The organism is Cloacibacterium normanense (assembly GCF_003860565.1).
In the GTDB taxonomy this organism is placed as follows: Bacteria; Bacteroidota; Bacteroidia; order Flavobacteriales; family Weeksellaceae; genus Cloacibacterium; species Cloacibacterium normanense.
On record NZ_CP034157.1, the window covers coordinates 115343 to 230685 of the forward strand.

Genomic DNA, 115343 nt, shown 5'->3' on the forward strand with positions numbered 1-115343 from the left:
TTTTTTACAGAATAAGTCACGGATTGGAAATTTGAGACATCGGGGAAAATGATAGAAAGTTTTAAATTACATTAGGAACAATTTTCATCTTTTTTTTATTTTATTAATAATTATAAAGGAAATTGTAAGTGTGATTAAAGATATTACATATATAATGTAGGTGTTGTTTGGAATTTTATGCGATGAAGCTATAGACATTAGCAACATAAAAATTGTTGCTATAATCAAAAAACCTAAAATGAATAATATGGAAACTCTCAATCTTTTTTGTGTTTTATATTGTTACCTAAAGATTCTTTCGTCTTATTTTAATCTATATAAAATGCACACTTTCTACGCATACATTCCTTCAATCAAAGCTTTGAATTTTTCAAGAATAATTTTACGTTTTATTTTTAGGGTTGGAGTGATTTCTCCACGTTCTATGGTAAATTCTTCTGGTAAAAGTTTGAACTTTTTAATTTTTTCAAAACTTGCAAATTCCTTTTGAATATCGTTCACTACTTTTTCAAAAGTTTCCTTAATGAAAGGTGTTTCCAGTAATTTTTTCTTTTCTTCAATGTTTAGAGAAAGGTAATTTTTAAATTCCTCGTATTTCTCCATCAAAGTTTCAAAATTCGGAACAATCACCGCAGAAACATAAGGTTTTCCTTCCGCAATCACCATAGCCTGCGCAATGTAAGGATTGCTTTGTAATGGGATTTCTATGCTTTGTGGCGCAATATATTTTCCGTTAGAAGTTTTCATTAAATCCTTAATTCTGTCGGTAATATAGAGATTTCCTTCTTCGTCTATTCTACCAGCATCACCCGTTCTGAAATAACCATCTTCCGTGAAAACTTTAGCCGTTTCTTCTTCGTTTTTGTAGTAACCTTTCATCACACCTTGATATTTCACCAAGATTTCATCATCTGCTCCTATTTTAATTTCTACACCTGGTAGAGCTTTTCCTACGCTTCCGTAAACATAATTTTTCGGAGGAAGTGCAGTAACGGTAGCAGTAGTTTCGGTAAGTCCGTAACCTACAATCACTGGTAAACCAATGGCTGCGAAAAATTCTGAAATTTCTTTTTTAAGCATCGCTCCACCACAAGGTAAAAACGAAAGATTTCCGCCCAATTCATTTTTAATTTTTCTGAAAACCAATTTGTCAAAGAAACCAAACTGCAATTGTAAACCAAACGGAACTTTAGCGCCAGTTCTTTTTTTATCAGCTACTTTAGCGCCTACTTCCAAAGCTTTTTTGAAAAGTTTTTGTTTCGTAGGAGAAGAAGCTTCTATTTTTTTAACTAAAGTTTGATATACTTTTTCGTAGAATCTTGGTACGGCACACATTGCATTTGGGTGAACATGTTTCAGCGTGTTCAAGATATTTTTTGGGTCTTCTAAAATGGCAACTTCACCACCTTGAGAAAGCACAAAAAGCGTCCAGCTTCTTTCGAAAATATGACTTAATGGTAAAAATGCCAAAGATTTCATGTCGTACAAATTGTCGAAACTGAAAAATTCTTTGTGGGCCGAAACTACCGCTTTGAAACCACCATGTGTAAGCATTACACCTTTCGGAATTCCTGTAGTTCCAGAAGTGTAAAGAATGGTTGCCAAATCTTCATCGGTAATTTCGATGAGGTTTCTTTCCGTAGCAAAATGCTTAATGAAATCTGGGAAATACGTAATGTTTTCGGCTTCATCTTTTATAACATGAGACGTGAAAATATGTAATTTTTTGCCCAAATGTTTTTCGGCACTTTTCAGAATTTCTAGTTGAGGAGTGTCTCCCACCAAAATATGTTGCATTTCGGTTTGCTTGATGATATATTCGGTTTGGTCATAATTATTGGTGGCATAAATGGGAATGGTAATCGCCCCCAACATTTGCACGGCAACGTCAAAAATAATCCAATCTTTAGAATTTTGAGAAAAAACACCTACACAATCTCCCTTTTTTACGTCTAGAGTGTGCAATCCGTTTGCAGTTTGGCAAACCATTGCCCAGAATTTTTTCCAAGTAAGAATCTCTATTTCGTCACCGTTTCTAAAACTAAGAGCGGTTTTCTGTGGGAATTTTTTGGTGTTTTCTTCTAAAAGCTGAAGTAGGTTTTTCATTGGTATATGTGGGAATTTTATGAATTGAATTTTCTCCAAAATTAAACAATATATGAGAATGATGACAATAAAATTTAGTTTATTATCTTTGAGGTTTATTTTAAATAGATTTGAAGATAAATTTATAGATTCCGTAGGAATCTTATCTGTGTAGAAGAATAGTGCAAAATTGAAGGGGCGCTCCGTAGGAGCGCTATCTTAAAAATAATAAAAACTAAAACCATAAGCATGCCCAATACTTATTCGCAAATTTATATTCAAGTGGTTTTTGCTACGAAAGGAAGAGAAACGCTAATAGAAGATAAAAATAGACAAGAAATTGAAAAATATATTACAGGAATATTGACCAATAAAGGTCAAAAATTAATAGCTGTGTATGCCAATCCAGATCATTTACATTTGTTTTTTAGTTATAAAAATTTGAAAATAACTATTCCTGAGTTAGTGAAAATTATTAAATCAGAATCTACTAAATTCATTAATGATAAAAGGTTAAGTTTTGGTAAATTTGCTTGGCAAGAAAGTTATGGTGCTTTTTCTTATGCTAAAAGTCAAAAAGACGCGGTAACTCAATATATATTAAATCAAAAAAATCATCATCAAAAGAGAAGTTTCAGAGAAGAATATTTAGATTTTCTAGAAAAATTTGATATCAATTATGATGAAAAATATTTGTTTGAATTTTATGATAAATTAGAATAAAAAGATAGCGCTCCTACGGAGCGCCCCAATAAAAATATTAAAAATTAACTACACAGATAAGATTCCTATGGAATCAAATTAAAAAACTATGATTTTTTCATTAAAAGGTATTGTTCAAGAACTTACTCCTACCTATGTGGTGATAGAGGTAAATGGAGTGGGTTATTATGTAGGCATTTCTTTGCAAACGTCTCAGCGACTTTCTTTAGGGAAGGAAGTTTTTCTTTTCACCCAACAAATCATCAGAGAAGACGCACATTTGCTTTTTGGGTTTTATACCAAAGAAGAAAAAGAAATGTTTAATCTCTTAATTTCGGTAAACGGAGTGGGTGCAGTTTCTGCGCTTATTTTGCTTTCTTCATTAGATCTTAAAGACATTGCACAAGCGATTCTCAATAAAAATTCTGCGCTGCTCCAAAAAGTAAAAGGAGTAGGTGCTAAAACCGCTGAAAGAATTATCGTAGATTTACGAGATAAGGTAGAAAAATTCGGGGTTTCTGCGGAGAACATTTCTGCTTTTGCAGACAATAAAGTGAAAGAAGAATCGTTATCTGCTTTAGAAGTTTTAGGGATTCCTAAAAAGATGAGCGAGAAGATTGCCGATAGAATTTTAAAACAAAATCCAGATTTGCAAACTGAAGAATTGGTGAAGCAAATTCTAAAAATGATATAAACACAAGTGAAGAAAACTTTTCCTCTGCATAAAATCTATTTTTCGATTGTATTTCTATGTTTTTCTGCGTTATTTTTTGCGCAGCAAAAGCCTTCGGATACAGCGAATATTTCTATAAGGAAAGATTATGCCTTGCCCAATCCTACGAGATACGAAGCGTTCTATGATGTAAAAACGGGGATGTATTATCTCTACCCAAAAATTGGAAATACAGTAACAGGAGCGCCCATTGTTCTTACTCCAAAAGAATATTCTACTTATACACTGAATAATAGTCTCAAAGATTATTATCAACAAAAAGCTTTTGGAGGAAATCTCTACAAAGAAGACAAAAAAGAAGCCGAAAAGAAAGGCTTAATTCAAAGTGTGACCATCAAAAATAAAATTTTTGAAACCATTTTTGGGAGCAATAAAATAGAATTGATTCCAAATGGTTTTGCGAGTTTTGATTTAGGAGGTTTGCACCAAAAAATTGAAAATCCATTAATTCTTCCTCAAAACAGAAGCAATTTTGCGATTAATATTCAGCAGAGAATTCAGTTGGGTGTTTTAGGAAAAGTTGGAGAAAATCTTCAACTCAAAGCCAACTACGACACGCAGTCTGGTTTTGCATTCGAAAACAGAATGAATCTCGTTTGGCAAGCCAAGGGAACTTGGAGAGATTTACAAAATCAAGCCATCAGCGAAGCAAAAAATCCGCTAAAAGGTGGCGAAGATAAAATTATAAAAAGAGTAGAATTCGGTAATGTGAATATGCCACTTTCTACCAATTTAATCAGAGGTTCTGAATCTCTTTTTGGTTTGAAAACCGAATTCCAATTAGGGAAAACGTACGGAACTTTGGTGTTTTCTCAGCAACAAGGTGAAGCCAGAAATATTGTAGTTCAAGGTGGTGGTGTAATGCAAACCTTCAAAATAAACGCTTATGATTACGAAGATAATCAGCACTATTTTTTAGGCCAATATTTCTTAAATAATTATGACAACGCTTTAGCCAATTATCCTTTAATCAATTCTAGAATTTCGATTACTCGATTAGAACTTTGGGTTTTAGACCAAGGTTCTGGTAATTTGCAAGAGCAAAAAAGTATTCTCGGGATTAGAGATTTGGGTGAAGGCGGAAGTTTTCCAGATAATTCTAATTTAGGCGTTTATAATTCCGTAGCCAATCTTGGTGGAATAAGAGATGTAAACCAAACTTATAACACGATCAATAATCAATCACTTCCGAATACTACTGGTGACCCCAATTATAAAGACGGCGAACATTTTATCTTTAATAGAAAAGCAAAAAGATTAAATCCTGCTGAATATACCTTTAATCCTCAAGTGGGTTATATTTCTTTGAATCAAAGATTAAATGACAATCAACTTTTGGCGGCTTCTTTTTCTTATACCGTTTCTGGTGACAGCAAAGTCTATAAAGTAGGGGAATTTTCCGAAGAAAGTCCAGTGGTGATTACCAAATTATTGAAACCGAACGTTTCCGTAAAAACCACTTCACCGATGTGGAATTTAATGATGAAAAACGTGTATTCATTGAATGCCAATCAAGTAGATCCACAGAATTTCCTATTAAACGTTTTATATCGTGATAATGACAGCGGTGGAAAAGTAAATTATCTACCAGGAACTCCTGTTGCAGACCAAAATTTATTGAAATTATTCAATTGGGATAGACTGAATGTAAATAACGATATTCAAAATAACACGAATGGTCAACAAGGAGACGGTTTGTTTGATTTTGTACAAGGAATTACGGTAGATGCACAAAACGGAAGAGTAATGTTTACCAAAGCGCAACCTTTTGGGAATTACTTAGAATCTGTTTTGGGAAGCAATGACCCGAAATTTGTTTTCAATGAATTGTATACCCAACAAAAACAAGTCGCTTCTGAAAATAATTTAGCACTTAGATACACCATCGAAGGTAGATATAAAGGTTCGCAGGGAACCGGAATTTCTTTGGGAGCGATTAATGTTCCACGAGGTTCTGTAAAAGTAACTGCCAATGGAGTTGTGCTTACAGAAGGCGTAGATTACACCGTGGATTATATGATAGGTCAAGTAACCATTATCAATGAAATGGTGAAACAATCTGGTCAAGCCATCAATGTGAGTTTAGAAAACCAAATGACCTTTAATACACAGAGAAAAAGATTTTTAGGATTAAATCTCGAGAGAAAATTTAATGAAAATCTTACTATTGGTGCAACTGTGGTGAATTATTCAGAAACACCACTCACTCAAAAAGTACAAACAGGTTTTGAAGCGGTGAATAATACGATGGCTGGTTTTAATTTAATGTATAATAACCAATCACAGTTTTTAACCAGACTTACAGATAAAATTCCGTTTATCAATACAGAAGCACCATCTAATATTAATTTGAAATTAGAAGGAGCGTATCTTATTCCAGGTCAAAATAAAGGAATTAATGATGAATCTTACATTGATGATTTTGAACAAACCACTTCTAAAATTTCATTAAAAGAACCTGCAGTTTGGAGTTTAGCATCTAAACCTGAAATTGGTTTCGGAAGTTCTAATAATAATGACTTGGCCAATGGATATGGAAGAGGTCTACTTTCTTGGTACAATATAGACCCAAGATTCTACGGAGTTGGTGGAAAAGCACCAAATGGAATTAACGCTGAAGCACTTTCTAATCACGCTTCCAGAAGAGTTCAGATGATAGAACTCTTTAACAATAGAGATTTTGTAGCGGGTGAACAAACCTTCACCAATACTTTTGATATTACGTATTATCCTAAAGAAAGAGGTCCGTATAATTTAAATCAAAATGCAGAAATTCCATCACAAAGATGGGCTGGTTTAATGAGACCGATTACGGTTTCTAACTTCAGAAGCTCGAATATAGAATATGTGGAATTTTGGATGATGGATCCTTATGCAGACGGTAAAATGTTAGGAACTGCTCCTAAATTAATGTTGCAATTAGGAAACGTTTCAGAAGATATTCTAAAAGATGGTAAACTGCAATATGAAAATGGGTTACCTACACCCAATACTCCAGCGAAAACTTCTTCTACCAATTGGGGAACTCAGCCAGACCAATTTCCGGTTTTATATGCTTTCGGTACAGAAAACGAAGAGAGAACAGCTCAAGATGTTGGTTTTGATGGATTGGATAACGTAGCGGAAGCTACAGCTTTCAATACCAATTTCACTAATCCAGTAAAAAATGAGCCAGACCCAGCTGCAGATGATTTTGTGTTTTATCTTTCTAATCAGTTTCAGGGAGCATTAGCTTCATCTATGATTGAGCGTTATAAATATTTCAGAAATCCAGATGGAAACTCTCAGTCTAACTCTTTAGAAGTTTCTTCTCAAACTCCAGATGCAGAAGATGTAAATAAAGATTATAACCTAGACCAAAGCGAAAATTACAATCAGTATGATATTAATTTAGCACAAAGCGAATTGGTTTTAGGAAGAAATAATATTGTAGATGTAAAGGAAGTAGAAGTGAAATTCCAAAACGGACAAACTTCTAAAAATAAATGGTTCTTATTCAGAATTCCAGTTGCTAATTATAATTCTTCTACCGAAACTTCTGGTGCAGACCAAATTTTAAACAATGTGAGATTTGCCAGAATGATGCTTACAGGTTTTGATGAAACCGCAACCATTAGATTCGGAACTTTAGACTTGGTAAGAAGTGAATGGAGAAAATATGGTAAAGGAATTGCTTCAAATAGAGTAGATGACCAGAATCAATTTGAAGGAACAGGAACTATAGATAATTCTAAATTTGATGTAGGAAGTGTAAACTTAGAAGAAAATGCGTTGGGAACTCCACCTTATGTATTGCCTCCAGGAATTGAGAGACAAGTTCTCAGCGGAAATGCAGGTGCTCAAAGACAAAACGAAGCTTCTCTTTATATGAAAACCAACCTTCCGAATGGTGAAGCAAGAGGTGTTTTCAAAAATATCGCTTTAGATATGAGAAGATTCCAAAATTTAGAATTATTTGTTCACGCTGAGGATTTAATTGGCAAAGGTTCTAATCTTGATAAGTCTGCGAAATTCTTCATCAGATTCGGTAGTGACGCTACTGATAACTATTATGAATATGAAGCTTCGCTGAAATATACCGCTCCGAATGCAACTTCTCCGCTTGATATTTGGCCAAATGAAAATACGGTAAGATTAGCGATTCAAGATTTTGTAGATTTAAAAATCTTGAGAGATAAAAATTCTACGGTAACCAACGAAAGATTTACTTCTGCAGATTTTGGTGATGAAAATAAAGCCTTCTACGTAAAAGGTAGACCAAGTTTAGGAAATATTACCACCATGATGATTGGGGTGAGAAATAATGATGAGGTAGATAAAAATCTTATTCTTTGGGTGAATGAAATTAGACTTTCGGGAATAGAAAATAAAGGTGGTTATGCAGGAAACGCAAATCTTAATTTTAATTTAGGAGATTTTGCTACCGTAAATGCAAGTGGCGCATATTCTACGATTGGTTTTGGTTTCATTAACCAAAAACCTGCGGAACGTTCACAGACTACCAACTCAGCTTTTGGTATCAGTACGATGGTGAATGTAGATAAATTTTTACCAGAAAAGTTAGGATTGAAGATTCCGGTGAATTATTCTTATTCTCAAACCATAGAAGATCCTAAGTACAATCCACTAAATGATGATGTGGAATTTAACAAAGATCCAAAGAAAGATGAACTGAAAAAAGTAGCAAGAACGTATACACAACAAAGAAGTATTGGTGTACTCAATATGAGAAAGGATAGAATGAATCCTAATAAAAAACCAAAATTCTATGATGTAGAAAACTTGTCTATCTCTTTAATTTATAATGATGACAAGTACAGAGATGTTTATACTAAAGACAATTACAGACAATATTTAAGAGGAAATATAGATTACAGTTTTAATTTTAAACCTTGGAATCTTAAGCCATTTAATAAAATTGTAAGCGATACCGCGAAGTCTTATCCATATCTGAAATGGGCAAAAGAAATTAACTTTAACCTAGTTCCAACAAGAGTTTCTTTCAGAACAGAGTTAGATAGAAATTATAATGAACTAGAATTTAGAAATATTGATGCGTTGCTCAATGGAAATTCTTCTGCGGATTTTGATGTGATTAAAAACCGAAACTTCTTCTTCGGTTGGCAATATAATGTAGGATTTAATTTAACCAAATCTCTAAAATTAGATATTTCATCAGCAACCAGAACGATTAATGACCAATTGGATATTCAAACCTTTGACAGAAGTTCTATTTTCCAAAATGTTTTCCAAAAAGGAAGACCGGTTCTTTATAACCACAGAATTCAGTTGAGTTATAGATTACCATTCGAAAATTTACCGTATTTAGATTTTGTAAATACAGAAATTGGCTACGGTGTACAGTATAATTGGAGCGCTCGTTCTACAGCAATGGTAGATACTAATGGAGTAAAACTGGGGAACTTGGCACAGAATACCAATAATATTAATGTAACTGGAGGTGCAGATTTTAATAGTTTCTTCAATAAGTTTAAATATTTTAGAAAAGTAAATGATAAAATGAATGCCAGAAAATCTGAAATAGATTCTCTGAACAATGTTTATACTCAGAATTTCTTGAAAAAAGGAAGGAAAAAAGCATTCAAATCTTATACATTTAAAAATAAATTGACGCCTACTCAAGCTTTTGCTTATGCATTAACGGCGATAAAACAATTAGATTTTAATTATACTGAAAATAATGGAACGGTTTTACCAGGATTATTATCTTCTCCTAATTTCTATGGATACGGAAAAGGAATTGGCGGGCCAACTTTTGGATTCTTGTTGGGTTCTCAAGCAGACATCAGAAGATATGCTATAGAAAACAGTTGGATTTCTTCTTCGGAATACATGACGGAAGCATACTCTCAGATGACGACCAGAAATCTTACTGGGAATATTCAGATTCAGCCAATCAATGATTTTAGAATAGATGTGAGTTTTACCAAAAATTACATGAAAAATTTAATGCATGGTAATTTTAATGTAGATGCGATTAGCAGTACACCTCAATTTGATTTTTCTTTCGCAACTGAGATGATTACGTTTACCAATTCTAATATTCTCTTGAAAACAAGTTTTGGAAGCGATAATATTTACGAAAAAATCATTGAAAATGCTAAGACAATTTCTCAAATGTATGGAACACCACAAGCTGATGGTTACGCAGAACATTACAGCAAAGCCAATGCTTATGTTTTGATTCCAGCTTTCCAAGCAGCGATAGAAGGAAAGTCTCCAACGAAAAATAACAATTTAGAAAAATCTAAATTCCCAATGCCAAACTGGAGAATTACTTATTCAGGAATTAAAAACATACCTTTTATTAATAGTCAGTTTGCTAAGTTTGATATTCTTCATGCCTATACTTCTACGTATACCGCAACTGGAATTCAGAAAAGCGTAGACTATTATAATAAAGATGTAAATGCGGGAGCGCCTCAATATGATATTAATAATGATGTGTATAATCCATATACATTTAATACGATAGGTTACGTAGAAGATTTCTCTCCACTTTTAGGAGCAGATGTTACCATGAGAAATAATATGCAGTTCCGTTTACAATATAATAAGAACAGAATGTATACACTCGGTTTGGTAAATCATACTTTAACCGAAGATTTAGGTTCTGAATATGTTTTTGGTTTTGGGTATATTTTAAAAGATTTAAAAATCAAAGTTAGATATCAAGGAAAAGAAAAAAATCTGAAAAGTGATTTAAATGTAAGAGCGGATTTTTCATTGAGAGATAATCAAACCAGAATTACCAATATATTATTAGATGATTCACAGATTACCGGAGGTCAAAGATTAATGAGCGTAAAAGTTTCGGCAGATTATAACATCTCTCAGAACTTTAATTTAAGATTCTTTTATGATCAATTAATGACCAAGTATAAAATTTCTACAGCATTTCCACTTTCTACGGTGAGAGCTGGTATTACGGCAACCTTTAATTTTGGAGGAGGTCAAGGTTTCTAAATGCACATATAATATATATAGTATATAATATAGAATAGAATCAAATTTATTTGGTTCTATTTTTTTAGAAAAAACTTTTTTGCAACCTCCATATAATTTCATTAATTTTGGGAAAAATAAATTTAGAAATGAACACACCATCAGAATTAAAGTACACCAAAGATCACGAATGGGTTAAACTAGAAGGAAACGTAGCTACAGTTGGAATCACTGATTTTGCTCAAAGCGAATTAGGAGACATCGTTTTTGTAGATGTAGATACTGTAGACGACGATTTAAATGCAGGAGAAGTATTCGGTAGCGTAGAAGCTGTAAAAACTGTTTCAGATTTATATTTACCAATTTCAGGTAAAGTAATAGAGTTTAATGAAGAGTTAGAAGGTGAACCAGAATTGGTAAACACAGACCCATACGGAAAAGGATGGATTGTAAAAGTAGAACTTTCAGAAGGTGCAGACCAATCAGAATTGCTAACTGCAGAACAGTACCAAGAACTCATTGGATAAGATAACTCACATATTTAGATATTACGTATTGCCCATTTATTGGGCAATACTCACATATATGCTCCTCAAACCAGGAGTAGAAAACAAAGAATATTGGTTTATGTTCTCAGGAATTGATAAAATACTACACATATCAATATTCGCCCTATTAGGATTTGTTTTCAGAATAGGTTTTCCTAGAATGCGATTTTTTACCTTTTTCTTAATTATGTTTATATATGGATTAGGTACAGAAATACTACAAAGAGAAATGCATTTAGGAAGAAGTATGGAATTGTTAGACCTTATTGCAGATTTATTAGGAGTGTTGATGGGATATTATACTTATCAAAAAATAAAAAAATATTACTTCTAAAATTCTAGAAGTCTCAATAATACTTAGGTGTGAAACTATATATTATAGTAAATTAGGCGTATTTGCTCATTGTGAATAACTTTAAAAATGAGTGTAAGTTGTTTAATATCAGAAAGATGTTTTCCCCAATTTAAACAACTGTATAGTTTTTTGTAGAAAAAATTTGCATTGTATTTATTTATCGTCATACTTTTGCATCACCAAAATAATGGTAGCGCAGGAGCTAATTAAGAAGAAAGATACGAAACGAGAACAAAAAAATATTTAAGAAAATATTTGGAATTTTAGAAAAAAGAGTTACCTTTGCAGTCCCTTAAATGAGGGAGCGCAGAAGAGTAAATTTTTTTTGAGAGAGATACATTAAGTTAAGCTAACATAATAAATAGTGCGACTGAGGGTCTTGAAAAAAAATATCAAAAAAAGTTTTGTTGATTAAAAAATAATTAATACTTTTGCACTCGCAAATCAGAAACGCAAGATGACAGAAAAGTTTTCTGATGAGCGAAAGAAAAAGAGATCTTTGAAATACAATATAACAACCAAGTAAAAAAATAAACCAAAGCGAAGTCAACTTTGAGTGAGTCAGACAAACATACAATGGAGAGTTTGATCCTGGCTCAGGATGAACGCTAGCGGGAGGCCTAACACATGCAAGCCGAGCGGTATTGTTTCTTCGGAAATGAGAGAGCGGCGTACGGGTGCGGAACACGTGTGCAACCTGCCTTTATCTGGGGGATAGCCTTTCGAAAGGAAGATTAATACTCCATAACATATTGATTGGCATCAATTAATATTGAAAGCTCCGGCGGATAGAGATGGGCACGCGCAAGATTAGCTAGTTGGTGAGGTAACGGCTCACCAAGGCGATGATCTTTAGGGGGCCTGAGAGGGTGATCCCCCACACTGGTACTGAGACACGGACCAGACTCCTACGGGAGGCAGCAGTGAGGAATATTGGTCAATGGGTGCAAGCCTGAACCAGCCATCCCGCGTGAAGGACGACTGCCCTATGGGTTGTAAACTTCTTTTGTATAGGGATAAACCTACCCTCGTGAGGGTAGCTGAAGGTACTATACGAATAAGCACCGGCTAACTCCGTGCCAGCAGCCGCGGTAATACGGAGGGTGCAAGCGTTATCCGGATTTATTGGGTTTAAAGGGTCCGTAGGCGGACTTATAAGTCAGTGGTGAAAGCCTGTCGCTTAACGATAGAACTGCCATTGATACTGTAAGTCTTGAGTATATTTGAGGTAGCTGGAATAAGTAGTGTAGCGGTGAAATGCATAGATATTACTTAGAACACCAATTGCGAAGGCAGGTTACCAAGATATAACTGACGCTGAGGGACGAAAGCGTGGGGAGCGAACAGGATTAGATACCCTGGTAGTCCACGCCGTAAACGATGCTAACTCGTTTTTGGGCTTTAGGGTTCAGAGACCAAGCGAAAGTGATAAGTTAGCCACCTGGGGAGTACGCTCGCAAGAGTGAAACTCAAAGGAATTGACGGGGGCCCGCACAAGCGGTGGATTATGTGGTTTAATTCGATGATACGCGAGGAACCTTACCAAGACTTAAATGGGAATTGACAGTTTTAGAAATAGAACTTTCTTCGGACAATTTTCAAGGTGCTGCATGGTTGTCGTCAGCTCGTGCCGTGAGGTGTTAGGTTAAGTCCTGCAACGAGCGCAACCCCTGTCACTAGTTGCCATCATTCAGTTGGGGACTCTAGTGAGACTGCCTACGCAAGTAGAGAGGAAGGTGGGGATGACGTCAAATCATCACGGCCCTTACGTCTTGGGCCACACACGTAATACAATGGCCGGTACAGAGGGCAGCTACACAGCGATGTGATGCAAATCTCGAAAGCCGGTCTCAGTTCGGATTGGAGTCTGCAACTCGACTCTATGAAGCTGGAATCGCTAGTAATCGCGCATCAGCCATGGCGCGGTGAATACGTTCCCGGGCCTTGTACACACCGCCCGTCAAGCCATGGAAGCTGGGGGTACCTGAAGTCGGTGACCGTAAAAGGAGCTGCCTAGGGTAAAACTAGTAACTAGGGCTAAGTCGTAACAAGGTAGCCGTACCGGAAGGTGCGGCTGGAACATCTCATTTTAGAGCGTCATTAGACGTAAAACAAAATTAAAATAAGAACTTACTCAGTTCGCTTTGGTTTTTTACTGGTTGATATGTAAAAATACACCCCTAATCATTAGTAAGAGGGAAGAGATTTAAAGTCTCGTAGCTCAGCTGGTTAGAGCGCTACACTGATAATGTAGAGGTCGGCAGTTCGAGCCTGCCCGAGACTACTAAAGAATTAGAGGGGAATTAGCTCAGCTGGCTAGAGCGCCTGCCTTGCACGCAGGAGGTCAAGGGTTCGACTCCCTTATTCTCCACAGTTTTAGAGGTCTAATTTAAAAGTGACGAATAGAGCCAAAAACAATATTTGTTTATTAGACATTTAAGAAGCAAAATAGATCATTGACATTAACGATAAAGACATCACAAAGAGATAACCGAGCACTTTCGAGTGCCGAGTATAAAAATATACTAATATAATATTAGGAAAGAAATCGTTAAGGGCGTATGGCGGATGCCTAGGCTTTCAGAGGCGACGAAGGACGTGGTAAGCTGCGAAAAGCTGCGGGGATTGGCACACACGAATTGATCCGCAGATGTCCGAATGGGGCAACCCGGCATGTTGAAGACATGTCACCCAGCAATGGGAGCAAACCCGGAGAACTGAAACATCTAAGTACCCGGAGGAAAAGAAATCGAAGAGATTCCGTAAGTAGTGGCGAGCGAAAGCGGATTAGCCCAAAAGTCTTTATATGTTTAGAAGAATGTTCTGGAAAGAACAGCCATAGAGGGTGATAGCCCCGTAATCGAAAGGCATACATAGATGATAAATGAGTAGGGCGGGACACGTGAAATCCTGTCTGAATATGGGGGACCATCCTCCAAGGCTAAATACTCCTGAAAGACCGATAGTGAACAAGTACTGTGAAGGAAAGGTGAAAAGCACTTCGAATAGAAGGGTGAAATAGAACCTGAAACCGTACGCCTACAAGCGGTCGGAGCACCTATATGGTGTGACGGCGTGCCTTTTGCATAATGAGCCTACGAGTTAATTTTACTAGCGAGGTTAAGGACTTCAGGTCCGGAGCCGGAGCGAAAGCGAGTCTGAATAGGGCGCATAGTTAGTAGGATTAGACGCGAAACCTTGTGATCTACCCATGGGCAGGTTGAAGCTCTGGTAACACAGAGTGGAGGACCGAACCGGTTGACGTTGAAAAGTCTTCGGATGACCTGTGGGTAGGGGTGAAAGGCCAATCAAACTGGGAGATAGCTCGTACTCCCCGAAATGCATTTAGGTGCAGCGTTGCGACAAGTTTATTAGAGGTAGAGCTACTGATTGGATGCGGGGGTTTCATCGCCTACCAATTCCTGACAAACTCCGAATGCTAATAAATGTTTCGCAGCAGTGAGGGCATGGGTGCTAAGGTCCATGTCCGAGAGGGAAAGAACCCAGACCAACAGCTAAGGTCCCCAAATATATGCTAAGTTGAAACAACGCGGTTGGACTGCATTGACAGCTAGGATGTTGGCTTGGAAGCAGCCATTCATTTAAAGAGTGCGTAACAGCTCACTAGTCGAGCGGTCCGGCATGGATAATAATCGGGCATAAGCATATTACCGAAGCTATGGATTTGTACAATAGTACATCTGGTAGGGGAGCATTCTATTTGCGCCGAAGCAGTATCGCGAGGTATTGTGGAGCGGATAGAAAAGAAAATGTAGGCATAAGTAACGATAAAGGGGGCGAGAAACCCCCTCACCGAAAGACTAAGGTTTCCTCAGCCATGCTAATCAGCTGAGGGTTAGTCGGGGCCTAACGCGAACCCGAAAGGGGTAGTGGATGGACAACGGGTTAATATTCCCGTACCTGTATAATAATAAAGTGACGGAGTTGGGAATTAGGTGCGTACTGACGGAATAGTACGTTGAAGTAACTGCGAGGTTACGATAGTACAGCAAGTCTTCGGATGCGCTGATAATCCTAAGGACCCGCTTCCAAGAAAAGCGATTTATACAGCCCGTACCAAAACCGACACAGGTAGTCGAGGAGAGAATCCTAAGGTGCTCGAGTGAGTCGTGGCTAAGGAACTAGGCAAAATAGTCTCGTAACTTCGGAAGAAGAGACGCCCCGAGCAATCGGGGCCGCAGTGAAGAGGCCCAGGCGACTGTTTATCAAAAACACAGGACTCTGCTAAATCGAAAGATGCTGTATAGGGTCTGACACCTGCCCGGTGCTGGAAGGTTAAGGAAGGTGCTTAGAAGTAATTCGAAGGCATTGACTGAAGCCCCAGTAAACGGCGGCCGTAACTATAACGGTCCTAAGGTAGCGAAATTCCTTGTCGGGTAAGTTCCGACCTGCACGAATGGTGTAACGATCTGGGCACTGTCTCAGCCACGAGCTCGGTGAAATTGTAGTATCGGTGAAGATGCCGATTACCCGCAATGGGACGAAAAGACCCTGTGAACCTTTACTATAACTTCGTATTGACTCTGAGTAAATAATGTGTAGGATAGGTGGGAGGCTTTGAAGCAGGCACGCTAGTGTTTGTGGAGCCAACGTTGAAATACCACCCTTTGTTTACTTGGAGCCTAACTTCGAAAGAAGGACATTGCGTGGTGGGTAGTTTGACTGGGGTGGTCGCCTCCAAAAGAGTAACGGAGGCTTTCAAAGGTACCCTCAGCACGCTTGGTAACCGTGCGTAGAGTGTAATGGCATAAGGGTGCTTGACTGTGAGACCTACAAGTCGATCAGGTGCGAAAGCAGGACATAGTGATCCGGTGGTTCCGTATGGAAGGGCCATCGCTCATAGGATAAAAGGTACTCCGGGGATAACAGGCTAGTCTCCCCCAAGAGCTCACATCGACGGGGAGGTTCGGCACCTCGATGTCGGCTCGTCACATCCTGGGGCTGGAGAAGGTCCCAAGGGTTGGGCTGTTCGCCCATTAAAGTGGCACGCGAGCTGGGTTCAGAACGTCGTGAGACAGTTCGGTCTCTATCTATTGCGGGCGTTAGAAGTTTGAGCGGAGTTGACTCTAGTACGAGAGGACCGTGTTGAACAAACCTCTGGTGTATCAGTTGTACCGCCAGGTGCACCGCTGAGTAGCTATGTTTGGAAGAGATAAGCACTGAAAGCATATAAGTGCGAAACTCGCCGCGAGATGAGACTTCTTTTAAGGGTCGTTGGAGATGACGACGTTGATAGGCTACAGGTGTAAAGGCAGTAATGTCATAGCCGAGTAGTACTAATTACCCGTAGATTTATAGCCTAATAGGCACTCGAAAGAGAAAAGGTTAGCTCTTTGTGAACGTTTTTATCGATAAAAAAGGAATTAGTTTTGAAAAGGCTAAGGATTTAGATTAAACTTAAGTCTTAAAACCTAACAACTAATCCCTCATATAAAGCCTTTAGGGTGGTTTTAGCAGAGGGGCTCACCTGTTCCCATTCCGAACACAGAAGTTAAGCCCTCTAGCGCCGATGGTACTGCTAACGCGGGAGAGTAGGTCGCCGCCAGTTTTTATTTTGAAATCCTCATCATGTAAATGATGAGGATTTTTTGTTTTTATACCTATTCTATCTAATCCAATCTCATCAAGCTATCATTTTGAAAGCATAATACTTTAAATGAGAAAATACTCATGAAAATTGACTTGCATATATAATTATAAACATCAGCTTATATTTGAAGAAGGAATAGCATTAAAAAGCCTCTGTTCAATCATTAGAACAGAGGCTTTTTACTTTATAATTTTATGTATGTTTAAATATATTATACTTGAATTACTCCCAAATTAAACTTATCTGTAATAGGAGAATTATTTGCAACTTCTATACCATGGGATATCCATTTTCTGGTGTCTAATGCTTGCAATAGGGATAATCGTAGAAATCCTTTTTTTGCTTGGGTTTTATTATTCTTAATGGTAGGTAGCGTGTGCAAAAAAGATTGTAACGGATAGCCCGACCGAATAAGCTTAGGATTAGCTTGGGAATGAGTGATTGCCATAAAAAGAAAAAATCCGTCCTAAAATAGAACGGATTTGATTATTTGAAGTAAGTTTGTTTTATTAAGCTAAAACTTCTGATACTTTGTTTGCAGCTTCTTCTAAAGTAATTGCTGAGTGAATTGGTAAACCAGCATCGTCAATTAATTGTTTTGCTTCTACAGCGTTTGTACCTTGAAGACGTACAATTAAAGGAACAGGAAGGCTTCCCATTGCTTTGTAAGCGTCTACTACACCTTGTGCAACTCTGTCGCAACGTACAATTCCTCCGAAAATGTTAATCAAAATTGCTTTTACATTTGGGTCTCTTAAGATAATTCCGAAAGCAGTTTGTACTCTTTGTGCATCTGCAGTACCACCTACATCTAAGAAGTTTGCAGGATTACCACCAGAAAGTTTAATGATATCCATAGTAGCCATTGCAAGACCAGCACCGTTTACCATACAAGCTACGTTACCGTCTAATTTCACGAAATTAAGACCAGCTTCGCCAGCTTCTACATCCATAGGATCTTCTTCTCTAGTATCTCTTAATGCAGCTAAATCTTTGTGACGGAAAAGTGAATTGTCATCTAAAGTTACTTTAGCATCTACCGCTACGATTTTATTGTCTGAAGTTTTAAGAACTGGGTTGATTTCAAATAATGAAGCGTCAATTCCTACATAAGCTTTGTAAAGTGAATCAATGAATTTTACGAATTCTTTGAAAGAATCACCTGATAAACCTAAGTTGAAAGCGATTTTTCTCGCCTGGAAACCTTGTAAACCTAAAGTAGGATCAATTACTTCTTTGTGAATTAAATGAGGCGTAACTTCTGCTACGTGTTCGATATCCATACCACCTTCGGTAGAATAAACTACAGTATTTTTACCTAAAGCTCTATCTAAAAGAATAGAAACATAGAATTCTTTAGTTTCTGTTTCGCCAGGATAATATACATCTTCTGCAACCAAAACAGAGTTTACCAATTTACCTTCTACTGAAGTTTGAGGCGTAACTAATCTCATCCCGATGATGTTCTGAGCATTTTCTTTTAGCTTGTCATAGTTTGGTGAGAATTTTACACCGCCACCTTTACCTCTACCACCAGCGTGAACTTGAGCTTTTACTACCCAACCTTCGCTTCCGGTTAATTCTTTTAATTTATCAGCTGCTTCTACAGCTTCCTCTACGTTGTTTGCTACAAAACCACGTTGGATTCTAACGCCGTAAGAAGCTAAAATCTCTTTTGATTGATACTCGTGAAGATTCATAATATTTCTAAAATTTTTATTTAAAAGTTAGTTTTCACAAAAATATAAAAAAAGAGGCAAGTAGAAAGGAAAACCCATCAAGTTTTTTGCCTAATTTTTAATGATAATTTATTTTAAAACTTAGTCTTGGCGAAAACATAGATTAATAAAGCCCAACCTAAAATCATAAACAAACCACCAATTGGAGTGATAGGTCCTAAAAATTTAAGATTCGTCTTTAAAACGTCTTGAAAACTCAAGAAATAAATGCTTACTGAGAATAGAAACGTCCCCAAAATAATGAACCAAGCGGTAGTTTTTTCTATTCCTGTTTCAAATTTTAAGAAAAATCCTATAATGAGAAGGAGCAAAGCATGATACATTTGGTATTTTACACCTGTTTCAAAACTGGTCAATCTTTCTACGGAAAGAACTTTCTTTAAAGCATGCGCACCGAATGCTCCTAAAATTACAGAAGTTAATCCGTACACTGCGCCGATGATTAAGGTAATGGTTTTCATTATTTATTTCTAAGTTTATTTAATTCCGAAATCACTTCATGGTGACTTACTGTTTTATCTTTAAAATAGTTGACAAAATATTGTTTTTCTTCTTCTGTAGCGCCAAATTGGTTTAAGATATTGAAAAGGTGCATTTTCATATGCCCTTTTTGGATTCCTGTAGTCACCAATGAACGAAGTGCAGCAAAATTCTGAGCCAAACCAGAAACTGCCAAAATACTCATCAATTCTTGAGCAGATGGTTTTCCTAGAAGTGCTAAAGAAAATTTCACTAAAGGATGAAGATTTGTTAAACCACCAACTACACCAACAGAAATTGGTAAATCTATCCAAAATCTGAAAATTCCGTTGTCTGTAGTACAATGCGTAAGAGATTTGTATTTGCCATCTTTGCTTGCATAAGCATGCGCACAAGCTTCAGTAGCACGGAAATCATTTCCTGTAGCTATTACTACAGCATCTATACCATTCATAACACCTTTGTTATGCGTAGTTGCTCTGTAAGGTTCAATTTCTGCAATGGTTACCGCTTGTTTAAATTTCCAAGCGAATTCTTCGTTAGAAATTCCACTGTCGTCTTTTAAATCATCAATTTTACAAGAAACTTCTGCTCTTACGATACAATCTGGAGTGAAGTTAGACAAAATATTCATCACAATCTGAATTGAGTTTTTCTCATCTTCTGAGAAAGCATCAGATTGAGCTACTTCGTCTTTTAACGTTTTTCCGAACTGTTCCAGACAAGAATTGATGAAATTAGCACCCATAGAATCTACCGTGTTGAAGCTAGCTTTCAATTGATAATAATCTGCTAATTCCGAAGTTTTATCTATGAGTTTAATATCTAAAATTCCGCCACCACGCTTTCTCATGTTTGCGGTAATATCTTCTGTAGCTTCAAAGAGTTTTTTCTTTAAAGTAAAATTGAAAAAATGCAATAATTTATGCGCTTCTACTTTGAAGATAAAGTGTGTGTGTCCTAATTTCTCGGTATTAATAATCGTGGTTTTGAAACCGCCTCTTTCTAACCAGAATTTTGCAGATTTGGAAGCTGCAGCAACTACAGAACTTTCTTCTACAGCCATTGGTAAAGCCATCAATTTTCCATCAATGAGGAAATTTGGCGCAATTCCGTAAGGCATGTAAAAATTGGTAATGGTATTTTCTGAGAATTCTTCGTGGAGTTTTTGTAAGTCTGGATTATCGTTCCAATATTGCTGAAGAATCTTTTGGTATTCTTGGTTTCCTTGTAAATATTCGTTTATTAACCAATCAATTTTGTGTTGTTTCGAAAGTTTAGAAAAGCCTTCAATTGGTTTATGATTCATAGAATTGTTTTTTTACTTTTCAAAGATACAAAATTTGATGAAGAAGACTAGAGTAGTGTTTTTACAAATATAATATGAGAGAAAGTGATAAAAAAAACAGTTTGAAATTCAAGTAAATAGAGATTTTTTGTAATTTTTTTTGTTTTAGCTATTGCAAATAGAAAAATTTGTATTAAATTTGCACCACCAAAAACGGTATAGACTCATGGTGTAACGGTAGCACTACGGTTTTTGGTACCGTCTGTCGGGGTTCGAATCCCTGTGAGTCTACACTTATAAATAAGCCTTCTGATTTTTCAGGAGGTTTTTTTGTTTCTAAAAATTCTATAAAATTCCAAAAAAATTCTATAATGCTCTGTTAATGTTATTGTTGAATCTTTGCAATGTAAACATCAAAGATTAAGAAAATGACAACGATAATACATAGTGCAACTACTTCTGGATACAAAATAGTGAATTCTATTTTACAAAATGAATACGTGCAATTATCTGCTCAATATCTTACCGTAGATTTTATGATTATGGCATTAATCATAGAATCTAAAAAAATCCTACATAAAATTATCTAACACCAAAAAAACGAAACTATGAATAATTTAATACACATAGAAGATTATTTTATAAAGCTTCATAGAAGTTTTGGTATTTCTGAATTGTCTTACCAGAACAGAAGATTAGAACTAGACGAAAGCAATATGAAACAATTGGTTTTCGCTTCTGAAGCTTTTGATGAGGAGTTTGAAAATCTCGTAGATCATTGCTCCATGATTTATGATGAATTACAAAAGGGCTTTTCTTTAAAAATAAGAAAAGATGTGAACAATAATTATTTAGTTAACGTAATTTAAAATTTGAAAGTCATGAACATTTTATTATTAATACTCGCAGCCATTTTTATTGGATATTCTATAGAAACCTTCCATGAAAGTAGAACCAAACTGAATATTGTAAAAGTTATCTTATTCTCTTTTTTAGTAGCATTTCTTGCTAGTGGAATAAGTGCTTATGTTTTAGATAAAAATCTATTTACAGATTTATTTGACGGGACGCTTCTTTTCAGTGGAATTGTAACTTCTATAATTACAACTTATTTTTTGAAATCTATCGTAAGTGAATAAAAATAAAATTCTGTAACAGTTTCAGAAAATCATATAAAACAAAAGATTTCAGTTCTGTGCAACTTTGCAATAACATAAATATAACATAAAACTTAACACGAAAAATTTAAAATTATGAAAAACGTAAAAAGAGCTATTTTAGGAATAGGAATTTTATCAGCAGGTTTATTAAGCGCACAAAGTGCAGAAATGACAAATATGCTAAAAATTGGAGGAAATGTAGGAATAGCTGCTCCTTCTACCAATGCTTCTGCAAATTTAGGTTTAGATGTTGCTTATCAACATTTGGTAACACCAGGATTTGGATTAGGGATTGCTACAGGTTATAACCATTTCTTCGGGAAGGACAATGATGGAATCGAAAATAATGATTTCGGAGTAGTTCCAGTAGCAGGTTTAATCAGAGTTTATCCTAAACAAACAGGATTTTATTTCGGTACAGATTTAGGATATGCATTTATCACAGGTGATGAAAACGTAGCAGCTAATGCTCCTGTTGCAAGACCTGATGGTGGTTTTTATCTAAAACCAGAATTAGGATGGCATAACAGACATTGGAATGTAGCATTACAATATACTAAAGTATTCACAGGTTCTAAAGGAGACTTACCAGGACAAGATTTTAATGCAGCCTCTCTAGGTTTAGGTGTTTCGTATAACATTCCTTTAGGTGAATAATTTCATCTACAGAGACTAACAGTTAAAAAAAGTAGTTTTCTCTTCATATAGTTTATTATTTAGTTAACTCTCACAAGTACGGATTTATTTGTTATTTGTGAGAGTTTTTTAAGATTTTAGACAAAAACAATGAGAGCTTACTTTTTTTACTAACTTTATAAACTAAATAATAACACAATGAAGATATTTACAAAATTCGACTATAACGCAGTTTGTAAAAAAGTATTAGAAGAAAAATTAGACCAATTAGGTGCTAAATATAGAGTAGTCGCTTTTGGTGAAGTAGAATTTTTAGAAAAAATTCCTGCCGAAAAGATGAAAGAATTCCGTGCAGAATTAGAAGAGTACGGCATTACCATTATCGAGAATCAAAAGACCGTTTTGATTGAAAAAATTAAAGAAGCCATCTTAGAAATGGTTCATTCTGAAGAGCCTATTAATGTAAAAGCTTCTGTTTATCTTACCGATAAACTTAATCACAGTTATGGTTATTTATCCAATTTATTTTCAGAAGTCACGTTCAGTTCTATAGAGAACTACATTATGATGCAGAAAATAGAACATGCCAAAAATTTAATCATTAAAGACAATCTTACCTTAACCGAAGTCGCTTATCGATTAAATTACAGCAGTGTAGCACATTTAAGTACACAGTTCAAAAATATTACAGGAATTACACCATCTCAGTTCCAGAGAATTATTACCAAACGTAGAGAAATTGCTAATAAAAAATAAATCTAAATAAAAAACTATGCACACAGATTACATTCACATCATCTTAGCAGATGACGACGAAGATGACAGATTATTCTTCACCGATGCTTTTTCTGAACTGAAAATAAATACCAAAGTTCACACCTATAATGATGGAGTAGAACTTATGAATTATCTTAATTCAGACGATGCGGTTTTACCACAGGTTCTATTTTTAGACTTGAATATGCCTAAAAAAAATGGGATAGAGTGTCTCCACGAAATAAAATCTAATAAAAAATTTGATGATATTGCCATTGCCATTTATTCTACCTCATCTTCAGAAGAGCATATAGAAGAAACTTTCGTAAGTGGCGCGAATATTTACATCAAAAAACCAAATGATTTTGATACCCTTAAAAAAGTTTTATCAGATGTAGTGGCTATTAATTGGCAATACCATACTTCTGGTCTTAATAAAGATAATTTTTTACTGAGAATGTAATTTTATATGAAATTTACGAACAAACCTCTTTTTCTTAAAATTATTTTTGCGATTACCATAGCAATTATACTTTTTATTTCTTCGGTTTCTTATAAACATATTAGAGCGTTGCATGATTCTAATGAAATTGTAGAACACACCTATCGTGTTCTCATAAAAATAGAGCAAGTTTTTACTAAAATTAAAAATGTAGAAATAGACAGAAGAAATTATTTATTGACTCATGACAAAAAATTAATTCGTCAAATCAAGTTTGATAAAGAAGAAATTAAACAAAATCTAAAACAGCTCAGAGAAATAACTTCGGATAATCCAGATCGTTTTCAAACGACTAAAAAACTAGAATTTTTAATAGAAAAAAAACTGAAAGTAGTAGACGAAGTCTTAGATCCTAACTTTGATTTAAAAAATATTGATAAAGTTAAGGATAATATCTACAGAGGAAAAGCAGTGATGGAAGAAATTTCAGTTATTATTAGAAATCTAAGACAATCTGAGACTCATCTTCTAGAAACGAGGTCTTTAAAAAGTGATCAAGTCAATAAATACACACCACTCGTGAATTTATTGACCTTCTTTGTTACAATTGTTCTCTTAATTCTTGCCATTATCAAAATCAATAGAGATTTAAAAGAAGCGACCATCAATAATGAAAAACTAATACTTGCAAATGAAACCGCAAATCTTGCCGAACAAATCGGTAATTACGGAACATGGCAACTTAATGTAGAAACCAAAAAATATACTTTTTCCGAAAATGAATATCGTCTCTTAGGTTATGAGCCTAATTCTTTAGAAGATAATTATGAAGGATTTATGAATAGAATTCATCCTGAAGACTTGTATTACGTACAAGGAATTGTCTCCGAGATGATTAATCATGAAACCTTATCACCATTCACTTACAGAATCATTAGAAACGATGGTGAGGTAAGATATCTGCGTGCTTCTGGTAAAATGATAAAAAATCTTAAAAACGAAAAAATCTTATTAGGAATTACCAGCGATGTAACAGAAGAGATAGAAAATCAAAAAAATATTTCAGAAAAAAATATAGAATTAGAAAAGAAAAACAGAACCCTTTTCTTAGCTAATGAAACCAATAAAGAAGCAGAAATAGCGGGGAATTATGGTACTGCGCAATGGTTTGTAAAAGATAATAGATTTATATTTTCTGATAATAATTACCGCTTATTTGGTCTAAATCCTAAAGATAAACCAGAGTTTTCTGATTTATTTAAACAAGTGCATCCAGATGATAAAGCAATGGTAGATGCTACATTAGATGAAATGGCAGAAAAAAAATCTTTTAATCCATATATCATCAGAATTATTAGAGCAGATAACCAAGAAATAAAATATCTGTCGATTAACAATAAACATATAAAAGATGACAGTAATGAAGAATATGTGCTCATTATTTCTCTAGATGTTACCGAAATTTTCAAAGCACAGAACACCATTTTAGAGAGAAATAAAGAACTCGAAAAAATCAATAACGAAATGTTGCTCTCTAATAATGCATTGAAATTTGGTGAAGAAATTGGTGGATATGGAAATTGGAGTTGGAACATCAAAGAAAATACTTGGTATTTTTCAGACAATCTTTACAAATTATTAGGAGCAGAACCAAAATCTTTTGAGTCTAATCTAGATAATTATTATAACTACGTACATCCAGAAGATGTAGAATATTTTAAAACTGTAATGGCAAAAATGGAAGAAGAAGAAAATCTTCCTGCCTTTACTTATAGAATTCTGAGACCTTCAGGAGAAATTATTCATGTAAAAGGAGTAGGTAGCCCAACTTATGATGCTAATGGAAATAAATTTTTGGCAGGAGTTGTAGTTAATATTACAGAAGAAGTAAAAAGAAGTCAAATTCTTCAAAAAGCTTTTGAAGAAATAAAGTATTACAATGAGAGTAGCAAGGAAGCTGAAGTTATTGGTAAATATGGATTCTGGAAATGGAATGTAGATAAAAATGAATTTGAGTTTTCGGATAATATTTTCAGACTTTTTGGAGTAGAAAATGAAAATTTTGATCCTAAAGTAGATAATTTTATTCCGTATGTATATCCAGAAGATTTAGATTATGTTTTAGAAAATCTTCAGAAATTACAGAATAAAGATAAAAACGCAAAACCTTACGAACATAGAATTGTAAAAAAAGATACTGGCGAAATAAGATATATTAGAGTTTCTCATAAGCCGATTGAAGATTCGGGTGAAGGGTTTTATTATTTGATGATAACGCAAGATATTACCGAAGAAGTCAATAAAAATATAGAAACCAATCAAAAAAACAGAGAACTGGAAGCGTCTAACAAAGAATTGCAGGCATTCAACTATGTTGCGAGTCATGATTTGCAAGAGCCGTTAAGAAAAATCGAAACTTTCATCTCTAGGTTGGAAGCCAAAGATTATCAGAATCTCACGGAAACAGGTCAACAGTACTTCGATAGGATAAAAGTTGCAGCTGGAAGAATGAGATTGCTCATCAAAGATTTACTGCAATTTTCTAGAACCAATAAATCTGAACAGGTTTTCGAAAAAGCAGACCTTAATGATTTGTTGGAAAACGCAAAACACGAAATTGCAGAACCTATAGAAGAGAAAAAAGCAGTGATTCATACCGCTCATCTTCCGAAAATGAAAGTCATTCCTTTCCAGATTCAGCAGTTGTTTATTAATTTATTGGGGAATTCTATTAAATATTCTAAGCCAGGCGTTGCTCCAGAAATCAAAATAGATTACGAAAAAGCATCTTTTGAAAAAGTAGGAAATGTAACTTTCTCTGCGAAGAGAATTTTCCACAAGTTTACTTTTACAGATAACGGGATTGGTTTTTCACCAGAATATTCGGAAAGAATATTCGAACTTTTCAGCAGATTGCACAATAAAGACGAAATCGCAGGAACCGGAATTGGTTTAGCCATTTGTAAAAAAATTGTAGATAATCATAAAGGCTTTATCTTCGCCGAAGGAAAACCAAACGAAGGAGCCACATTTACCGTCTATTTGCCAGAAGTTTAAATAAAAATCATTACATATTAAAACACGCTTTTTGAGCGTGTTTTTTTATGCAAATTCTATAACAATAACCCAATTTTTTGTAATGAGATTAATTGGTAATTGTCACATCTTTGTCATGTAGAAAGCGAAGAAAATTCTTCAGAGAAGTTGTTCATTTTATTCTACAATATTTTTACTTCTGCTTTTTTAAAAAGGATTAAAAATGGAAATTTTATAACATCTTAAAATTCTAAAAATTTTAATTAAAATGATGTAATAAATTGTAAATCAAAAATTTAAATCTTTGTATTGTTAAAATGAAACAAAAGATTTTAATCTTCATTGAAACAGAGAAGTAGCAATTATATAACAAAGCATTAAAATGATGTAACAAGAAAAATAGGTAATTTTTAAAAATTTGCAGATTAAAGAGATGATATAAATTATTATGAGTTATGAATAAATTTACCTATTTCACGGTTACATTGTTAATAATAATATGGGCAATTGGATTTTTCTTCTTTGAAACAAGTATACTGATTAACATATTATTTGTCTTGGCGCTTTGTATTATGATTTATGAAATTATAAAAGACGATATTAACAATAAACAGTAAAATTATGAACACCACAGCAAAAAGAACATTAGGAGTATTAGGCGCAACAGCAGTAGGCGCAGTAGCAGGAATTTTATTTGCACCAGCAAAAGGAAAAGACACCAGAGCAAAACTGAGAACACAAGCAAAAAATGCTCAATCTAAAACCAAAGATACGATGAATCAACTTTCTGAAAAGGCAAAAAGCAAATACAACACGATTTCAAACCAAATTTCAGAAAAAGTAAAAGCAAACAAAGACCAGATTTTATCTTCTGCAAAGAGCGTGACTAAGGAAGTAGAAACAGAACTAGATGCTCTTAAATAAACACTTAAACACATACACCAAATAAATATTAACACTAAATCACAAAATTATGATCAATATTATCGCATGGATTATTTTCGGCTTAATCGCTGGAGCAATCGCAAGATTTTTAAAACCAGGAAATGACGCAGCTGGTTGGATTACTACCATTATTATTGGTATTGTAGGTAGCGTAGTAGGAGGCTTTTTAGGAAGAATTTTCTTCGGAGCAGACGTAACAAATGATGTTTTTAGCTTTTATAGCTTAGCCATGTCTGTAGTAGGAGCCATTATCGTACTCTACGCTTATAATGCACTTTCTAGAAAGGCATAAATCACACACACACATATCACAAAAACACCAAAAACAATAAATTATGAAAAAGTTAGCAACCGCACTATCTATTGGTGCATTCTCTCTCGTGTTTTCACAGGGAGTAAATATTTCAAAATTTCACAGAGCTTATATCGCTCAAGACGAAAATAATGTAGCATTTTTAGTAAAAGCTCCAGATGATGAGCCTTCTAAAATGCAAGCGAAAATCAAAGCAATTAAAGCTAAAGAAAATGTAGCTCCGTATTCACAAGTTCCACTTTTACCAGGAACAGAAAGACCAAGTTTCGGACAAAGTAAACAAGATTTTATCGATGCTGTAAATGCTAAAATTGATAAAAACGCAGTTACGGGTTCTGGTACTCAATATACACACGTAAGTTTCTTGGTAACAGAAACCGGTAAAATTTCAGACGTGAAAGCTTCAGGAAATAATGAATCTCTGAACTTAGCAACTATTTTAGCGATTTATGACCTCAATCAAGGATTTGTTCCTGCTAAATACAAAGGAAAAAATATGGCTTCTGTAGTTCATATGAATATCCCAGTAGAACTATAATTTAAAAACACCAAAATAAACATAAAAACATAAAATTATGGAAAGATCTAATATCACTAGAAGATTGCAAACTTTTGCAATGGCTGTAATGGCTACTCTAATCGGAGGATTAGTTTGGGCACAAGAAAAAGCAGCTCAATTAGACGTAGACGTAGACATGAATAAAGGTACGGATATGTCTGGAAACTGGATGCAGAATCCATTAATTTGGGTAATTGGCGCTCTAGTTCTCATCATTCTAATTGCATTAGTTGCAAGAGGAGGAAATAGTAAATAATTTTTTTATCATCATTTATATTTCTCTTTTTAACCAAAAAAAACTGTATCTTTTTATAAGGTGCAGTTTTTTTATTTTTAAAGCGTTATTTTTGCAATCTCAAAAAATAACAATTCATTATGCTTTCAGTTCAAGGTCTTGGTCTTCATCATTCGGGAAATTATCTTTTTAGAGATGTAAATTTTACCATCAAAAAAGATGATAAGATAGGTTTGGTAGGGAAAAATGGTGCAGGAAAATCTACACTTCTCAAAATGATTTCTGGCGATATTAACTTCTACGAAGGAAATATTGTTCCAGATGGTAATATTACCATTGGGTTTTTAAAACAAGATTTAGATTTCGTAAAGGGAAGAACCGTTTGGAATGAGACACTTCAAGCTTTCGAGCAAATTAATGCTTGGAAAAAAGAATTGGACGAAGTAAATCACCAATTAGCAACTAGAACTGATTATGAATCAGATACTTATCATGATTTAATCCATAAAATGACAGATCTTAATGATTATCTTCATCATCACGATGCGTATAATTTGGAAGGAGATATAGAAAAAGTTTTGTTAGGTCTTGGTTTCAAAGCTGCAGATTTTCATAGACTTACCGATGAGTTTTCTGGAGGTTGGAGAATGAGAATAGAACTCGCTAAATTATTACTTCAGAATAATGACCTTTTGCTTCTGGATGAACCTACCAATCACTTAGATATGGAATCAATCATCTGGCTAGAAAATTTCTTGAAAGATTATAATGGTGCTATTGTTTTGGTAAGTCACGATAAACAGTTTATGACTTCGGTTTGTAACAGAACTTTTGATATTAATAATAAGAAAGTTGACGATTATAAAGCTAATTATACCAAATATCTAGAACTTAGAAAAGACAGAAAAGAAAAACTGATTCAAGCGAAGAAAAACCAAGATACTGAAATTAAGCAAATGGAAGATAACATCAATCGCTTCCGTGCTTCTGCTTCTAAGGCTTCTTTCGCACAATCTCTCATTAAAAAATTAGAAAAAATTGAGAGAATTGAAGTAGAGAATGAAGATGTTTCTAAGTTTAATATTCGTTTCGTGCAAAGTGTAGTACCAGGAAAAGTGATTTTCGAAGCTCAAAACTTAGGCAAAAAATACGGGAATCATCAGGTTTTTGATCATGTAGATTTCTTTGTTCAGCGTGGTGATAGAATTGCGCTTCTCGGACAAAACGGACAAGGTAAAACCACTTTAGCTAAAATTTTAGCAGGTGAAATCAAAGATTATTCAGGTGAATGGAATCTTGGGCATAATGTAAACATAGGATATTTTGCACAGAACCAAGAAGAAGTTCTAAGTCCTGAAAAAACAGTTTTACAAGAAGCAGAAGATGCTGCGACTGAAGAAACCAGAACCAAAGTTCGTGATTTACTAGGAAGTTTCCTTTTTTCTGGTGAAGATGTGACCAAAAAAACAAAAGTGCTTTCTGGAGGCGAAAGAAATAGATTGGCGCTTTGTAAATTATTGCTTCGTCCTTTCAATACGTTGATTATGGACGAACCTACAAACCACTTAGATATTCACTCGAAGGAAATTATCAAGTTAGCGCTACAGAAATTCGAAGGAACGATTATTGTGATTTCTCACGACAGAGAATTTTTACAAGGATTGTGTGATAAAATTTTCGAGTTCAGAGATGGCAGTATGAAAGAGTTTTTAGGAAATATTAATGAATATCTAGAATATCGTCAAAAAGAATCTCTAAGAGAAATTTCTGCCGAAAAATCTAAATTAAGTCAGGAAGCAGAAATAAAAGCAGAAGAAAAGAAAGAAGCCGCTACTAGCGAAGCGAAATCTCAGCAAAATGCTAATGCTTTCGTAAGCAAAGAACAAAAGAATCTTCAAAAGAATCTTCAAAATAAACTCAAAAAAATTGAAGAAAAAATTGCAGACTACGAAAAAGAAATCGCTCAACTAGAAAGTATCTTCGCCAAGTCTAATCCTTCTGATGCAGAACTGAAAAAATATCAGGATTTGCAAGACGAATTAGCTGCTACCATGCAAGAATGGGAAGATATTGCCGAGAAATTAGGCTAAGATTTTTTACTGTGATTGAAGAAAGGAGTGTTGAAAATTAACTGATTGGGAACATAGACGGTTTCGCCGTTTTCTGTTCTCAGTTTGGTAGTGAGCATACTGATGTCTTCTACCGTTCCTTTGATATTACTGATGGTTACTAAATCACCAATTTGAAAAGTTTTTTCAAAATTTACAGCTGCACCTGCAAAAATTCCAGAAACTACATCTTTTAATGCAACTCCAGCAATAACACCTGCAATTCCTAAACTCCCGATAAATTTCACCATGAAACTGCCTAGATGCATAATTTCTAAGGCGATGTAAATTCCTAAAGCATAGAGAATATATTTGGCAAATTTGGCCAAAAGAAGAGGTGTGTTTTTGTTAGCGTTTTCAGGAAAAATGCGGTAAAGAATTTTCGTGATAATTCTGATGAGGTATTTGCTTAAAAAAGAAAATACAATTATGAATACAATTAGCAAAACGATATTCGGAACTAAGCTTACGATAATATTCCACCAAGTGGAAAGTTTCTCTTGGATAACCTCTATATTTTTCATAGTTCAAAATTAAAAAAACGGCGAGACAAAATATAAAATATTTTATCCCGCCTAAAAACACAAATGAAAAAATGTTAATTTATTTAGATTATATCTAATTATTTAATAATTGCCTAACGAACGTTAAGTTGTTTTTTTTACAACTTATTATCTTGTAATGACTTTTATATCAATGTTTTATAATTAGTTAAAAAAGCTTTGCAAAGTTACAAATTATTATTTAATACGCAATAAATTTTGTAAAAAAATATTTTTTCTATAATTATGCTAATGTCAAGAATAATGCCAAAACTAAACCTATTATGGTGGCAATCATTCCTTTTCTGAAAATTTGAGATTTTGGATTAAACATCCAAAATGATGAAATCACAAAAAAGAACAGTGAAATTCCAAAAATCGTATTCAATAAATAAAATTTATGTTTTGAATCTGATTTATGCAATTCTGTCATTTTCCTTAAAAAGTAAGGAAGTTCTTTTTTAGTATATTTCGCTTCTCCTGTTTTCGCATTATAAGTTCCTTCTTTGAAGAGGATAAGATTTCCTTTTTGTTCTTTCACTTCGAAACCTTTTATTTTAAGTTCTTTTCCCAATTTATCTGTTGGAATATTCGCTTCTAATTTTTTTTCGATTTTCTTTTCTTTTTTTAGGAAATCTGTGTCTCTGTAGATTAATAATACCCCACTAATCGCGTAAACCGCCATAATTCCTGCCATAAAATAACCGATGTAGCGGTGTAAAATTCTCATTGTAGTTCTTGTGCTCTTCATGTTCTAAAAGTAAATTTCATTAAGTTAGTTTAAAAGGTAAAAGTGGAAAACGAGTTCTCCACTTTTTGATTGAATTTGATATGATAGGTTAAAACTTATAATTAAATGTTAAGTAAAAGTTTCTAGGAGTAATAGGATTTACAGAGTAATTTTCGTGCACATTGTAATCTACCACATCGAAAATGTTTCCTAATCTTCCTTGAATATTGAATTTCTTAAATTGGTAACCAATAGTGAAATCTACAGTAGTGAAATCTCCAATTTCATACATTCTGTTGGTTTTTGGGTTTCCGTTTTTGTCTTTTAGATTATTCCAACCAGCCAATCTTTCTCCGGTGTAGAATGCGGTGAATCCTAATTTTAATCCTTTTACATATTTTGGTAAGGTATAGAAGATAGAAGCATTCGCAGTATTTGCAGGTGTTCTTACCAATCTTTCTCCTTCTACGAAACTTCCGTCAGAGTCTGGTGTATCTGTGTAAACCATATTGTTATATGCGTAACCAGCGTTGATTGAGAGATTTGGTGTAGGATTTCCTGTAATGTCTAATTCTATACCGCGGCTTCTGGTAGCTCCCGTCATTTCTTTTATGTTAGTGTCGCCGTTTATGTTCCCATTTTTATCCAAAGCAGCTGTTTGTGCTAAATTGCTGTTTTCAATTTGATAAGCAGTAATGTTAAACGCTAAAGTGTTTTTCCATAAATTTTTCTTTAAACCAATTTCATATTGGTCAATCAATGAAGAAGGCAATGGTAAATTGTTAATATCTCTACCAGAGTTAGGATTGAAAGAGTTGCTATAACTTGCAAATGTGCTGAAGCTATCATCAATCTGATAAACTAATCCTACTCTTGGCGAAAATGCGCTTTCTTTAGGATTTCCTGAACTTGCTTTATATGTTTTAGTGTTATTCAAATAGTTTTCTACAATGGTGTTTTTGTTTTCTAAGTAAGACCATCTTAAACCTGCTAGAACTTTGAATTTATCTGTAATAGCAATTAAATCTTGAGCATAAATACCCACTCTTCTTGTAGGAATTCTGTTAAGGTCTTTTTGTCTTGAATTAAGCATTTCTCCAGATTTCCAAGTGTTTTCATCTGATAAGGAAATGTTTCCATTGCTGGTATTTCCGTTGGTTCCATAAACAAAGTTATTTCCTGCATCTGCGAAAGTACCGTCTTGTTTTTGCAATTGATAAGAATAAGTGTCAGCTTGTAAATAATCAGCATCTGCACCAACTAAAAGTTTATGGTTTAATTTTCCAGTTTTGAATTGACCATTTAAATTAAACTGAAGGCTTCCGTACTTTTGTTCCTGAAGTTGTTTGTTTAAAGTTCTCTTCCAAACGTAATCTCCATTGGTTTGCAAATTCCATTGAATTCTTTCGGTTCCGTAAAAATCCCTGGTATAATCTTGGAAAAATGCAACCGTATTAAAATTCCAATTAGAATTAATTTCGTGGTTTAATGTTACTGTAGAAGTAAGCATTTCATTGGTTTGATTTTGCCAAGTTGCACCAGGGAATTTATTGATTCCAAGAAGTGTGTTGAGTTTTGATTCATTAGTGGTTGTGTTTAAAACTAACCCGCCTAAACCAAAATCTGGAGTGAAGTGATGTTTAAGATAATCTGCTTCTATGATGATTTGTGTTCTATCTGAAATGTTATAAAGGAAACTTGGATTGAAATAGTGCTTTTCTGATTGTACAATATCTCTGAAACTTTCTTTATTTTCGTAGCTTCCGTTTACTCTAAAAGCTGAATTTTTGGTCAATCCGCCATATATATCGATGGTAGGTTTTACATTGTTCCAACTTCCGTAATTTAAAGCGATATTTCCACCGAAGTTAAAAAGAGGTTTTTTGGTCACCATGTTTACAATTCCACCAGGAGCTACGTTTCCATAAAGAATTGCAGCACTCCCTTTTAAAACTTCTACACGTTCTAGACCAGAAACTTCTGGGAAAATTCCTGAGTTTACTCTACTTCCGTTTTTGTAGATATTTTCATTGCCAAAAGTGTAACCTCTCGCTCCAAAACTGTCTTGAGAAGCACCTCTCGCTGAGGTAATATAAACACCGTTTACATTTTTTACTACATCAGAAAGTTGTTGTGCTTGTTGCTGTTCTATAACTTCATGAGTTACGATGGCAATCGCTTGTGGAGTTTCCATTACATCTAGTTGAGATTTTATAGTAGAAACTCTAGCGTTATTAGGATTTCCTGTTTTGTGAAGCTTTACATCTTCTATGGTTCTGGTATATAAACTGTCTTTTTTTTGTTGAGCATTTGCAGTAATTGATGCTGCAACTAATAAAAGGGGAAGTATTTGATTTCTCATTTAACTTTATTTAGAATGATTAAAAATAACTCTGCAAAAATAAAAATGTAAGTTTAAATCACAAAATTTATTTAGAATAATTTTAAATAAGAATAAAAATATTTTATTTTGTATTGATTCTCAGTTATTTATAAAATATGACTTTTGTCATGTTTCTCTTTTTTACCCCATGTAAAAACCTTAAATTTGCCCTTCACCAATAGGATTTACTTATGAAATATATTTTTCTATCATTAATATCAGCGCTATTGTTATCTATTTCTTGGCCTACTTACGGAATTCCGTTTTTTATATTTTTTGCTTTCGTTCCATTGTTATTAATGGAGCAAGAAATTTCTAAATTTTCAAAAATCAATAAAAAAGGATGGGCGGTTTTTGGTTTGACTTATCTTGCTTTTTTCATTTGGAATGTAGTAACTACTGGTTGGTTATATCACGCTAAAAATCCAGACGGAAATAACTCTCTTTTGGCAGTTGCAATTCCTGTTATTGTCAATTCTTTATTGATGAGTTTGGTTTTTCAACTGTATTATTGGTATAAGAAAGTAAGAGGAACTTATTTTGGGCTAGTATTTTTTGTGGCAATTTGGTTAAGTTTCGAAAGATTTCATCTCAATTGGGAATTTACTTGGCCTTGGCTTAATCTAGGAAATGCCTTTTCAGAATATCCTCAATTGATTCAATGGTACGATACAATTGGTGCAACTGGCGGTAGTTTTTGGATTTTGCTGATTAATGTTTTTGCTTTTTATACATTGAGAATTTGGCAAGCAGGAAGAATAAGAAAAGATTTGGTGAAGAATATTTCTATTTTAACAGCGCTTATAGTTCTGCCTCTTCTGATTTCTATTTATAAATACAATTCTTATCAAGAAAAACCTGTAGGAGAAGTGACTACGCTTTTGCTTCAACCAAAATTAGATCCTTATACCGAAAAATACAGTAAAGATTCTTTACAGATATTAGGAGAACTTTTAAATTTAGCCGAAGAAAATTCTAAAACAAAAGTAGATTTTTTCATTGCGCCCGAAACTGCATTTCCCGGGAACGGAAGTTTGAGCGAAAATGGTTTTAATAAAAGTACTTCTATCGCAATTGCCAAAGATTTTTTGGGAAAACACCCACAATCTATATTTTTAACAGGAGCTTCCACGCATAAATTTTTGTTTGACGAAGCGGATACTGAGGATTATTCTACAGAAATTCAAAATGGAGTTTGGGTAAATTCTTATAATTCTGCATTGCAAATTATTCCAAATCAAGAAGTGGAGGTTTATCACAAAGCGAAATTGGTTCCTGGAGTTGAAATTTTCCCATACATTAGATATCTGAAGCCTATTTTGGGAGATGCGATGCTGGATTTCGGAGGTGCAAATTCATCTCTTGGAATTGATAAGGAAAGAAAAGTTTTCAGCAATACATTTAACAAGGCTAAAATGGCTCCTATTATCTGTTATGAAAGTATTTATGGAGAATACGTAACCGATTATGTCAAAAATGGTGCAAACCTTCTCGCGATTATGACCAATGATTCTTGGTGGGATAATACTGAAGGTCACAAGCAATTGCTTTCTTATGCCAGACTGAGAGCTATAGAAACTAGGAGAGAGATTGTACGTGCTGCCAATAGCGGAATTTCTGCGCATATTAATGCAAGAGGAGATGTTCTAGAAGACACCTTTTATGATGATAGAACAGCGCTATTGGTAAAGGCTAATTTGCTTGAAGAAAAATCTATTTACACAAAAATAGGTGATTTAATCTCAAGAATTGCTATATTTGTGCTCGGATTTTTAATTATTTACCACTTCGGAGAAAGAATAGCTTCTAAAAAATAATTTATCAAAATTTAGATTAAGTTTTTTTGAAAAAATTACAAATTTATTTGTTTGAAAATTTGTGAGTTCAAAAAAATATCTATAATTTTGCACACTCAAAATACATAGTAGTAAAAAAGAACATCGAGATATGTCAAGAATTTGCCAAATAACAGGTAAGCGTGCAATGGTAGGAAACAACGTTTCTCACGCAAATAACAAAACGAAAAGACGTTTTGAAATTAATTTATTAGAGAAGACATTTTATCTTCCAGAGCAAGAAAAAAGCGTAACATTAAGAGTTTCTGCTCATGGTTTGAGAGTTATCAATAAAATTGGTATCGAAGAGGCGATTGAAAGAGCAACAAGAAACGGATTTTTAAAATAATAAGAAATGGCTAAGAAAGGAAATAGAGTTCAAGTAATTCTTGAGTGCACAGAGCACAAAGAAACAGGTGTGGCTGGAATGTCTAGATACATCACCACAAAAAATAAAAAGAACACTACGGAAAGATTAGAGCTTAAAAAGTACAATCCGGTTCTTAAGAAATATACAGTTCACAAAGAAATCAAGTAATCTTTAAAAATATTAAAAGATGGCAAAGAAAGTTGTTGCAACACTTCAATCAGGTCAGTCTAAAAAAATGACCAAAGTTGTGAAAATGGTAAAGTCCCCTAAGACTGGAGCTTACGTTTTCGAAGAAAAAGTAATGAATGCAGACGATGTAGAAGCTTATTTGAAAAAATAATTCTACGTCTTGTATAAACATATAAAACTACTCAATTTTTTGGGTAGTTTTTTTGTTATCTTTGTGAACCTAAAATTTTAAAAACAATTTTAACGATTTGGTTTAGAAATCTCAAATCTCAAATGCGGAGCATTCACGAACTCCAAAATTATAATAAAAAATTCGTGAGTAAATCTCAAATCTCAAATCTAATATATGAGTTGGTTTAAAAAAATATTTAAAAAAGAGGAAAAAGAATCTTTAGACAAAGGTTTAGAAAAATCAAGTCAAGGTTTTTTTGATAAAATTTCTAGAGCTGTAATCGGAAAATCTAAAGTAGATGATGAGGTTCTAGATGAGCTAGAAGAAGTCCTTATTGCTTCTGATGTAGGTGTAAATACTACTGTAAAAATCATCGAAAGAATAGAAGCCAGAGTAGAAAGAGATAAATATGTAAACACTTCTGAATTGGATAAAATTCTTCGTGAAGAAATTTCGGCTTTGCTTTTAGAAAATCCACATTCTCAAACCAAAAATATAGACGAAACCAAAAAGCCATACGTAATTATGGTAGTTGGAGTAAATGGTGTAGGAAAAACCACTACGATTGGCAAATTGGCAAATCAGTTTAAGTCACAAGGTTTGAAAGTGGTTTTAGGAGCTGGAGATACCTTTAGAGCTGCAGCTGTAGACCAGTTGGTGATTTGGAGTGAAAGAGTAGGTGTTCCTATTGTAAAGCAAAATATGGGTTCTGATCCTGCTTCAGTAGCTTTTGACACGGTTCAAAGTGCTGTAGCACAAAATGCAGATGTAGTCATTATTGATACTGCGGGAAGATTGCATAATAAAATCAATTTAATGAATGAGCTTTCTAAAATTAAACGTGTTATGCAGAAGGTTTTGCCAGAAGCTCCACATGAAGTTTTATTGGTTTTAGATGGTTCTACTGGTCAAAACGCTTTTGAACAGGCAAAACAATTTACGGCAGCTACAGAAGTTACCGCTCTTGCAGTGACAAAGCTAGATGGAACTGCGAAAGGAGGTGTGGTTATTGGGATTTCAGACCAGTTTCAGATTCCTGTAAAATACATTGGAGTAGGCGAAAAAATGGAAGATTTGCAATTATTTAATGGTGAAGAATTTGTAGATTCTTTCTTTAAAATAAGAAAATAATTTTGTGATATTATAAAATTTGATAACTTTATAAAGTCAAATTAACAAAATTATAAACTTAAAACATTAAACTATGATGGCAATTATTGGATGGATCATCCTTGGTCTAATCATTGGAGCATTAGCAAAATTTGTAATGCCAGGAAATCAAAACATGGGCTGGCTCATGACGATTATTTTAGGAATTGTGGGTTCTATTGTTGGTGGATTTTTAGCAGGACTAATTGGTATTTCACAGGATGATAATCCTTGGGATATTGGCAGTATTGTAATTTCTGTATTAGGTGCGCTTTTAGTGCTATTTGTGTATGGGAAATTAGTCGCCAAGCAATAATCTATTGTAATAAACATTAAAATCGCCGTTTCAAAATTTTTGAAACGGCGATTTCGTTTTAATATGGATGGAAATGTTTTGCTATTTAATCGTAATCTGATAAGGGAGTGCCATTTGTACTCCGTTATTCAGTTTTGGATTGGTTATTTTTTGGAAGAGTTCATAGTTTTCTTTTCCTACTTTTTTAGAAATTACTCTTGCTGCGATCTCGTCTTCCTCAGTTTGTTTGAAGAATTCTTCTAGTGGACTAGATTTTCTAGGATAACTGTCTAGTGAATAGTCTTTCAATTTTGCTTTGGTAGCAGCGTAATTAATTGCTTGTTGAAGCGAGCCTAACTCATCTACCAAGCCTAATTGTTTTGCTCTAGTTCCGCTCCAAACTCTACCACCGCCAATTGTGTCAATCTGTTCAAAAGATTTTTTTCTGTTTTGAGTTACAAAATATACAAATCTTTTATAAGTGCTTTCCACGCTTCTGGTTAAAATAGGAATAGTTCCAGGAGCTGCTCCAGAAAGAGGTGAATAAACTTGCGAATTCGCATTAGTGGAAACAATGTCAGAGCGAATTCCGTTTCTATTGGCTAAATCTTTAAAATTCATAATCATGCCAAAAACGCCGATAGAACCCGTTAAAGTATTAGGTGAAGAATAGATTTTATCAGCAGCCATAGAGATATAATAACCACCAGAAGCTGCATAATCACCAAAAGAAACTACTAGAGGTTTTTTGAGTTTAAGTTGTTGTAATTCAAATAAGATTTCGTCTGAAGCATTTCCGCTTCCACCAGGTGAATTTACACGTAAAACCACTGCTTTTATGTCATCATCTTCTGCTAAATCTTTGATGTATTCTACATATTTTTCAGAGTGAATGTTCTGATATTCATCACCATTGAAAATTTCTCCAGCGGCATATAGAACAGCAATTTTGTTGTCACTACTTTTTTCTTCATCTAGTGAGTTTATGTATTTATTTACAGAAATTCTGTTGATTTTTTCGTCAGACTTTAACTTGAGTTGTTTTTTAATTAGGTTTTCGTATTCAGATTTCTGTAACAGTTGGTCTGCCAATTTATTTTTCACGACTAATTCTGGTATAAAACCATATAAACTGTCTACTGCGGTTTTGAAAGTAGTATCGTCTAATTTTCTAGAGGTTTTAATTTTAGTAGATATATTTCCCCAAATGTCATTAAGAAGAGTAGAAAGTTGCTCTTTGTTTTCTGGTGAAATATCATTTCTGATAAATGGTTCTACCGCAGCTTTGAATTTTCCGTGTCTGATGACATCTACGCCAATTCCATATTTTGCTGCAAAATCTTTTAAGAAAGTTACTTCTGTAGACATTCCTTTAAGTTCTATCATTCCCACAGGATTAAGGTACACTTTGTCTGCTACTGAAGCTAAATAATAGGATTTTTGTGACATGTTATTTCCGTAAGCATACACGAATTTTCCTGATTTCTTAAAATCTTCGATGGCCGCTCTAATGTCATCAACTTGAGTGATTCCTGCAGGTAAATTGTCAGCTTCTATACTTATGCCTTTTATTTTTTCATCATTTTTAGCATTGTTGATAGCGTTGATCACATCTAACAGCAGTACATCTTTACTTTTGCCAAAATCGAAAAGGCTTTCCTCTTGTTCGGTGTAAGAATCGATAACGTTTCCGTTAAAATTGAGGGTAAGAACAGAGTCATTCTCTACATAAGGTTTTTGATCACTGCTCATTGCACTTGCAACAAAAAATAATACTATAAACCCAAATAAAACTATTCCTATTAGAAGGATGGCTACTATATTTGCAAATACATTTTTTATAAAATCTTTCATAATAATTTTTGAGAACTTAATTATTCAATAATATGTCGTTACATTATGTGGTTTTGTTACTCGGTAGCAATTTAGGAGATACCAAGTCTAATTTAAACCAAGCGATTGCAAAAATAGAAAATTGCTTGGGAAAAATTATAAAAACATCAGAAATGATAGAAACTCAACCAGTAGAGTTTGAAAGTACAAATATTTTTTGTAATATTGCAATAGGCTTAACTACCACAATCTCGCCATATAGTTTCCTAAATGCTGTGAAATCTATAGAAAAAGAGATGGGAAGAGAGCTTGATTCATCTGCAGTAGGAGGTTATATTGATAGGATAATAGATATTGATATTGTAACATTTAACAATATTAATTTTGAATCTAAGAAACTGAAAATCCCTCATCATAAGCATTTATGTGAAAGGGAATTTTCTAAAGCTCTACTAGATAGTTTGAATATAAAATAAAAACACAAATATGAAATTAGGTTTATTAACACTATTGTTATCTTTTCCTAGCTTATTCTTAGCTCAAGATAACAAGGAAAATAGTGTGTATCCCAACACGTTCACCTCTGGCTCTGCTAAAGTGTCAAAATTTGACAACAAAGCTAAAAGGTATAATGATTGGGCAATCACTTTAGGAGGTGGTACATCTATTATGCACCACGGCGATTTAACTTCTCTCAACCAAGATGGAAAAAATTTCGGATGGAATGCTTATGTAGGGCTTGCAAAACAAGTGAGTGATAAGTTTGGTTTTGAACTACAATACCAAACTGGTAAAACTAAGCAAACTGGTAGAATTGTAACGAGACCTTCTTATGGTTTAGGTGTTGCTACTACGAGATACAATCAAGTAAGTTTATTAGGAGACGTAAATTTTTCTAATTTTTTTAGAAGAACAGACAATAAATCATCTTTTAGATGGTCTCTACATGGTTATGCAGGTATTGGTTTACAAGGTTATGAATTCGAAAGAGATGATGACAAACCTTTGTCTACATTGCCAAACGGAAATACGATAGATGAAAATTATCAAAAGTTTAAGCAGTCCTTTGGAATAGATTCATTCTTTTATAAAGGAGGAGCTGGCGTAAAATATAATCTTTCTAGAAGAATTGATATTGATACTAGAGTTATGTATATCATTTCTGGTGATGATGAATTCGATGGAGGTGGTGAGACCGCTGATGGTGTTTACAATCAAATTAAGAAAAATTTCTCGGATAACATGATTGTAGCAAATGTAGGGGTGACTATAAAATTAGGAAAGCATAATACCCATTTATCTTGGTATGATGCCCAAAATGAAGCGCTTAGAAAAATAGTTGCTCTAGATAGTAGATCAGTAGAACCTATTATTTGTGAAAGAGGAGATGCTGATAAAGATGGCGTTTGTGATGATTGGGATCGTGAGTTAGATACACCACTTGGAGCTAGAGTAGATGGTGCAGGTAAAGCACTAGATATGGACTTAGATGGAGTAATAGATTTAAACGATGCTTGTGTAACAGTTCCAGGTCTTGCTAAAAATAAAGGATGTCCTTACTTAGTTGACGAAACTTTAGAAATTATTGAAGAAATTAATAGATTTGAAGGAATTGAATTTGAATTGAATAAAGACGTAATCAGAGTTCAGTCTTATGCTAAGTTAGACAATGCTGCAGAAATTATTAAAAAGCTAAATTCTACAGTTAAGTTCTATGTAATAGGTGGTACTGATACTAGAGCATCAGATAGCTACAACTTCAACTTATCTGAAAGAAGAGCAAAAGCAGTGAAGAATTATTTAGTTAGTAAAGGGGTAAATCCAGACATTCTTATTACAGAAGGTAGAGGTGAAAAAGACCTTAAATATCCAGAATGTAACCCTGCTACTAAGTGTCCAGAATGGAAAAATGAAGCCAACAGAAGAGTTTATTTCAAAGCGGCTCAATAATTTTAATCTTTCAATTTAAAAATACAACATCATGAAAATAAATTTTGCAACTTTCACATTAGCAATGCTTTTGCCTTTGTCAGTTACAGCACAACAAAATGATAACTTTTATGTAGGAGACCAAAATAAACCTTTTACACAAAAAGATAAAAAATTTAATGATTGGTCAATCTCTGCGGGTTTTGGAGTTCCATTAATTCAATCAGGAGATTTAACTTCAATAAAAAATGGAGCAGGTAAAAACCTATTTGGCTACTCTGCATATTTAAGTATAGATAAAGCTATTACCCATGCCTTTGGTTTAAACCTTCAATATGACTTAGGAGAAACTAAGCAAGGGTTAGCCAAGATAGATGAAGGTACAGTCGCTAATAATGTAGGTGCTAAAACTAAATATCAATCGATATCTTTAATCGGAGATATTAACTTCTCTAATTTACTAAGAAGAGTAGATAATCATTCTCCTTACAGATGGGCGTTACATGGTTATGCAGGTATTGGTGCTTTATCTTATAAAGCATACAGACAAGATGAAGGTTCTTCTTCTGCACCATTAATTACTGATAATGGATTTTCAGTAGGTTCACTTTTCGGACAAGCTGGAGCTGGTGTTAAATTTAAAGTAAATAGAAGAATTGATATCGAAGGTAGAGTAATGTACGTAGTAACTGGAGATGATTCTTTTGATGGTGGTGGTAACTATCTAGGAAGCGAAGACCTAGGATATAATGGTTATGATAGTCCTGTAAACTTAAGAGAAGATCAAGTTTCTGATAATTTCTTTAATGCAACTTTAGGTATTTCCTTAAAACTAGGAAAACACCAATCACACTTAATGTGGCATGATCCATTACAAGAAATTTATTATAAACTAGATGTTTTAGATAATAAAAATGTAGATGTAGAAGTTTGTAAAAAAGGTGATACTGATAACGATGGAGTTTGTGATGATTGGGATAGACAATTAGACACTCCAGTTGGAGCAAGAGTAGATGGAGCTGGTGTAGCATTAGATGCAGATTTAGACGGAGTAATAGACTTAAATGATAAATGCGTTACCGTTCCTGGCCCTGTAGAAAATAATGGTTGTCCTAAAGTAGTAGCAGTTGATAAAAGTAAATTAGCTACAGATATAGAACTTGCATTAAGAGATGTTTTGTTTAATTTTAATAAAGCTACTGTAAGACCAGAATCAAATTCTAAACTAGATTTAGCTGCTCAGATTATCAAAAGTTCTCAAGGTGGTACTTATTTATTAATCGGTCATACAGATAAAAAAGGTTCAGATGCTTATAATTTAGCACTTTCTAGAGCTAGAGCTGCAGAAGTAGTGAAAGAATTAGAAAAAAGAGGAGTAAACCCATCTCAAATTAAATCAAAAGGAGTGGGAGAATCTGAAGCTAAAGTAGCAGAATCAGCATCTGATGAAGCAAGATTACAAGACAGAAAAGTAGAAGTAAGATATGTTTTAGATTCTGAATGGAATTCTATCCCAAAAAATGATATTCCTACTAAATTAATTATTAAAAAATAATTTTTAAAATCAATACTAAAAGCTGCGTTTATCGCAGCTTTTTTTATGCAAAATTTTAAACTAAATTCTTAAATTTACCAAATGCAATCTTCTCATCATTTAGCTGAACTCACACAGAAAACCCTTACTCATTTTTGGGGTATCAAGATTTCAAGGATTCACAACAAGACATCATTCATGCGGTTATTGCGGGTAAAGATACCATTGCACTTTTACCTACTGGTGGTGGTAAATCTCTTTGTTATCAGCTTCCAGCTTTGGTTTTAGAAGGAACCTGTTTGGTGATTTCTCCACTTTTGGCTTTAATGAAAGACCAAGTTCAGCAGTTGAAGTTAAGAGGAATAGAAGCAGAATATTTAAGTTCGGAATTAGATGAATTACAACAAGAAGAAATTTATGGGAGGTGTATTGAAGGGATTACCAAATTGCTTTATATTTCTCCAGAAAGACTTCAGAATCGTCAGTTTTTAGAAAGAATAGAAGAAATTCAGATTTCTTTTATTGCAGTAGACGAAGCACATTGTATTTCTGAATGGGGACAAGATTTCAGACCGAGTTATCAAAATATTAAAAATTTTAGAACGCTTTTTAAGAATGTTCCTTGCCTTGCGCTTACAGCTACAGCAACTCCCAAAGTTTTAGAAGACATTAAACTAAAATTAGGATTTACTCAATATCAAATTTTTAGAAAAAGTTTTAAAAGAGAGAATATCAGTATTTTTATTGATGAGATTGCAGATAAATACCAGAGAGTTTTAGATTTGCTAAAACACAACCAAAATTCAGGGATTATTTATACCAGAACCAGAAAGGAAGCAGAAAATCTGACAGAATTTTTGCAAAAAAATAAACTCAAAAATGTAGATTTTTTTCACGCAGGACTTTCTGTGAAAGAAAAACATCAGAAGCAAGAAAAATGGCTCAAAAGCAACCAGAATGTATTGATTTCTACCAATGCTTTTGGGATGGGAATTGATAAAGAAAACGTGAGATTTGTAATTCATCTTTCACCAGCACCATCCTTAGAAAACTACTATCAGGAAATCGGAAGAGCAGGTAGAGATGGCGAGAAAAGTTATGCTTTTTTACTTTGGAATGAGCAGGAATTACTAAATTTAGACGATGTTTTTTATAATCAAACTCCTTCTAAATCTGAGTTTTTGAAAGTAATTTCTTATCTGTATTCTACTTTCATGATTGCAGAAAATGAATTGCCTGAAAATATTTTTGAACTGAATATTTCTAAAATTCAAAACTTTACTAAAATTTCTCAAGCCAAGATTAGAAATGTGCTTAATTTTCTGCATAATCAAGAGTTAATTTATCTCAATACCTCTAAAAATTTATCTACTTTAGAATTGAAATTTGAGGTAAGTGATTTAGAAAATTTGCAGAAAAAAGACAGTTATTTTATAGAATTATTGCTCAGATGTGTTGACGGTTTATCCACGCACAGAGTTCAGTTTAGCGAAGCGAATACATGTAAAAAATTAGGAGTTGGTGCGCAAGAATTCAAAGAAAGACTGAAAGAAATTCACCAAAAAGGATATATAGATTATCTAGACGGAAGTTTAGATTCTATCAAATTTTTGAAACCTAGAGAAGACCGAACTTTTTCTGGGAAATGGTGGAATCTTTTTGAGCAAATTCAGAAAAATAAATTGCAGAAATGGGAAGAAATGAAATTTTACACTAGAAATCATGATTGCTGTAAAATGAAACTTATTCTTACTTATTTCGGCGAAAAAGAGCCGAAAAACTGCGGAAATTGCTATGTTTGCACCGCCAAAAATCCTAAAACCAATGCCATTAGTGCAGAAAGACGGATTCTAGATATTCTACAGCAAAAACCAGCTACTTTAGATGATCTAAATGCGATTTTGTTAGAATTTTCCAGAGAGAAAATTCAAGAAGTGCTTATCTTTTTGCTTGATTTAGGAAAAATTAAAATGTTAGATTTTAGAACATATACTTTACGATAATAAGTTTCGCTCCATAGGAGCGAAAGGTTTGTAGAAATTTTTTTTAAAAAAAGAGAAAAGCTCCGTAGGAGCGATACAAAATATGAAAAATTTAAAAGTTGTTTTTTTCGGGACGCCAGATTTTGCGGCTAAATCTTTAGAAGCGATTCATCAGTCTCATCACGAAATCGTGGGAGTAGTTACCGTTGCAGATAAACCTTCAGGTCGTGGACAAAAATTAACCGAATCTCCTGTTAAAAAATACGCTGTAGAAAATAATTTGCCTGTTTTTCAGCCAGAAAAATTGAGAAATCCAGAATTTTTGGAAGAAATGAGAAAACTAGAAGCAGATGTTTTCGTGGTGGTTGCCTTTAGAATGATGCCAAAAGTATTATTTGAAATGCCAAAATTGGGAACTTTCAATCTTCATGCAAGTTTATTACCAGATTACAGAGGTGCGGCTCCAATCAATTTTGCGATTATCAACGGCGAAGAAAAAACGGGCGCTACTACTTTCTTTATCAATGAAAAGATAGATGAAGGAAACATTCTTTTGCAAGAAGAATTGCCTATTTCCCCAGATGAAAATGCAGGAAGTTTGCATGATCGATTGATGGAAATGGGTGCAAAACTTGTAGTGAAAACATTAGATGGTTTAGCTGAAAATTCTATTACGGAACAACCTCAACCACAAGTTGCAGAACCCAAAAATGCTTTCAAAATTTTCAAAGAAGACACGAGAATTCATTGGAATCAAGAAACGGTTAAGGTTCATAATTTCATCAGAGGAATGTCGCCTTATCCTTGCGCTTTTACCACTTTGAAAATCGGTGAAGAAACAAAAGGTTTGAAGATTTATGCAGGAACTTTTGAAGTTTCAGAACATCAGAAAATGGCGGGAACTTTAGAAATTTCTAAAAATATTTTTAGAATTTATACCAAAGATGGCTTTTATCAGCCAACAGAAGTTCAGTTAGAAGGAAAAAAACGAATGAATGTGAAAGATTTCTTAAACGGATTTCACAGTTTCGAGGATATAAAAATAGCGTAGAAATTTCTACGCTATTTTTGATTCATATTTTTAAGATTTTACATCTGTACCATTTCGGTAATTTCTACACCATAACCAGCAACAAGCGGTTTCTGATTAGGATTTTGAGTAATCACTCGGAATTTGGTGATGCCTAATTTTTTAAGAATTTGAGTTCCAATTCCGTATTCTATGAAATTAGCAGTAAGCGTAGGTCTTGCAACTTGTCCGTCTTGATAATTCAGGAATTGTTGTAATTTTCTCATCGTGAGTTCTGCATTAGATACATTATTGATGAAAATAAGCGCTCCTTTTCCTTCCGCATTAATCATATTGGTTACTTTTTCCAGTTGAGGATTTTCACCGTTAATCAATCTGCTTAAAACATCAAAATAAGCGCTAGAAGACTGAACTCTTACTAAAACGGGTTCATCTATTTCCCAATTTCCTTTGGTTAATGCAAAGTGAATCTGGTCTGTATGTTTTTCTTGGAATGCATGGAAATCAAACTCACCAAAAGCCGTTTTTACTCTTCTAGACTCTATTTCGTTTACCAAATCACCTTTTTTCAATTGGTAATTAATTAAATCTTCGATAGAAATGATTTTAAGGTCTAATTTTTTAGCCAAAACCATTAATTCTGGTAATCTTGCCATGGTTCCATCTTCGTTCATAATTTCGCAGATGACACCACCTTCTTTCAATCCAGCCAATTTGGTTAAATCAATCGCAGCTTCTGTATGACCAGCTCTTTTTAGAACGCCACCCGTTTTTGCACGAAGCGGAAAAATGTGACCAGGTCTCATAAAATCTGTTGGCTTGGTTTTTTCATCCATCAAAGCAAGGATAGTTTTTGCTCTGTCACTAGCCGAAATACCTGTAGAAACACCGTCTCCTAATAAATCAATAGAAACCGTAAAAGCAGTTTCTTTCGGGTCTGTACTTCTAGAAACCATGGCTTCAAGACCTAGTTCGTCACATCTTTTTTCAGGAAGTGGAGTACAAATAAGACCACGACCATGAATGGTCATAAAATTGATAATTTCTGGAGTCGTAAGTTCGGCAGCAGAAAGAAAATCGCCCTCATTTTCGCGGTTTTCATCATCTACTACGATGATTACTTTACCATTTTTAAGGTCTTCTATTGCTTCAGGAATTGTATTGAGTTTAATTTCAGACATTTTTACTTTTTAATTTTGCGCAAATATAAGCATTAGTGATTAGTTTTCTGAGATTCAATGTGACGAATTAATCAATTGATTTTATTGATAATTCTATAAAATATTCACTTCTCTTTCTAGTTCTATTCCGTATTTTTCTTTAACAGAGTCAATAATCTGGGTAGAGAAATCGTAAATTTCTTTTCCTGATGCGTTTCCAGTGGCATTAATGATGACCAAAGCTTGTAATTTATGAGAAGCGACATTTCCTATTTGTTTGCCTTTCCAGCCTGCATTTTCTATGAGCCAACCCGCAGGAACTTTTACCCAATCACCATTTGCATATCCTTGAATTTCAGAAAATTTTTCCTTTAAATTTTCAAATTGAGCTAAAGGAATACTTGGATTTTTGAAAAAACTTCCAGCGTTTCCAATTTCGGCAGGATTAGGCAGTTTGCTTTGTCTGATATTGATAACCGCTTTAGAAACCTCTTGAATAGTAGGATTTTCAATTCCTAAATTTTTTAATTCTGTAGAAATTGCTCCATATTCTGTTTTGATGTGATGGTTTTGGGTAGTCAGTTTAAACGTGACTTCTACAATTACATATTTTCCTTTGGCAGAAGTTTTAAAGATAGAATCTCTGTAACCAAATTTGCAATCTTCCAAAGATAATTCCTCAATTTCTGAAGTTTCTAAATTTAGAGCTTTGCAAGAAACGAAATGGTCTTTGATTTCTGTTCCATAAGCACCAATATTCTGAATAGGACAAGTTCCCACATTTCCCGGAATGAGCGAAAGATTTTCTAATCCACCATAATTTTTAGAAAGCGTAAACAGTACAAATTCATGCCAGTTTTCACCTGCTTTTGCAGAAACGAGCACGTGATTTTCGTCTAAAATTTCTTCGGAAATCCCTTTTAAATTTAATTTAATCACCAATCCGTCAAAATCTTGGGTAAAGAGCAAATTACTACCGCCGCCTAAAAAAAGGATTTTAAAATGATTGATTTTGGCAAATTTTGTAGCATATTTTAGCTCGTGTAAATCATGTACTTCGGCAAAATAATGCGCTTTTGCTTCTACACCAAAAGTATTGTAATTCTTTAAAGAGATATTTTCTTGAATTTTCATTTTTTTTCAAAAGTCTTTTTGACTGCAAAGTATTTGCGAAGCCTTCAGTTTCTAATTTTTACAAATTTACTGAAAATAAGTTTTGCGAAAAGGAAATTGATAGAATCAAAAAAAAACGAACCGAAGTCCGTTTTTAAAAATTTTATTTTTTGTATTGCTCTAAAGCGATTTTGATTAATTCTACGCTTCTTCGCAAGTCTTCTTCTTTTAGAACATAAGCAATTCTTACTTGCTTTTTACCAAGTTCTGGAACCGAATAAAAACCTGAAGCTGGTGCTACCATTACGGTTTCGCCATTGTCAGAAAAATGTTCGAGCAACCACTGTGCAAAATCATCTGCATCTTCTACCGGTAGTTCTGCTACACAGTAAAATGCACCTTTTGGAGTTGGGCATTTCACACCAGGAACTTCGTTTAATAATTCTACCAAAAGATTTCTACGTTTGGTATATTCTTCGCGAACAGATTGAATGTATTCTGCGTCATTATCATGCGCTGCTGTTGCTAAAATCTGACCAATAAGCACTGGAGAAAGTCTTGCCTGAGCAAATTTCATGGCAGCATCATGAAGCGTTTTAGAACGAATTACTAAAAAACCAATTCTAACGCCACACATCGAATATCTTTTTGATTCTGAATCGATGATGATGCAATTTTCTTTCAGTTCTGGAAACTCTAACATAGAAATTTGCTTTTCTCCATCATAAACATATTCTCTGTAAACTTCATCAGAAATAATCACAATATCGTGTTTAAGAGCAATTTCGGCTAATTTTTGTAATTCTTCTCTCGTATAAAGATAACCTGTAGGATTTCCGGGATTACAGATGAGAATTGCTTTGGTTTTTTCGGTGATTTTTTTCTCAAATTCTTCAATTTTTGGCAGGGCAAAACTTGTGTCAATTGAAGAAGGTATCGCCACTACTTTTACACCGATTGCATTGGTAAAACCATTGTAATTAGCATAATATGGTTCTGGAATGATGACTTCGTCTCCGTTGTCACAAACTACAGAAAGTGCGAAATTCAACGCTTCTGAACCACCATTGGTAACGATGAAATTATCTGTAGTAAGATCTTTAAAACCAATAGAATGATAATATTTTTCTAGTTGTTTTCTGTAGTCTAAATTTCCTTCAGAAAGTGCGTATTCTAGAACTTTTAAGTCGATATTTTTAAGTGCGTCTAAAGCAGTTTTAGGCGTTTCAATATCTGGTTGCCCGATATTTAGGTGGTAAACTTTAGTACCTTTAGCTTTTGCAGCCAATGCATAAGGAACTAATTTTCTGATGGGCGAAGCAGGCATACTTACTGCTCTGTTTGATATTTTAGGCATAAAATTGAGGATTTGTACAAAAATAACATTATTTCGTGAATTTAAAGAATAATAAGATTCTGCAATTTTTTGGTCTAGATTTTATACTTTTACGTAAAATGAATTTTGTGAAGAAAATTTGGATTTTAATATTGATTTCAATGTTTTTTTGTAGCTGCAAAACATTGAAATATAACAACATAAAAAATGGTGATTTGGTTTTTGTAACGGCTCAAAAAGAGAATTTATCAGGTGCCATTAATCGTGTAACTCAAAAAAATGCCACTGAAAACTATGATCATATTGGCATTATAGAAAAGAATAAAAATGCCATTTTTGTACTTCACGCTGCTCCAAAAGGTGGTTCGCAAAAAGAAAGTCTCAAAAATTTTATCAAGAACCAATCTGAAGGAAATGCAGAAATTTATCTTTACAGGCTAAAGTCTGAGTTTCAATATTCAATTCCTGAAGCTATTAAGAAAGCCAATTCTCTGTTAGGAAAGCCTTATAATTTCAATTATATTCTCAATGATGAAACATTGTATTGCTCAGATTTTATCGAAAGAATTTTTAGAAATAATCATATCTTTGAATTAAAGCCGATGACTTTTATTAATCCTAAAACAGGAAAGACAGATGATTTTTGGTTGAAATTTTATCAAGAAAAAAACTTAGAAGTACCCGAAGGAAAAATGGGATGTAATCCTAATGGATTGGCTGGTTCTGAGAAGTTACTAATAATAAGAAAATTGAATTAAGCATAATATAAGATTCATAATTACAACTAAATCAAACCTTTCAAACTACAACAATATGACGAGTAATGCCAAAACCGTTCAAGAATACATTACAGAACTTCCCGAAGATAGGAGAGAAGCAATAGTAAATTTGAGAAAGGTTATTTCTGAAAATTTACCAAAAGGTTTCGAAGAACAAATGAGCTACGGAATGATTGGTTATGTAATTCCGCATTCTATTTATCCGAAAGGTTATCATTGTACTCCAGAATTGCCTTTGCCATTTCTTAGTATAGCTTCGCAGAAAAATTCTATCAATCTTTATCACATGGGAATTTATGCAGACGAAAAACTGTTGAATTGGTTTCAAAAAGAGTTTCCAAAACATTCTAAAAAGAAACTAGACATGGGAAAATCTTGTATGCGTTTCAAAAAACCTGAAGATATTCCTTATGAATTGATTGGTGAATTGGCTCGAAAAATGACTCCACAAGATTGGATTGAAAAGTATGAAAATGCTTTTGTAAAGAAATAAAAAACGCAACTTGAAAAAGTTGCGCCTTGTTTTATAATTGAATTCTTTCGATATCTGCTCCTAGAGCTTTTAGTCTTCCATCGATGTTTTCATAACCTCTGTCAATTTGCTCAATGTTATGAATAATTGATTTTCCTTCTGCAGAAAGTGCCGCGATAAGAAGTGCGTTCCCTGCTCTAATATCTGGCGAAGTCATATTGGTTCCACGCAATGGGAATTCATGGTTAAGACCTACTACAGTTGCTCTGTGAGGATCACACAGAATAATCTGAGCGCCCATATCAATTAATTTATCTACAAAGAATAATCTCGATTCAAACATTTTTTGGTGAATCAATACTGTTCCTTTGGCTTGAGTAGCCACTACCAAAACGATAGACAATAAATCTGGTGTAAATCCTGGCCAAGGTGCGTCTGAAACCGTCAAAATAGAACCGTCAATAAATTTTTGAATTTTATAATGTTCTTGTTCTGGAATGTAGATGTCATCACCGCTTTGTTCCAATTGAATTCCTAATTTTCTGAAAACATTTGGAATGATTCCTAATTGGTTCCAATGTACATTTTTAATGGTCATTTCAGAACGTGTCATTGCTGCAAGACCAATCCAAGAACCAATTTCTACCATGTCTGGAAGCATAGTGTGCTCTGTTCCATGAAGATGAGAAACGCCTTCTATGGTTAATAAGTTAGAACCAATTCCTTCAATTTTTGCGCCCATTCTATTGAGCATTCTGCATAATTGCTGAAGGTAAGGTTCGCACGCTGCATTGTAAATTCTGGTTTTTCCTTTGGCTAAAACTGCAGCCATAATGATATTGGCAGTTCCCGTTACAGAAGCTTCTTCTAATAAAATAAATTTACCACGAAGTTCTTTGGCCTTTAAAGTATAGAAATATTCCGTTTCGTCATAATGAAATTCTGCTCCGAGTTCTACAAATCCTTGAAAGTGAGTGTCTAATCTTCTTCTTCCAATTTTGTCACCACCCGGAGTTGGCATATACGCTTCGCCAAATCTAGCAAGCATAGGCCCAAGAATCATAATAGAGCCACGTAATTTGGCACCGTCTTTTTTAAATTCTTTAGATTTTATGTAATCAAAGTTAACTTGATCTGCTTTGAAAGTATAATCACCGTGCGCATTTTTAGTAATCTTCACCCCGAAATCTCCCAGAATTTCTATAAGACGGTTTACATCATGAATATCTGGAATGTTTTTAATTCTCACTTCTTCGTCAGTTAAAAGCACTGCACAAAGAATTTGCAACGCTTCATTTTTTGCACCTTGTGGTGTGATTTCGCCGTGTAATTTTTTTCCTCCTCTTATTTGAAATGCTTCACTCATTATCTTTTTCGGTTTTTATTATGGTTGTTGAAACGTTTTTTAGGGTTGTTTTTTTGGTTTTTATTCTTGTTGGCAGAGTAATAAATTCTGCTTTTTTCTAGAGAATCTATACTGGTAAGGTCTAATCTGTTTTCTGATAGTTCCTTTAAGTGGCGGAAGATTACCTCATCTTGTACGTGTTCTTTATTATACACATTATAAGATTTCTTCATGTTATTCGCAATCACTTCTATCAAAGCTTCTTTTTCTTCTCCATCTTCTAGTTCTATGGCTTTGTCTATCAATTGAAGGATACTTTTTCCATAGAATTTATAATCTCCCTGAAGTTTTGGGTACTCCATTTTATTGGGTTTCTGTGCCAATTCTTCTCTGGTAGGGAAAGGATAGGGAGCATCTACATCTAAGTCATACTCTGCTAATATAAAAAGATGATCCCAAAGTTTATGTTTATAATTTTCCTCGTCACGAAGGTGCGGATTTCTCTGCCCCATGAAATCTACAATTGCGGCAGCCATTTCGTTGCGTTCTTCTTTGGTAGGAAGTTCCTTGCAACGTTCTACGAGCTGCTGAATATTACGACCATATTCTGGTAAATGGAGACGAGTTCTTTGTGTATTGTATTCCATAATTGCAAAGATAGTGATTAGAATGATAAAGCACTAATTTCGGTAATTAGTCTATGAATTTTTTCTGTTGTTCAGGAGTGAGTATTGCGCAAGAATTCTTTATCAATCGATGGCGATTTCTTGCAATACAATCATAAACCCAATCTCTCAAAAATCTAGGAATGATTCTAAAAATTGATGCTAATGAGTATATTCCACCTAATTTTTCGGCAATGGTGATGGCTGCATTAGATTTATTGAGATAATATTTTTCTGGCTTCCAAAGATAAATAGTGTTGAGGTTTTTTTGTTCTAAACCTCTTTGTTTTAGAAATTCTTGTCCAAATTTTCCTTGTAATGAAGCAAATAGGAATTGGTCTTTGAAGTCGTTTTTTAAAATCCAATGTACCCAAAAATTGCAGAAACCACAGTCTCCGTCGTAAAAGAGGTAAAATTTATTTTGGTCTATCAAATTATTCTTCCTTAATTTTTAGTTGTTCATCCGTTAGATTGTTCATCATGGCAGTTACTTCTTTGATGGAAATGAAATACGCCTGTAGTTTTTGTTTCTGTTCAGGAGTAAGTTTTGCATCTTGATGAATGAGAAGGTAAGATTCTAATGGCATTTTGCCTTCTTCTATTTCGTGAGCAGATTTTTTAAGTTTTTTGGCTTGTCTTAATGGTTCGTAAGTGGCAAATGTAGAAAAATTAAGTTCTTTTCTTCCTTCTTCTATATGGTCTTTTACCAACCAACCGAATGGCTGAATATTGGTGTACCAAGGATATACAGATTCGTTTGAGTGGCAATCATAGCAACTGGTTTTGATGAGTTGAGCTATGTCTTCAGGTGTTTTTTTAATGGTTAAAAAATCCATGTTTTTGTCAACTGGCGGATTAGTTTTATCAATTTGAAAAAATTGTAATAACGCAAAAGCCACAACTAAAAGAAAAAATAGTTTTTTCATGATAGGTTTTTATTTAAAACGTGAAGTTACAAAATAAATTTATTGTTTGTTAAAAATGCTTTTTGTTTTTTGTAAAATGAAATCAAAAGCTTTTTAAATTTTATTTTAAAAAGCAAAAAGTCCGATGAGAAACATCGGACTTTTTTAGTATTAAATTGTTTAGAATTATTAAGGTTTCCAGAAACTCCAAACAGTACCATTGAACACTGCCAATTGTTTTTTGGTAGTGTCGTAAACCATCATTCCAGGAGATGGATTTACAATGTTGAGGTGAGGAGAGGCTACTTTAGGTAGAACCATCGCTTTATTAGTGTCTGCTAAGACTAAAATTCCAGGGGTGGTATCAGTAGCAGGATCTCCACCGATAAGTACTTTTGCAGTATCTTGATCTGTAAGAGAATCTTGTAGTGTAGTGGTTACAGTTCCAGTGTTGTCTACACTAAGGTCTCTCCAACCAGAAGCATACTTTACATAGATTTTTTTATCAGCAGTATTGTAAACAAGCGTTCCGTTTACAGCTCCTGTTACAGCTGCTGTATTGGTAACCCAAGGAAGAATAATTCCTCTGGTATTGTCTGCATTATCATAAAATTCTAAAGATACAGCAGGAGAAGAAATTGAAGTTTTTCCTATCGCTACTTGAGCTGAAAGAGCAGTAGCAAATAATAAGGATAAGGTTAAAAATATATTTTTCATGTTATCTCAAATTTTAAAAATTAATCAGGGCACGTTTGAGTATTGAAACATCTCCAACCCGTAGCTGTACCATCAATATTGATTTGGAGACAGTCTTGGGTAATGTTATATACCATCATTCCTTCTCTTAGGTCAGCATTAGGAATAGCAGTTATTTGAGCGTCAGTAAGTCTATTGACTACGAAACCTTTTGTTTTAGCTTCAAGAACTGTCCAAGCTCCTTTTCTTACCATAGGCCAATTGCTGTTATCATCTCCAGCTCTACCAAGAGCTGTAATTCCATGATTGGTGTCTAATGCGGTTCCAGTAGTTTGTGCAGGTTTGTAACATAAAGGAATAAATAATGTTACAGTAGCGGTATCACAAGGAGATCCAGCAGTTTGATTACAAATGGTATAATATAGAGTGAAAGTACCTCCTGAAACATTAGCTGCAACAGTAATCGTACCATCAGTATTCAGTGTGAAACCAGCAGGCCAAGCTCCAGCAGTACCCGCCGCATCGGTAGCAGTTTTAATAGAAACCTGTCCAGCAGCACCACCAATAACGGCAGCCGTACCAGCAATATTTTTATCATTAGCAATTACACTGATAGTAGAAGTACCAGGTGTAACAGAGCCATAAGTATCATTAACGGCATCTAGAAGGTTAGGAACCGTTACAACTTCTGTAGCAGTATCACAAGTTACAGGAGTAGCTTTAGTACAAATTTCATAAGTAATGGTGTATGTTCCGGCAGGCGTTCCAGGGCTTACAACAACGTTTCCAGTAGCAGTATCAATATTAACACCAGCGTTAGTAGTATTAGTTTGAGAAATAGTAGCATTACCAGTAGCTCCTAAAGTTACAGAACCAGCAGTACCGTTTTGAATAGTGTCATTAGCAAGAACAGATGTACCAGTAGAGCCAGAGTTAACCGTTTGCGAACCATTAATAGCATCAATAGTAGGAGGCACAGTAAGTGTTACGGCAGCGGTATCACAAGGAGAACCAGCAGTTTGGTTACAGATAGTATAATATAAGGTGTAAGTACCTGCGGCAGTACCCGCTGCAACAGTAATCGTACCATCAGCATTCAGTGTGAAACCAGCAGGCCAAGCTCCAGCAGTACCCGCCGCATCGGTAGCAGTTTTAATAGAAACTTGTCCAGCTGCTGTACCGATTACAGCTGCGCTACCATTATTAAAGTCATTCAAGATTACGCTTGCAGTAGAGTTTCCGGGATTAACGTTTCCAAAATTGTCATTAACAGCATCAATACAATTGTTCACGGTAACTGTAGTTGTGGTAGAACAACCATTATTATTGGTATAAGTAATGGTCACAGAACCGGCTGCTATACCAGTTACTAAACCTGTATTAGATACTGTAGCGATAGCTGTGTTGCTAGACGTCCAAGGATTAGAAGCAGCAGGAGTTCCGCTTCCAGATAATTGGGTAGTGCTTCCCACACAAACCGAAGTAGTTCCAGTGATGGTAGGAAGAGGATTTACAGTAACTGTAGTAGTGGTAGAACAACCATTATTATTGGTATAAGTAATGGTTACAGAACCGGCTGCTACACCAGTTACTAAACCTGTATTAGATACTGTAGCGATAGCTGTGTTGCTAGACGTCCAAGGATTAGAAGCAGCAGGAGTTCCGCTTCCAGTTAATTGGGTAGTGCTTCCCACACAAACCGAAGTAGTTCCAGTGATGGTAGGAAGAGGATTTACAGTAACTGTAGTAGTGGTAGAACAACCATTATTATTGGTATAAGTAATGGTCACAGAACCGGCTGCTACACCAGTTACTAAACCTGTATTAGATACTGTAGCGATAGCTGTGTTGCTAGACGTCCAAGGATTAGAAGCAGCAGGAGTTCCGCTTCCAGATAATTGGGTAGTGCTTCCCACACAAACCGAAGTAGTTCCAGTAATGGTAGGAAGAGGATTTACAGTAACTGTAGTTGTGGTAGAACAACCATTATTATTGGTATAAGTAATGGTCACAGAACCGGCTGCTACACCAGTTACTAAACCTGTATTAGATACTGTAGCGATAGCTGTGTTGCTAGACGTCCAAGGATTAGAAGCAGCAGGAGTTCCGCTTCCAGATAATTGGGTAGTGCTTCCCACACAAACCGCAGTAGTTCCAGTGATGGTAGGAAGAGGATTCACGGTAACTGTAGTTGTGGTAGAACAACCATTATTATTGGTATAAGTAATGGTTACAGAACCGGCTGCTACACCAGTTACTAAACCTGTATTAGATACTGTAGCGATAGCTGTGTTGCTAGACGTCCAAGGATTAGAAGCAGCAGGAGTTCCGCTTCCAGATAATTGGGTAGTGCTTCCCACACAAACCGAAGTAGTTCCAGTGATGGTAGGAAGAGGATTCACGGTAACTGTAGTTGTGGTAGAACAACCATTATTATTGGTATAAGTAATGGTTACAGAACCGGCTGCTACACCAGTTACTAAACCTGTATTAGATACTGTAGCGATAGCTGTGTTGCTAGACGTCCAAGGATTAGAAGCAGCAGGAGTTCCGCTTCCAGTTAATTGGGTAGTGCTTCCCACACAAACCGAAGTAGTTCCAGTGATGGTAGGAAGAGGATTTACAGTAACTGTAGTAGTGGTAGAACAACCATTATTATTGGTATAAGTAATGGTCACAGAACCGGCTGCTACACCAGTTACTAAACCTGTATTAGATACTGTAGCGATAGCTGTGTTGCTAGACGTCCAAGGATTAGAAGCAGCAGGAGTTCCGCTTCCAGTTAATTGGGTAGTGCTTCCCACACAAACCGAAGTAGTTCCAGTGATGGTAGGAAGAGGATTTACAGTAACTGTAGTAGTGGTAGAACACCCATTATTATTGGTATAAGTAATGGTTACAGAACCGGCTGCTACACCAGTTACTAAACCTGTATTAGATACTGTAGCGATAGCTGTGTTGCTAGACGTCCAAGGATTAGAAGCAGCAGGAGTTCCGCTTCCAGATAATTGGGTAGTGCTTCCCACACAAACCGCAGTAGTTCCAGTGATGGTAGGAAGAGGATTTACAGTAACTGTAGTAGTGGTAGAACACCCATTATTATTGGTATAAGTAATGGTCACAGAACCGGCTGCTACACCAGTTACTAAACCTGTATTAGATACTGTAGCGATAGCTGTGTTGCTAGACGTCCAAGGATTAGAAGCAGCAGGAGTTCCGCTTCCAGATAATTGGGTAGTGCTTCCCACACAAACCGCAGTAGTTCCAGTGATGGTAGGAAGAGGATTTACGGTAACCGTAGTTGTTCTAGAACACCCATTATTATTGGTATAAGTAATGGTCACAGAACCGGCTGCTATACCAGTTACTAAACCTGTATTAGATACTGTAGCGATAGCTGTGTTGCTAGACGTCCAAGGATTAGAAGCAGCAGGAGTTCCGCTTCCAGATAATTGGGTAGTGCTTCCCACACAAACCGCAGTAGTTCCAGTGATGGTAGGAAGAGGATTTACGGTAATGGTAACAGTGCTAGAATTAGCAGTACATCCCCCTGCACTAGTAAGTACAGCTCTGTAATAGGTGGTAGCAGTAAGAGCGCCAGGAGCGTAAGTTGTCGAAGTTGCACCAGATATATTGGTAAAGGTAACGTTATCAGTAGAAGATTGCCACTGAATGGCACCACTATGTCCTGACAAAGAAAGAGCAGCAGGAGTGGCTCCTGTACAAATGCTTTGATTGCTAGAAGCAGTTCCTCCTGCTGCGGCAGGATTTACGGTATATGCTTGTCCAGCACCTTGTCCTTGGTCTCCATCAATATCAGCAGCGCCTCCAGAGTTTACTAAGTTAGGTACCCCATTAACATCTACGCCTCCAGAAATTCTATTTGCGGTAAGTTGAGAAGCAGTTACGTTTTCGTCTCCTTCAATGGCATCTGGACAGCCGTCATTGTCTGAGTCTAGGTCTAAGCTATTAGCTATGTCATCTCCATCCGTATCAAGTTCTAGTGGTAAATCTGAGCAAAAAGAATTAATTCTTATTTTTTGTTCATTGGTAGCGCCTCCTGTTGAAGCCGTATATCCAAAGTAAACTTTATTGGCTCCAGCAAAGTAATTTGTTACCAAATCACCAGTATAAGTTCCTGCATTAGTTCCATCTACTGTATAAGAAATAGTTTTGGTAGAAGCGTTCCAGTTAATAACAACAGGATGCCAAGTGCTATTTTCTAAATTAGGTAGAGCAACTGCAGTAGTTAAAAATCCGGTAGAAGTTTGATTATCGGAATCCCATATTTGACCGTGGTCTGAAGATATATCTCCAAGACTTGTTCCATTGTCGTAGGTGTCTAATTCTAATACAATTCCATTTGCTATTCCTCTAGCTCCTATTCCTGAACCAGTTGCTCCCGTTGCATTTACTCCTTGAGGAGAATTATGAAAAACTGCGGCAATACCATCAGCTCCATTATCATTAGTTCCAAGATAAGCATCAAATCTTAAAACAAAAGATTTTGTAAAATCTACTTTTCCTACTGACCATATTTGCCCTGCTTGATTTCCTGTATTTTGAGTTAATCTTACTTCATTGTTACTTGTTGCTATTGCAGTTCCTGCGGTAACAAAAGAAAAGACATTAGAAACAGATGCATTAGCACCTAATAAGTTTTCATCACAGTCTGTAATACCATCGTTGTCATCATCTAAGTCAAGAGAATTTGGCACCCCGTCTCCATCAGAATCTACAATAACAGGCGTAGTAGATACAGATGCCGAATTATTAGAAGTATTAGGGTCGAGTATTCCACTGGTAGTACTTATGGTTGCCGAATTGGTAAAATTCCCTGTTGGATTTACCTTGGCAGTTATTGCCAATGTAGCATTTGCTGCATCATTTAAATTCCCTATAGTCCAAACACCCGTACCAGGAACATAAGTCCCTGTAGATGCTGTATGTGATACATAGGTGTAACCTGTAGGTAATAAATCATTAACAGTAACATTGGTATTGTTAGATGCTCCAAGATTAGAAGCTGTAACTGTGAATACTATATTGCTTCCTTCTGTGGGAGTTGCATTACTTACAGTTTTGGTTACTTGTAAATCAGATTCTCCTGCAGAGATACTGATGAAAAAATCATCCGCACCTGTCCATGTAACATTCGAAGCCGTACCGTTTCTGTTGCCATATACTTCTAAAACAATGGTTCTAATATCATTATTTTGAAATCTTACAGAGCCTCTTGCAGTGTTTGTTGTTGCAGGATCTGTAGCTCCTGTATAATCATTATTAATGATTTTTGTAATGTTATTAACATTCAAATTAGTTCCCGTTAATTGCACTAAATTGGTGGTAGATAATATTTCTGCACCTGCAGAATTTAATATAGACTTTATGTTAAATTCTGCAGTTAATGAAGATCCAGAAGCTGCCCCTAGTCCTTTAAAATGCAATATAGGGTTATTATTACCTCTACTCAAAGTAATAGTAAGCTCACCAAGTTTTACCCTACCATTGCCTGGCTGCGTACCTGCTGATGCTAAATTTGCTGAGATATAAGGAGCATAATTACTCGCAATATCTATACCTGTGCCATTGGTAGGCACTCCAAAACTGGTATATTGTGTATTATCACTCCCTGCATTACCAATGGCATTCATTAATGTATAAAATGGAGCTGCACCACCAGCCCCAAATCTTAATCCATTAGGGAAACTAGTTGCAGTTACATTGTAAGAAACAGTTAACACACTTGGGCTAGTATAATTCACTAAGTTAGTAGCCGTATTATTGTTGGTGTCTTTCTGGAAATCAAAAGAAAGGCTAGTGTTGGTATTCGGTGATGGTGTTACATTGCCAAACTCTAAGGCAGGGTAGGTTTGCGCTAAACCCAAAACTCCTACAACTAGAAATATTAGTTGTAAAAAAGTTTTGAATGTTTTAAAATTTAGAGTTTTGTTCATAAGTTCTATTTTTGATTTTTAGAATATTATATAAGAGATTTTTACCTATAGATGAATAGGTTATAAAAAAGATATGTTTCTTTTCGATTAAATAAAAGTAGGAGGAGGTCTAGTGAAAAGATGGTTTTCTACTTTTAGAGAATGGTAAAACTGAAAAAGCACATTTTGTTTTTCTTGATAGATAAACAAAAACACTAGAAGTTTATTTTCTGTAAATAATGCTTTGTCTAGTTTTTGGCTTTGATTTTGGTTGTTAATGCCAGATTTAGAAGTTCCGTAATTACTAGATAAACTTTCTTCCGATTGAGCATCAGTATTATAAATAATTTTCACTTCTCTTTTTTGCTCCAATTTTTTGATGAGTTTTTCATCAATCGCTTTGGGCGTTTTTTTCTTATGAGAAAATGCAATTTTTTCTTTTATTTCTTTTTTGGGAGAAGTAGAAGTTTTTGTGTTTTTTTGATTAATTGGAGCAGAAATAGAAGAATAATTGATTTTAGATTCACCATTTTCTACGGTTACTATGGTAGCTCCTTCTGAAATATGAATATTTTCTAACCCAGTAATGATTGATTCCTGAGCAGACATTTGTGTGGAAAAACCAATAGAAAGAAAGTATATAAAAACAAAGAATATCTTAATGCTAGAAGCATTAAGAATAAATTTGGGGAATAGTAATCCCGAAGAACATTTGTCTAAGTAAAGTTTCTTCAATTTTTTCTTCGTTTGTGTTTTTAGAACCAGCGGCAAAAATACAAAAAATATCTATATAATAATTGATTTTCTGATATTTATGTAATGGATGTGAAATTAATACTCGTTATAAATAAATATAAATCTTATCTTTGCAAAAATTTTAAGGCTCCCAAAGTGGGAGATACCTATTAATAACTTAATCCTATTTTATAATTTTTAGGGATTATTAATACAATTTTTATGAGTAATATCGTTGCAATCGTTGGTCGTCCCAACGTAGGAAAATCCACATTATTTAATCGTTTATTAGAGAGAAGAGAAGCCATCGTAGATTCTACAGCTGGGGTAACCAGAGACCGTCATTATGGTAAATCTGACTGGAATGGAGTAGACTTTACCGTAATAGATACTGGTGGTTATGATGTAGGTAGTGATGATATCTTCGAAGAAGAAATCCGTAAACAAGTTCAGTTGGCAGTAGATGAAGCCACTTCTATCATTTTTATGGTAAACGTAGAAGAAGGACTTCAAGATATAGACCACGAAATCTATAATCTTTTAAGAAAAGCCAATAAACCTCTATATTTAGTGGTGAACAAAGTAGATTCTGCTAAAGAAATGCTTGCTGCTACAGAATTTTATCAGTTAGGAGTAGAAAAATATTATACGCTTTCTTCTGCTACAGGTTCTGGAACGGGTGAATTGTTAGATGATTTAGTGGCAGATTTCCCAACTACAGAATACAAAGATCCTTTCGAAGGTTTACCTAAAATTACCATTGCAGGAAGACCAAACGTAGGAAAATCTACACTTACCAATGCACTTTTGGATGATAATAGAAACATCGTTACAGATATCGCAGGTACAACCAGAGATTCCATCGAAACGTTATATAACAAATTCGGGCACGAATTTGTATTGGTAGATACTGCCGGAATGCGTAGAAAATCTAAAGTTTCTGAAGACTTAGAATTCTATTCAGTAATGCGTTCTATTAGAGCGATTGAGCATTCTGATGTGGTGATTATCATGGTAGATGCTACTTTAGGCTGGGAATCTCAGGATATGAATATCTTTTCTTTGGCTCAAAAAAATAGAAAAGGAATCGTAATTGTAGTAAATAAGTGGGATTTGGTAGAAAAAGAAACCAATACCATGAGAGATTTCGAAAATAAAATCAAAGAAAAAATCGCTCAGTTTAATGACGTTCCCATTCTTTTCGTTTCTGCATTGACCAAGCAAAGAATCCTAAAAGCGGTAGAAACTGCGATGATGGTTTATGAAAACCGTAAGAAAAGAATCAAAACTTCTAAGCTAAACGAAATTTTATTACCCATTATTGAACAAACTCCACCACCTGCAATCAAAGGGAAATATGTGAAAATTAAATATATTACCCAATTGCCAACTCCAGTTCCGCAATTTGCGTTTTTCTGTAATCTACCACAATATGTGAAAGAACCATACAGAAGATTCATCGAAAACCAATTGCGTAAGCAATTTGATTTTACAGGAGTTCCTATTGATGTATATTTCAGACAAAAATAATTTACCAACCCTTTTAGAATTCTAAATTCTGAAAGGGTTTTTTAATTAAAATCGAATTGATGTTCAAAATCATTTTAAACAGACAAAAAATATCAATAAATTTGTAAAATATTCAATTAAACAAATCTGCACAACATGGTTACCGTATTATCAGAAAATTTCTCATTAGTCAATTCTTGGATCAACGAACTTAGAAACGTAGAAACCCAAACCAATAGAGCCAATTTCCGTAAAAGCATGGAAAGAATCGGCGAAATTGCAGCTTTTGAAATTTCTAAAGGTTTAGAAGTCAAAGAAATAGAAATTTCTACACCATTAGACAAAATTATGGTCAAAGAAATTGCAGTTCAACCAGTTATTACCACGATTTTACGAGCTGGAGTTCCGCTTTTTGAAGGAATTCTTAATTATTTTGACAAAGCAGACTGTGGTTTCGTTGCCGCTTACAGAAAACACGATGCCAATGATTATTTCTCCATAAAACAAGATTATCTTACTTGTCCTAGTGTAGATGGAAGACCATTAATCGTAGCAGATCCCATGTTAGCAACTGGCGCGAGTTTAATTGAAGCGCTGAAAGATTTATTAAACCACGGAACACCTTCTCAACTCCACATTGTAGCCGTTATTGCAAGTAAACAAGGCGTAGAAACGCTTTCCAATGCATTTCCAGATGCGCATATTTGGGTAGGAGCTATCGATGAAAATCTTACGTCAAAAGGTTATATTTCTCCAGGATTAGGAGATGCTGGAGATTTGTCTTACGGACAAAAATTGCAGAGATAATCACTACGAATCAAAAGCCATTACCAAAACACTCACTTCATTCCTTGGATTTTTCAGAATTTCCCAAGCAATGGCGCTTATTGTATTTCCCGTGGTGAAAACATCATCTATCAACAAAACATGTTTCCCGGAAATTTCTTCGGTTAGCGAGAAATCGTATTTCGTTTCGGCGCGGTGAGATTTGTCTTTTTGGGCTTGTGCTTTTTGGTAAGAATTTCTTTTAAGCGCTTCTTTATGATGTGGGATTTCCCAATTTTTAGAAAGCGTGTCTGCAAAAACATGCAACTGATTATAACCTCGTTTTTTTAATTTTTTAGGATGAAGTGGAACCGTAATTAAAACATCCGGTTTTTCTGAAAGGTAAATTCTTTCCAAAGTCCATTCAGCCATGATTTTTCCAACTTTTTCCTGAGAACGATATTTGAGTTGATGAATAATTTTTTGGCTCAATGCTTCTTCTTGAAATTCCATCACAGCATAAGCATTTTTCACGGGAAATAAAAGCTTACATCTCTGTTTCAGAGGATTTTCTTCGTAGAAATTAAAATGAGAAAACTTAATTTGAGGGAAACATACATGGCAAACCAATTCGTCTTTTGAAATGATGGTATTGCAATGTAGACATCTGTTCGGGAACAGTAAATCCAGCAGCATAGAAAATGGTTTTTAGTTTTAGAAAACTAAATTAGTGAAAAATAATAAACCAACCCGCTTTTTATGAGTGATTTTGATGATGTTTTCTCGCAGATTTGGCTGATTATGCTGATTTCATCTGCTAAATTTGCTTTATTAGTGAGAGTTTCTCTAGTTTTTCACTTTAAAACTCCAGGTAAAAGCAAATTTAGAAACCAAATCGCCTTTTTGGTCTTTACCTTCAGAAAACATGGTGAGAGTTTGTCCTTCTCTAGTTTCGATGGCTTTTTGTAAAACAGCATCCAATTCTTTTCCTTGATGACAAGAAAAAGTAACTCTACCCACTGCTTTTTTGGTAAATTCAGCTTGGTTATGAACCACCAACATAGAGATTTTTTTGCCAGATTTTCTAATTTTTTCGGCACAAAGAAACCCTGTAGAAAATTCTGCAGCCATTCCTTGAACTGCCCAAAACATAGAATTGAAAGGGTTTTGGTTCAGCCATCCAAATTTCACTTTGGTGATGCAGATTTCATCATTCATTTCTTTTAGGCGCACTCCTGCAATCCAAGAAATTGGGATTTTTAAAAACAGAAACAGATGGAGTTGGAATTTGTTCATGTCACAAATCTAAAAATTTTAAGTTTTAAAATGTTGAAAACTTATATGATGAGAATAGTTTTTAAGGGAAACAAAAGATATATTCCTTATTTTTGAATAAAATTAAAAACCATGAAAATTAAAACTTTTTACCTTTTATTGTTCGTGATGTTCAGTATTCAACTGTCAGCTCAAAATCTTGAAAAAATTGCACAAGAAATAAAAGACGAGGGCATTCAGCTTTACAGAAGTGAAATGGCAAGTTGGTACGGAACTGATGTTTTTATTGAAAACTATAAAGAAAGAGATAACATAGGTGGTTATTTTTCTTACATTAAAGAGGATGAAGTGCCAACTTGTGTATTTTATTCCAAAGAAAATAAAGTGATAGGAACCATTTCTTTTCCTACAAGTTATGAACCAAGGAATTCTAAATTAGATTTGTCTGTAAGAGATTTTACTGAGGTGGAAAAAGAATATTTTACCATCAGAAAAGCAGCTCAGGAAAGATTAAAAACAGATACCATTTTTAAATTTTACAATAATGTAAATTATAATATTGTTCCGATAATCAATAAAAATAAAGAGAAAAAAGTGTATTTTTTGAGTGGAACTAATCTCAATAATTTAGTGCTTTTTGGAAACGATTATTTAATTGATTTTAACAAAGATAATAGCATTAAAAAAGTGCAAAAATTGCATAATAGCTTGCTTTCTTTTAAAATTTATGATGAAAAAATTGGCAAAACAGTAAGCGGAGTTCATTCTCATGTTTTAGAAGATTGGCCATTTATTACACCTACCGATATTTGTACACTGATGCTCTACCAAAAATTCACCAATTGGGAAAGTTATACCGTGGTTTCTAAAAAATATACCAGCCTTTGGAATGCAAAAAGTAATCATTTGATGATTATGAAAACCGAAGTTTTAGAAAAAATTCAAGAAGACCAAAAGAAAAGACATCCTGAAAGATATCAAGAACAAGAGAAAAAATAAATAAAAAACCGCAGAAACGACTTCTGCGGTTTTTTATTCACTATTGACTTGCGAAGTAAAATTCACATTTTATCTATTTCACAAATCCTTTGTTTTGTAGAAGTGGTTTAATGTCTGGAGTTCTTCCTGTAAAATCTTTGAACGCTTGATTCAAGTCTACAGAATTTCCTACAGATAAAATATATTTTCTGAAACGGTCACCGTTTTCTCTGGTCATTCCACCATTGTCCGTAATCCATTTCCAAGCATCTGCATTTAAAACGTCGCTCCACATATAAGCGTAGTAACCAGCAGAATAACCGCCTCCCCAAATGTGAGCGAAATAAGGAGAATGATATCTTGGCGGAACTTGTGGCAAAGTAAATCCGTATTTGGTTAAGACTTCTTTTTCAAAATCTAAAGTAGGTTTTATTTCAGCTTCAGATTTTACAGAATGCCAAGCCATATCTAATGTTGCCGCAGAAACCAATTCTGTAGTGGCATAACCTTGGTTAAAAGTAGCCGCTTTTTTAATTTTATCTACCAACGTTTGAGGCATTGGTTGTTTGGTTTCGTAGTGTAGTGCATAATTTTTAAGAACTGAAGGCTCTAGCGCAAAAAATTCATTGATTTGAGAAGGGAATTCTACAAAATCTCTAGGAACATTGGTTCCAGAAATGGTAATGTATTTTTGGTTGGCAAAAAGTCCGTGTAAAGTGTGCCCAAACTCGTGGAACATGGTAGAAACATCATCATAAGAAATTAATGAAGGTTTTCCTGGAGCAGGTTTTTGGTAGTTGAAAACATTTACAATTACAGGTTTAGTTCCCGTCATGAATGATTGTTCTACGAAGTTGCTCATCCAAGCGCCACCATTTTTATTATCTCTGGTGTAAAAATCTAAGTAATAAATCGCTAAAGATTTTCCGTCTCTATCAAAAACTTCATAAGCTACTACATCTGGATGATAAACTGGTAAATCTTTTCTTTCTTTGAAGGTAATTCCGTAGAATTTTTCTGCAGCGTAGAAAACGCCTTTTTCTAAAACGGTGGACACTTCAAAATAAGGTTTGATTTGGTTTTCGTCTAAATCAAATTTTGCTTTACGCACTTGTTCTGCATAGAAATTCCAATCCCAAGGTGCGAGTTCGAAGCCGCCTTTTTGAGCATCAATTAGCGCTTGAATATCCACAATTTCTCTTTTCGCTTGCTCTACTGCAGGTTTTCCTAATTGGTAAAGAAGATCCATTGCATTTTCTGGTTTTTTTGCCATTTGGTCTACCAAATTCAGTTCAGCGTAAGAAGATTTTTCCATAAGATGCGCTTTCTCCATTCTCAGTTTTGCCTGTCTTTCCAGGATAGCTCTTGTATCATTTTCATCTCCTTTTTCTGCTCTGTACCAAGAAGCTTTAAATAATTTTTCTCTGGTCGCTCTGTTTTTAAGATTTTGAAGAAGCGGTTGTTGAGTAGTATTAAGCAAAGTCAAAAGATATTTGCCTTCATAACCAGCATTTTTAGCATCTGTAGCAGCAGCAGCGATTTCATCAGCAGATAGTCCGTCTAATTCCTTAACGTCTGAAATTAAAACAGCTCCTTTTTTTCTCGCTTCTAATAATTTACTAGAAAACTGAGTAGAAAGTGTTGCCAATTCTGCGTTTATTTTTTTCATTTGCTCTTTGTCGGCATCAGAAAGATTAGCACCAGCCAATTCAAAACGTTGCTTGTACACTTCTAATAATCTTTGATCTTCTGAATCTAAACCATCTGTTTTAATGGCTTTAATTCTGTTATAAAGAGCAGAATTTAAATAAATTTTATCTGCATGAGATGCAAAAATAGAAGCGTATTGTTCTTCTATTTTCTGTAGAGTAGGATTGGTATTAGAACCAGTAAGGTTGTAGAAAACAATTTGCGCACGTTTCAATACTTCACCGCTTTTTTCAAGCGCCAAAATGGTGTTTTCAAATGTTGCGGCTTCCTTGTTGTTAACGATTGCAGCAATTTCTGCTTCGTTTACTTTTAAACCGTAGTCAAAAGCGGGAGCAAAATGTTCGTCTTTAATTTTGTCAAATTCTGGAGCCTGATACTGCAATGTACTTTTCTTATAAAAAGGATTGTTTAAAACAGCAGTATCATCAATTTTTGGGGTATTTTCTTTCATGGTAGAACAAGAAATGCTGAAACCTAATGCAGACATCAGCAAAATTGATGTAATATTTTTCATTGTTAAATTGTTGAATATTTATAGGGTTAAAGATACAAAATTTGTAGAAAGCGATTCAGTATTCTTCTAAAAGGAATTTTGTAACAAAAAATAAATCTAAACGTCTAATTATTAAAATATTAATCATGCAAAAAACGATTCCTGTCTTTCTTTTAAGCTTATCATTAGCTTCTTGTATCAATGTGAAATCTGATAATGGAAGCATTGGTGATATTTTCACAGGCAAAAAAGGAAATGGACCGATGACTGAAAAAGTATTTTCGGGAGATTTCAATAGCATAGAAGTTTCTACTTCTATTCATGCAGATATTGTAAAATCTGATGTAGAAAAAGTAGTTATTTCTGCGCCTTCAGATATTTTAGAATTTGTGAAAGTAGAACAAAATGGACAAAACGTAAGAATTTATGTAGATTCTGATTATAGAAATCCCATTTCTACAGAAAGAGTAAAAGCAGTTGTTTATGCTAAAGATTTTGATGAATTGAGAGCGAATTCTAGTGCTTCTATAAAAGTGAAAGATACTTTTATGCAAGATAAACTGAAAGTAAATGTTTCTAGTTCTGCGGACGTTGACGGACATTTAGAAGCCAATCAATTGGATATTTCTGTAGGAAGTAGTGGTAGTTTTTCTGGAAAAGTTTGGGCAGATTATGCTCGTTTCGAAGTTTCTTCTAGTGGTGATTTTTCTGTAGATGGAAAAGTACAACATGGTAGCATTCACGCGAGTTCTTCTGGTGATTTTAATGGGAGAAATTTAGAAGTAAAAGAAGGAGAGTTTCATGCTTCGTCTTCAGGAAGTATTTCTGCGATGGTTTCTCAAAAAGCTTCAGCACAAGCGTCTTCTAGTGGAGATGTAAATCTTAAAAAACTAGGAAATCCTGTTATTTCTTCTTCTGAAAGCAGCAGTGGAAGCGTAAATATAAATTAGTAACTTTATTTTTCTTCATATTCCAATTTTATTAAACCGAAAAAGCAACTCGATTTTGAGTTGCTTTTTTATTTTTTTAATTTTTGTCTTGATTCAAAATTTTCTACCAACTTCCAGAAGCGCCACCTCCGCCAAAACTTCCGCCACCACCGAAACCGCCAAATCCACCGCTTGAACTTCCGCCACCGAAACCTCCTCCAAAACTTCCTGGGAAAAAACCACCTGGATAGACTCTTCTTCCTCTTCTGGTAAGAATCACATCTCCATCGTCATTGCCAAAACCTCCACCATTATTGCTTTTTGATAAAATATAAATAATGAAGAACAGAATAAGTGCAAAAATTAGAACGTGTTTCAGGGAAATATCAATCGGTTGAGGTTCTGATTCAGAAAGTGGTTTAAATTTACCTCTTACTGCATCCATTATTGCAGAAGTTCCAGCATTTATTCCTGCAAACCATTGACCTTTTTTGAAATTTGGCGTGACCAAATAATCTAGAATTTGCCCTGCAACAGAAGCCGTAAGATATTGCTCTACACCTCGACCTTGCTGAATAGACATTTTTCTGTCTTCGGTTGCAATAAGGAAAACAACGCCGTTATCTTGTTCTTTTTCTCCGATTTTCCATTTTTCTCCCCATTGTGTCGCTACAAAATTTACATCTTCTCCATTCGTTGTAGGAATAATGACTACCATAATTTCTGTAGAAGAAGAATCTGCAAATTTGATGAGTTTTTGATTAATTTCTTCTTTCTCCGTAGCATTCAGTAATCCTACTTCGTCATAAACAGGATAAATTTTACTAGGAGGTTCTGGAATGTTATATTGTGCTGAAATAAAACTATAACAGCTCAGTAAAACTAAAACGAAGAAATTTTTAAGAGAAGGTAATTTCATTAGGTAATTCATTGTGATTTTCTCCGTCAATAGGGAAGAATTTTTTCAATTCTAATCCGGTTTCTAAAATAGCATCTCGCAAACCTTCGAAATATTGACCTTGAGAGAAAGCTGAGGTTATTTTGTCATGCAAATCATTCCAAAATTTTTGATGCACTTTTTCATGTATGCCTTTGTCACCAATAATGGTTAAATATTTTTCTTCAAAATTTACATGAAAAAGTACGGCATTTCTTTCTTTGGTTTTATCCATTCCCAGAGATTTAAAAACGTCAAAAGCAATTTTGGCATTATTATCATCTGAGTTTTGGTCTATATGCACACGAATTTCTCCGGTAGAATGGTCTTCCGCTTGTTGAATGGCCTCCACAAGGGAAGCCATTTGAATATTGTTTAAAAAATTACTCATTATTCAGTGAAAACTTCAGGAGCTTTTTCAGCACCTGCATCTGCTTTAAATAAAGGTTTTTCTTTGAAATTAGAGAAATTTGCGATGATGTTATTCGGGAAAACTTTAATAGAAGTATTGTATTCTTTCACCGCTGCGTTATAGTTTACGGTTTCTGCTCTTATGCTGTTTTCAATCGCGGTATATTCTCTTTGGAAATCGATAAATTGTTGGTCAGCTTTTAGATTAGGATATTGTTCTACCACTGCCATTAATCTGCTCAAAGCACCAGACAATTCACCTTGTGCTGCTTGGAATTTTGCCAAATCAGCTTCGGTCATATTAGTTGGGTCGATGGTTACTTGAGTTGCTTTAGAACGTGCTTCGATTACTTTGGTTAAAGTTTCTTGCTCGAATTTAGCATAAGATTTTACGGTTCTTTCTAAGTTAGGAATAAGGTTTGCTCTTTTTTGGTAAACGGTTTCTACATTTGCCCATTTTTCGTTTACGTTTTGTTCGCTTCCTACAAAACCATTTCTAATGCCAATTCCCCAAAATATTACCAATGCAATTACGCCAATCAGCACCAAACCTATTGTTCCAATGCCAAAACATCCTTTGTTGTTCATAGTTTAATTTTTTTTAATTGTGTATTAAGTGATTCAGTAAACCAAATATACAAATATTATGCTAATTTTGTAAAATATAACTTAAAATGATTACAATAGTAGTAGCAATGGGGAAAAACAGAGAAATTGGTGTTGATAACCAGTTGCTTTGGCATTTACCTAAAGATTTAAAACATTTTAAAGAACTTACGAGTGGTCACCCAATTATTATGGGCAGAAAAACCTACGAAAGTATTGGTAAACCGCTTCCTAATCGTACAAATATTGTGATTAGTAGAAAAAATGATTGGTTCGAAGAAGGAATTCTTATTGTAGGAAGTATCAAAGAAGCACTGAAATTTGCCAAAAAAATAGACGAAAATGTTTTTGTCATTGGTGGAGGTACTATTTATGAACAAACGATAGATTTGGCAGATCAATTAGAGATTACTTTGGTAGATGCTACTTTAGATGCTGATACTTATTTCCCAAAAATAGACGAGAAAATTTGGCAGAAAATTCAAGAAACTTGCCATGAAAAAGACGAAAAAAATCAATATGATTTTTGTTTTCAAACTTTTACAAAAAAGACTAGCGTCTAATGTCTGAAATCTAACATCTAATTTTTATATTTGCACACTTAATTTTAAGAGATGAATAAGTACATAAAATTTTTAATTGCTGGCTTAATGATTGCTGCGGGAGTTTACCTGATGATGAACCGTCAAATAGGATGGGGAATTGTAGTAATATTCTTTTCGCTGAGTCCTATTTTATTATTTTTCAAAAATGAATACATCTTATTGGCTTTTTGGCAAATGAGAAAACAGAATTTTGTTAAAGCTGCACATTGGTTAACTTACATTAAAAATTACCAATCTCAGTTGCACAAATCTCAATATGGTTATTTCCATTATTTGCAAGGGTTAACTCTAGCGCAAGAACATCCCGCAAAAGTAGAACCATTAATGAAAAAAGCTTTAGAATATGGCTTAAATATGAAGCACGATAGAGCAATGGCTACCTTAAATATAGCTGCAGCAGCACTTTCTAAAGGAAGAAAAGCAGAAGCTCAAAAATTATTAGAAGAAGCTAAAAGATTAGACGATCAAGGAATGATGGCAGATCAAATAAAAATGATGAAAGACCAATTGAAAATGCCTTCTATGCAAAAACACATGCATAATCCACAAATGAGACACAGAGGAAAATTCTTCTAAAGAGCCAAGTTAAAAGTAAAAAGAGCCAAGGAACTGGCATGTTATAAATAAAACTTTTGAGAAATCTTTCAGAAGTTTTTTTATGGTTTGTCTTGTTATTCAGAGAGTTGCGAGATATAGGTTTTTTACTTACGACTTCGGACTTCCAAACTTCCTACATTTCTGCATCATTGAAATTTCCGTAGAATTTTGGCATTTGCCAATGGTATTTTACCGCTAGTGTTCTAATGCTTACAATAAGAAGAATGGTTAAGATTTGATTAATTTCTTCAGACAAACCACTGAAATTTTTCAGAAGTATGTAGACTATTCCACCTGCAATTGCTGCGGTAGCATAAATTTCTTTTCTGAAAATCAAAGGAATTCTGTTTAGCAAAATATCTCGGATAATTCCACCAAAACAACCAGTAATTGTGCCTAAAACGACTCCAATAACGGGATGTAAATCGGCATTTAATCCTTTTTGAACTCCAATAATTGTAAAAAGTCCCAATCCAAGACTATCAAAAATAAATAGCGTTACCTGAAATTTTTTCTCAATTAATTTGAATATCATCGTAAAAATAGCAGTGAAAAAAATCAAACTCACGGCTAATAAATCGTGCATCCAAAAAACAGGGACATCTAGTAATAAATCTCTTACGGTTCCGCCACCTACAGAAGTTACAAATGCAATAATAAGAACGCCAAAAGGATCAAAACGCTTTTGCATAGCCGCAAAACTTCCCGACATCGCAAAAGATACCGTACCAAGGACTTCTATTAAAAAGGTAAAATCTGGAAGCATGGGTAGAAAAAGTTTAAAAAAAAATCGAGTGAAAATTAAAAAATTCTAAACTCTCACTGCATCAGGAACAAATAATTGATATTCTCCTTTGTTAGAAATAATTTCTCTTACAATACTGCTACTGATAAATGATTTTCCAGAAGAGGTAAGTAAGAAAACGGTTTCTAATTTTCTTCTCGCCAAAGTTCTGTTGGTATGAGCAATTGCTTTTTCAAATTCAAAATCGGCAGGATTTCTGAGACCTCTCAGTATAAATTGAGCTTCTTTTTTGATGCAATAATCGATGGTTAATCCTTCAAAATAATCTACTTCTACATTGGGGAAATGTGCTACAGATTTTTGAATAAATTCCATGCGTTTTTCTAGCGGAAACATATATTTTTTCTGAGAATTCTGTCCGATAGCGATGATGAGTTTATCAAACAGAGGAACAGCTCTTTCAATAATGTCAAGATGTCCTAAAGTAATCGGGTCAAAAGATCCTGGAAATACAGCGATTTTCATTTTTTTAAGCTTTCTGCAGTCAGCAATCTGCCTTCTGCTATTGTTTTTTATAATTTTTTGCTGAAAGCCAAATGCCGACAGCAGATTGCAATTTACTTTTTAAGTGCTTTTTCTACTTCGTTTCCACAAAGGTCTTTGATAGAAATTCCGTAAATTTTTGCTTGTTGAGGTAAGATAGAAGCTGGTGAAAATCCAGGATTGGTATTCATTTCTAGCATGTAAGGCGTTCCATCCATAATGATGTATTCACTTCTAGAAAAACCGCTCATTCCCAAAGATTCATAGGCATGTTTTGCGATTTTTTCTACTTTATATCTGGTTTCTTCGTCTAATCTAGCGGGTGTAATTTCTTCGGAAGCACCTTCATATTTCGCTTCGTAATCGAAAAACTCTTTGTGTGGAACAATTTCTGTAATTCCCAAAACAATGGTTTCTCCTTTGTAATCGATTACACCTACAGAAACCTCCATTCCGTTTAAGAAAGATTCTATTAAAATTTCATCATCTTCTTTGAAGGCAAATTCTATCGCTGCTGCCAATTCAGATTTGGCTTTAACTTTAGAAATTCCGAGTGAAGAGCCACTTTGATTGGGTTTTACAAATAAAGGAAGTCCTAATTCTTCTACAATTGTGTCTTCATTAATATTTTCTCCTTTTCTCAGGTAAAAACTTTTTGCAGAAGGAATTCCGTATTTTGCTAAAACGGCAAGAGTATCTTTTTTGTTGAAAGTAAGAGCGCTTTTATAGAAATCACAGCCTGTATATTTTTGACCAATAGCATTCCAATAGCCTTGTAATTCACCATTTTCGCCAGGAGCACCGTGAATAATGTTGAAACAAACGTCAAATTTTAAAATTGCTCCGTCTGAAAGCGTTACAGAAAAATCTCCTTTGTTAATGGGAAGTTTTTCTTCATTTTCGTTTAAAAAGTACCATTCTTCTTTTAGAATTACTACTTTATAAACATTATATAAATCTCTGTCTAGAGAGTCATAAATTAATTGGCCACTTTTCAGAGAAACCTTGTATTCATCAGAGAAGCCACCCATTACTACGGCTACATTTTTCTTGCTCATACTTTTTAAAAAACTAATAAACGCAAATGTAATTATTTTTCAACTTAAATATTTCATAATTTTATATTTATATTTGCGTTTATATTTCGAATAAATAAAAAATTTATGCTTCGATCTTTTTTCCACTGGAAAGTTTTTGTAAACTTAATAGTAGCACTTGTAATTTTTGTAGGAGTAGTTTGGCTTACCTTTCGATGGCTAGAATTTCACACCAATCACGGTGAAGAAATTCAGGTTCCGAATGTTGTCAATATGAAGGTACACCAAGCAATAGAGGTTCTAGATGACCAAGGCTTAGAATATGAAGTAGATAGCTTTAAGTACGATCCAAAATTTAAACCATATCAAGTTCTGCAAATTTATCCATCACCTGGTTCTAGAGTTAAAGATGGAAGAACTATTGTATTAAAAGTAAATCCTAAAACTTATGCACCAGTTGCGGTTCCAGATGTTTTGGATAGATATAAGTATTTGGCTTTCAGGAAGTTTGATTTATTAGGTTTGAAAGTAGGAGATACTATTTATGAGCCTAATATTCAGAAAGATGCTGTCATTAGAATGATGTTTAATGGCAGAGTGATCAAACCGGGAGAAAAAGTGCCAATGTTTTCTACGCTTGATTTAGTCATTGGTTCTGGACCGATGAGAAACGTAGTGATTCCTAATTTGGTAGGAAGAACTGTGGCAGAAGCGAAAGCTATTATTGCTCAAAATTACTTTGAAGTAGGATTGGTAGAATATGAAGACGGACAAAATAATGATTCTGATATTATTTACTATCAAGATCCTGCAAGTGGTTCTGTAAGAGACCAAGGAATGCAAATAGATTTGTGGGCAAGTAAAAAAACACCTGCCGAAATGCAGTCTAAAATTCAAGAACTGAATAGTATTTATAGAACTACAGATATTAATACCATGCCAGAACCTTCTGACAATGAATTTATCCCAGTTCCAAGTGAAGAACCCGTAAATACTACACCAAAACCACCTGTAGAAAAACCTAAAACCACTACCAATACAAATAATACAAAACCTGCGGAAACAAAACCAGCAGAAGAAAAACCTGCAAAAAAGGTAATTGTAGAGTAGTTTTTTAGAAATTAAAATAATTTATAGAACTTTGCCGAAAATTTTTTGGCAAAGTTTTTTTGAATAATATGAGCGAAAAAGAAGATTTTTTAGAAGAAGATTTATTGTTAGAAGACGAAAATTCTAATGACGAAGAAAACTCAGGGTTGTTTGAACATCTCAATATTACCGTGGATAAAAAGCAAGAACCTTTGAGAATAGATAAATTTCTTTTGATTTATCGCCAAAATTCTTCTAGAAATAAAATTTCGCAAACGTGTAGAGCAGGAAACGTCATCGTAAATGGTAATCCTGTAAAACAAAATTATCGTGTAAAGCCGGGAGATGAAATTTCGGTATTATTAACGCATCCTCCGCGTGAAAATGTTATTATTCCAGAAGATATTCCTTTTAAAATTGTCTATGAAGATGAAGATGTCTTAGTGGTAGACAAAGAACCGGGAATGGTAGTACATCCAGGTTTTGGGAATTGGCAAGGAACATTGGTGAATGCAGTTGCATTTCATTTTCAGAAAAATGGATTTACTTCAGATTTAGATAGAGTAGGCTTGGTTCATAGAATTGATAAAGATACTTCTGGGTTAATCGTTTTAGCCAAAAATGAATATGCATTGAGCTTTTTGGCCAAGCAATTTTTTGACCGAAAAACCAAACGTTTGTATTGGGCTTTTGTTTGGGGAAATTTAGAAAATGACGAAGGAACAATCAGAGGACACATCGGAAGACATCAGAAAAACCGAATGCAAATGGCAGTTTATGAAGATGGAAGCCAAGGAAAACATGCCGTAACGCATTATAAAGTTCTAGAAAGATTCAAATACATGACTTGGGTAGAATGTAAATTGGAAACGGGAAGAACTCACCAAATTAGAGCGCATTTTAAACATATTGGTCATACGCTTTTTAACGACGAAAGATATGAAGGTCATCAAATTTTGCGTGGGGTAAACTTACCAAAATACAAGCAATTTGTAAAAAATGTCTTCGAAGTTTTACCTAGACACGCTTTACACGCTCATACTTTAGGCTTCATTCATCCTACTACAAAAAAAGAAATGTATTTTGAGTCACCGATGCCAAAAGATATGCAAGATGCGGTAGAAAAATGGAGAAATTACTTGCAAAATTCTTAATTCAAATCGTTTTCGGTCTGGTTTAAGACAAAGAAATTTTCAATTCCATACTTTTTACTTAAATTTGAAGTTTAGAAATTCACGACCATGAAAAAAATATTATTCACATTTTTTGCTGCTTTTTCAGGATTGAGCTATGCTCAAGAAACTATTCCTATGTATCAGCAGTATTTATTTGATAGTGAATTTCTCTTTAATCCAGCGCATATTGGTAAAACAGATGATGTAAATTTGGTTGCCAACTATCAAAAACAATTTTCAAAATTTGATGAATCTCCCAATGTACAATCGGTAGGAATTCATGCCAATGCTTTTGATAGAGTAGGAATAGGCGCTTATTTTTTCCGTGACCAAAACGGGCCAATTTCTGCAAACGGAATTGCAATTGGTGCTTCTTACTTTGTTCCACTCAGTGATGAAGATGGCAGAAAAGACCAATTTTCTTTCGGGACATCAGTAAATTTTTACAATCAGAACTTTGATGTTTCTAAAGTAAATGCGCAAGATCCAAATGATCCTTTGCTTTACGAAAATAACAACAGTATTTTCATTGCTTATGCTAACTTAGGATTACAAGCTACTTATAGCAGAGCTTTTGCGGGGATTTCTGTTGCAGATATTCCATTGAGTAACAATACACCAGTGGTAAATGGTATAGAACCGTCGCCAACCAGATTTTACCTTAATGCAGGATATGACTGGGAAATTACCGAAGGATTTTCGGTAGAACCTTCTGTGATGATGAATTTGAATACCAATTCATCTAGAATGTTTGACATCAATGTTCTGATGAAATTGTATGGTGAAAGTGATTATTTTGCTGCGGGAATCAATTACAGAACGGCAAAAAGTGCTGTGGGAAGCCAACAGTTAAGCATGTCACCTATTATTAAATTTAAACTCAATAAACTCCATTTCGGAGCTTCTTATAATTTAGGATTGTCTGATATTCAAGAATACGGCGGAAATTCGTTCATGCTCAGTTTAGGTTATGATATTCCTAATTTTATCAATCAAAGAGGATTTAGATATCGTTAAATTTGCTGGAAGCATGATGCTGGAAGTTTGATGTAATTTAATTGAAGATGAGCTTTAAATTTGAAAAATTAACAATTTGGCAAGACTCCATGAGTTATGGAGAAAAGATATTTAAATTGTCTTTTAATTTTCCAAAAGATGAAATATTTAATCTAACTTCTCAGATTAGAAGAGCTTCTGATTCAATCGCTCTTAATATTTCAGAAGGAAGTATTTTACAAAGTAATACTGAATTTAAAAAATTTCTAGGATATTCAATTCGTTCATTAGCAGAAGTGGTAACTTGTCTTTATAAAGCGAAGGATAGGAACTATATTGATGAGAGTGATTTTAAAGAATTATATCAAGAAGCATATAAATTAATGAATTCTATAATTGCATTTAGAAATAAACTCAATTAACTTCCATCATCCAACACCTAACACCCAACAAAATTGATTTACCTCCATATTCCTTTTTGCAAGCAGAAATGCAGTTATTGTAATTTTCATTTTTCTACTTCATTGAAGCAGAAAGACGAAATGATTTCGGCAATAAAAAAAGAAATTTTTCTAAGAAAAGAGGAGCTGGAAAACAAAACACTTTCGTCGCTTTATTTTGGTGGCGGAACTCCTTCTATTCTTTCTGTAGATGAAATCAAATCTTTAATAGATGAGGTTTTAAAGTATTTTGATTTTGAGAAGAATATTGAAATCACACTAGAAGCTAATCCTGATGATTTAGATAAAAATTTTCTGAAAGATTTAGCCAAAACCGAAATCAATCGACTTTCTATAGGAACACAAAGTTTTTTTGAAGAAGATTTAAAGCTCATGAATCGTGCTCATAATGCTTCTGAAGCCGAAAGCTCTATCAAAAGAGCACAAGATTTTGGCTTTGAAAATCTGAGTATTGATTTAATTTATGGTTCGCCGACTTCCAATTTTGAAATCTGGAAAGAAAATCTTCAGAAAATCATAGAGCTTCAAGTTCCTCACGTTTCTTCTTACGCATTGACCATCGAGCCCAAAACAGCTTTGAATGCTTGGATTAAGAAAAATAAAATCGCAGAACCGAAAGAAACAGAGCAAAATAAAGAGTTCTATTATATGTCTGATTTTCTAAAAGACAACGGGTTTATACACTACGAAATTTCTAATTTTGCTAAAATAGATTTTGAATCGAAGCACAATTCAGCGTATTGGAAATACAAAGAATATCTGGGAATCGGGCCTTCTGCACATTCCTATAACGGTAGAAACGAACGCAGTTGGAATGTTGCGAATAACACTCTTTACATTAAAAATTTAGCAGAAAATATTCTTCCCAAGGAAACCGAAAAACTTTCTGAAAAAGACCAGTACAATGAAATGCTCATGATTGGTCTCAGAACGATTTGGGGTGTAGATTTAGAAAAACTCCACGAAAAATTTTCTGGTGAAATTTTAGAAATTTTTAAAAACAGCATTCAGTCAAAATTAAAAGAAGGAATTCTTGTGATAGAAGAAAATCACTTAAAAATTCTAGAAAAACATTGGTTTTTAGCCGATGGAATCGCTTCAGATCTCTTTATTCTTTAAAAAATCTAAAATCTAAAATCTAAAATCTAAAATCTTTAGTATTTTTGTAAAAATTTCAAGCCTTTGAAACCAGATTATTCTCATCTTTCATCATCACAACCGATAGGGATTTTTGATTCCGGTGTTGGTGGACTTACCGTAGCCAAAGAAATAAAACGATTAATGCCGCACGAAAATTTTATTTATTTCGGTGACACTGCTCATTTACCTTATGGCGAAAAATCTAGAGAAGCGATTATCGGTTTTTCTTTAAAGATTACCCAATTTTTATTAGAAAATAATTGTAAAGCCATCGTAATTGCTTGTAACACAGCCACTGCAAATGCTTTGCAAGAGGTGAAAGAATTGGTGGGAAATCAAGCTTTGGTTTTTGATGTGATTAATCCAGTTGCAGAAAAAGTAGCTTTCGAGATTCACCAAAATGTTGGAGTTATTGCGACTAAAGCAACGGTAAATTCTGGTTTGTACAGAAAATCTATCCGAAAACTGAATAAATATATTCAAGTAGATGAATTGGCGACCCCTTTATTGGTTCCTGCCATCGAAGAAGGTTTTGTAAATCATCCAATTACACACGCGATTATTTATAACTATTTGAGCGACAAAAAGTTAAAGAATATTGAAACGCTTATCCTTGGTTGTACCCATTATCCGCTTCTAATTGAAGAAATTAAAAAATATTACGGAACCAGAGTAAGAGTCATTGATTCTCCTAAAATTGTAGCGAGTTATATAAGGGATATTTTGAGTAAAAATGACTTGCTTAATCCTCAACACGAGGAAGGAAACTCAGAATTTTATCTTTCTGACATCACGAAAAACTTCGAGAAAATTTCGAAAAAATTCTTCGGGAATAAAATTAGTCTAGAGCTGAAAAAACTTTAGAATCGAAAATTAAGCTTCAGAGGTTTCCTCATTTGCTTTCGCTTCAAAGAAAGAAAAGCTCACATTTCCGTATTTTCTGGTTTCGATTAATTGAGGATGCTCTAATTTCATTTTAGACTGATGTTCTAAAACAAAAGTTCCGTTTTCTTTTAAGAAATTATTATTGAGAACCAAAGAAATCAGTTCATTGTATTTTTTTTCTTCTAATTCAAATGGCGGATCTGCAAAAACAATGTCAAAAGTTTTCTTGGTTCTGTTTTTCTTTAACCATTCGAAAACATCACCACGTTGTACATTAATTTGAAGCGCCATTTCTAGTTCTGCGGCAGTAGAATTAATGAAAGCAGCATGTTTAGGATTCATTTCTACAGCGGTAACGTCTTTGCAATCTCTAGAAGCAAATTCTAAACTGATAGAGCCAATTCCTGCAAAAAGGTCTAAAACTGAGCAAAATTCTACCTCGTGACGATTCGCCAAAATGCTGAAAAGTGCTTCTTTAGCAAAGTCTGTGGTAGGTCTTACATCGAAATTTTTCGGCGCAGAAATTCTTTTTGCTTTCCATTTGCCACTTATAATTCTATACATAATTGATTTTTGATGATTGATAATTGATTAAAAAATCTGCAAAATCAGCGAGATTTAATAAGAAAGAACAAAATTTTTTTGCATTTTCTTGATTTTCAAAATTAATTCTTAAATTTAAAAATAAGTTTGTCAATTCTTCTTTTATTCTGTTGTTGTAGTAAAGAAGGATATAAATTCATTGCAATATTTACTAACAACATTACTGTTGCAAATAAATAATTTTGCTTAAAGTAAAGGATTGTAATAAAAATTAATACAAAAACAAATGCAAAAAGGTGATCTATTTCAGATTTAGTCATTTCGTTTCGAATATTTTTCAAATCAGTGATGTTTATTTTTCTCTCAATTTTAATTTTTTGATTTAAAAACTTAAAAAAAGTATTTCTTACAATCCATTTTATAACCCCAATTCCAATTATGTTGTTTGTTAATTCATTTTTAATGAAATTTAGATTTGATAATTGGTTATTATAAAAATTTGTCTTTTTAATTAGCGCAGTTATTATCATTCCTACAATAAAAGAGAAGAAAACAATTGAAATACTAAAACTTATATATTTAATAATCATGAAATTTATATTAGATTATTTTTCGTTAAAATTTTAAGAAAGAACAAAATTCTTTTTCGGAGCGTTGTCAAAATGAACTTTAATATTTTTAACAAACTTTCTCAATTCTGAAATAAAGGTTTCGTTTTCGTGAGTTTCTCCATAAATATGAAAATGCGTTTCTGCGAATCCAAAATTTATTTTGCTCAAAGAAAACATAATGAAATACAAGAAATCTACTTCAGAATCAGCATCTAAGTTATTGTAAAGTACCACTTTTTTATTTTCAAAAGCGAAAAACTCTACTTGATGATGATATAGATTGATGTGGATTTCTTTGTGGTTTTTAACAGTTAAAGCATTTAAAAACTTTTCGCCAGAAAAATTAAATTTCGTGGGTAATTTTTTTGCTTTAATTTTTTGGTAAAAATACTTTGGAAAAGTGTAGTAAAATTGCACCGCAAATTTTTTGTTCACAGAAAGCATCAATTCTTCGTTGGCTTCGTCTACAGGAGCGTTATAAGAAATCAGTTTATAGCCTAATTCGTGCTCTGCAAAAGTATCTGGAGTAAGCGAAAAATGATTGAGTGCAGAAATCACTTCTATTTCTTTGTAGTCATCAAATTTTAACACATCATCTAGTTTTTCTTCTACTAAATGAGGCGAAGTTTCTTCTGTTACGAAATGAAATGCTTCTTCTAGCACTGTTTTTCCTTTAGAAATGTGCCATTGTAAACCATCTTTGGTGAAAAGTAAAGAAAGTTTTTTCATAGTTTTTTACCAATAAATGCAAAGGTATTGATTTTTAAACTATTTTTGAAAGATAGTTAATGTAATATGAAAAATCTAGTTTTATTTATTGCACTTTTGAGTTTCACTTTTGGATTTTCTCAAGAGAAAAAGAAGCAAGTTGTAGAAGTAGCTTGCGGACAATGTCAATTCAAAATGAAAGACAAAAAAGGTTGTGATTTAGCAGTAAGAATTGACGGGAAAAGCTATTTTGTAGAAGGTACTAAAATAGATGAACACGGTGATGCACATGCTGATGACGGTTTTTGCAATGCAATCAAAAAAGCAGAAGTCATCGGTGAAGTGAAGGATGGAAAATTTGTGGTAAGTTATTTCAAATTGCTGCCAAATTCTACAAAAAAGTAACCAAGACATTTCCCGTGCTGTGATAGAAAAAATCATGGTCTTCGTACTCTATTCCCGCGAAACCTTGTAAAACTTCGTGTACCATATTTTGTAAAACGCCATCCCCAATTCCGTGGATGATGTTCAGTTTTTTTATGTTATTGTTTCTGCAATATTCTAATTTTTCAATCAGTTTTTCACGCTGAATCATCAATCTTTCCCAAGATTCAAAATCCTTTGGATTATTGACCAATTTTTCAAAATGTAAATCGATGGACTGCGGTTGAGTTTGATTTTTTTTAGAAATTTTGGTAGAGGTTTCCTTTTTTGCGGTGATAGAAATATCGTCATAAATATTATGATTGTGGAGTACGACTTTGCTTTTTTCAATGTCATAATGAAAACCGTGTTCGTCTTCTATTTGCACTAGATTTCCTTTGAAAGCAGAAATTTTCCCTTTCAAATCATCATCTATCACCGAAATCAAATCGCCTATTTTCACAATTTTTCATTTTTAAACATTAAGATTTTCATTTAGATATTAAGTTTCATTAAGTTTTTTGAAAATTTGAAGAATTTTCATCTTAAATTTCTTAATTCCTTACTTGAAACTTAATGGTTTATTTTAATCCCAATTCCACCACTTCTAAATTTTCAATTTTATCACCAATAATTTCAAATCTCAACATGGTTCTCATTTTATGCCAACCATGTTTTCCAGCAGCGCCAGGATTTAGATGCAGTATTTCTAGCTCTTTGTCATACATCACTTTTAATATGTGAGAATGTCCAGAAATAAAAATTTGAGGTTTTTCTTCCTTTAATATTTGTTTTACTCGTGGTGCATATTTATTTGGATATCCGCCAATGTGAATCATCGCTACTTTTACTTTTTCACACTCGAAAATATTTACTTCTGGGAATTCAGCTCTTATTTTTGCCTCATCGATGTTCCCGAAAACACCACGTAATGTTCCTATTTTTTTCAGTTCGTCTATAACTTCTAAATTTCCAAAATCACCAGCATGCCAAATTTCATCAGCATTTTTGGCATATTCTAAAATTCTGTCGTCTATATAAGAATGGGTGTCGGAAAGTAGAAGGATTCTTTTCAAAAAAATGTATTTTTGCAGTTGAATTCTACAAAAATATAAAAATTGCGCTACTTTATTGAGTTTTCCTATAATGGTTCTATGTTTTTTGGCTATCAAATTCAGCCAAATGAGATTTCTGTGCAAGAAGAATTAGAAAAAGCACTTTCTACGATTTTACGAATTGAAATTAAAACTACGGGAGCGGGCAGAACAGATACTGGAGTTCACGCCAAGAAAATGTTTGCACATTTTGATTTTGATGGAGAAATTTCTGAGAAATTGGTTCATCAACTGAATTCTTTCCTTCCGCCAAGTATTGCTGTGAAGAAGATTTTTGAGGTTAAAGAAGATTTTCACGCGAGATTTTCAGCAAAATACAGAACGTACGAATATTATATTTCACTAGAGAAAAATCCTTTTTCTGAAAAATTTGCTTGGCAACACTGGAGAAAATCTCTGGATGTAGAAAAAATGAATGAAGCGTGCAAAATTCTCTTTGAGTACGAAGATTTCGGGAGTTTTGCAAAAGTGGGAGCAGATAATAAAACCAATATTTGTAAAATCTATCACGCAAATTGGGAACAAAACGGAAATGAACTTAAATTTACCATCTCAGCAGATAGATTTCTCAGAAATATGGTTCGTGCGATTGTAGGAACTATGGTAGAAATAGGCAGCGGAAAACTAAAACCTGCCGATTTAAGGAATGTGATAGAAGCTAAAAATAGAGGTGTTGCAGGTACTTCTGCACCAGCTCACGCACTATTTTTAGTAGATGTAGGATACGATTTTTAAAAAATTATGAACAAAAAACCAACCACCAGCAATATCATTCAGCGTCTTTTTTTCATAGGAATGAAATTTAGAACGTGGTTTATTTTAGCCCTAATTATTTCTATTATTTTAGCGATAGTTTCGGTGTATAGACCTATTCTTACTCAGCAGATTGTAGATATTGATATCTTGAAACTGAAAGACAATAGCGTCTTGATGAAAGATATTTATTTCTTAATTGGTTTGGTAGTAGCAGAAACTATTTTGAATTTCTTTCTTGTTTTTCTTTCTAATTATATCGCCCAAAATGTTATTAGAGACATTAGAGAAAGACTTTATCATAAACTCATTTATTTCAAAACTTCATTCTTTGATAAAACTGCTATCGGGAATTTGGTGACCAGAGCGGTTGGAGATGTGGAAACCATTGCTACGGTTTATACGGATGGATTCTTGATGGTTTTCGGAGATATTTTGAAAGTGGTTTTCGTTTTGGTAGCGATGTTTCAGGTGAATACCGAGCTAAGTTATATTTCGCTTACCATTTTGCCTATCATGTTGGTGATTACAAGGTTTTTCCAGAAAAAATTAAGAAAAGCATTTGGCGATGAAAGAGCGTGGACTTCTACTCAAAACAGTTTCGTACAAGAAAGACTTTCGGGAATGTCACTCATTCAAGTTTTTAATAGACAAGAAGCAGAATTTAAGAAATTTGATGATATTAATGTCAATTTAAAGGCAGCTTTACTGAAAACGGTTTTCTATTTTTCATTGTTTTTTCCTGTGGTGGAACTGATTTCTTCTGTTTTCATTGGGCTGATTCTTTTTGTAGCAGGATATAATGCATTGACGGCGAGAGATATTTCTCCGGGACAAGTGATTGCGTTTATTTCTTATATTAATATGTTGATTCGTCCGCTTCGTCAGATTGCAGATAGATTTAATAATATTCAGCGTGGTTTGGTAGGTGCAGAAAGAGTTTTAGGAATTATGGACGAAGAAAACTCGATGCCGAATCTCGGAACCATCAAAAAAGAGCACATCGAAGGAAAAATAGAATTCAGAGATGTGCGATTTTCTTATGACGAAAAGCAAGAAGTTCTGAAAGGAGTAGATTTCAAAGTAAATCCGGGTGAAACAGTGGCGATAGTAGGAGCAACTGGTGCTGGAAAATCTACCATTATTCAGTTGATTACAAGATTTTATGATATTAACTCAGGTAAAATTTTACTGGATGATATTGATATCAGAGATTATGAATTGTACGATTTGCGAAGCAAAGTAGGGGTAGTTCTACAAGATGTTTTCCTTTTTCATGGTAGGATTTATGAAAATCTTACTTTGGGAGATACTATTCCGCTCGAAAAAATTAAAAAAGTTGCTCAAGATATTGAAGTAGATGAATTTATTGAGCGATTACCGGGAGGTTATGACTTTGTAGTAAGCGAGAGAGGAAGTAGTATTTCTCTTGGTCAGCGACAGTTGTTATCTTTCTTAAGAGCTTATCTTTCTGATCCTAAGATTTTGATTTTAGACGAAGCCACTTCTTCTATAGACCCAGAAAGTGAAAAATTGATACAGAAAGCTACTGAGAAAATTACTCAAAACAGAACTTCAATTATCATTGCGCATAGATTGTCAACCATAGAAAAAGCCGACAAAATTCTCGTGATGGATTCTGGTAAAGTAGTAGAAGAAGGCAAACACGAAGAGCTATTGGCGAAAAATGGATATTATGCAAATTTGTATAAAGCACAACTTCACAAAGAAATTTTTTAATTTTTGTAATTAAATTTTGTGGAGTTTAAAAATTTTTATACTTTTGCAACCACAAAATGAGATGTAATATATGTTAATAATTCCAGTAAAAGACGGAGAGTCTATCGACAGAGCACTTAAGAAGTATAAAAGAAAATTTGATAAAACTGGTGTTGTAAGAGCGTTAAGATCTAGACAACAGTTTACAAAACCTTCTGTGACTTTAAGACAATCAAAACTTAAAGCAGCTCATAAGCAAAGAGAATTAAGCAAAGAAGAACAAGCTTAATTAGTTTTTCTTTAAAAAATATCGAAATCACTTTTCAAATTCTTATATTTGAGAAGTGATTTTTGTTTTATATACCTATTAATTCATGATTAACAAGTTTCTAGATTATATTTCTGTTGAGAAGCGTTATTCTCAGAATACGCTGGTGAGTTATAAAAAAGATTTAGAAGACTTGCTGCTGTTTATTTCTGAAACCGAAGGAACTGAAGATTTAAAAAAGGTAGATAAAAAAATAATTCGTAATTTCATCGTCTCACTTTCTGAGAAAAAAATCCAAAAAAGAAGTATTAACCGTAAACTTTCTAGTTTAAGGAGTTTTTATTTATATCTTCTGAAAATAGGTGAAATTCAAGTTTCTCCTTTAGAAACGATACCTTCACTTAAATTTTATGCCGAAAAGCAAATTCCTATTTCTGAAGAAGAAATGGAAAATTTAGGAGAAATTTTAGAAAGTGACTCAGGTAATTCTTTAGAAAAGCTTATTATAGAAACGCTTTACCAAACTGGAATGAGAAAATCGGAACTCTGCAATATATTATTAGACCAAGTAGATTTTTCAAAATCCGAAATTTCCATCAAAGGAAAGGGAAATAAACAAAGAGTAGTTCCCATTTCTGAAAATCTGCTAAAACAGATGCGGGAATACATAGCAATTAGAAAGCCTAATGAAGATTCTGGTATTTATTTTTTCGTTCGTGAAAATGGAAAAAAACTATCCGAAAAATTTGTGTATTCAGTGGTAAATCGCTACCTTAGTCTTATAACTTTAAAGAAAAAAAAGAGTCCACATATTTTAAGGCATAGCTTTGCTACTCATGTTTTGAATAATGGTGCGGAAATTTCTAAAGTTAAAAAAATCTTAGGTCATTCTAGTTTAGCTTCTACACAAGTTTATACGAATGGCAATATAGAGCAATTAAAAAGAGTGTTTAATCAGGCTCATCCTAGAGCCTATAAAAAAGAAGACTAGTTTTTCTTTTTTTAATTAAAAAAATGTTAGCGTTATGAAAATTACAGTACAATCAATCGGTTTAACACCACATGCACCACTAGAAGAATATTTAGACAAAAAATTAAATAAGTTAGAAACCTTTTATGATAAAATTATCGAGTGCGAAGTTTTCTTAAAAGTGGAAAATTCTTCTGAAAAAGAAAACAAGACTGCTGAGATTAGATTACATGTTCCAGGTGATGATATTGTGGTAAAGAAGACAAGTGCTAGTTTTGAAGAAAGTTTAGACCAGTGTTATGATACTGCTAAGAAACTGTTAATCAAGAAAAAAGAAATGGCATAGAAAAATAATTAAAAATTTTTTAAAAAATATTTGTGGATTTCAAAAAAACTGTCTTATATTTGCACTCGCAAAAAGGGAATAACAGTTCTTTTGAAATCTCAAATTTTGCCTCCATAGCTCAGTTGGCCAGAGCACGTGATTTGTAATCTCGGGGTCGTGGGTTCGAATCCCTCTGGAGGCTCATAATTTATAAAAAACAAGCGGGGAGATTCCAGAGTGGCCAAATGGATCAGACTGTAACTCTGCTGTCTTACGACTTCGCAGGTTCGAATCCTGCTCTCCCCACTTTTTTATAAATTTAATTTGCAGGTTTAAGAAAATTTCATAAATTTGCACACCGTTTACCAACAATAATTTGTAAACACAAATTGCGGAAGTAGCTCAGTTGGTAGAGCGTCAGCCTTCCAAGCTGAATGTCGCGGGTTCGACCCCCGTCTTCCGCTCTAGAAAATCACATTCCAATTAAGCGGTATGTGATTTTTTTTTCCAAGCCGACTTAGCTCAGGGGTAGAGCGCTTCCTTGGTAAGGAAGAGGTCGTGAGTTCAAATCTCATAGTTGGCTCAAAATAAAAGTCTCTCAAAATATTTTGAGAGACTTTTTTATTTAAAATAAATTCTTAAATTTGTACCCTCAAAAATAAGATAATATCATAGCGTCAAACGTATTGAAACTGAATATTGAAATTTTTTTTAATAAAAAGATTTTGATATTCAAAAAATCACTATATTTGCGCACTGAAAATTTCAATAGTTAATAAATTAAATATTAAAATCATGGCAAAGGAAACGTTTAATCGTAACAAACCACACTTAAACATTGGTACTATTGGTCACGTTGACCATGGTAAAACTACCCTTACTGCTGCTATTACTAAAGTATTAGCTGAGAAAGGATTAGCTGAAATGAAAGACTTCTCTTCAATTGACTCTGCTCCAGAAGAAAAAGAAAGAGGTATTACTATTAATACTGCTCACGTAGAGTATGAAACTGTAAATAGACACTATGCTCACGTAGACTGTCCAGGTCACGCCGATTATGTTAAAAACATGGTTACTGGTGCTGCTCAAATGGATGGAGCTATCTTAGTAGTTGCTGCTACTGATGGTCCAATGCCACAAACTAGAGAGCACATCCTACTTTGCCGTCAGGTAAACGTACCAAGAATCGTTGTTTTCATGAACAAAGTTGACATGGTAGACGATGCTGAATTATTAGAATTAGTAGAATTAGAAGTAAGAGATTTATTATCTTCTTACGAATATGATGGTGATAACTCTCCAGTAATTCAAGGTTCTGCTCTAGGTGCACTTAACGGTGAGCCAAAATGGGTTGAAACTGTAGAAGCTCTTATGGATGCTGTTGATAACTGGATTGAATTACCAGTTAGAGATCAAGATAAGCCTTTCTTAATGCCAATCGAAGACGTATTCTCTATTACAGGTAGAGGTACTGTAGCAACTGGTAGAATTGAATCAGGTGTTATCAATACAGGTGATCCAGTAGACATCGTAGGTATGGGTGATGAGAAGTTAACTTCTACTATCACTGGTGTTGAGATGTTTAGAAAAATCTTAGATAGAGGTGAAGCTGGTGATAACGTAGGTCTATTATTAAGAGGTATCGAGAAAACTGACATCAAGAGAGGTATGGTAATCGCTAAGAAAGATTCTGTGAAACCACACAAGAAATTCAAAGCTGAGGTTTACGTTCTTTCTAAAGAAGAAGGTGGTAGACACACTCCATTCCACAACAAATATCGTCCTCAGTTCTATGTAAGAACTACTGACGTAACAGGTGAAATCTTCTTACCAGAAGGTGTAGAGATGGTAATGCCTGGTGATAACTTAACGATCACAGTAGAATTGTTACAACCAATCGCTCTTAACGTAGGTCTTAGATTTGCGATCAGAGAAGGTGGTAGAACAGTTGGTGCTGGTCAGGTTACTGAAATCTTAGATTAATCATCTTAAATAAATAAAGCTTCCGTAAGGAAACTTACGGAGCTTTTTTAACTACGGGCATCGTCCAATGGTAGGATACCGGTCTCCAAAACCGTTGATCAGGGTTCGAATCCTTGTGCCCGTGCAAATATAAATTATGAACTCACTTATCAATTTTTTAAAAGATTCTTATTCAGAATTTAGATATAAAGTAGAATGGCCAAAGTGGGCTGATTTACAATCTTCTACAATAGTAGTGGCTGTAGCTACTGTTATATTAGCATTGTTTACTTTCGGAGTAGATTCATTATTTAGCACAGCTATTAAAAATATATTAGCAATTTTCATAGGTTTCTTTAATTAAAAATTTTTCCATGAGCGATTTAAAATGGTATGTATTAAAAGCTATTAGTGGCCAGGAAAATAAAGTTAAGGCCTACATTGAGAGCGAAGTTAAAAGATTAAATCTTGAAGCTTATGTTACTCAAGTAGTTATTCCTATGGAAAAAGTAATCCAAGTAAGAAATGGTAAAAAAGTGCCTAAAGAAAAGCCTTTTTACCCTGGTTACTTAATGGTAGAAGCTAATTTGATAGGGGAAATTCCACATATTATTAAAAATTTACCTGGTGTAATTTCTTTTTTAAGTCTTACAAAAGGAGGTGATCCTGTTCCGATGCGTAAATCTGAAGTAAACAGAATGCTTGGTAAAATGGATGAACTTTCTGAATTTGCTACAGAAATGGAAATTCCATTCGTAGTAGGAGAAAGTGTAAAAGTAATCGATGGTCCTTTCAATGGATTCAATGGTACTGTAGAAAAAATCTTAGAAGACAAGAAGAAATTAGAAGTTTCTGTAATGATTTTCGGTAGAAAAACTCCTATGGAACTTTCTTACATGCAAGTAGAAAAATTGTAAAATTTATCATACAATATAATGAGCCACTCTATTTAGAGTGGCTTTTTTTGTGGATAAGTCTTTCTGAAAACGCCCTCTTTTGTCGTACAATCTTTCTAATTTTACGTTCTCATTTTTAGCGTTTAATTCTTCTAAATTTCTTCTATTATGTTTGCGCTATTAGACTGTAATAATTTTTTTGTGAGTTGCGAAAGAGTTTTAGACCCTTCTTTACAGGAGGTTCCAGTAGTGGTTTTGTCTAATAATGACGGTTGTGTAGTGTCTAGAAGTAACGAGGCAAAAGCTTTAGGAATTCCTATGGGAGCACCAGTTTTTAAGTATAGAGAATTATTTGAGCAACATGGAGTGAAATGCTTCTCCGCTAAATTTGAATATTATAATTTCAAAAGTCAACAAGTTTCTGCTATTGCCAGTGAGTTTTCTCCCAATTTTGAAATTTATAGTATAGATGAACTATTTCTAGATTTTCATGGGTTCAAATATTTTAATTTGGAAGAGTATTCGCAAAATATCAAAGACCTTATTTTACAAAAAACAAAAATTCCCGTGAGTATAGGAATTGCGCCTACGAAGACATTGGCAAAAGTAGCCAATAGAATTGCCAAGAAATATCCAGAAAAATTTCAAGGAGTTTGCACACTTGATACTCCAGAAAAAATAGAAAAAGCACTTCAGTGGTTAGAGATTGGTGATGTTTGGGGAATTGGCAGAAGATTGGGGAATAAGATGAAAGATGCGGGAGTGTATAAAGCGGCAGATTTGCTTAAGAAACCAGAAATTTGGGTTAGAAAATTGATGGGAATTCACGGCGTGAGAATGATTAATGAATTAAAAGGAATTAAACAATTAGAACTTGATTCTCCTTCTAAAAAACAATCCATTGCTACTACCAGAAGTTTTATGGAGATGATATCTGATAAAGAAATGCTGAGAGAACGCGTAGAAACTTTTGCTTTCTCTTGTGCCGAAAAGTTAAGGAAACAAAATAGTTGTTGTAAAGTCATCTCCGTATTTCTGCAAACGAATAGATTTAGAAAAGATTTACCAGAATATAAAAACGGATTTTCTGTGGTTTTACCTAACCCAAGTAGTTCTTCCATTGTTTTGTCTAAAGCCGCAAATGCTATTTTTGAAGCCATTTATAAAGATGGTTTTTTGTATAAAAAGGCTGGTGTAATTGTTTCTGATTTTGTGCCTGAAAATCAACGATTGATTAATATTTTTGAAGAAGATGTAGAAGAAAAACACCTTCCGATTATGAAGGCCATGGATTCTCTGAACAAGAAATATGGCAAAAATAAAATAAGATTGGCCTCACAAAACGGAAAGCCTACCTACGAAAGAAAATTGCTTTCGCCAGAATATGAGGAATTTCTGAAAAGCAATACTTTACCCGAAGCTAATTTTAGGTTTCATTGAAAATATTAAATATCTTTTTAAATTTCAGCGATTTACACTTGTTAGTTAAGAAATTTTTCTTAATTTTGCACCCACAAAAAGTAAGTTAGGAAGGTGAGATAATCTAACTTGCTGATTTATAAATGCTTCCACATTCATAAATTAAAAATTTTTAAAAATTAAAAAATGGCTAAAAAAGTCTTTAAAATGGTGAAACTCCAAGTGAAAGGTGGCGCTGCTAACCCTTCACCACCAGTTGGTCCTGCTTTAGGTTCTGCTGGGGTAAACATTATGGAGTTTTGTAAACAATTTAATGGAAGAACACAAGACAAGCCAGGGCAAGTTTTACCGGTTCTAATTACTGTTTACGAAGATAAGTCTTTCGAATTCGTAATTAAAACTCCACCAGCTGCAATCCAATTAATGGAAGCTGCTAAGGTAAAAGGAGGTTCTGGAGAACCAAACAGAGTAAAAGTAGGTTCTGTAACCTGGGAACAAGTGAAAAAAATCGCTGAAGATAAAATGGCTGATTTGAACTGCTTTACAATGGATTCTGCATTATCAATGGTTGCAGGAACTGCAAGATCTATGGGATTGAGAGTAACTGGAACTAAACCGTCTAACGCTTAAAACTTATTGAAATGGCAAAATTAACGAAAAAGCAAAAAGAAGTTGCGAGCAAAGTAGAGAAAAACAAGGTGTATAACCTTGATGAAGCTTCTGCATTAGTAAAAGAATTAAACTATGCTAAGTTTGATGCTTCTGTTGACCTTGCAGTTAGATTAGGGGTAGATCCTAGAAAAGCAAACCAAATGGTAAGAGGTGTAGTATCTCTTCCTCACGGAACTGGTAAAGATGTTAAAGTATTAGCATTAGTAACTCCAGATAAAGAAGCAGAAGCTAAAGAAGCTGGTGCTGATTATGTAGGTCTTGATGAATATTTACAAAAAATCAAAGACGGTTGGACAGATGTAGACGTAATCGTTACTATGCCTGCTGTAATGGGGAAATTAGGTCCATTAGGAAGAATTTTAGGTCCTAGAGGTTTAATGCCAAACCCTAAATCAGGTACTGTAACTATGGAAGTAGGTAAAGCTGTTGCAGAAGTGAAAGCTGGTAAAATTGATTTCAAAGTAGATAAATACGGTATTGTACACGCTGGTATTGGTAAAGTTTCTTTCTCTCCAGAACAATTGAAAGAAAACGCTGCTGAATTAATTCACACATTAATTAAGCTTAAGCCTACCGCTGCTAAAGGTACTTACGTAAAATCTATCTATCTTTCTTCTACAATGAGTCCGGGGATTGCAATTGATACTAAATCTGTTAACTAAAATCTGAAAGACAATGACAAAAGAAGAAAAAGTATTAGTAATACAAGAGATTAAAGATATGTTACAAGACGCTAAAGTAGTGTATGTAGCAAATCTTGAAGGATTGAATGCTGCTCAGACTTCAGATTTTAGAAGACAAGCATTTAAAAATAATATAAAGCTTAAAGTAGTAAAGAATACTTTATTACAAAAAGCTATGGAGCAAATTGAAGGTGTAGATTATTCAGAAATGTTCCCAACTTTCAAAGGGAATACTGCTGTAATGATTGCAGAAACTGCAAACGCTCCTGCTAAATTAATTCAAGGATTCAGAAAGAAAGAAGCTTTCCCAGCTCTTAAATCTGCTTACTTACAAGAAACTTTCTATGTAGGTGATGAAAACCTAGATGCATTAGCAAACATTAAGTCTAGAGAAGAAATGATTGGTGAAATCATCGGATTACTTCAATCTCCAATCCAAAGATTGATTTCTGCTTTAGAAAACAAAGAAGAGGCTAAAGGTGCTAAAACTGAGGAGGCTCCAGCTGTAGAAGCTGCTCCAGAAGTAGTAGCTGAAGCTCCTGCAACAGAAGAAACTCCAGAAGCTCCTGCAGCTGAAGGTGAAGCTCCTGCTGCGGAATAATAACAAAAAATTGTTTGCAGAAAAAAAGCAAACATAGAGTAAAGACACTCAAAAAAAATAATATAAATCGTTCAACAATTTAAACATTAATACAATGTCAGATTTAAAAAATTTAGCTGAAACGCTAGTAAACTTAACTGTAAAAGACGTAAATGAACTTGCTGCTATCCTTAAGGATGAGTACGGAATTGAGCCTGCTGCTGCTGCTGTAGTTGTAGCTGCTGGTGGAGCTGCTGATGCTGCTGAAGAAAAAACTGAATTCGACGTAATCCTTAAAGCTGCTGGTGCTTCTAAATTAGCTATCGTTAAATTAGTAAAAGATTTAACAGGTGCTGGTCTTAAAGAAGCTAAAGATATGGTAGATGGTGCTCCAACTGCTATTAAAGAAGGTGCTTCTAAAGACGAAGCTGAAGCTCTTAAGAAACAATTAGAAGAAGCTGGTGCAGAAGTAGAATTGAAATAATCTATTTACACCAAATAAGACTTAGACCTTCCCAATTATGGGTAGGTCTATGTCTATTTTAAGAGTTAAATTTTTCAAAACATTTAACTTGTTGATTTTCAATTATTTGAAAATTGTAAATTTCTAAAAGAAGAATATTTTGCACTACACTGTGAAAAGATATACCAGTGTTGCAGTTAGAAATGTAGGAAGCTAGATGCGGTAGGCTAGATGTAAAACATCTGACATCCAACATCAAACACCCAACTATTCTGATATTTTTTAAAATAAAGTAAAATATTTTTTAACCCAACTTTTCTTACCATTTTATGAGTAAATCAAAAGCTATTACAAGCGCTCAGGAAAATCAAAGAATTAACTTTTCATCTGCGAAAGGTAACGTTGTAACACCAGATTTCTTAGATATCCAGTTACAATCTTTCAAAGAGTTTTTTCAGTTAGATACACTTCCTGAGGACAGATTGAATGAAGGTCTTTACAAGACTTTTCAAGAAAATTTTCCTATCACAGACTCTAGAAACCAATTCGTTTTAGAATTTCTAGATTATTTGGTAGATTCTCCTCGTTATTCTATTGACGAATGCGTGGAAAGAGGACTTACCTATTCAGTTCCTCTAAAAGCAAGACTTAAACTATACTGTACAGACCCGGAACACGAAGATTTCCAAACTGTAATTCAAGATGTATATTTAGGTCCAGTTCCTTATATGACGCCTTCTGGTTCATTCATTATCAATGGTGCAGAACGTGTAATTGTAACACAGTTACACAGATCTCCAGGTGTTTTCTTCGGGCAAACTTATCACGCTAACGGAACTAAATTGTACTATTCAAGAATTATCCCTTTCAAAGGATCTTGGATGGAATTTACTACGGATATCAATAACGTAATGTATGCGTATATTGACCGTAAAAAGAAATTACCACTTACTACTTTGTTAAGAGCAATTGGTTATGAATCTGATAAAGAAATTCTTCAGATTTTCGACCTGGCAGAAGAAGTAAAAGTATCTAAAGCGAATCTTAAAAAAGTTCAAGGTAGAACTTTAGCAGCTAGAGTATTAAATACTTGGTTCGAAGATTTCGTAGACGAAGATACAGGTGAAGTAGTTTCTATCGAAAGAAATGAAATTATCCTTGACAGAGAAACTGTTCTTGAAAAAGAACACTTAGACCTTATTTTAGATGCTGGTGTTAAGTCTATCTTAATCCACAACGAAAATAGCGGTGAATTCTCTATCATTCAAAATACATTACAAAAAGACCCTACCAACTCAGAAAAAGAAGCGGTAGAATACATTTATCGTCAGTTACGTAACGCAGATCCACCAGATGAAGAAACAGCAAGAGGAATTATTGAAAAATTATTCTTCTCAGAACAAAGATATTCATTAGGGGAAGTTGGTCGTTACAGATTGAACAAAAAATTAGGTCTTAACATCCCTACTACTACAGAAGTTCTTACTAAAGAAGATATTATCTCTATCGTTAGACACTTAATAGAATTAGCTAATTCTAAAACTGAAGTAGATGATATTGACCACTTATCAAACAGAAGAATTAAAACTGTTGGTGAGCAATTAGCTGGTCAGTTTGGTGTAGGTCTTTCTAGAATTGCGAGAACAATTAAAGAAAGAATGAACGTAAGAGATAACGAAATCTTTACGCCACTAGACTTAGTAAATGCTAAAACATTAACATCAGTAATCAACTCATTCTTTGGTACCAACCAGCTTTCTCAGTTCATGGACCAAACCAACCCACTATCTGAAATCACTCACAAGAGAAGACTTTCAGCTTTAGGACCTGGTGGTTTATCAAGAGAAAGAGCAGGTTTCGAGGTGCGTGACGTTCACCATACTCACTACGGAAGAATTTGTCCGATTGAAACTCCTGAAGGACCAAACATCGGTTTGATTTCTTCATTAGGATGTTATGCTAAAATCAATACTTTAGGTTTCATCGAAACTCCGTATAGAAAAGTAGAAAATGGTAAAGTAGATTTCTCTGCAGCACCAATCTATTTAAATGCAGAAGATGAAGAATCTAAAATCATTGCTCAGGCAAACGTAGATTTAGCAGATGATGGTACCTTCAATACAGAAAGAGTTATCGCTCGTCTTGATGGTGACTATCCAGTAGTAGAGCCTAATCAAGTAGATTTATTAGATATTGCACCTAACCAGATTGCTGGTATTTCTGCATCTTTAATTCCTTTCTTGGAGCATGATGATGCGAACCGTGCATTGATGGGATCTAACATGATGCGTCAGGCTGTTCCATTGTTAAAACCAGAAGCTCCAATCGTAGGTACAGGTTTAGAAAAACAAGTGGCTACAGATTCTAGAATCTTAATTAATGCTGAAGGAAATGGTGTAGTAGAATATGTAGATGCAGACAAAATCGTAATTAAATACGAAAGAAGCGAAGATGAGGATTTAGTACAATTCGAATCTGCTACTAAAACATATAACTTAACTAAGTTCAGAAAAACCAACCAATCTACTACCATTACTCTTAGACCAAACGTGAGAGTGGGTGATACCGTAGTAAAAGGACAAGTGCTTTGTGATGGTTACGCTACCGAAAAAGGAGAATTAGCTATTGGTAGAAACCTTACTGTAGCCTTCATGCCTTGGAAAGGGTATAACTTCGAGGATGCGATTGTAATCAACGAGAAAGTAGTAAGAGAAGACTGGTTTACTTCTATCCACGTAGATGAGTATTCACTAGAGGTAAGAGATACCAAACTAGGTATGGAAGAACTAACTGCAGATATTCCTAACGTTTCTGAAGAGGCTACGAAAGACCTTGATGAAAACGGTATGATTAGAATTGGTGCAGAAGTGAAGCCTGGTGATATCTTAATTGGTAAAATTACTCCAAAAGGTGAATCTGATCCTACTCCAGAAGAAAAACTATTGAGAGCAATCTTTGGTGACAAAGCTGGTGATGTAAAAGATGCTTCATTAAAAGCAGACTCTTCACTAAGAGGTGTTGTTATCAACAAAAAATTATTCTCAAGAAACATCAAAGACAAGAAAAAAAGAACTGAAGAGAAGTTAAAACTTGAAGAAATCGAAAACAGATACAAAGCTCAATTCGATGAATTAAGAAATACCCTTCTTGAAAAATTAAATACTCTTGTTAATGGTAAAACTTCTCAAGGTGTTAATAATGACTTAGAAGAAGAAATCATTCCAAAAGGAGCTAAGTTTACGCTTAAACTTCTTCAATCTGTAGAAGATTATGTAAACGTAAGTGGTGCAGATTGGACTGTAGATGCTGATAAAAATGATTTAATTAAACAATTAATTCATAATTATAAAATTAAATATAATGATATTCAAGGGGTTAAAAACCGTGAGAAATATGCTATTTCTATCGGAGACGAACTACCAGCAGGTATCATTAAACTAGCTAAAGTATACATCGCTAAAAAACGTAAATTAAACGTAGGTGATAAAATGGCAGGTCGTCACGGTAACAAAGGTATCGTGTCTAGAATCGTAAGAGAAGAAGATATGCCATTCTTAGAAGACGGAACTCCTGTAGATATCGTATTGAATCCACTAGGTGTACCTTCTCGTATGAACATCGGTCAGATTTACGAAACCGTTTTAGGATGGGCTGGTAAAAAATTAGGATTAAAATTTGCTACTCCTATCTTTGATGGTGCAAGCTTAGAACAAATCACAGAATACACCGAAAAAGCAGGTCTTCCTATCTACGGAAGTACTTATTTATATGATGGTGGTACTGGTGAGAGATTTACTCAGCCTGCTACAGTTGGGGTAATTTATATGTTGAAACTAGGACACATGGTAGATGATAAGATGCATGCACGTTCTATCGGTCCTTATTCATTAATTACTCAGCAACCATTAGGAGGTAAAGCACAATTCGGTGGACAGAGATTCGGAGAGATGGAGGTTTGGGCTCTAGAAGCATTCGGAGCGTCTAATATCTTGAGAGAAATCTTAACCGTGAAATCAGACGACGTAATCGGTAGAGCGAAAACGTATGAAGCAATCGCAAAAGGTGAGGCTATGCCAGAACCTGGTATTCCAGAATCTTTCAACGTATTGTTACACGAATTACAAGGTCTAGGTCTTGATATAAGATTGGAAGAGTAATCCTCAATTTTTTAATTTTTATTTGAACAGATTATGTCAAAAAATAAAACAAGTAGATTTAGTAAAATCACCATCGGTTTAGCTTCTCCTGAAGTCATTCTTCAAGAGTCAAAAGGAGAGGTACTAAAACCAGAAACGATTAACTATAGAACTCACAAACCAGAAAGAGATGGTTTATTCTGCGAGAAAATCTTCGGTCCTGTAAAGGATTACGAATGTGCTTGTGGAAAATATAAGAGAATTCGATACAAAGGCATCGTTTGTGACCGTTGTGGTGTAGAAGTTACCGAGAAAAAAGTACGTAGAGAGAGAATAGGGCACATTAACTTAGTGGTTCCAGTTGCTCACATCTGGTATTTCCGTTCACTTCCAAACAAAATTGGTTACCTTTTAGGATTACCTTCTAAGAAATTAGATATGATTATCTACTACGAAAGATATGTAGTAATCCAACAAGGTATCGCTAAAAAAGCAGACGGTTCTGATTTCGAAGACAAAGAATTCTTAACAGAAGAAGAATATCTAGATGTTTTAGAAACCCTTCCTATCGAAAACCAATATTTAGAAGATACAGACCCTAATAAATTTATTGCTAAAATGGGTGCTGAAGCTGTGGAAGAATTGTTAAAGAGAATTGATTTAGATGCTCTTTCTTACGATCTTCGTCACAAAGCTCACAATGAATCTTCTAAACAAAGAAGAACTGAAGCATTAAAAAGATTATCTGTAGTAGAAGCTCTTAGAGGTGCTAATACCAGAATGATTAACCGCCCAGAATGGATGGTAATGCGTGTTCTTCCTGTAATTCCACCAGAATTAAGACCATTAGTTCCACTAGACGGTGGTAGATTCGCTACATCAGATTTAAATGATTTGTACAGAAGAGTTATCATTAGAAACAACCGTCTAAAGAGACTTTTAGAGATTAAAGCTCCAGAAGTTATCTTGAGAAACGAGAAGCGTATGCTTCAGGAAGCGGTAGATTCATTATTTGATAACACTAGAAAATCATCTGCTGTAAAATCAGAATCAAACAGACCATTGAAATCACTTTCAGATTCATTGAAAGGTAAGCAAGGTCGTTTCCGTCAGAACTTATTAGGGAAAAGGGTAGACTACTCTGCACGTTCGGTTATTGTTGTAGGTCCTAACTTACAATTACATGAGTGTGGTATCCCTAAAGATATGGCAGCAGAACTTTACAAACCATTTATCATTAGAAAGCTAATTGAAAGAGGTATTGTAAAAACAGTAAAATCTGCAAAAAGAATTATTGATAGAAAAGAACCAGTAGTTTATGATATTCTAGAAAACGTGATGAAAGGTCACCCAGTTCTATTGAACCGTGCACCTACCCTTCACAGATTGGGTATCCAAGCGTTCCAGCCTAAAATGATTGAAGGTAAAGCTATCCAACTTCACCCGTTAGTAACTACGGCATTCAACGCCGACTTCGATGGTGACCAGATGGCGGTACACTTACCATTAGGCCCAGAAGCGATTCTAGAAGCTCAGTTATTAATGCTAGGTTCTCAGAATATCTTGAACCCTGCAAATGGTTCTCCTATTACCGTACCTTCTCAGGACATGGTTCTTGGTCTATATTTCATGACCAAAGAAGCGCATTCCACAGAAACGCACAAAGTAAAAGGTGAAGGTTTAGTTTTCTATTCTCCAGAAGAAGTAGAAATTGCTTACTCTGAAGGTCAAGTTTCTCTTAACGCTAAAGTAAGATGTAGACTTCCATTTAAAACAGAAGAAGGAGAAATCGTAACTAAACTTCAAGATACTACAGTTGGTAGAATTTTATTTAACCAAATTGTTCCTAAACAAGTAGGTTATATTGATGAATTATTGACTAAAAAATCATTAAGAAACGTAATTGGTAAAATCTTAGCAGATACAGATTTCCCAACTACCGTGAAGTTCCTTGATGATATGAAAAATCTTGGTTATATGAACGCTTTCAAAGGCGGTCTATCTTTCTCACTGGCTGATATTGTAGTACCAGCAGAAAAGAAAACCATGATTGCTCAAGCAATTGAAACAGTAGACGAGATTAAAGGGAACTATAACATGGGTCTTATCACAGATACAGAACGTTATAACCAAGTAATTGACGTTTGGACTAATACCAACGCTGGTCTTACTGAGATGATTATGAGCAGAATGAAATCTGACCAAGGTGGATTCAACTCTGTATATATGATGCTAGATTCTGGAGCGAGGGGTTCTAAAGAACAGATTCGTCAGTTATCTGGTATGAGAGGTTTGATGGCAAAACCACAAAAAGCTGGTGCAGTAGGAGCAGAGATCATCGAAAACCCAATTATTGCGAACTTTAAAGAAGGTTTATCAATTTTGGAATACTTTATCTCTACCCACGGTGCTCGTAAAGGTCTTGCGGATACCGCTCTTAAAACTGCGGATGCTGGTTACTTAACAAGAAGATTAGTAGACGTAGCTCAAGACGTAATCATTACAGAAGATGATTGTGGTACATTAAGAGGTACAGAAGTAGCTGCATTGAAGAAAAATGATGAAATCGTAGAAAAACTATCAGAAAGAATTCTAGGTAGAGTTTCTCTTCACGACATCTATAATCCAGAAAACGACGAAATTTTAGTTCACGCAGATGAGTTAATTAACGAAGAGCTTGCTAAAAAAGTAGAAGAAGCGGGTATAGAAACCGTAGAAGTTCGTTCACCATTAACTTGTGAAGCTAAAAAAGGTATCTGTGCTAAATGTTACGGTAGAAACCTAGCTACAGGTAAGATGATTCACATGGGAGAAGCTGTAGGTGTAATTGCTGCACAATCAATTGGGGAACCAGGTACTCAGCTTACACTGAGAACTTTCCACCAAGGGGGAACTGCAGGAAACGTTTCAGAAAATCCTACTATTGTTGCTAAGAGAGATGGTATCGTAGAATTTGACGAATTAAGAACGATTATTTCTGAAGATGAAAACGGTAATGAAGCAGATATCGTCATTTCTCGTTCTACAGAATTCCGCTTAGTAGCAGATAATGCAGCTAGAACTCCATTGATGGTAGCAAACGTACCTTATGGTTCTGCACTTTCTGTAAAACCTGGTGATAAAGTGAAAAAAGGAGACCTTATTGCAAAATGGGATCCATATAACGCGGTTATCATCGCAGAAACTGCTGGTAAAGTAGAATACGAAGATATTATTCAAGGGGTTTCTTTCCAATTAGAAATCGACGAACAAACAGGTTTCGAAGAAAAAGTAATCTCAGAATCTAGAAATAAGAAAGCCATTCCTACCTTGAAAGTGGTAGATTCTAAAGGAGTTGAGCAAAAAGCATACAACTTACCAGTAGGAGCCCACTTAATGGTAAATGATGGTGAAAAAATTAAGGCTGGTAAAGTCTTAATCAAAATTCCTAGAAAATCTGCAAAAGCAGGGGATATTACAGGAGGTTTACCAAGAGTAACCGAATTATTCGAAGCGAGAAATCCTTCTAATCCTGCTGTAGTTACAGAAATTGACGGGGTAGTTTCTTATGGTAAAATTAAGAGAGGTAACCGTGAATTAATCGTAGAATCTAAAACAGGTGAGATTAAGAAATATTTAGTAAAACTTTCTAATCAAATCTTAGTTCAAGAAAACGACTTTGTGAGAGCTGGTTCGCCACTTTCTGACGGTTCTGTAACACCAGATGATATCTTAAGAATCAAAGGTCCAACAGCTGTTCAAGAGTACTTAGTAAACGAAATTCAAGAAGTTTACCGTTTACAAGGGGTAAAAATTGACGATAAGCATTTCGAAATCATCGTAAGACAGATGATGACTAAAGTAGAAATTGTAGACGGAGGTGATACCCAATTCCTTGAAAACAGTCTAGAACATAAATATGATTTCCTTGAAGAAAACAACAGAGTTTTCGGATTGAAAGTTGTAACAGAACCAGGAGATTCTAAAATTTTCAAAGCTGGTCAAATGATTACCGCTAGAGAATTGAGAGACGAAAATTCTAAACTGAAGAGAGAAGACCTTCAATTAGTAGAAGTTCGTGAAGCACTTACTGCAACTGCAACGCCTGTATTACAAGGTATTACCAGAGCAGCTTTACAGACTAAGTCTTTCATGTCTGCAGCATCATTCCAGGAGACTACTAAAGTTCTAAACGAAGCAGCAGTGTCTGGTAAAGTAGACGAACTAAACGGTCTTAAAGAAAATGTAATCGTAGGTCACAGAATTCCTGCAGGTACAGGTCTTAAAGATTATCAAAGTGTAATCGTGGGTTCTAAAAAAGAATTCGAGGATTTAAATTAATATGAATGTAAGGTTTAAAGACAGTTTTACTGTTCTTTAAACCTTCTTTTTTTTGAATGTAAAAAATTAACTTATTAAAACTTATACAAATGGATAACAACCAAAACCAAGATCAAAACATTAATATTCAATTAAACGAAATGGTAGCAGCTGGTGCTTATTGCAACCTTGCATTAGTAAACCACTCTCCATCTGAGTTTGTATTAGATTTTATTCAATTAATGCCAGGAGTTCAGCAAGCTCAAGTAAGAAGCAGAGTAATCCTTGCTCCTCTTCATGCAAAAAGAGTTTTAGCTGCTCTTCAACAAAATATCCAAAACTATGAAGCTCAATTCGGAGAAATCAAAGAAGTTGAACCTTTCGTAGTAGGTGCTGGTAATGCTCAAGCATAATCAAAACTTAAAATAATATTCTAAATCCTAGTCTTTTAAAGGGCTAGGATTTTTTTTTGCAAAAAAAGTCTTTATCTTCGTAAAAAATATTCAAATGAAAAAAAATTACCTATTTACTTTTTTGATTTTATTATTTGTAAGTAATATGAAAGCTCAGACGCTTAATGAAAAGAGAGCAGTTCTAGAAAATCACATTCAAAATATTAAAGACAATGCCAGTAAATTAAAATCTGATGGGCAAGTTCCACCAAAAGAATATAACATCAGAGATTTAAAAAATACGATTGATCCAGTAACTGGCGAGAATAAGTTTCAGAGTTTAGTGAAACTAAATAATGAAATTAAATCTGGAAAATATGCCCCAAAACAAAATATCTCTTTACTAGGAAATATTATTTCTAATTCCAATCAAAGAATTAATTCTATTAATAACACACAATGGTTTGAGAGAGGACCATATAGTGTAGGAGGAAGAACTAGGGCAATTTTATTTGATCCAAATGATGCTACTGGAAAAAGAGTTTTTGCCGGTGGAGTTTCTGGAGGACTTTGGGTAAATAATGATATTACCAATGCCTCTTCTGAATGGTCACCAATTAATGATTTTTGGGCAAATACATCAATATCTTGTATCGCTTCAGACCCAAATAATCCCCAAGTTATATATGTAGGTACTGGTGAATCATGTACTAATGATGCTATTGGTTCAGGAGTATGGAAGACAACAAATGGAGGAACAACTTGGACTCAAATTTTTAATCCTGCAATAACTTATACTGCTAATGGAAGAAGGAATGGTATTTTTTATGTTAATGATATTAAAGTAAGAAATAATGCAGGTACTTCTGAATTGTATGTTGCTGTTAGTGGTGGATCTGTAGATGGTACATTAAGTGGTTATTATGATACAGGTTTGTATAAATCTACAGATGGTGGTTCAAATTTTACAAGATTAAATACTTTTTATCTAACAACAAGTGGAAGTACAGGTTTACCAATACATCATTCAATCCAGCAAATAGAAATTGCTTCTGATAATGCAATCTGGGTATCCACTAGAACTTCTGGATTTACAGGAATTAATTCTGGCGGTAAAATTTTTCGTTCTACAGATGGTACTACTTTTACCAATGTTTATAACGCAAATTTACCAGGCTCTAGAGTTCAGATTGCGCTTTCTAAAACCAATGGTGCTGTAGCTTATGGGTTACTTCAGGGAAGTGGGACTACAGAACCTGTGAGAATCATTAAAACTACAGATACAGGTGCTACATGGGCAGCTAGTAATGTAGTGAATTCTGGTGTTACTCTTCCACAAGATAAAGATACAGGAATTCCTGCCAATGATTTTACCAGAGGCCAAAGTTTCTATGATTTGGTAATTGTAACAGATCCTACCAATGATGCTACAGTTTATGTAGGAGGTATTGATTTATTTAGAAGTACCAATTCTGGTTCTACTTGGACTCAAATTTCTAAATGGTCTAATAATAATCAATTGGCTACCCTTTCGGTTTCTCAAGTTCATGCTGACCAACATGCTATAGTTTTCAATCCTAAAAATAGTAGCCAGATTGCATTTGGAAATGATGGTGGAATTTATTTCTGTGCTAATAAAACTAATATTGCTACTACAACAGGTATTCCAGTAAGAAACAATAGGTATAATGTTACCCAATTCTATGATGCAAAAATGAATCCTACTAAGACTAATTCTACTGAAGAAATTTTAGCAGGTGCACAAGATAACGGAACCAGAAGATTTACAGGAGCTCCATTAGCAAATAATCTTTACTCAGATGCTTATTATGATGGTGGAGACGGAGCGTTTGTAGAGTTTGATGATAATAACCTTTATAAAATTAATAGCTATGTTTATAATAATCATTATCTATATCACGCTGCAAGTAATAGTTATGTAGACTTATTATTAGCTCCTGATAATGATTTAGGACATTTTATAAATGAAGCTGCATTAGATAGAAATTTAGATATATTTTATTCTTACGGAAATAAAGATAATACTACAAAAGAGATTACATTAAATAGAGTTGATGGTTTATCAACTAATCCGCTTAATTTGGGAAGAAGTAAAATTATATTAGGTAATTTTACAGATGAAGATGTTTCTTATTTAGCTACTTCACCTTATCAAACAGCATATACAACACTTATGGTAGGATTTGATAATGGTAGACTTTTTAAAATTACTTATGCTAATACAGGAATTTATCAAATTTCAGAACTCACAGTTCCCTTCGTAGGAGCCATTTCTGATATTCAGTATGGTACCAATGATAATGAAATCATCGTTACCATTTCTAACTATAACACTATTAGTGTTTTCTATACTACAGATGGAGGGACAACTTGGAATAGTAAAGAAGGAAACCTACCAGATATGCCAATTAGAAGTGCTTTGATGAATCCAGAAAATAAAAATGAAGTGATTCTAGGTACAGAATTAGGAGTTTGGGGAACTACCAACTTCCTAAGTGCTACACCAACTTGGTCTCAATATACAAATGGTTTAGGAAACGTAAGAGTCACCAATTTAGACTATAGACCAAGTACGAGAACTGTCTTAGCTTCTACTTATGGTAGAGGTATATTCACAACTATGAATGATACCAATCTTGCAACTACAGAAACTTCAGTAGAAGAAATCTATAGAGTATATCCTAATCCTACAAGAGGAGATTTCTACTTAAAAATGAATGCAAAACACAAGAACGTTACCGTAAATGTTTTTGATATTTCAGGAAAATTAGTTTTCACTAAAAATGGAGTGAATCCAGAAGAAAAAATCTCACCGAGTTTACCAAAAGGACATTACATCGTAAAAGTTGAAAAAGAAGGTGAGTACATTTTCTCTTCTAAACTTATTGTAAGATAAATTTTTTAAAAAATTAGAACTTGAAAAAGCTATTTTTATTTCTTTTGATCAATCTACTCTTTTCTTTTTCTTGTCAAAAAGATATTATCATCGTAGAAGCTTATTACACCAATTGGTTTGGTGGAGTAAAAGACGTGAGAGGAAAGGATTTTATAATGGTAATTGACAAAGAAACTTCTAAAAATCTACAGATAAAACATTTTTTGATTAATGATAAAAAATTCAATGTAGAAGTAGAAGAAAAGGGAAATACAATAGAAATAAAATCCAGAATTTCTGAAGGAATTGATAAAGAAATTGAACTCAAGAATCCTATTGAAAAAAATAGTTTTGGGATAGAATATTATAATACAAAGACTAACAAAACAAAAGTTTTTAAGTTGAAAAAATTACAATATAAACCCCGTTCTAATCAACAAGATAAAGTTTCATAAATCATAAAGAGAGGTTTCTAAGCCTCTCTTTATTTCTTTTATCAAGATTCGAAGAAATAATCAATATTATATCCAATATTTTAATCAGTTTTAACCGATAGATTTTAATGAAAAAGACTTTATTAGCAGTGATTGTATTGTTTGCACAATATAGTTATGGACAAACTTCTGCTACAGAAAGAAACATCGAACAAATTACTTTAAAAGCACGTAAAAAAGTAAATCAAGAGCGAAATGAATTCGCTAAAAATGCTCAAGCGACAGAAATTCTATCAGATGAAGATCTTAATAGAAATAATTCTGCGCTTATAGAACAATCTCTTTCTACCATTTCGGGTGTTCAAGTAGATAAAAGGACAAATATTGGCGGACAGAGAATTGTCATCAGAGGATTTGGGAATGACCAAAAATTTAACAATTGGGGCGTAAAAGTTTATTGGAACAATATGCCATTGACCAATGCAGAAGAAGTTACATTATTAGATGATGTAGATTTTTCTTACGTCAATAATATTGAAGTGATTAAAGGTCCTGCTTCTACCTTTTACGGAGGCGGAATTGGCGGAACTGTAAAATTTTATACAAGACCAGGTTTCGAAAAAGGAACTTCTATTGCTCAAAATACCATGTTGGGTTCTCACAAATATTTTCAGTCGATAACACAGCTTAATTCTTCTGACACCAACTATTCTTTGAATGTAAACTATGGTCACATAGAAACTGACGGTTACAGACCAAGTGGAAATGGTTTGAAAAATTTTGTGAATATTAATGGCGAATATAAATTAAACCCGAAACAGCGCATAACTTTATTCGCAAGTCAAGGCTTTTCCCACGAAAAAGTATCAGGACAAATTTCCTATAACGATTACTATGCAGGAATTGATAACGGAAATCCTTCTTACATAATCAAAGGTTCTGGCAGTAAAATTCACTCTACTAGAGTAGGATTAGGTCATATTTGGGAAATTTCTAAAAATTTTAAAAATTCCACCACTGTTTTCTATTCTTCCATCAGTCAAGACAGAATTGCAGACAAAGCTTTCGAGGTTTCTAGCAGTCCTAATGTAGGTTTTAGAACGACTTTCCAACATTCTTATACATGGAGAAATTTTTCAAATCAATTAGATTTTGGTGCAGAAGTTCAAAATTCTCGCTCACAGATTTCTAATTATCGTTTTACAGGAACCAATCCCAATAATCCGCTAGAAATGTCGCCTATTTCTAAAGGTTCTTATCTTAAATATAACAATAACCAAAGCAATTATTTTGCAATCGAAAGACTCACCTACAAACCATGGGATTTTACTTTTTTGGCTGGGGTAAGTTTGAACAGAATAAATTATGACCGAGAAGATCTTTTGGCTTTTGGCGGTTTAGTTCCTGGATATAATAAAGATTTGTCTTTCAGTAAAGATTATAAAATGGTGGCAACTCCTCATTTTGCCGTTCAAAAAAGATGGAAAAATCAAATTTTTAATTTGAGTTACAGCGAAGGTTATAATGCACCTACTGCTTCTACTTCTTTTGTTTCTGGCGGAACTATTAACACCGTAAATGATGATTTAGAAGCCGAAAAAGCTAAAATGTGGGATTTCAGTGTACATGGTTTATTGATGAAAACCAAATTTGATTATCAAATTTCATTGTTTAATATCAATGTTAATAATAAACTCACACAGTTAAACGGAACAGATTCTAGCAATAATGTGTACAGTTATTGGGCTAATACAGGAAATCAAAAAAACAAAGGTTTAGAACTTAGTTTAGGATATAATTATACTAATGAATCTGCTTTTATTTCTAAAATTACACCATTTGTCAATTATTCACATTATGATTTTAAATACACTGATTTTGTAAATAGCGGAACTGATTTTTCGGGCAAAAAAGTAGTTGGAGTTCCTGATGATAAATATGCTATCGGAATTGATTTCAATACTAAATATGGAATTTATCTGAACAATACTTTCAATTATTTAGGCAAAGTTTATTCGGATTTTGCTAATGAAAATTTGGTTAAAGATTATTCATTACTGAACATGAAATTAGGTTACAAAAAAACATTCGGGAAATATGATGTAGATGTTTTTGCCATCGGAAATAATCTCACCAATCAAAAAAACTATACTTTTTTATTTGTAGGAAATAATACCAATGATAACAAAGCGACCAATTTGCTTAATTATGCAGATGTAAATCCTGGGCCTAAAAAAGCTTACTTCTTCTTCGGATTGAATTTAAAATATCATTTATAAATTATGAAACCACTTTTCGATGTGGTTTTTTAATTTTTAGTTCAATTGTATTTCGACAAATCTGAGTATTTTTGTAGCAAATCATCTGTAATGAAAAAAATATTTTCGGGTTTCACTGTTTTTCTGTTTTCTCTCTTTTTTGCTCAACATAATCTCGCGGTTGATACAGCCCAAGTTATTACTCCGAACAGATTTAATTCAGCAGAAGCATTGGAAAAACCATATCTTATTTTTATTTCTGCAGACGGTTACAGATATGATTACACCGAAAAATATAATGCCCAAAATCTTCAAAAATTTTCAAATGAAGGTGTAAAAGCAAAAGCCATGTTGCCAAGTTACCCAAGCATCACTTTCCCGAATCATTGGTCTATTATTACAGGTTTATATCCTTCTCATCACGGTTTGGTAGATAATTTTTTCTATGATTACTCCAGAAAAGAAGCGTATGCAATGAATAAAAAGGAAAATGCAGAAGATGGCTCTTGGTACGGTGGAATTCCGCTTTGGAGTTTAGCAGAGCAACAAGGAATGGTTACCGCTTCTTTACAATGGGTTGGTTCTGCAAGTGACGCTGGCAAAACCCGACCAACTTATTATTATCACTACCACGAAAAATTTTCACCAGAAGAGAAAATTAATAAAGTAGTGAACTGGTTAAAATTACCAGAAAATGTTCGTCCTCACTTTATTTCACTGTATTTTCCAGAAGTAGATGGAGCAGGTCATCGATTTGGACCAGAATCTCCAGAAGCCGAAAAATCTGTACAATTGGTAGATAACGCCATCGGTAATTTGGTGGAAAAAGTGAATCAATTGGGTTTGAAAAATGTGAATTTCATCTTCGTTTCAGATCATGGAATGATTAAAGTTGATAAAGAAAATCCGCTTTCTATTCCAGAAATGCTTCTCAATAAAGAAAGATTTGATATTTATAATTCTCAAACCTTACTCAGAGTGGTGGTTAAAAATCCTGATGAGGTAAAATCTACATTTCGTGAATTAAAAAATTCAAAAACTGAAGATTACCAAGTTTTTTTGACCAAAAAATTTCCTAGAAAACTTCATTATGGAACAAAAGATGACAAATATAACCGTATCGGTCAGATTTTATTAGTGCCAAATGCGCCAAAAATATTTTTAGAAAAAGGAAAATCTACTTCTTCAGGAAAACATGGCTACAATTCTAGAAAAACACCAGAAATGAAAGCTGCTTTTTACGCTTGGGGAAATGTTTTCAGAAACCAAACAGAAATCGATGAATTTCAGAATGTGAGTGTTTATCCTTTGGTTGCGGAAATTCTCGGTTTAAAAATTTCAGAACCTATTGATGGGAAATTTTCAGAGGTTAAAAAAGCTTTGAAATAGACTATTCAGGAATCCAAACGCTTACATTTCCAGCGGAAACAGTAAAATTTCCCCAGCCATTTTCATCAATTTGAACAGTATGTTCGAATCTTCCTAATGCGTCATAAAAATACTGACCAGCATATTGCGTTCCCATTTCCATAGGTTTTTCGTATTGTTCTTTATTGCTGATGACAACTGCACAACCTTTATGTTCGCCATCACCTTCTCGAGTCCAACCGATGCAATTAGCATCTTCGAAATAATCTCTTTGCATTCCGTAAGCATTATTTTTTCTCAACTTCAAAAGTTCTTCTATTTGGTCTACTTTTTCTAAGAAAATTTCGTGTTCATTGCCATCACTTCCATAATCTTTGTAAGTGGCTCCAAATAAATCTGGATAAAAAACACAAGGAAAACCTTCTTGTCTCAGCAAAATTAATGCATAAGCAATCGGTTTAAACCAAGGTTCTACAGGAGCTTCTAAAGCTTGCAAAGGTTGAGTGTCATGGTTATCAACTACTGTAACTGACAAATTGGGTTGAGATTGAACCAAAGTGTTGTCAAAAATAGTTCGCAAATCAAATTCGCTTCCCGATTGTGATGCAGTATGCAAATTATGATGCAAAGAAGCATCAAAAAGGCTCATACAACCTTCGGTTTCTTCAATGTATTTTTCTAAAAGTGGCAATTCACCAGGAGCCCAAAATTCTCCTACTGCAAAGAGGTTTTTACCAGTATTGGCTCGTAATAATTGAAGCCATTCTTTATAAAATTCTGGCGATTGATGTTTCACAGCATCTAAACGAACACCTTCAAAACCGACGGTTTCATGATACCATTTTCCCCAATAATTCAGCTCTTCTCTTACATGAGGATTGCGATGTTCGATGTCATTGTACATCAAAAAATCGTAATTTCCTTTTTCATCGCTGGTCATTTCTTCCCAACCATCACCATGTTCATTAATGATTTGATAAATAAAATCTCCTTCTTCACCTTCGGCAAAATCGACGCCTGTAAAACAAGTGAAATTCCATTCGAAATCTGAATATTTTTTATTTCTTCCCGGGAAAGTAAATTTAGTGTAACTTTCTATTTCAAAAGGTTCAGAAATGAAATTTTGTCGATTGTTTGGGTCTACTTTGTACACTTGGAAACGTTCTTTTTCATCACCGCCAGCTTTGTGATTTAGCACAATATCTACAATTGTTCCAATTCCTTTTTCTCGGAGCGTATTGATGGCAGAAATATATTGTTCTTTGGTTCCATATTTGGTGGGAGTTCCACCTTTTTGGTCAAATTCTCCCAAATCAAATAAATCATAGGGATCATAACCCACAGAGAATCCGCCACCATTAGCTTTGTAAGCAGGTGGTAACCAAACCATTGTAATGCCAAGTTCTGCTAAATATTTTGCGTTATGTTGTACTTCTTCCCAAAGTTTTCCATCGCCTTCTGTGTACCAATGGAAATATTGAATCATAGTTCCGTTCATCATTTCTGTTTTTTATGTTGCAAAATTAGAACGATGAAGCGAAATTAATTTACAGATTTTCAGGGAATTATTTTATAATTATTCTTTTTCGAATTCTTCAAAAGGAATTTTGAGTTGTACCGAAATTTGTTTTTTCTCTTCTGTGTTGAGGTTAGAAAGTGATAAACCTAATAAACGAATAGCTTTATTGTAAGGTCTTAATTCCCAAAGTTTCTGAGCAGTTTCGTAGAAATCTTCAGCGTTTTCATAATACACTTCTTGTGTTTTGCTACGCGTGTATTGAGAAAAATCCTTGTATTTTATTTTTAAAGTCAAGGTTTTGCCTTTAATTTCTCTTTTCGAAAGTCTAGATTCTAGTTCTTCGCTTAGTGATTTTAGTTTTTGGTAAAGTTCTTCATCTTCGTTGATGTCATCCCAAAAAGTATGTTCTACACCTACACTTTTTTGAATTCGGTGAGGTTTTACTTCTCCATGATGAATTCCGCGAACCACATTGTAATAATAAATCCCAGATTTCCCGAAAAGTCTTGCCAGTTCTTCCATAGATTTTGCCTTCAAATCTTTGCCTTTGAAAATCTGTAAACTGTACATTTTATTGGCTGTGACTTTTCCGATTCCGTAAAATTTTTCAATCGGAAGTTCTTCTAAAAAATCTAAAATCTGAGTAGGATGAATGGTTTTTTGTCCGTTGGGTTTATTGATATCCGAAGCTACTTTGGCCAAAAATTTATTCACCGAAATTCCTGCAGAAGCAGTGAGCCCTGTTTCTTCAAAAATTTTTTGACGAATTTCTCTTGCTATTTCATTGGCAGATTCTATGTTTTTTTTGTTTTCGGTAACGTCTAAATAGGCTTCGTCTAGAGAAAGCGGTTCTACCAAATCAGTATATTCATGAAAAATTTCTCTGATTTTTTGTGAAATTTCTTTGTAACGATGAAATCTTGGCTTTACAAAAATAAGATGCGGACATTTTTCTTTGGCAATTTTGCTCGACATAGCAGAACGAACGCCAAATTTTCGGGCTTCGTAACTTGCTGCGGCAACTACACCTCTATGTTCACCGCCTACAGCAATGGGTTTTCCTTTAAGTTCAGGTTGGTCGTGCTGTTCCACAGAAGCGTAAAACGCATCCATATCTACATGTATGATTTTTCTCTGTGGGATTTGCATACACAAAGATAAGGAATTGGGGATTTTATAAATATTTCAAAAAAGGTTTTACTTTTTCGATTTGGTTTAGGTAGTTTTTCTGTGCTGATAAAGAATAAAATATACCAAAAATAATTAAGTAAAATGACATGAAAACAAATACAATTTCAATAAAAATTGGTTTATCACTTTGGAAAGTGATGATTTTTTGATATTTCTCAGGATTATCTATTAACCTTGTGTAAATATTCAGTAATGGAGAAAAAATAATTAAAAAAATAAAAACAGAATGTTGATGTAAAGTGAGAACATACTTTTTAAATTTTTTAGCTAATTTGAAATCTTGGTAATGGGAAAAATATTTTATTAAAGTATAAAACGTCAATCCAAATACTATTGACAAGGTTAAATATCCAAAAGTTTCTGCTTTAAAATTGAAAGCAATGATAAAAATTAAAAGGGTAGGAATAGTTGAAAATTTTAATGCAAAAAACAAATTAGTCTTGTCAATTTCCTTATTAGTTTTAACCATAAAATCAGAAATATCCTCAAGATTTAAATTTCCTCTCCAGTATGGTTTCAATTCTTTGTCCCAACTTAATTTAGTTTTTTCAAAAGCTTCCTCAAAACTCAAATTTTCTTCTCTCTGCAAATCTGAAGTCTGAGAAACAAAATGGTCATTTACTTCGATGAGAATATCAATCGGCAGTTTTTTTGAGAGCAGATAATTTCGGATTTCTGAGAGTTGAGTTTCTGAAAGCATTTTATAAATATTTTAAGAAAGGTTTTACTTTTTTTACAGTCTTTATGAGTTTTAAGTGATAAATTCCTGTATAAAGCATAATGGTATAAAAAGAAAAGAATAACAATAATTTTAATATAACTTCATATGAAAAATCATAAACTAAAATTTTTTGAAAAATAGGCTCAATTGGTTTTAAATATAATAGAATTAAATAACTAAAACTAAAAACCCCAGTAGTTCTCCATTGATAAACAGAAAACTTATATTCCTTGTGTTTTTCATTATACATAAATCTATTTTGTATTAAGTTAAAAAATACTATACTAATTGTAATAATGTACGAAGCAATTAATAACGATTTGTGAACATATTTGAATGTGGCAAAATTAAATTTAAACAAAGAAGACAGATACACAAAAATCATTAAAATAATAATGAAAACTGATGTTTTAATGATTTCTCTATCATTCTGGTTTCTAATCTTTTTTTCAAAATTTGTGATGGCTCTTTTGTCTTTGTTGGCAACAACATTAAAAGGAACAGTAGTCTTAAATTCTTCTTTCCAATCATCTTTTACTTTCTCAAAAGCCTCTTCAAAACTCAAATTTTCTTCTCTTTGCAAATCTGAAATTTGAGAAACAAAATGGTCATTTACTTCGATGAGAATATCAATCGGCAGTTTTTTTGAGAGCAGATAATTGCGGATTTCTGAGAGTTGAGTTTCGGTCATTTTATTAGTTTTTTAGGAAAATTTCAAAAAGTAAAAATACAATGTATAAGATAAAAGCAGACATTTCTAGAGTTTTAGATTTATTTTTTGTTGAAGTTCTTTAATTGTTTTTCTATAGTTTAAGAAATAGAATAAACCGAAAAGCCATAAAAAAACAAATATATAGGTAGAAAATATTGGAAAAAATTCAAAGTTTTTAAAATCTAAAAAATATATATCACTTATAGCTCTGTAAAACCTATCGAATCTTTCATAGAAATCAACAAGATTAAAAATAAAAACATATAAACCTCCAAAGTAAAACAAGAATGAACCTCGCTGATAAATACTAATATTTCTCTTTTCACTTTGACCAGAGGTTTTTAATATGTTATTAAAGTAGAAAGCTGTAACGATGCCAGATGTACCAATTATTGAATAAACAACTAAAAATATGTTTTGTGTAAGTTCTTTACTATAGAGAGATAATAATAAAGTTATAGCTAAAAATGGTAAAAAATATTTTAAGCTTTTTAATAATATTTCTTTTTCAGTTTTATGATTTATTTTTTTGTGAAGAATTGTAATTTTCTTTCTAGGTAATCTGAAAGCATAAACCATTCTTAAATCTTTTTCCCAAGATTTTTTGAC

Annotated in this window: 100 protein-coding genes, 8 tRNA genes, 3 rRNA genes and 1 pseudogene (1 of these 112 cut by a window edge); 75 read left to right on the forward strand and 37 right to left on the reverse strand. The window is 34.0% G+C overall.

What is annotated here, in order from left to right:
- Nucleotides 1–333 precede the first annotated feature (333 nt).
- Nucleotides 334–2106 carry an AMP-dependent synthetase/ligase gene (locus tag EB819_RS00555; RefSeq protein ID WP_069797953.1) on the reverse strand — a complete coding sequence of 591 codons (1773 nt, stop codon included), beginning with the start codon at nucleotides 2104–2106 and terminating at the stop codon, nucleotides 334–336.
- Nucleotides 2107–2334: 228 nt separating this feature from the next.
- Here EB819_RS00555 and tnpA point away from each other — a divergent pair, with 228 nt between their 5' ends.
- From tnpA to rrf, 10 genes are all read left to right on the forward strand, one after another.
- Nucleotides 2335–2808, forward strand: coding sequence for an IS200/IS605 family transposase (gene tnpA, locus EB819_RS00560; RefSeq protein WP_069797955.1), 474 nt, complete (start codon nucleotides 2335–2337; stop codon nucleotides 2806–2808).
- An 88-nt stretch (nucleotides 2809–2896) separates the two neighbouring features.
- The gene (gene ruvA / locus EB819_RS00565; protein ID WP_069797957.1) at nucleotides 2897–3481 is read left to right on the forward strand and encodes a Holliday junction branch migration protein RuvA; all 585 of its coding nucleotides are present in this window, start codon (nucleotides 2897–2899) and stop codon (nucleotides 3479–3481) included.
- A 6-nt stretch (nucleotides 3482–3487) separates the two neighbouring features.
- The gene (gene sov, locus EB819_RS00570) at nucleotides 3488–10507 is read left to right on the forward strand and encodes a T9SS outer membrane translocon Sov/SprA (RefSeq protein ID WP_069797959.1); all 7020 of its coding nucleotides are present in this window, start codon (nucleotides 3488–3490) and stop codon (nucleotides 10505–10507) included.
- Between the two features lie 128 nt (nucleotides 10508–10635).
- Nucleotides 10636–11013, forward strand: a complete 378-nt coding sequence (gene gcvH, locus EB819_RS00575) for a glycine cleavage system protein GcvH (RefSeq protein ID WP_069797980.1) — start codon at nucleotides 10636–10638, stop codon at nucleotides 11011–11013.
- 58 nt (nucleotides 11014–11071) lie between these two features.
- Nucleotides 11072–11368 carry a VanZ family protein gene (locus EB819_RS00580; RefSeq protein ID WP_245993182.1) on the forward strand — a complete coding sequence of 99 codons (297 nt, stop codon included), beginning with the start codon at nucleotides 11072–11074 and terminating at the stop codon, nucleotides 11366–11368.
- Nucleotides 11369–11962: 594 nt separating this feature from the next.
- Nucleotides 11963–13479 (forward strand): 16S ribosomal RNA (locus EB819_RS00585).
- A 120-nt stretch (nucleotides 13480–13599) separates the two neighbouring features.
- Nucleotides 13600–13673: transfer RNA gene (locus EB819_RS00590), tRNA-Ile, on the forward strand.
- A 13-nt stretch (nucleotides 13674–13686) separates the two neighbouring features.
- Nucleotides 13687–13760, forward strand: a tRNA-Ala gene (locus EB819_RS00595).
- A 170-nt stretch (nucleotides 13761–13930) separates the two neighbouring features.
- Nucleotides 13931–16710 (forward strand): 23S ribosomal RNA (locus EB819_RS00600).
- A 140-nt stretch (nucleotides 16711–16850) separates the two neighbouring features.
- Nucleotides 16851–16958 (forward strand): 5S ribosomal RNA (rrf, locus tag EB819_RS00605).
- Together the 16S, 23S and 5S rRNA genes with 2 tRNA genes alongside form the textbook arrangement of a ribosomal RNA operon.
- 551 nt (nucleotides 16959–17509) lie before the next feature.
- On the opposite strand, the gene sucC is transcribed toward rrf, so the two are convergent.
- From sucC to EB819_RS00620, 3 genes are all read right to left on the reverse strand, one after another.
- Entirely contained in the window at nucleotides 17510–18700 is a 1191-nt protein-coding gene (gene sucC / locus EB819_RS00610; protein ID WP_069797258.1) for an ADP-forming succinate--CoA ligase subunit beta, read from the reverse strand.
- A 113-nt stretch (nucleotides 18701–18813) separates the two neighbouring features.
- Complete coding sequence (locus tag EB819_RS00615) at nucleotides 18814–19200, reverse strand: DUF423 domain-containing protein (protein ID WP_069797257.1); 387 nt, start codon at nucleotides 19198–19200, stop codon at nucleotides 18814–18816.
- Nucleotides 19200–20528: a hydroxymethylglutaryl-CoA reductase, degradative gene (locus tag EB819_RS00620; RefSeq protein WP_069797256.1), complete on the reverse strand. Its 1329-nt coding sequence runs from the start codon at nucleotides 20526–20528 to the stop codon at nucleotides 19200–19202. Before EB819_RS00620 ends, EB819_RS00615 begins: the two co-directional genes overlap by 1 nt.
- 199 nt (nucleotides 20529–20727) lie before the next feature.
- Here EB819_RS00620 and EB819_RS00625 point away from each other — a divergent pair.
- The 14 genes from EB819_RS00625 to EB819_RS00685 all read left to right on the forward strand — a co-directional run bounded on the left by EB819_RS00625 (nucleotide 20728) and on the right by EB819_RS00685 (nucleotide 30679).
- Nucleotides 20728–20798: transfer RNA gene (locus EB819_RS00625), tRNA-Gln, on the forward strand.
- Nucleotides 20799–20935: 137 nt separating this feature from the next.
- The gene (locus EB819_RS12725; RefSeq protein ID WP_158005945.1) at nucleotides 20936–21097 is read left to right on the forward strand and encodes a hypothetical protein; all 162 of its coding nucleotides are present in this window, start codon (nucleotides 20936–20938) and stop codon (nucleotides 21095–21097) included.
- An 18-nt stretch (nucleotides 21098–21115) separates the two neighbouring features.
- Nucleotides 21116–21376, forward strand: a complete 261-nt coding sequence (locus EB819_RS00630; RefSeq protein ID WP_069797255.1) for a hypothetical protein — start codon at nucleotides 21116–21118, stop codon at nucleotides 21374–21376.
- A 12-nt stretch (nucleotides 21377–21388) separates the two neighbouring features.
- Nucleotides 21389–21646, forward strand: a complete 258-nt coding sequence (locus tag EB819_RS00635) for a hypothetical protein (protein ID WP_069797254.1) — start codon at nucleotides 21389–21391, stop codon at nucleotides 21644–21646.
- A 114-nt stretch (nucleotides 21647–21760) separates the two neighbouring features.
- A complete protein-coding gene (locus EB819_RS00640; protein WP_069797253.1) occupies nucleotides 21761–22324 on the forward strand; it encodes a hypothetical protein in 564 nt (187 codons plus the stop codon).
- A gap of 177 nt (nucleotides 22325–22501) precedes the next feature.
- Nucleotides 22502–23059 carry a helix-turn-helix domain-containing protein gene (locus EB819_RS00645; RefSeq protein WP_069797252.1) on the forward strand — a complete coding sequence of 186 codons (558 nt, stop codon included), beginning with the start codon at nucleotides 22502–22504 and terminating at the stop codon, nucleotides 23057–23059.
- A gap of 16 nt (nucleotides 23060–23075) precedes the next feature.
- Complete coding sequence (locus EB819_RS00650) at nucleotides 23076–23522, forward strand: response regulator (RefSeq protein ID WP_069797251.1); 447 nt, start codon at nucleotides 23076–23078, stop codon at nucleotides 23520–23522.
- 6 nt (nucleotides 23523–23528) lie between these two features.
- Nucleotides 23529–26558, forward strand: coding sequence for a PAS domain-containing protein (locus tag EB819_RS00655; RefSeq protein ID WP_069797250.1), 3030 nt, complete (start codon nucleotides 23529–23531; stop codon nucleotides 26556–26558).
- Between the two features lie 434 nt (nucleotides 26559–26992).
- Nucleotides 26993–27154 carry a lmo0937 family membrane protein gene (locus tag EB819_RS12980; RefSeq protein ID WP_104794433.1) on the forward strand — a complete coding sequence of 54 codons (162 nt, stop codon included), beginning with the start codon at nucleotides 26993–26995 and terminating at the stop codon, nucleotides 27152–27154.
- A gap of 4 nt (nucleotides 27155–27158) precedes the next feature.
- Entirely contained in the window at nucleotides 27159–27461 is a 303-nt protein-coding gene (locus EB819_RS00665) for a YtxH domain-containing protein (protein ID WP_069797249.1), read from the forward strand.
- Between the two features lie 49 nt (nucleotides 27462–27510).
- On the forward strand, nucleotides 27511–27774 hold the full coding sequence (locus tag EB819_RS00670) for a GlsB/YeaQ/YmgE family stress response membrane protein (protein WP_317126165.1): 264 nt from the start codon (nucleotides 27511–27513) through the stop codon (nucleotides 27772–27774).
- 43 nt (nucleotides 27775–27817) lie between these two features.
- Nucleotides 27818–28333 carry a hypothetical protein gene (locus tag EB819_RS00675; RefSeq protein WP_069797248.1) on the forward strand — a complete coding sequence of 172 codons (516 nt, stop codon included), beginning with the start codon at nucleotides 27818–27820 and terminating at the stop codon, nucleotides 28331–28333.
- A 37-nt stretch (nucleotides 28334–28370) separates the two neighbouring features.
- Nucleotides 28371–28610 carry a hypothetical protein gene (locus EB819_RS00680; RefSeq protein ID WP_069797247.1) on the forward strand — a complete coding sequence of 80 codons (240 nt, stop codon included), beginning with the start codon at nucleotides 28371–28373 and terminating at the stop codon, nucleotides 28608–28610.
- Between the two features lie 119 nt (nucleotides 28611–28729).
- The gene (locus EB819_RS00685) at nucleotides 28730–30679 is read left to right on the forward strand and encodes an ATP-binding cassette domain-containing protein (protein ID WP_069797246.1); all 1950 of its coding nucleotides are present in this window, start codon (nucleotides 28730–28732) and stop codon (nucleotides 30677–30679) included.
- Here EB819_RS00685 and EB819_RS00690 read toward each other — a convergent pair.
- The 3 genes from EB819_RS00690 to EB819_RS00700 all read right to left on the reverse strand — a co-directional run bounded on the left by EB819_RS00690 (nucleotide 30676) and on the right by EB819_RS00700 (nucleotide 34331).
- A complete protein-coding gene (locus EB819_RS00690; protein WP_069797245.1) occupies nucleotides 30676–31221 on the reverse strand; it encodes a mechanosensitive ion channel family protein in 546 nt (181 codons plus the stop codon). The two genes, EB819_RS00685 and EB819_RS00690, sit on opposite strands and share 4 nt — an antisense overlap.
- A 262-nt stretch (nucleotides 31222–31483) precedes the next feature.
- Nucleotides 31484–31990, reverse strand: a complete 507-nt coding sequence (locus EB819_RS00695; RefSeq protein ID WP_069797244.1) for a PepSY-associated transmembrane domain-containing protein — start codon at nucleotides 31988–31990, stop codon at nucleotides 31484–31486.
- Between the two features lie 88 nt (nucleotides 31991–32078).
- Nucleotides 32079–34331 (reverse strand): TonB-dependent siderophore receptor, encoded by a 2253-nt coding sequence (locus EB819_RS00700; protein ID WP_069797243.1) that lies wholly within the window; start codon nucleotides 34329–34331, stop codon nucleotides 32079–32081.
- A gap of 212 nt (nucleotides 34332–34543) precedes the next feature.
- Between EB819_RS00700 and lnt the strand changes: the two genes are divergently transcribed.
- The 6 genes from lnt (at nucleotide 34544) to EB819_RS00730 (ending at nucleotide 38383) form a co-directional block, all read left to right on the forward strand.
- Nucleotides 34544–36169: an apolipoprotein N-acyltransferase gene (gene lnt / locus EB819_RS00705; RefSeq protein ID WP_069797242.1), complete on the forward strand. Its 1626-nt coding sequence runs from the start codon at nucleotides 34544–34546 to the stop codon at nucleotides 36167–36169.
- A gap of 130 nt (nucleotides 36170–36299) precedes the next feature.
- Nucleotides 36300–36536, forward strand: a complete 237-nt coding sequence (gene rpmB / locus EB819_RS00710; protein ID WP_069797241.1) for a 50S ribosomal protein L28 — start codon at nucleotides 36300–36302, stop codon at nucleotides 36534–36536.
- Between the two features lie 6 nt (nucleotides 36537–36542).
- Nucleotides 36543–36725: a 50S ribosomal protein L33 gene (rpmG, locus tag EB819_RS00715; protein ID WP_039341297.1), complete on the forward strand. Its 183-nt coding sequence runs from the start codon at nucleotides 36543–36545 to the stop codon at nucleotides 36723–36725.
- 19 nt (nucleotides 36726–36744) lie between these two features.
- Nucleotides 36745–36897, forward strand: coding sequence for a DUF4295 domain-containing protein (locus EB819_RS00720; protein ID WP_069797240.1), 153 nt, complete (start codon nucleotides 36745–36747; stop codon nucleotides 36895–36897).
- 195 nt (nucleotides 36898–37092) lie between these two features.
- Entirely contained in the window at nucleotides 37093–38049 is a 957-nt protein-coding gene (ftsY, locus tag EB819_RS00725) for a signal recognition particle-docking protein FtsY (RefSeq protein ID WP_069797239.1), read from the forward strand.
- A gap of 73 nt (nucleotides 38050–38122) precedes the next feature.
- On the forward strand, nucleotides 38123–38383 hold the full coding sequence (locus EB819_RS00730; RefSeq protein ID WP_245993184.1) for a GlsB/YeaQ/YmgE family stress response membrane protein: 261 nt from the start codon (nucleotides 38123–38125) through the stop codon (nucleotides 38381–38383).
- Between the two features lie 81 nt (nucleotides 38384–38464).
- Here the strand turns inward: EB819_RS00730 and sppA are convergent, their stop codons facing one another.
- A complete protein-coding gene (gene sppA, locus EB819_RS00735) occupies nucleotides 38465–40216 on the reverse strand; it encodes a signal peptide peptidase SppA (protein ID WP_069797238.1) in 1752 nt (583 codons plus the stop codon).
- Between the two features lie 32 nt (nucleotides 40217–40248).
- Here sppA and folK point away from each other — a divergent pair, with 32 nt between their 5' ends.
- The 5 genes and pseudogenes from folK to fmt all read left to right on the forward strand — a co-directional run bounded on the left by folK (nucleotide 40249) and on the right by fmt (nucleotide 46691).
- The gene (gene folK / locus EB819_RS00740; RefSeq protein WP_069797237.1) at nucleotides 40249–40671 is read left to right on the forward strand and encodes a 2-amino-4-hydroxy-6-hydroxymethyldihydropteridine diphosphokinase; all 423 of its coding nucleotides are present in this window, start codon (nucleotides 40249–40251) and stop codon (nucleotides 40669–40671) included.
- A 10-nt stretch (nucleotides 40672–40681) separates the two neighbouring features.
- Nucleotides 40682–42145: an OmpA family protein gene (locus EB819_RS00745; protein ID WP_069797236.1), complete on the forward strand. Its 1464-nt coding sequence runs from the start codon at nucleotides 40682–40684 to the stop codon at nucleotides 42143–42145.
- Nucleotides 42146–42176: 31 nt separating this feature from the next.
- On the forward strand, nucleotides 42177–43679 hold the full coding sequence (locus EB819_RS00750; RefSeq protein ID WP_069797235.1) for an OmpA family protein: 1503 nt from the start codon (nucleotides 42177–42179) through the stop codon (nucleotides 43677–43679).
- 81 nt (nucleotides 43680–43760) lie between these two features.
- Nucleotides 43761–45661, forward strand: a pseudogene (locus EB819_RS00755) (RecQ family ATP-dependent DNA helicase).
- A gap of 82 nt (nucleotides 45662–45743) precedes the next feature.
- The gene (gene fmt / locus EB819_RS00760) at nucleotides 45744–46691 is read left to right on the forward strand and encodes a methionyl-tRNA formyltransferase (protein WP_069797233.1); all 948 of its coding nucleotides are present in this window, start codon (nucleotides 45744–45746) and stop codon (nucleotides 46689–46691) included.
- Between the two features lie 38 nt (nucleotides 46692–46729).
- Here fmt and ribB read toward each other — a convergent pair whose 3' ends face one another.
- The 3 genes from ribB to EB819_RS00775 form a co-directional block, all read right to left on the reverse strand.
- Complete coding sequence (gene ribB, locus EB819_RS00765) at nucleotides 46730–47851, reverse strand: 3,4-dihydroxy-2-butanone-4-phosphate synthase (protein ID WP_069797232.1); 1122 nt, start codon at nucleotides 47849–47851, stop codon at nucleotides 46730–46732.
- 93 nt (nucleotides 47852–47944) lie between these two features.
- Complete coding sequence (gene murB, locus EB819_RS00770) at nucleotides 47945–48964, reverse strand: UDP-N-acetylmuramate dehydrogenase (protein WP_069797231.1); 1020 nt, start codon at nucleotides 48962–48964, stop codon at nucleotides 47945–47947.
- 142 nt (nucleotides 48965–49106) lie between these two features.
- Nucleotides 49107–50300 carry a pyridoxal phosphate-dependent aminotransferase gene (locus tag EB819_RS00775; RefSeq protein WP_069797230.1) on the reverse strand — a complete coding sequence of 398 codons (1194 nt, stop codon included), beginning with the start codon at nucleotides 50298–50300 and terminating at the stop codon, nucleotides 49107–49109.
- A gap of 164 nt (nucleotides 50301–50464) precedes the next feature.
- Here EB819_RS00775 and EB819_RS00780 point away from each other — a divergent pair, with 164 nt between their 5' ends.
- Complete coding sequence (locus EB819_RS00780; protein WP_245993186.1) at nucleotides 50465–51037, forward strand: YiiX/YebB-like N1pC/P60 family cysteine hydrolase; 573 nt, start codon at nucleotides 50465–50467, stop codon at nucleotides 51035–51037.
- Between the two features lie 55 nt (nucleotides 51038–51092).
- Nucleotides 51093–51551 carry a DUF1801 domain-containing protein gene (locus EB819_RS00785; protein ID WP_069797229.1) on the forward strand — a complete coding sequence of 153 codons (459 nt, stop codon included), beginning with the start codon at nucleotides 51093–51095 and terminating at the stop codon, nucleotides 51549–51551.
- Between the two features lie 31 nt (nucleotides 51552–51582).
- Here the strand turns inward: EB819_RS00785 and murA are convergent, their stop codons facing one another.
- The 7 genes from murA to EB819_RS00820 all read right to left on the reverse strand — a co-directional run bounded on the left by murA (nucleotide 51583) and on the right by EB819_RS00820 (nucleotide 61686).
- Nucleotides 51583–52896 carry a UDP-N-acetylglucosamine 1-carboxyvinyltransferase gene (gene murA / locus EB819_RS00790; protein WP_069797228.1) on the reverse strand — a complete coding sequence of 438 codons (1314 nt, stop codon included), beginning with the start codon at nucleotides 52894–52896 and terminating at the stop codon, nucleotides 51583–51585.
- On the reverse strand, nucleotides 52896–53522 hold the full coding sequence (locus EB819_RS00795) for a DUF4290 domain-containing protein (protein ID WP_069797227.1): 627 nt from the start codon (nucleotides 53520–53522) through the stop codon (nucleotides 52896–52898). The genes murA and EB819_RS00795 overlap by 1 nt, the downstream gene beginning before the upstream one ends.
- 46 nt (nucleotides 53523–53568) lie before the next feature.
- Entirely contained in the window at nucleotides 53569–53973 is a 405-nt protein-coding gene (locus tag EB819_RS00800; protein WP_069797226.1) for a thiol-disulfide oxidoreductase DCC family protein, read from the reverse strand.
- 1 nt (nucleotide 53974) lies between these two features.
- Nucleotides 53975–54466 (reverse strand): heme-binding domain-containing protein, encoded by a 492-nt coding sequence (locus EB819_RS00805; protein ID WP_069797225.1) that lies wholly within the window; start codon nucleotides 54464–54466, stop codon nucleotides 53975–53977.
- 168 nt (nucleotides 54467–54634) lie between these two features.
- Nucleotides 54635–55162: a phage tail-like protein gene (locus tag EB819_RS00810; RefSeq protein WP_069797224.1), complete on the reverse strand. Its 528-nt coding sequence runs from the start codon at nucleotides 55160–55162 to the stop codon at nucleotides 54635–54637.
- Nucleotides 55163–55182: 20 nt separating this feature from the next.
- Nucleotides 55183–61098, reverse strand: coding sequence for a beta strand repeat-containing protein (locus EB819_RS00815; protein ID WP_124878635.1), 5916 nt, complete (start codon nucleotides 61096–61098; stop codon nucleotides 55183–55185).
- Between the two features lie 87 nt (nucleotides 61099–61185).
- Nucleotides 61186–61686 carry a hypothetical protein gene (locus tag EB819_RS00820; RefSeq protein WP_069799641.1) on the reverse strand — a complete coding sequence of 167 codons (501 nt, stop codon included), beginning with the start codon at nucleotides 61684–61686 and terminating at the stop codon, nucleotides 61186–61188.
- Between the two features lie 348 nt (nucleotides 61687–62034).
- Between EB819_RS00820 and der the strand changes: the two genes are divergently transcribed.
- Together der and upp are read left to right on the forward strand one after the other, a co-directional pair.
- Entirely contained in the window at nucleotides 62035–63342 is a 1308-nt protein-coding gene (gene der, locus EB819_RS00825; protein ID WP_069799639.1) for a ribosome biogenesis GTPase Der, read from the forward strand.
- Nucleotides 63343–63477: 135 nt separating this feature from the next.
- Nucleotides 63478–64128, forward strand: coding sequence for a uracil phosphoribosyltransferase (gene upp, locus EB819_RS00830; protein ID WP_069799638.1), 651 nt, complete (start codon nucleotides 63478–63480; stop codon nucleotides 64126–64128).
- A gap of 3 nt (nucleotides 64129–64131) precedes the next feature.
- Here upp and EB819_RS00835 read toward each other — a convergent pair whose 3' ends face one another.
- The gene (locus EB819_RS00835) at nucleotides 64132–64782 is read right to left on the reverse strand and encodes a ComF family protein (protein WP_069799636.1); all 651 of its coding nucleotides are present in this window, start codon (nucleotides 64780–64782) and stop codon (nucleotides 64132–64134) included.
- A 150-nt stretch (nucleotides 64783–64932) separates the two neighbouring features.
- Complete coding sequence (locus EB819_RS00840) at nucleotides 64933–65382, reverse strand: DUF4442 domain-containing protein (protein WP_069799634.1); 450 nt, start codon at nucleotides 65380–65382, stop codon at nucleotides 64933–64935.
- A 111-nt stretch (nucleotides 65383–65493) separates the two neighbouring features.
- On the opposite strand from EB819_RS00840, the gene EB819_RS00845 reads away from it, so the two are divergent.
- Nucleotides 65494–66360 (forward strand): hypothetical protein, encoded by an 867-nt coding sequence (locus EB819_RS00845; RefSeq protein ID WP_245993190.1) that lies wholly within the window; start codon nucleotides 65494–65496, stop codon nucleotides 66358–66360.
- Nucleotides 66361–66433: 73 nt separating this feature from the next.
- On the opposite strand, the gene EB819_RS00850 is transcribed toward EB819_RS00845, so the two are convergent.
- Nucleotides 66434–68563 carry a M3 family metallopeptidase gene (locus tag EB819_RS00850; RefSeq protein WP_069799632.1) on the reverse strand — a complete coding sequence of 710 codons (2130 nt, stop codon included), beginning with the start codon at nucleotides 68561–68563 and terminating at the stop codon, nucleotides 66434–66436.
- 125 nt (nucleotides 68564–68688) lie between these two features.
- On the opposite strand from EB819_RS00850, the gene EB819_RS00855 reads away from it, so the two are divergent.
- Nucleotides 68689–69492: a head GIN domain-containing protein gene (locus EB819_RS00855; protein ID WP_069799629.1), complete on the forward strand. Its 804-nt coding sequence runs from the start codon at nucleotides 68689–68691 to the stop codon at nucleotides 69490–69492.
- Between the two features lie 103 nt (nucleotides 69493–69595).
- On the opposite strand, the gene EB819_RS00860 is transcribed toward EB819_RS00855, so the two are convergent.
- From EB819_RS00860 to EB819_RS00870, 3 genes are read right to left on the reverse strand one after another with little or no spacing between them, the layout of a single operon-like run.
- Nucleotides 69596–70390, reverse strand: a complete 795-nt coding sequence (locus EB819_RS00860) for a TPM domain-containing protein (protein ID WP_069799627.1) — start codon at nucleotides 70388–70390, stop codon at nucleotides 69596–69598.
- Entirely contained in the window at nucleotides 70371–70799 is a 429-nt protein-coding gene (locus EB819_RS00865) for a TPM domain-containing protein (protein ID WP_371461856.1), read from the reverse strand. The genes EB819_RS00860 and EB819_RS00865 overlap by 20 nt, the downstream gene beginning before the upstream one ends.
- Nucleotides 70799–71407 (reverse strand): LemA family protein, encoded by a 609-nt coding sequence (locus tag EB819_RS00870; RefSeq protein ID WP_069799623.1) that lies wholly within the window; start codon nucleotides 71405–71407, stop codon nucleotides 70799–70801. The genes EB819_RS00865 and EB819_RS00870 overlap by 1 nt, the downstream gene beginning before the upstream one ends.
- Before the next feature lie 86 nt (nucleotides 71408–71493).
- Between EB819_RS00870 and EB819_RS00875 the strand changes: the two genes are divergently transcribed.
- Nucleotides 71494–71988: a dihydrofolate reductase gene (locus EB819_RS00875; protein ID WP_069799622.1), complete on the forward strand. Its 495-nt coding sequence runs from the start codon at nucleotides 71494–71496 to the stop codon at nucleotides 71986–71988.
- A gap of 51 nt (nucleotides 71989–72039) precedes the next feature.
- A complete protein-coding gene (locus EB819_RS00880) occupies nucleotides 72040–72606 on the forward strand; it encodes a hypothetical protein (RefSeq protein WP_069799619.1) in 567 nt (188 codons plus the stop codon).
- A gap of 154 nt (nucleotides 72607–72760) precedes the next feature.
- On the opposite strand, the gene EB819_RS00885 is transcribed toward EB819_RS00880, so the two are convergent.
- The 3 genes from EB819_RS00885 to EB819_RS00895 all read right to left on the reverse strand — a co-directional run bounded on the left by EB819_RS00885 (nucleotide 72761) and on the right by EB819_RS00895 (nucleotide 74973).
- A complete protein-coding gene (locus tag EB819_RS00885) occupies nucleotides 72761–73393 on the reverse strand; it encodes a trimeric intracellular cation channel family protein (RefSeq protein ID WP_069799617.1) in 633 nt (210 codons plus the stop codon).
- Between the two features lie 45 nt (nucleotides 73394–73438).
- Nucleotides 73439–73897 (reverse strand): pantetheine-phosphate adenylyltransferase, encoded by a 459-nt coding sequence (gene coaD, locus EB819_RS00890; protein WP_069799615.1) that lies wholly within the window; start codon nucleotides 73895–73897, stop codon nucleotides 73439–73441.
- 92 nt (nucleotides 73898–73989) lie between these two features.
- The gene (locus tag EB819_RS00895; protein WP_069799613.1) at nucleotides 73990–74973 is read right to left on the reverse strand and encodes a D-alanine--D-alanine ligase; all 984 of its coding nucleotides are present in this window, start codon (nucleotides 74971–74973) and stop codon (nucleotides 73990–73992) included.
- Nucleotides 74974–75078: 105 nt separating this feature from the next.
- On the opposite strand from EB819_RS00895, the gene EB819_RS00900 reads away from it, so the two are divergent.
- From EB819_RS00900 to murI, 6 genes are all read left to right on the forward strand, one after another.
- Nucleotides 75079–76062 (forward strand): PASTA domain-containing protein, encoded by a 984-nt coding sequence (locus tag EB819_RS00900; RefSeq protein WP_069799611.1) that lies wholly within the window; start codon nucleotides 75079–75081, stop codon nucleotides 76060–76062.
- 68 nt (nucleotides 76063–76130) lie between these two features.
- Nucleotides 76131–77195 (forward strand): RluA family pseudouridine synthase, encoded by a 1065-nt coding sequence (locus tag EB819_RS00905; protein WP_069799609.1) that lies wholly within the window; start codon nucleotides 76131–76133, stop codon nucleotides 77193–77195.
- An 87-nt stretch (nucleotides 77196–77282) separates the two neighbouring features.
- Entirely contained in the window at nucleotides 77283–78233 is a 951-nt protein-coding gene (locus EB819_RS00910; protein ID WP_069799607.1) for a PorP/SprF family type IX secretion system membrane protein, read from the forward strand.
- A gap of 47 nt (nucleotides 78234–78280) precedes the next feature.
- Nucleotides 78281–78634, forward strand: coding sequence for a four helix bundle protein (locus EB819_RS00915; protein ID WP_069799605.1), 354 nt, complete (start codon nucleotides 78281–78283; stop codon nucleotides 78632–78634).
- A gap of 33 nt (nucleotides 78635–78667) precedes the next feature.
- On the forward strand, nucleotides 78668–79792 hold the full coding sequence (hemW, locus tag EB819_RS00920; RefSeq protein ID WP_074650920.1) for a radical SAM family heme chaperone HemW: 1125 nt from the start codon (nucleotides 78668–78670) through the stop codon (nucleotides 79790–79792).
- A gap of 63 nt (nucleotides 79793–79855) precedes the next feature.
- Nucleotides 79856–80677 (forward strand): glutamate racemase, encoded by an 822-nt coding sequence (gene murI, locus EB819_RS00925; RefSeq protein WP_069799601.1) that lies wholly within the window; start codon nucleotides 79856–79858, stop codon nucleotides 80675–80677.
- Between the two features lie 9 nt (nucleotides 80678–80686).
- On the opposite strand, the gene rsmD is transcribed toward murI, so the two are convergent.
- From rsmD to EB819_RS00940, 3 genes are all read right to left on the reverse strand, one after another.
- On the reverse strand, nucleotides 80687–81262 hold the full coding sequence (gene rsmD / locus EB819_RS00930; RefSeq protein WP_069799599.1) for a 16S rRNA (guanine(966)-N(2))-methyltransferase RsmD: 576 nt from the start codon (nucleotides 81260–81262) through the stop codon (nucleotides 80687–80689).
- Between the two features lie 101 nt (nucleotides 81263–81363).
- Nucleotides 81364–81831, reverse strand: coding sequence for a glycosyl-4,4'-diaponeurosporenoate acyltransferase CrtO family protein (locus EB819_RS00935; protein WP_069799597.1), 468 nt, complete (start codon nucleotides 81829–81831; stop codon nucleotides 81364–81366).
- Between the two features lie 33 nt (nucleotides 81832–81864).
- Nucleotides 81865–82581 (reverse strand): DUF3822 family protein, encoded by a 717-nt coding sequence (locus EB819_RS00940; RefSeq protein ID WP_069799595.1) that lies wholly within the window; start codon nucleotides 82579–82581, stop codon nucleotides 81865–81867.
- Nucleotides 82582–82647: 66 nt separating this feature from the next.
- Between EB819_RS00940 and EB819_RS00945 the strand changes: the two genes are divergently transcribed.
- Nucleotides 82648–82965 carry a DUF6370 family protein gene (locus tag EB819_RS00945; protein WP_069799593.1) on the forward strand — a complete coding sequence of 106 codons (318 nt, stop codon included), beginning with the start codon at nucleotides 82648–82650 and terminating at the stop codon, nucleotides 82963–82965.
- Here EB819_RS00945 and EB819_RS00950 read toward each other — a convergent pair.
- Both EB819_RS00950 and EB819_RS00955 read right to left on the reverse strand, forming a co-directional pair.
- Entirely contained in the window at nucleotides 82952–83446 is a 495-nt protein-coding gene (locus EB819_RS00950; protein ID WP_069799591.1) for a DUF8465 domain-containing protein, read from the reverse strand. The genes EB819_RS00945 and EB819_RS00950 overlap by 14 nt on opposite strands.
- 118 nt (nucleotides 83447–83564) lie before the next feature.
- Nucleotides 83565–84059, reverse strand: a complete 495-nt coding sequence (locus tag EB819_RS00955) for a metallophosphoesterase family protein (protein WP_069799651.1) — start codon at nucleotides 84057–84059, stop codon at nucleotides 83565–83567.
- A gap of 78 nt (nucleotides 84060–84137) precedes the next feature.
- Between EB819_RS00955 and truA the strand changes: the two genes are divergently transcribed.
- The 25 genes from truA to EB819_RS01080 all read left to right on the forward strand — a co-directional run bounded on the left by truA (nucleotide 84138) and on the right by EB819_RS01080 (nucleotide 110612).
- A complete protein-coding gene (gene truA / locus EB819_RS00960) occupies nucleotides 84138–84833 on the forward strand; it encodes a tRNA pseudouridine(38-40) synthase TruA (RefSeq protein WP_245993236.1) in 696 nt (231 codons plus the stop codon).
- 6 nt (nucleotides 84834–84839) lie between these two features.
- Complete coding sequence (locus EB819_RS00965) at nucleotides 84840–86591, forward strand: ABC transporter ATP-binding protein (protein ID WP_069799587.1); 1752 nt, start codon at nucleotides 84840–84842, stop codon at nucleotides 86589–86591.
- Nucleotides 86592–86661: 70 nt separating this feature from the next.
- A complete protein-coding gene (gene rpsU, locus EB819_RS00970) occupies nucleotides 86662–86859 on the forward strand; it encodes a 30S ribosomal protein S21 (RefSeq protein ID WP_069799585.1) in 198 nt (65 codons plus the stop codon).
- 85 nt (nucleotides 86860–86944) lie between these two features.
- Nucleotides 86945–87829 carry a phage lytic cycle repressor MrpR family protein gene (locus tag EB819_RS00975; RefSeq protein WP_069799583.1) on the forward strand — a complete coding sequence of 295 codons (885 nt, stop codon included), beginning with the start codon at nucleotides 86945–86947 and terminating at the stop codon, nucleotides 87827–87829.
- A gap of 34 nt (nucleotides 87830–87863) precedes the next feature.
- Nucleotides 87864–88154 (forward strand): HPF/RaiA family ribosome-associated protein, encoded by a 291-nt coding sequence (locus EB819_RS00980; RefSeq protein WP_069799581.1) that lies wholly within the window; start codon nucleotides 87864–87866, stop codon nucleotides 88152–88154.
- A 107-nt stretch (nucleotides 88155–88261) separates the two neighbouring features.
- A tRNA-Thr gene (locus tag EB819_RS00985) sits at nucleotides 88262–88335 on the forward strand.
- A 21-nt stretch (nucleotides 88336–88356) separates the two neighbouring features.
- Nucleotides 88357–88439 (forward strand) — tRNA-Tyr (locus EB819_RS00990).
- Between the two features lie 85 nt (nucleotides 88440–88524).
- Nucleotides 88525–88597, forward strand: a tRNA-Gly gene (locus tag EB819_RS00995).
- Between the two features lie 47 nt (nucleotides 88598–88644).
- Nucleotides 88645–88716, forward strand: a tRNA-Thr gene (locus tag EB819_RS01000).
- A 212-nt stretch (nucleotides 88717–88928) separates the two neighbouring features.
- Nucleotides 88929–90116 carry an elongation factor Tu gene (gene tuf, locus EB819_RS01005; RefSeq protein WP_069799579.1) on the forward strand — a complete coding sequence of 396 codons (1188 nt, stop codon included), beginning with the start codon at nucleotides 88929–88931 and terminating at the stop codon, nucleotides 90114–90116.
- Between the two features lie 53 nt (nucleotides 90117–90169).
- Nucleotides 90170–90240, forward strand: a tRNA-Trp gene (locus tag EB819_RS01010).
- Between the two features lie 12 nt (nucleotides 90241–90252).
- Nucleotides 90253–90459 (forward strand): preprotein translocase subunit SecE, encoded by a 207-nt coding sequence (secE, locus tag EB819_RS01015; RefSeq protein ID WP_069799577.1) that lies wholly within the window; start codon nucleotides 90253–90255, stop codon nucleotides 90457–90459.
- A 10-nt stretch (nucleotides 90460–90469) separates the two neighbouring features.
- A complete protein-coding gene (gene nusG / locus EB819_RS01020) occupies nucleotides 90470–91012 on the forward strand; it encodes a transcription termination/antitermination protein NusG (protein WP_069799576.1) in 543 nt (180 codons plus the stop codon).
- Between the two features lie 147 nt (nucleotides 91013–91159).
- Entirely contained in the window at nucleotides 91160–92431 is a 1272-nt protein-coding gene (locus tag EB819_RS01025) for a Y-family DNA polymerase (protein WP_069799573.1), read from the forward strand.
- Between the two features lie 165 nt (nucleotides 92432–92596).
- The gene (gene rplK, locus EB819_RS01030; RefSeq protein ID WP_069799571.1) at nucleotides 92597–93040 is read left to right on the forward strand and encodes a 50S ribosomal protein L11; all 444 of its coding nucleotides are present in this window, start codon (nucleotides 92597–92599) and stop codon (nucleotides 93038–93040) included.
- A gap of 11 nt (nucleotides 93041–93051) precedes the next feature.
- The gene (gene rplA, locus EB819_RS01035; RefSeq protein WP_069799569.1) at nucleotides 93052–93744 is read left to right on the forward strand and encodes a 50S ribosomal protein L1; all 693 of its coding nucleotides are present in this window, start codon (nucleotides 93052–93054) and stop codon (nucleotides 93742–93744) included.
- 13 nt (nucleotides 93745–93757) lie between these two features.
- Nucleotides 93758–94366, forward strand: coding sequence for a 50S ribosomal protein L10 (gene rplJ, locus EB819_RS01040; RefSeq protein WP_069799567.1), 609 nt, complete (start codon nucleotides 93758–93760; stop codon nucleotides 94364–94366).
- A 94-nt stretch (nucleotides 94367–94460) separates the two neighbouring features.
- Complete coding sequence (gene rplL, locus EB819_RS01045; protein WP_069799565.1) at nucleotides 94461–94829, forward strand: 50S ribosomal protein L7/L12; 369 nt, start codon at nucleotides 94461–94463, stop codon at nucleotides 94827–94829.
- 308 nt (nucleotides 94830–95137) lie between these two features.
- Nucleotides 95138–98965, forward strand: a complete 3828-nt coding sequence (gene rpoB, locus EB819_RS01050) for a DNA-directed RNA polymerase subunit beta (protein WP_069799563.1) — start codon at nucleotides 95138–95140, stop codon at nucleotides 98963–98965.
- Between the two features lie 30 nt (nucleotides 98966–98995).
- Nucleotides 98996–103264: a DNA-directed RNA polymerase subunit beta' gene (gene rpoC, locus EB819_RS01055; protein WP_069799561.1), complete on the forward strand. Its 4269-nt coding sequence runs from the start codon at nucleotides 98996–98998 to the stop codon at nucleotides 103262–103264.
- Between the two features lie 89 nt (nucleotides 103265–103353).
- A complete protein-coding gene (locus EB819_RS01060) occupies nucleotides 103354–103656 on the forward strand; it encodes a DUF3467 domain-containing protein (protein WP_069799559.1) in 303 nt (100 codons plus the stop codon).
- A 94-nt stretch (nucleotides 103657–103750) separates the two neighbouring features.
- Complete coding sequence (locus tag EB819_RS01065) at nucleotides 103751–106552, forward strand: T9SS type A sorting domain-containing protein (RefSeq protein ID WP_083250185.1); 2802 nt, start codon at nucleotides 103751–103753, stop codon at nucleotides 106550–106552.
- A 20-nt stretch (nucleotides 106553–106572) separates the two neighbouring features.
- On the forward strand, nucleotides 106573–106986 hold the full coding sequence (locus EB819_RS01070; RefSeq protein ID WP_069799556.1) for a hypothetical protein: 414 nt from the start codon (nucleotides 106573–106575) through the stop codon (nucleotides 106984–106986).
- Nucleotides 106987–107093: 107 nt separating this feature from the next.
- On the forward strand, nucleotides 107094–109244 hold the full coding sequence (locus EB819_RS01075) for a TonB-dependent receptor (protein WP_245993192.1): 2151 nt from the start codon (nucleotides 107094–107096) through the stop codon (nucleotides 109242–109244).
- A 90-nt stretch (nucleotides 109245–109334) separates the two neighbouring features.
- Complete coding sequence (locus EB819_RS01080; protein WP_069799552.1) at nucleotides 109335–110612, forward strand: alkaline phosphatase family protein; 1278 nt, start codon at nucleotides 109335–109337, stop codon at nucleotides 110610–110612.
- A gap of 1 nt (nucleotide 110613) precedes the next feature.
- On the opposite strand, the gene EB819_RS01085 is transcribed toward EB819_RS01080, so the two are convergent.
- From EB819_RS01085 to EB819_RS01105, 5 genes are all read right to left on the reverse strand, one after another.
- Nucleotides 110614–112092 (reverse strand): alpha-amylase, encoded by a 1479-nt coding sequence (locus tag EB819_RS01085; RefSeq protein ID WP_245993194.1) that lies wholly within the window; start codon nucleotides 112090–112092, stop codon nucleotides 110614–110616.
- Nucleotides 112093–112167: 75 nt separating this feature from the next.
- On the reverse strand, nucleotides 112168–113259 hold the full coding sequence (dinB, locus tag EB819_RS01090) for a DNA polymerase IV (protein ID WP_069799548.1): 1092 nt from the start codon (nucleotides 113257–113259) through the stop codon (nucleotides 112168–112170).
- Nucleotides 113260–113284: 25 nt separating this feature from the next.
- Entirely contained in the window at nucleotides 113285–114001 is a 717-nt protein-coding gene (locus EB819_RS01095; RefSeq protein WP_069799546.1) for a hypothetical protein, read from the reverse strand.
- 1 nt (nucleotide 114002) lies between these two features.
- The gene (locus tag EB819_RS01100; protein ID WP_124878639.1) at nucleotides 114003–114605 is read right to left on the reverse strand and encodes a hypothetical protein; all 603 of its coding nucleotides are present in this window, start codon (nucleotides 114603–114605) and stop codon (nucleotides 114003–114005) included.
- 174 nt (nucleotides 114606–114779) lie between these two features.
- Nucleotides 114780–115343: the 3' portion of a hypothetical protein gene (locus tag EB819_RS01105; protein WP_069799542.1), read on the reverse strand. 156 nt of this gene lie beyond the right edge of the window; only the last 564 of its 720 coding nucleotides appear in the window; its start codon lies beyond the right edge, outside the window; its stop codon occupies nucleotides 114780–114782.

Coding starts and splice junctions, on each gene's coding strand:
- EB819_RS00555 (WP_069797953.1), bottom strand. CDS start 2,106: ATGAAAAACCTACTTCAGCTTTTAGAAGAAAACACCAAAAAATTCCCA.
- tnpA (WP_069797955.1), top strand. CDS start 2,335: ATGCCCAATACTTATTCGCAAATTTATATTCAAGTGGTTTTTGCTACG.
- ruvA (WP_069797957.1), top strand. CDS start 2,897: ATGATTTTTTCATTAAAAGGTATTGTTCAAGAACTTACTCCTACCTAT.
- gcvH (WP_069797980.1), top strand. CDS start 10,636: ATGAACACACCATCAGAATTAAAGTACACCAAAGATCACGAATGGGTT.
- EB819_RS00580 (WP_245993182.1), top strand. CDS start 11,072: ATGCTCCTCAAACCAGGAGTAGAAAACAAAGAATATTGGTTTATGTTC.
- sucC (WP_069797258.1), bottom strand. CDS start 18,700: ATGAATCTTCACGAGTATCAATCAAAAGAGATTTTAGCTTCTTACGGC.
- EB819_RS00615 (WP_069797257.1), bottom strand. CDS start 19,200: ATGAAAACCATTACCTTAATCATCGGCGCAGTGTACGGATTAACTTCT.
- EB819_RS00620 (WP_069797256.1), bottom strand. CDS start 20,528: ATGAATCATAAACCAATTGAAGGCTTTTCTAAACTTTCGAAACAACAC.
- EB819_RS12725 (WP_158005945.1), top strand. CDS start 20,936: ATGACAACGATAATACATAGTGCAACTACTTCTGGATACAAAATAGTG.
- EB819_RS00630 (WP_069797255.1), top strand. CDS start 21,116: ATGAATAATTTAATACACATAGAAGATTATTTTATAAAGCTTCATAGA.
- EB819_RS00635 (WP_069797254.1), top strand. CDS start 21,389: ATGAACATTTTATTATTAATACTCGCAGCCATTTTTATTGGATATTCT.
- EB819_RS00640 (WP_069797253.1), top strand. CDS start 21,761: ATGAAAAACGTAAAAAGAGCTATTTTAGGAATAGGAATTTTATCAGCA.
- EB819_RS00645 (WP_069797252.1), top strand. CDS start 22,502: ATGAAGATATTTACAAAATTCGACTATAACGCAGTTTGTAAAAAAGTA.
- EB819_RS00650 (WP_069797251.1), top strand. CDS start 23,076: ATGCACACAGATTACATTCACATCATCTTAGCAGATGACGACGAAGAT.
- EB819_RS00655 (WP_069797250.1), top strand. CDS start 23,529: ATGAAATTTACGAACAAACCTCTTTTTCTTAAAATTATTTTTGCGATT.
- EB819_RS12980 (WP_104794433.1), top strand. CDS start 26,993: ATGAATAAATTTACCTATTTCACGGTTACATTGTTAATAATAATATGG.
- EB819_RS00665 (WP_069797249.1), top strand. CDS start 27,159: ATGAACACCACAGCAAAAAGAACATTAGGAGTATTAGGCGCAACAGCA.
- EB819_RS00670 (WP_317126165.1), top strand. CDS start 27,511: ATGATCAATATTATCGCATGGATTATTTTCGGCTTAATCGCTGGAGCA.
- EB819_RS00675 (WP_069797248.1), top strand. CDS start 27,818: ATGAAAAAGTTAGCAACCGCACTATCTATTGGTGCATTCTCTCTCGTG.
- EB819_RS00680 (WP_069797247.1), top strand. CDS start 28,371: ATGGAAAGATCTAATATCACTAGAAGATTGCAAACTTTTGCAATGGCT.
- EB819_RS00685 (WP_069797246.1), top strand. CDS start 28,730: ATGCTTTCAGTTCAAGGTCTTGGTCTTCATCATTCGGGAAATTATCTT.
- EB819_RS00690 (WP_069797245.1), bottom strand. CDS start 31,221: ATGAAAAATATAGAGGTTATCCAAGAGAAACTTTCCACTTGGTGGAAT.
- EB819_RS00695 (WP_069797244.1), bottom strand. CDS start 31,990: ATGAAGAGCACAAGAACTACAATGAGAATTTTACACCGCTACATCGGT.
- EB819_RS00700 (WP_069797243.1), bottom strand. CDS start 34,331: ATGAGAAATCAAATACTTCCCCTTTTATTAGTTGCAGCATCAATTACT.
- lnt (WP_069797242.1), top strand. CDS start 34,544: ATGAAATATATTTTTCTATCATTAATATCAGCGCTATTGTTATCTATT.
- rpmB (WP_069797241.1), top strand. CDS start 36,300: ATGTCAAGAATTTGCCAAATAACAGGTAAGCGTGCAATGGTAGGAAAC.
- rpmG (WP_039341297.1), top strand. CDS start 36,543: ATGGCTAAGAAAGGAAATAGAGTTCAAGTAATTCTTGAGTGCACAGAG.
- EB819_RS00720 (WP_069797240.1), top strand. CDS start 36,745: ATGGCAAAGAAAGTTGTTGCAACACTTCAATCAGGTCAGTCTAAAAAA.
- ftsY (WP_069797239.1), top strand. CDS start 37,093: ATGAGTTGGTTTAAAAAAATATTTAAAAAAGAGGAAAAAGAATCTTTA.
- EB819_RS00730 (WP_245993184.1), top strand. CDS start 38,123: ATGATGGCAATTATTGGATGGATCATCCTTGGTCTAATCATTGGAGCA.
- sppA (WP_069797238.1), bottom strand. CDS start 40,216: ATGAAAGATTTTATAAAAAATGTATTTGCAAATATAGTAGCCATCCTT.
- folK (WP_069797237.1), top strand. CDS start 40,249: ATGTCGTTACATTATGTGGTTTTGTTACTCGGTAGCAATTTAGGAGAT.
- EB819_RS00745 (WP_069797236.1), top strand. CDS start 40,682: ATGAAATTAGGTTTATTAACACTATTGTTATCTTTTCCTAGCTTATTC.
- EB819_RS00750 (WP_069797235.1), top strand. CDS start 42,177: ATGAAAATAAATTTTGCAACTTTCACATTAGCAATGCTTTTGCCTTTG.
- fmt (WP_069797233.1), top strand. CDS start 45,744: ATGAAAAATTTAAAAGTTGTTTTTTTCGGGACGCCAGATTTTGCGGCT.
- ribB (WP_069797232.1), bottom strand. CDS start 47,851: ATGTCTGAAATTAAACTCAATACAATTCCTGAAGCAATAGAAGACCTT.
- murB (WP_069797231.1), bottom strand. CDS start 48,964: ATGAAAATTCAAGAAAATATCTCTTTAAAGAATTACAATACTTTTGGT.
- EB819_RS00775 (WP_069797230.1), bottom strand. CDS start 50,300: ATGCCTAAAATATCAAACAGAGCAGTAAGTATGCCTGCTTCGCCCATC.
- EB819_RS00785 (WP_069797229.1), top strand. CDS start 51,093: ATGACGAGTAATGCCAAAACCGTTCAAGAATACATTACAGAACTTCCC.
- murA (WP_069797228.1), bottom strand. CDS start 52,896: ATGAGTGAAGCATTTCAAATAAGAGGAGGAAAAAAATTACACGGCGAA.
- EB819_RS00795 (WP_069797227.1), bottom strand. CDS start 53,522: ATGGAATACAATACACAAAGAACTCGTCTCCATTTACCAGAATATGGT.
- EB819_RS00805 (WP_069797225.1), bottom strand. CDS start 54,466: ATGAAAAAACTATTTTTTCTTTTAGTTGTGGCTTTTGCGTTATTACAA.
- EB819_RS00810 (WP_069797224.1), bottom strand. CDS start 55,162: ATGAAAAATATATTTTTAACCTTATCCTTATTATTTGCTACTGCTCTT.
- EB819_RS00815 (WP_124878635.1), bottom strand. CDS start 61,098: ATGAACAAAACTCTAAATTTTAAAACATTCAAAACTTTTTTACAACTA.
- EB819_RS00820 (WP_069799641.1), bottom strand. CDS start 61,686: ATGTCTGCTCAGGAATCAATCATTACTGGGTTAGAAAATATTCATATT.
- der (WP_069799639.1), top strand. CDS start 62,035: ATGAGTAATATCGTTGCAATCGTTGGTCGTCCCAACGTAGGAAAATCC.
- upp (WP_069799638.1), top strand. CDS start 63,478: ATGGTTACCGTATTATCAGAAAATTTCTCATTAGTCAATTCTTGGATC.
- EB819_RS00835 (WP_069799636.1), bottom strand. CDS start 64,782: ATGCTGCTGGATTTACTGTTCCCGAACAGATGTCTACATTGCAATACC.
- EB819_RS00840 (WP_069799634.1), bottom strand. CDS start 65,382: ATGAACAAATTCCAACTCCATCTGTTTCTGTTTTTAAAAATCCCAATT.
- EB819_RS00845 (WP_245993190.1), top strand. CDS start 65,494: ATGAAAATTAAAACTTTTTACCTTTTATTGTTCGTGATGTTCAGTATT.
- EB819_RS00850 (WP_069799632.1), bottom strand. CDS start 68,563: ATGAAAAATATTACATCAATTTTGCTGATGTCTGCATTAGGTTTCAGC.
- EB819_RS00855 (WP_069799629.1), top strand. CDS start 68,689: ATGCAAAAAACGATTCCTGTCTTTCTTTTAAGCTTATCATTAGCTTCT.
- EB819_RS00860 (WP_069799627.1), bottom strand. CDS start 70,390: ATGAAATTACCTTCTCTTAAAAATTTCTTCGTTTTAGTTTTACTGAGC.
- EB819_RS00865 (WP_371461856.1), bottom strand. CDS start 70,799: ATGAGTAATTTTTTAAACAATATTCAAATGGCTTCCCTTGTGGAGGCC.
- EB819_RS00870 (WP_069799623.1), bottom strand. CDS start 71,407: ATGAACAACAAAGGATGTTTTGGCATTGGAACAATAGGTTTGGTGCTG.
- EB819_RS00875 (WP_069799622.1), top strand. CDS start 71,494: ATGATTACAATAGTAGTAGCAATGGGGAAAAACAGAGAAATTGGTGTT.
- EB819_RS00880 (WP_069799619.1), top strand. CDS start 72,040: ATGAATAAGTACATAAAATTTTTAATTGCTGGCTTAATGATTGCTGCG.
- EB819_RS00885 (WP_069799617.1), bottom strand. CDS start 73,393: ATGCTTCCAGATTTTACCTTTTTAATAGAAGTCCTTGGTACGGTATCT.
- coaD (WP_069799615.1), bottom strand. CDS start 73,897: ATGAAAATCGCTGTATTTCCAGGATCTTTTGACCCGATTACTTTAGGA.
- EB819_RS00895 (WP_069799613.1), bottom strand. CDS start 74,973: ATGAGCAAGAAAAATGTAGCCGTAGTAATGGGTGGCTTCTCTGATGAA.
- EB819_RS00900 (WP_069799611.1), top strand. CDS start 75,079: ATGCTTCGATCTTTTTTCCACTGGAAAGTTTTTGTAAACTTAATAGTA.
- EB819_RS00905 (WP_069799609.1), top strand. CDS start 76,131: ATGAGCGAAAAAGAAGATTTTTTAGAAGAAGATTTATTGTTAGAAGAC.
- EB819_RS00910 (WP_069799607.1), top strand. CDS start 77,283: ATGAAAAAAATATTATTCACATTTTTTGCTGCTTTTTCAGGATTGAGC.
- EB819_RS00915 (WP_069799605.1), top strand. CDS start 78,281: ATGAGCTTTAAATTTGAAAAATTAACAATTTGGCAAGACTCCATGAGT.
- rsmD (WP_069799599.1), bottom strand. CDS start 81,262: ATGTATAGAATTATAAGTGGCAAATGGAAAGCAAAAAGAATTTCTGCG.
- EB819_RS00935 (WP_069799597.1), bottom strand. CDS start 81,831: ATGATTATTAAATATATAAGTTTTAGTATTTCAATTGTTTTCTTCTCT.
- EB819_RS00940 (WP_069799595.1), bottom strand. CDS start 82,581: ATGAAAAAACTTTCTTTACTTTTCACCAAAGATGGTTTACAATGGCAC.
- EB819_RS00945 (WP_069799593.1), top strand. CDS start 82,648: ATGAAAAATCTAGTTTTATTTATTGCACTTTTGAGTTTCACTTTTGGA.
- truA (WP_245993236.1), top strand. CDS start 84,138: ATGTTTTTTGGCTATCAAATTCAGCCAAATGAGATTTCTGTGCAAGAA.
- EB819_RS00965 (WP_069799587.1), top strand. CDS start 84,840: ATGAACAAAAAACCAACCACCAGCAATATCATTCAGCGTCTTTTTTTC.
- rpsU (WP_069799585.1), top strand. CDS start 86,662: ATGTTAATAATTCCAGTAAAAGACGGAGAGTCTATCGACAGAGCACTT.
- EB819_RS00975 (WP_069799583.1), top strand. CDS start 86,945: ATGATTAACAAGTTTCTAGATTATATTTCTGTTGAGAAGCGTTATTCT.
- EB819_RS00980 (WP_069799581.1), top strand. CDS start 87,864: ATGAAAATTACAGTACAATCAATCGGTTTAACACCACATGCACCACTA.
- tuf (WP_069799579.1), top strand. CDS start 88,929: ATGGCAAAGGAAACGTTTAATCGTAACAAACCACACTTAAACATTGGT.
- secE (WP_069799577.1), top strand. CDS start 90,253: ATGAACTCACTTATCAATTTTTTAAAAGATTCTTATTCAGAATTTAGA.
- nusG (WP_069799576.1), top strand. CDS start 90,470: ATGAGCGATTTAAAATGGTATGTATTAAAAGCTATTAGTGGCCAGGAA.
- EB819_RS01025 (WP_069799573.1), top strand. CDS start 91,160: ATGTTTGCGCTATTAGACTGTAATAATTTTTTTGTGAGTTGCGAAAGA.
- rplK (WP_069799571.1), top strand. CDS start 92,597: ATGGCTAAAAAAGTCTTTAAAATGGTGAAACTCCAAGTGAAAGGTGGC.
- rplA (WP_069799569.1), top strand. CDS start 93,052: ATGGCAAAATTAACGAAAAAGCAAAAAGAAGTTGCGAGCAAAGTAGAG.
- rplJ (WP_069799567.1), top strand. CDS start 93,758: ATGACAAAAGAAGAAAAAGTATTAGTAATACAAGAGATTAAAGATATG.
- rplL (WP_069799565.1), top strand. CDS start 94,461: ATGTCAGATTTAAAAAATTTAGCTGAAACGCTAGTAAACTTAACTGTA.
- rpoB (WP_069799563.1), top strand. CDS start 95,138: ATGAGTAAATCAAAAGCTATTACAAGCGCTCAGGAAAATCAAAGAATT.
- EB819_RS01060 (WP_069799559.1), top strand. CDS start 103,354: ATGGATAACAACCAAAACCAAGATCAAAACATTAATATTCAATTAAAC.
- EB819_RS01065 (WP_083250185.1), top strand. CDS start 103,751: ATGAAAAAAAATTACCTATTTACTTTTTTGATTTTATTATTTGTAAGT.
- EB819_RS01075 (WP_245993192.1), top strand. CDS start 107,094: ATGAAAAAGACTTTATTAGCAGTGATTGTATTGTTTGCACAATATAGT.
- EB819_RS01080 (WP_069799552.1), top strand. CDS start 109,335: ATGAAAAAAATATTTTCGGGTTTCACTGTTTTTCTGTTTTCTCTCTTT.
- EB819_RS01085 (WP_245993194.1), bottom strand. CDS start 112,092: ATGATGAACGGAACTATGATTCAATATTTCCATTGGTACACAGAAGGC.
- dinB (WP_069799548.1), bottom strand. CDS start 113,259: ATGCAAATCCCACAGAGAAAAATCATACATGTAGATATGGATGCGTTT.
- EB819_RS01095 (WP_069799546.1), bottom strand. CDS start 114,001: ATGCTTTCAGAAACTCAACTCTCAGAAATCCGAAATTATCTGCTCTCA.